This window comes from Alistipes shahii WAL 8301 (assembly GCF_025145845.1).
Lineage (GTDB): Bacteria > Bacteroidota > Bacteroidia > Bacteroidales > Rikenellaceae > Alistipes > Alistipes shahii.
The window spans coordinates 401774-517116 of the sequence record NZ_CP102253.1 but is presented as its reverse complement, the minus strand read 5'-3'; the positions used below and the strand labels follow the sequence as shown (position 1 = coordinate 517116).

The 115343-nt window shown below is 55.9% G+C and carries 85 protein-coding genes, 7 pseudogenes and 1 riboswitch (1 of these 93 cut by a window edge); of the genes and pseudogenes, 56 read left to right on the top strand and 36 right to left on the bottom strand.

Annotation, left to right across the window (positions count from 1 at the left end):
- Positions 1–225: 225 nt before the first annotated feature.
- Positions 226–1191, bottom strand: a pseudogene (locus NQ492_RS02220) (IS110 family RNA-guided transposase).
- Positions 1192–1452: 261 nt separating this feature from the next.
- On the opposite strand from NQ492_RS02220, the pseudogene NQ492_RS02215 reads away from it, so the two are divergent.
- Both NQ492_RS02215 and NQ492_RS02210 read left to right on the top strand, forming a co-directional pair.
- Positions 1453–2060, top strand: a pseudogene (locus tag NQ492_RS02215) (master DNA invertase Mpi family serine-type recombinase).
- Positions 2057–2932, top strand: a pseudogene (locus NQ492_RS02210) (TaqI-like C-terminal specificity domain-containing protein); the annotation flags it as partial. The pseudogenes NQ492_RS02215 and NQ492_RS02210, both read left to right, overlap by 4 nt.
- A 245-nt stretch (positions 2933–3177) precedes the next feature.
- Here the strand turns inward: NQ492_RS02210 and NQ492_RS02205 are convergent.
- Both NQ492_RS02205 and NQ492_RS02200 read right to left on the bottom strand, forming a co-directional pair.
- Positions 3178–4116: pseudogene (locus tag NQ492_RS02205) on the bottom strand (IS256 family transposase, variant Zn-binding type); the annotation flags it as partial.
- 269 nt (positions 4117–4385) lie between these two features.
- Positions 4386–8174 carry a type IIG restriction enzyme/methyltransferase gene (locus NQ492_RS02200; RefSeq protein ID WP_015547181.1) on the bottom strand — a complete coding sequence of 1263 codons (3789 nt, stop codon included), beginning with the start codon at positions 8172–8174 and terminating at the stop codon, positions 4386–4388.
- 661 nt (positions 8175–8835) lie between these two features.
- Here NQ492_RS02200 and NQ492_RS02195 point away from each other — a divergent pair.
- Positions 8836–9039, top strand: coding sequence for a helix-turn-helix domain-containing protein (locus tag NQ492_RS02195; RefSeq protein WP_083810220.1), 204 nt, complete (start codon positions 8836–8838; stop codon positions 9037–9039).
- Positions 9040–9051: 12 nt separating this feature from the next.
- Positions 9052–9345 carry a helix-turn-helix domain-containing protein gene (locus tag NQ492_RS02190; RefSeq protein WP_004311261.1) on the top strand — a complete coding sequence of 98 codons (294 nt, stop codon included), beginning with the start codon at positions 9052–9054 and terminating at the stop codon, positions 9343–9345.
- Positions 9346–9409: 64 nt separating this feature from the next.
- Here NQ492_RS02190 and NQ492_RS02185 read toward each other — a convergent pair whose 3' ends face one another.
- Together NQ492_RS02185 and NQ492_RS02180 are read right to left on the bottom strand one after the other, a co-directional pair.
- Entirely contained in the window at positions 9410–10621 is a 1212-nt protein-coding gene (locus tag NQ492_RS02185) for a site-specific integrase (RefSeq protein ID WP_004311260.1), read from the bottom strand.
- 19 nt (positions 10622–10640) lie between these two features.
- Positions 10641–11870, bottom strand: coding sequence for a site-specific integrase (locus NQ492_RS02180; protein ID WP_004311259.1), 1230 nt, complete (start codon positions 11868–11870; stop codon positions 10641–10643).
- A gap of 206 nt (positions 11871–12076) precedes the next feature.
- On the opposite strand from NQ492_RS02180, the gene NQ492_RS02175 reads away from it, so the two are divergent.
- The gene (locus NQ492_RS02175; RefSeq protein WP_310592086.1) at positions 12077–12352 is read left to right on the top strand and encodes a tyrosine-type recombinase/integrase; all 276 of its coding nucleotides are present in this window, start codon (positions 12077–12079) and stop codon (positions 12350–12352) included.
- A 306-nt stretch (positions 12353–12658) separates the two neighbouring features.
- On the opposite strand, the gene NQ492_RS02170 is transcribed toward NQ492_RS02175, so the two are convergent.
- The gene (locus tag NQ492_RS02170) at positions 12659–13177 is read right to left on the bottom strand and encodes a DUF3408 domain-containing protein (protein WP_149886948.1); all 519 of its coding nucleotides are present in this window, start codon (positions 13175–13177) and stop codon (positions 12659–12661) included.
- Between the two features lie 105 nt (positions 13178–13282).
- Positions 13283–13420 carry a hypothetical protein gene (locus NQ492_RS02165; RefSeq protein ID WP_015546617.1) on the bottom strand — a complete coding sequence of 46 codons (138 nt, stop codon included), beginning with the start codon at positions 13418–13420 and terminating at the stop codon, positions 13283–13285.
- A 185-nt stretch (positions 13421–13605) separates the two neighbouring features.
- On the opposite strand from NQ492_RS02165, the gene NQ492_RS02160 reads away from it, so the two are divergent.
- The 12 genes and pseudogenes from NQ492_RS02160 (at position 13606) to NQ492_RS02105 (ending at position 28469) form a co-directional block, all read left to right on the top strand.
- Positions 13606–14109: a hypothetical protein gene (locus tag NQ492_RS02160; RefSeq protein WP_259873569.1), complete on the top strand. Its 504-nt coding sequence runs from the start codon at positions 13606–13608 to the stop codon at positions 14107–14109.
- A complete protein-coding gene (locus NQ492_RS02155; RefSeq protein ID WP_014774758.1) occupies positions 14106–14996 on the top strand; it encodes an IS3 family transposase in 891 nt (296 codons plus the stop codon). The genes NQ492_RS02160 and NQ492_RS02155 overlap by 4 nt, the downstream gene beginning before the upstream one ends.
- 193 nt (positions 14997–15189) lie before the next feature.
- Positions 15190–15686, top strand: a pseudogene (locus NQ492_RS02150) (plasmid mobilization protein).
- 234 nt (positions 15687–15920) lie between these two features.
- Positions 15921–16718: a glycerophosphodiester phosphodiesterase gene (locus tag NQ492_RS02145; RefSeq protein WP_231839862.1), complete on the top strand. Its 798-nt coding sequence runs from the start codon at positions 15921–15923 to the stop codon at positions 16716–16718.
- A gap of 95 nt (positions 16719–16813) precedes the next feature.
- Positions 16814–17707, top strand: coding sequence for an endonuclease/exonuclease/phosphatase family protein (locus NQ492_RS02140; protein WP_015546278.1), 894 nt, complete (start codon positions 16814–16816; stop codon positions 17705–17707).
- A 67-nt stretch (positions 17708–17774) separates the two neighbouring features.
- Positions 17775–18371 carry an RNA polymerase sigma factor gene (locus NQ492_RS02135; protein WP_015546279.1) on the top strand — a complete coding sequence of 199 codons (597 nt, stop codon included), beginning with the start codon at positions 17775–17777 and terminating at the stop codon, positions 18369–18371.
- Between the two features lie 71 nt (positions 18372–18442).
- Complete coding sequence (locus NQ492_RS02130; protein ID WP_015546280.1) at positions 18443–19645, top strand: FecR domain-containing protein; 1203 nt, start codon at positions 18443–18445, stop codon at positions 19643–19645.
- Between the two features lie 303 nt (positions 19646–19948).
- Positions 19949–23149, top strand: coding sequence for a TonB-dependent receptor (locus tag NQ492_RS02125; protein WP_044054016.1), 3201 nt, complete (start codon positions 19949–19951; stop codon positions 23147–23149).
- Between the two features lie 16 nt (positions 23150–23165).
- A complete protein-coding gene (locus NQ492_RS02120) occupies positions 23166–24449 on the top strand; it encodes a RagB/SusD family nutrient uptake outer membrane protein (RefSeq protein WP_015546282.1) in 1284 nt (427 codons plus the stop codon).
- A 42-nt stretch (positions 24450–24491) separates the two neighbouring features.
- Entirely contained in the window at positions 24492–25451 is a 960-nt protein-coding gene (locus NQ492_RS02115; RefSeq protein WP_015546283.1) for a phosphodiester glycosidase family protein, read from the top strand.
- Between the two features lie 11 nt (positions 25452–25462).
- Positions 25463–27241: a right-handed parallel beta-helix repeat-containing protein gene (locus NQ492_RS02110; protein WP_172633803.1), complete on the top strand. Its 1779-nt coding sequence runs from the start codon at positions 25463–25465 to the stop codon at positions 27239–27241.
- 124 nt (positions 27242–27365) lie between these two features.
- Entirely contained in the window at positions 27366–28469 is a 1104-nt protein-coding gene (locus NQ492_RS02105; protein ID WP_259873633.1) for an alkaline phosphatase, read from the top strand.
- Positions 28470–28864: 395 nt separating this feature from the next.
- On the opposite strand, the pseudogene NQ492_RS02100 reads toward NQ492_RS02105, so the two are convergent.
- Positions 28865–29143, bottom strand: a pseudogene (locus tag NQ492_RS02100) (MFS transporter); the annotation flags it as partial.
- Positions 29144–29156: 13 nt separating this feature from the next.
- Positions 29157–29687, bottom strand: coding sequence for a phosphodiester glycosidase family protein (locus tag NQ492_RS02095; protein ID WP_050794755.1), 531 nt, complete (start codon positions 29685–29687; stop codon positions 29157–29159).
- Here NQ492_RS02095 and NQ492_RS02090 point away from each other — a divergent pair.
- The gene (locus NQ492_RS02090) at positions 29673–30797 is read left to right on the top strand and encodes an MFS transporter (RefSeq protein WP_394798010.1); all 1125 of its coding nucleotides are present in this window, start codon (positions 29673–29675) and stop codon (positions 30795–30797) included. The two genes, NQ492_RS02095 and NQ492_RS02090, sit on opposite strands and share 15 nt — an antisense overlap.
- Before the next feature lie 56 nt (positions 30798–30853).
- Positions 30854–32533: an alpha-amylase family glycosyl hydrolase gene (locus NQ492_RS02085; protein ID WP_015546287.1), complete on the top strand. Its 1680-nt coding sequence runs from the start codon at positions 30854–30856 to the stop codon at positions 32531–32533.
- A 1068-nt stretch (positions 32534–33601) separates the two neighbouring features.
- Here NQ492_RS02085 and NQ492_RS02080 read toward each other — a convergent pair.
- Positions 33602–34153 (bottom strand): RNA polymerase sigma-70 factor, encoded by a 552-nt coding sequence (locus tag NQ492_RS02080; RefSeq protein WP_015546288.1) that lies wholly within the window; start codon positions 34151–34153, stop codon positions 33602–33604.
- A gap of 188 nt (positions 34154–34341) precedes the next feature.
- Here NQ492_RS02080 and NQ492_RS02075 point away from each other — a divergent pair, with 188 nt between their 5' ends.
- From NQ492_RS02075 to NQ492_RS02010, 14 genes are all read left to right on the top strand, one after another.
- Positions 34342–34689 (top strand): BACON domain-containing protein, encoded by a 348-nt coding sequence (locus NQ492_RS02075; RefSeq protein ID WP_015546289.1) that lies wholly within the window; start codon positions 34342–34344, stop codon positions 34687–34689.
- Between the two features lie 28 nt (positions 34690–34717).
- Positions 34718–35695, top strand: coding sequence for a FecR family protein (locus NQ492_RS02070; RefSeq protein WP_015546290.1), 978 nt, complete (start codon positions 34718–34720; stop codon positions 35693–35695).
- A 101-nt stretch (positions 35696–35796) separates the two neighbouring features.
- Positions 35797–39216 (top strand): SusC/RagA family TonB-linked outer membrane protein, encoded by a 3420-nt coding sequence (locus NQ492_RS02065; protein ID WP_259873627.1) that lies wholly within the window; start codon positions 35797–35799, stop codon positions 39214–39216.
- 18 nt (positions 39217–39234) lie between these two features.
- Complete coding sequence (locus NQ492_RS02060) at positions 39235–40623, top strand: RagB/SusD family nutrient uptake outer membrane protein (protein WP_015546291.1); 1389 nt, start codon at positions 39235–39237, stop codon at positions 40621–40623.
- Positions 40624–40647: 24 nt separating this feature from the next.
- Entirely contained in the window at positions 40648–42663 is a 2016-nt protein-coding gene (locus NQ492_RS02055) for a fibronectin type III domain-containing protein (protein ID WP_015546292.1), read from the top strand.
- Positions 42664–42721: 58 nt separating this feature from the next.
- Positions 42722–43588 carry a sugar phosphate isomerase/epimerase family protein gene (locus NQ492_RS02050; protein ID WP_015546293.1) on the top strand — a complete coding sequence of 289 codons (867 nt, stop codon included), beginning with the start codon at positions 42722–42724 and terminating at the stop codon, positions 43586–43588.
- Positions 43589–44001: 413 nt separating this feature from the next.
- Positions 44002–45756 (top strand): DUF4886 domain-containing protein, encoded by a 1755-nt coding sequence (locus tag NQ492_RS02045; RefSeq protein WP_231839863.1) that lies wholly within the window; start codon positions 44002–44004, stop codon positions 45754–45756.
- A 160-nt stretch (positions 45757–45916) separates the two neighbouring features.
- Positions 45917–47536 carry an endonuclease/exonuclease/phosphatase family protein gene (locus NQ492_RS02040; RefSeq protein WP_015546295.1) on the top strand — a complete coding sequence of 540 codons (1620 nt, stop codon included), beginning with the start codon at positions 45917–45919 and terminating at the stop codon, positions 47534–47536.
- 37 nt (positions 47537–47573) lie between these two features.
- Entirely contained in the window at positions 47574–49262 is a 1689-nt protein-coding gene (locus tag NQ492_RS02035) for a DUF6528 family protein (RefSeq protein ID WP_015546296.1), read from the top strand.
- A gap of 101 nt (positions 49263–49363) precedes the next feature.
- A complete protein-coding gene (locus tag NQ492_RS02030) occupies positions 49364–50281 on the top strand; it encodes a glycerophosphodiester phosphodiesterase family protein (protein ID WP_015546297.1) in 918 nt (305 codons plus the stop codon).
- Positions 50282–50285: 4 nt separating this feature from the next.
- A complete protein-coding gene (locus NQ492_RS02025) occupies positions 50286–51656 on the top strand; it encodes an MFS transporter (protein WP_015546298.1) in 1371 nt (456 codons plus the stop codon).
- On the top strand, positions 51653–52735 hold the full coding sequence (locus NQ492_RS02020) for an SGNH/GDSL hydrolase family protein (protein WP_015546299.1): 1083 nt from the start codon (positions 51653–51655) through the stop codon (positions 52733–52735). The genes NQ492_RS02025 and NQ492_RS02020 overlap by 4 nt, the downstream gene beginning before the upstream one ends.
- A 570-nt stretch (positions 52736–53305) precedes the next feature.
- A complete protein-coding gene (locus tag NQ492_RS02015; RefSeq protein ID WP_141405246.1) occupies positions 53306–54469 on the top strand; it encodes an IS4 family transposase in 1164 nt (387 codons plus the stop codon).
- Between the two features lie 956 nt (positions 54470–55425).
- The gene (locus tag NQ492_RS02010) at positions 55426–55710 is read left to right on the top strand and encodes a hypothetical protein (RefSeq protein WP_015546300.1); all 285 of its coding nucleotides are present in this window, start codon (positions 55426–55428) and stop codon (positions 55708–55710) included.
- Between the two features lie 788 nt (positions 55711–56498).
- On the opposite strand, the gene NQ492_RS02005 is transcribed toward NQ492_RS02010, so the two are convergent.
- The 3 genes from NQ492_RS02005 to fabD form a co-directional block, all read right to left on the bottom strand.
- Positions 56499–57029 (bottom strand): GNAT family N-acetyltransferase, encoded by a 531-nt coding sequence (locus NQ492_RS02005; RefSeq protein ID WP_015546301.1) that lies wholly within the window; start codon positions 57027–57029, stop codon positions 56499–56501.
- Positions 57029–58258, bottom strand: a complete 1230-nt coding sequence (locus NQ492_RS02000) for an ROK family transcriptional regulator (protein WP_015546302.1) — start codon at positions 58256–58258, stop codon at positions 57029–57031. The genes NQ492_RS02005 and NQ492_RS02000 overlap by 1 nt, the downstream gene beginning before the upstream one ends.
- A gap of 162 nt (positions 58259–58420) precedes the next feature.
- On the bottom strand, positions 58421–59302 hold the full coding sequence (gene fabD / locus NQ492_RS01995) for an ACP S-malonyltransferase (RefSeq protein WP_015546303.1): 882 nt from the start codon (positions 59300–59302) through the stop codon (positions 58421–58423).
- 50 nt (positions 59303–59352) lie between these two features.
- Positions 59353–59555, top strand: a riboswitch (cobalamin riboswitch).
- Between the two features lie 160 nt (positions 59556–59715).
- Between fabD and NQ492_RS01990 the strand changes: the two genes are divergently transcribed.
- Positions 59716–60825, top strand: a complete 1110-nt coding sequence (locus tag NQ492_RS01990) for a DUF4465 domain-containing protein (protein WP_195636481.1) — start codon at positions 59716–59718, stop codon at positions 60823–60825.
- Positions 60826–60917: 92 nt separating this feature from the next.
- Here the strand turns inward: NQ492_RS01990 and NQ492_RS01985 are convergent, their stop codons facing one another.
- The 9 genes from NQ492_RS01985 to NQ492_RS01945 all read right to left on the bottom strand — a co-directional run bounded on the left by NQ492_RS01985 (position 60918) and on the right by NQ492_RS01945 (position 76031).
- Complete coding sequence (locus NQ492_RS01985; protein ID WP_044054028.1) at positions 60918–61943, bottom strand: LacI family DNA-binding transcriptional regulator; 1026 nt, start codon at positions 61941–61943, stop codon at positions 60918–60920.
- A 160-nt stretch (positions 61944–62103) separates the two neighbouring features.
- A complete protein-coding gene (gene nagB, locus NQ492_RS01980) occupies positions 62104–62904 on the bottom strand; it encodes a glucosamine-6-phosphate deaminase (RefSeq protein WP_015546304.1) in 801 nt (266 codons plus the stop codon).
- A gap of 59 nt (positions 62905–62963) precedes the next feature.
- On the bottom strand, positions 62964–64913 hold the full coding sequence (locus NQ492_RS01975; RefSeq protein WP_015546305.1) for a 6-phosphogluconolactonase: 1950 nt from the start codon (positions 64911–64913) through the stop codon (positions 62964–62966).
- Between the two features lie 247 nt (positions 64914–65160).
- On the bottom strand, positions 65161–65805 hold the full coding sequence (locus NQ492_RS01970) for a carbohydrate-binding family 9-like protein (protein WP_015546306.1): 645 nt from the start codon (positions 65803–65805) through the stop codon (positions 65161–65163).
- A 3-nt stretch (positions 65806–65808) separates the two neighbouring features.
- Entirely contained in the window at positions 65809–66906 is a 1098-nt protein-coding gene (locus tag NQ492_RS01965; RefSeq protein WP_022062214.1) for a phosphotransferase enzyme family protein, read from the bottom strand.
- Between the two features lie 144 nt (positions 66907–67050).
- Complete coding sequence (locus NQ492_RS01960) at positions 67051–68046, bottom strand: DUF5017 domain-containing protein (protein WP_015546307.1); 996 nt, start codon at positions 68044–68046, stop codon at positions 67051–67053.
- Positions 68047–68069: 23 nt separating this feature from the next.
- Positions 68070–69899, bottom strand: coding sequence for a RagB/SusD family nutrient uptake outer membrane protein (locus tag NQ492_RS01955; RefSeq protein ID WP_015546308.1), 1830 nt, complete (start codon positions 69897–69899; stop codon positions 68070–68072).
- Positions 69900–69922: 23 nt separating this feature from the next.
- Complete coding sequence (locus NQ492_RS01950; protein WP_015546309.1) at positions 69923–73060, bottom strand: SusC/RagA family TonB-linked outer membrane protein; 3138 nt, start codon at positions 73058–73060, stop codon at positions 69923–69925.
- Positions 73061–73088: 28 nt separating this feature from the next.
- Positions 73089–76031 carry a chondroitinase family polysaccharide lyase gene (locus tag NQ492_RS01945; RefSeq protein ID WP_044054033.1) on the bottom strand — a complete coding sequence of 981 codons (2943 nt, stop codon included), beginning with the start codon at positions 76029–76031 and terminating at the stop codon, positions 73089–73091.
- A gap of 195 nt (positions 76032–76226) precedes the next feature.
- On the opposite strand from NQ492_RS01945, the gene NQ492_RS01940 reads away from it, so the two are divergent.
- Genes NQ492_RS01940 through NQ492_RS01920 form a run of 5 tightly spaced genes read left to right on the top strand, consistent with a single transcriptional unit; the run spans position 76227 to position 86890 of the window.
- On the top strand, positions 76227–77441 hold the full coding sequence (locus tag NQ492_RS01940; protein WP_015546311.1) for a YyaL domain-containing protein: 1215 nt from the start codon (positions 76227–76229) through the stop codon (positions 77439–77441).
- Positions 77442–77452: 11 nt separating this feature from the next.
- Positions 77453–80485: a chondroitinase family polysaccharide lyase gene (locus tag NQ492_RS01935; protein WP_015546312.1), complete on the top strand. Its 3033-nt coding sequence runs from the start codon at positions 77453–77455 to the stop codon at positions 80483–80485.
- Between the two features lie 9 nt (positions 80486–80494).
- Positions 80495–82030 (top strand): sulfatase family protein, encoded by a 1536-nt coding sequence (locus tag NQ492_RS01930; RefSeq protein WP_044054705.1) that lies wholly within the window; start codon positions 80495–80497, stop codon positions 82028–82030.
- Positions 82031–82043: 13 nt separating this feature from the next.
- Entirely contained in the window at positions 82044–84620 is a 2577-nt protein-coding gene (locus NQ492_RS01925) for a DUF4955 domain-containing protein (protein ID WP_015546314.1), read from the top strand.
- Between the two features lie 20 nt (positions 84621–84640).
- Positions 84641–86890, top strand: coding sequence for a PL29 family lyase N-terminal domain-containing protein (locus tag NQ492_RS01920; RefSeq protein WP_015546315.1), 2250 nt, complete (start codon positions 84641–84643; stop codon positions 86888–86890).
- A gap of 76 nt (positions 86891–86966) precedes the next feature.
- Here NQ492_RS01920 and NQ492_RS01915 read toward each other — a convergent pair whose 3' ends face one another.
- The 6 genes from NQ492_RS01915 to ilvD form a co-directional block, all read right to left on the bottom strand.
- A complete protein-coding gene (locus NQ492_RS01915) occupies positions 86967–87932 on the bottom strand; it encodes a type I phosphomannose isomerase catalytic subunit (protein WP_015546316.1) in 966 nt (321 codons plus the stop codon).
- A 12-nt stretch (positions 87933–87944) separates the two neighbouring features.
- Entirely contained in the window at positions 87945–89051 is a 1107-nt protein-coding gene (locus NQ492_RS01910; protein ID WP_015546317.1) for an ROK family protein, read from the bottom strand.
- A 134-nt stretch (positions 89052–89185) separates the two neighbouring features.
- Positions 89186–90232, bottom strand: coding sequence for a ketol-acid reductoisomerase (gene ilvC, locus NQ492_RS01905; RefSeq protein WP_138266035.1), 1047 nt, complete (start codon positions 90230–90232; stop codon positions 89186–89188).
- A 38-nt stretch (positions 90233–90270) separates the two neighbouring features.
- Positions 90271–90822 carry an acetolactate synthase small subunit gene (gene ilvN / locus NQ492_RS01900; RefSeq protein WP_015546319.1) on the bottom strand — a complete coding sequence of 184 codons (552 nt, stop codon included), beginning with the start codon at positions 90820–90822 and terminating at the stop codon, positions 90271–90273.
- 13 nt (positions 90823–90835) lie between these two features.
- Complete coding sequence (gene ilvB / locus NQ492_RS01895) at positions 90836–92572, bottom strand: biosynthetic-type acetolactate synthase large subunit (RefSeq protein ID WP_015546320.1); 1737 nt, start codon at positions 92570–92572, stop codon at positions 90836–90838.
- A gap of 15 nt (positions 92573–92587) precedes the next feature.
- Positions 92588–94414 (bottom strand): dihydroxy-acid dehydratase, encoded by a 1827-nt coding sequence (ilvD, locus tag NQ492_RS01890; RefSeq protein ID WP_015546321.1) that lies wholly within the window; start codon positions 94412–94414, stop codon positions 92588–92590.
- Between the two features lie 869 nt (positions 94415–95283).
- Here ilvD and NQ492_RS01885 point away from each other — a divergent pair.
- The 3 genes from NQ492_RS01885 (at position 95284) to NQ492_RS01875 (ending at position 98840) form a co-directional block, all read left to right on the top strand.
- The gene (locus NQ492_RS01885) at positions 95284–96210 is read left to right on the top strand and encodes a homoserine kinase (RefSeq protein ID WP_044054038.1); all 927 of its coding nucleotides are present in this window, start codon (positions 95284–95286) and stop codon (positions 96208–96210) included.
- A gap of 15 nt (positions 96211–96225) precedes the next feature.
- Positions 96226–97518, top strand: a complete 1293-nt coding sequence (gene thrC, locus NQ492_RS01880; protein WP_015546323.1) for a threonine synthase — start codon at positions 96226–96228, stop codon at positions 97516–97518.
- A 137-nt stretch (positions 97519–97655) separates the two neighbouring features.
- On the top strand, positions 97656–98840 hold the full coding sequence (locus tag NQ492_RS01875; RefSeq protein WP_015546324.1) for a hypothetical protein: 1185 nt from the start codon (positions 97656–97658) through the stop codon (positions 98838–98840).
- Positions 98841–98956: 116 nt separating this feature from the next.
- Here NQ492_RS01875 and NQ492_RS01870 read toward each other — a convergent pair whose 3' ends face one another.
- On the bottom strand, positions 98957–99175 hold the full coding sequence (locus tag NQ492_RS01870; RefSeq protein ID WP_138266039.1) for a hypothetical protein: 219 nt from the start codon (positions 99173–99175) through the stop codon (positions 98957–98959).
- Positions 99176–99237: 62 nt separating this feature from the next.
- Entirely contained in the window at positions 99238–100308 is a 1071-nt protein-coding gene (gene dinB, locus NQ492_RS01865; RefSeq protein ID WP_015546326.1) for a DNA polymerase IV, read from the bottom strand.
- Between the two features lie 218 nt (positions 100309–100526).
- Here dinB and NQ492_RS01860 point away from each other — a divergent pair, with 218 nt between their 5' ends.
- Complete coding sequence (locus NQ492_RS01860) at positions 100527–101141, top strand: nitroreductase family protein (RefSeq protein WP_015546327.1); 615 nt, start codon at positions 100527–100529, stop codon at positions 101139–101141.
- Between the two features lie 197 nt (positions 101142–101338).
- Here the strand turns inward: NQ492_RS01860 and NQ492_RS01855 are convergent, their stop codons facing one another.
- From NQ492_RS01855 to NQ492_RS01845, 3 genes are read right to left on the bottom strand one after another with little or no spacing between them, the layout of a single operon-like run.
- Positions 101339–102070, bottom strand: coding sequence for a copper homeostasis protein CutC (locus tag NQ492_RS01855; protein WP_015546328.1), 732 nt, complete (start codon positions 102068–102070; stop codon positions 101339–101341).
- A 7-nt stretch (positions 102071–102077) separates the two neighbouring features.
- A complete protein-coding gene (locus tag NQ492_RS01850) occupies positions 102078–104699 on the bottom strand; it encodes a transglutaminase domain-containing protein (protein ID WP_015546329.1) in 2622 nt (873 codons plus the stop codon).
- Positions 104696–106003, bottom strand: coding sequence for an alpha-L-fucosidase (locus NQ492_RS01845; RefSeq protein ID WP_015546330.1), 1308 nt, complete (start codon positions 106001–106003; stop codon positions 104696–104698). Before NQ492_RS01845 ends, NQ492_RS01850 begins: the two co-directional genes overlap by 4 nt.
- 296 nt (positions 106004–106299) lie before the next feature.
- Here NQ492_RS01845 and NQ492_RS01840 point away from each other — a divergent pair, with 296 nt between their 5' ends.
- A complete protein-coding gene (locus NQ492_RS01840; RefSeq protein ID WP_044054042.1) occupies positions 106300–106770 on the top strand; it encodes a hypothetical protein in 471 nt (156 codons plus the stop codon).
- Positions 106771–106789: 19 nt separating this feature from the next.
- Entirely contained in the window at positions 106790–107254 is a 465-nt protein-coding gene (locus NQ492_RS01835) for a lipocalin-like domain-containing protein (protein WP_015546332.1), read from the top strand.
- A gap of 120 nt (positions 107255–107374) precedes the next feature.
- Here the strand turns inward: NQ492_RS01835 and NQ492_RS01830 are convergent.
- Positions 107375–107905, bottom strand: a pseudogene (locus NQ492_RS01830) (phage integrase SAM-like domain-containing protein); the annotation flags it as partial.
- Positions 107906–108696: 791 nt separating this feature from the next.
- On the opposite strand from NQ492_RS01830, the gene NQ492_RS01825 reads away from it, so the two are divergent.
- From NQ492_RS01825 to NQ492_RS01810, 5 genes are all read left to right on the top strand, one after another.
- Complete coding sequence (locus NQ492_RS01825; RefSeq protein ID WP_157359450.1) at positions 108697–109074, top strand: RteC domain-containing protein; 378 nt, start codon at positions 108697–108699, stop codon at positions 109072–109074.
- A gap of 93 nt (positions 109075–109167) precedes the next feature.
- A complete protein-coding gene (locus tag NQ492_RS16245) occupies positions 109168–109512 on the top strand; it encodes a helix-turn-helix domain-containing protein (protein WP_015546335.1) in 345 nt (114 codons plus the stop codon).
- Positions 109502–110560, top strand: coding sequence for a toprim domain-containing protein (locus NQ492_RS01820; RefSeq protein ID WP_044054044.1), 1059 nt, complete (start codon positions 109502–109504; stop codon positions 110558–110560). Before NQ492_RS16245 ends, NQ492_RS01820 begins: the two co-directional genes overlap by 11 nt.
- A 6-nt stretch (positions 110561–110566) precedes the next feature.
- Positions 110567–110878: a helix-turn-helix domain-containing protein gene (locus NQ492_RS01815; RefSeq protein WP_015546336.1), complete on the top strand. Its 312-nt coding sequence runs from the start codon at positions 110567–110569 to the stop codon at positions 110876–110878.
- Positions 110860–111204: a hypothetical protein gene (locus tag NQ492_RS01810; RefSeq protein ID WP_157359451.1), complete on the top strand. Its 345-nt coding sequence runs from the start codon at positions 110860–110862 to the stop codon at positions 111202–111204. The genes NQ492_RS01815 and NQ492_RS01810 overlap by 19 nt, the downstream gene beginning before the upstream one ends.
- A 61-nt stretch (positions 111205–111265) precedes the next feature.
- Here the strand turns inward: NQ492_RS01810 and NQ492_RS01805 are convergent, their stop codons facing one another.
- Positions 111266–111802 (bottom strand): DUF1896 family protein, encoded by a 537-nt coding sequence (locus NQ492_RS01805; RefSeq protein WP_157359452.1) that lies wholly within the window; start codon positions 111800–111802, stop codon positions 111266–111268.
- A gap of 25 nt (positions 111803–111827) precedes the next feature.
- Positions 111828–112055 (bottom strand): hypothetical protein, encoded by a 228-nt coding sequence (locus NQ492_RS01800; RefSeq protein WP_015546338.1) that lies wholly within the window; start codon positions 112053–112055, stop codon positions 111828–111830.
- Positions 112056–112665: 610 nt separating this feature from the next.
- Here NQ492_RS01800 and NQ492_RS01795 point away from each other — a divergent pair.
- The 6 genes in view from NQ492_RS01795 to NQ492_RS01770 are tightly spaced (at most 49 nt apart) and all read left to right on the top strand, a layout consistent with a single transcriptional unit that may run on beyond the window.
- Entirely contained in the window at positions 112666–112980 is a 315-nt protein-coding gene (locus NQ492_RS01795) for a hypothetical protein (RefSeq protein ID WP_015546340.1), read from the top strand.
- Positions 112981–112990: 10 nt separating this feature from the next.
- Positions 112991–113971 carry an ArdC family protein gene (locus NQ492_RS01790; RefSeq protein WP_015546341.1) on the top strand — a complete coding sequence of 327 codons (981 nt, stop codon included), beginning with the start codon at positions 112991–112993 and terminating at the stop codon, positions 113969–113971.
- A 49-nt stretch (positions 113972–114020) separates the two neighbouring features.
- A complete protein-coding gene (locus NQ492_RS01785; protein ID WP_015546342.1) occupies positions 114021–114254 on the top strand; it encodes a hypothetical protein in 234 nt (77 codons plus the stop codon).
- A 42-nt stretch (positions 114255–114296) separates the two neighbouring features.
- A complete protein-coding gene (locus NQ492_RS01780; RefSeq protein ID WP_015546343.1) occupies positions 114297–114608 on the top strand; it encodes a hypothetical protein in 312 nt (103 codons plus the stop codon).
- A complete protein-coding gene (locus NQ492_RS01775) occupies positions 114598–114960 on the top strand; it encodes a hypothetical protein (RefSeq protein ID WP_015546344.1) in 363 nt (120 codons plus the stop codon). The genes NQ492_RS01780 and NQ492_RS01775 overlap by 11 nt, the downstream gene beginning before the upstream one ends.
- A gap of 16 nt (positions 114961–114976) precedes the next feature.
- A protein-coding gene (locus NQ492_RS01770) for a hypothetical protein (RefSeq protein ID WP_015546345.1) crosses the window boundary here: on the top strand, positions 114977–115343 show its 5' portion. Its footprint extends 35 nt past the window's final position; only the first 367 of its 402 coding nucleotides appear in the window; the start codon lies at positions 114977–114979; its stop codon lies off the right edge, out of view.

Here is a 115343-nt window from a genome sequence, read left to right as displayed (position 1 = left end):
GAAAGGACCTGAACTTGACCTAATAATCTTAAACAGGTTTACTGAAATTCTTATATGGGTTTGAGTTCAAGGAAGGAGCAAAAGGACCGAATAGGGACTTAGACTTGACTTCTATTGCCGCTGATGGTTTTCCTTTTGCTTTCCTTTCAATATCAATTCAAAGATAAATATTTTGATGCTGCAAATCTAAGGTTGCCGCATGGCGTTCCCTCCGCAGATGAGTATTTACGGTTTCTCGGACTTGAACCCATCGACATACGGTTTTCCTTGCGTGACCACAGCGAAGGCTTGCCTTATAAGTTTGTTGGCGACAGCAACGACCGCCACCTTGCCTGGCTTGCCGTTAGACCGCAAACGGTCGAAACAAGCCTTGCACTCGGCATTACACCTGAGTGACGAGAAAGCCGCCACATAGAGCTGGCTTCTGAGGTTTGAATCCCCGTTCTGGTTGATGTGACCTTTGACATTGACTGACGTACCGAACTGTTGGTAAATAGGTGACAGGCCCAGATAACGGGTCAGTTGCTTGGCATTATCAAAATAGGTGAACCCGCCTGTGGCCACGATAAGCGCGGCTGCCAGTGTAACACCGATGCCTTTGATGGAGGTGAGCAAGTCCATCTGTTTCCTGTACTCGCCTTACGCCAAGGAAGTGATATTCTCTTCCATTGCCTTGATTTGCTTCTCGAGGAAAGCAATCGTCTTTTCGATGGTTTTCTTGCATTCAGGGTCAAAAGAAGAAAGAACTCCATCGAGCCTTTAAGGTTGCGTGTTGCCACAAGTTGCTTCTTTAGCTGGCGTAGTACCGTTCGTTTCTGCTTCAGTACGAGGATTGAGTCACTGCGGAGCTTATAAGGATCCGGCTGCATCCTCTCCCCGTACAGGGCTATCAGACGGGCATCTATCTCGTCCGTCTTGGTGACGGAGAGCATGGCACGGGCGAAGTTCTTTATCTTCAGCGGATTCTCAAGGCTGACGGTTATCCCTGCTTCGGAAAGCAGATAGACGAGCAACGCACTGTAATTGCCTGTGGCTTCTAATACTCAATGGTGCTCTGCTACTGAAATGGTTTGGATGAACTCATGGACACCCTTAACCGTGGTTCTTGAATGTTTTTGTCCTGCCGGTCTTGGCGGACGAATAAGCGACAACAAAGGTCGCCTTGCTGACATCGATTCCAACGTAGGTCATAGTCTGAAACTTTAATTAAACAACATCACTACATCGTGAGCCATCATTACGAATGCGGGGGCTCAAAAGCCCATTGAACTATCCGGTTTCTGATGTAAGAGTGTGGGGGCTAAACATTTTTCACGGTCTTTACGACTAATGGAAATTGAAAGTTCATTAAAAACGAAATGGCAAAGAATTAAATGTAAAATCAACGCTCTCTTAGGTTTCTATAGAAAAACTATCCATATTATATATCTATAAACATTTATAATTAGACATATGATATACGGATACATTAGAGTAAGCAGTGATAAGCAGACAGTAGAAAACCAACGTTTTGAAATCAAGAATTTCTGCGACAATCAAAACATAAAAATTGATGGTTGGATAGAGGAAACCATTAGTGGAACAAAAGCCTATAACAAACGTGAACTCGGAAAATTGCTCAATAAGGTACAGAAAGATGATTTGATTATCTGCGCTGAATTGTCCAGATTGGGTCGTAATCTCTTTATGATAATGGAAATTCTGAATATTTGCATGAGCAAGGAATGTAGGGTTTGGACTATCAAAGACAACTATAAGTTAGGAGAGGACATTCAAAGTAAAGTGTTGGCTTTTGCTTTTGGACTGTCAGCAGAGATTGAACGTAACCTTATTAGCCAACGAACAAAAGAAGCCTTAGCACGAAAGAAAATAGAAGGGGTAATATTAGGACGTCCTAAAGGGAAAAAAGTGCTCCAGAGAAGTACAAACTCCACGATAAGAGGATTCTCATACAAGAACTATTGAAAGCTGAAGTTTCACAACGCAAAATCGCTAAAATTTGTAAAGTGGATAGAAATACGCTCGCTCGATTTATTAAGACTTTTATGGTAGAAGCATAAGGAGCGATTTCGTGCAGCAACAAGGCGTGAAGTGTAACTTTGCAGATTCTATCCCGTGAGTGATATTGTCTCCCATTGAACAAAGTATCAGGCGTAAGATTGAATCTATTGGTACACCACTCAAAGATTGGGATATAAACATTTATCGTGGAGTCCTTACCGGGTATAACGATGCGTTTATCATATCTACCGAAAAGCGTGATGAGATATTGGCGAATTGCCAGACAGAAGGCGAGCGTGTTCGGACGGCTGAACTTATACGACCGATTCTTCGTGGCAGAGATATAAAGAGGTATGGATATGACTGGGCAGGGCAATGGCTAATATATATCCCTTGGCATTTCCCATACCAATTTGATGAATCTATAACTGGTGCTTCTGAAAAGGCAGAAAAAGCGTTTAAAGAACAATATCCTGCTGTATATAACCATATGTTGGAATATAAAGAACCACTTTCTAAACGAAACAAAGCAGAGACAGGAATTCGATATGAGTGGTATGCTATGCAACGTTGGGGGGCCAAGTATTGGGAGGATTTTTCTAAGCCAAAAATTGTATGGAAAATAATCGGAAACCAAATGGCTTTTGCATATGATGCCAACAATTATGTAATGAACAATGCCTGTTATATTATGACAGGCGATCATTTGGATTATCTGTTGGCAGTATTGAATTCACAAGCTATAACATGGTATAGCTATGTGACTAATATGAATAAAACTGGCGTTGGAGATGTTCAAGTTGGAGGTCAAAATATAGCGACTTTCCCTATACCTTTTTATGATGCCAATAAAATAGAACTCATTGAATTAGCAGAACTTGCAAACAGTATAATAAATAAAAATAGGCGTATAGGTCATTTCGGGTGCTAAAATCGTTGTAATACTGGTGTCTGTCAGTATGATATGACCATTCAAAACTTTTGAACACATATTTGATGCGAGCGCTTTCGCTCTATAGGTCAAAACGGGTGCTGAAAATGGCACCCGTTTTTGGTGGATTCATCTGTATTTTGTTATTTTGCATTGCGGCTTAAAGCGTAACGGAGCTCTGCTGGGGAGCACCTCCGCCAGGAATAAAGCCGTCCAATATGCATAATGCGATTCAGGAGATGGCCTTAGCGGTTGTCTCCTTTTTCATTATGCAATTTGGCATATGCCAAGAAAAACCCGTTCATCATCCGCTTGCGGTTTTCCTCAATCATTCCCGGATGATTCCGCAAGGCTTTCTTCATGTCGGTGAATGTGCCTTCGATCATATTGTTTGTGTTGGGCATACCTCTGACTTTCTCGTATGTAAACAAAAAAGGAAGGTAGGTCGATATGCTGACCATGGCAGATCTGAGCCGTTGATGGGTATATATCGTGCGTCCGGTAATCTCGTTGACCGTCTTTTCTTTCAGGAAGTCATGCCATTTCCTCTTCCATTTCTCAAATGCACTGACGAATGCACTTTCATTCATGTCTTTTAGACGGTATGCAAGATCCAATAACTCCTTTCCTGCCTCAAGTTGCGGATTCTTGGTCAGTTTTCTTCTTATTATCGCCACCATGTGGAACTGGCACATCTGTATTCTGTATTCCGAAAGGACGGTAAACAGCTTTTGAAAACCATCAATGACAATCCCCTGAATGGCATACCCGCATCCTACTATATGTTTCACAGCGTCCTCGTAATCACTGATGTGCTCGTGGGCGATATGCTTCATGTAAAGAAGTCTGCCGCTTCCGCTTTCCAGAGCCAGCAGCACTCCTGTATTGCGCCCAAAATACGTGGCGTCGAGATGTATCACACCGCTTCCTTTGATCCTAGGCTGTTCCCAGCTGAACGAAATGGAGGCAAGCCGACGTGTCACGGTCGAAGCACTGAGACCTGTAGTTTCACTGATCTGGGCTATTGTCTGCTTGCCGTGCAGGTACATCTCCCAGATGTCTTCTTTTGTAAAATCACGCCCGCCGCTGAAGCGGCGTCCACAAACCATGCACTTGTATCGTTGGACGCTTTTGCGTTTTCCGTCCTTCTTTACAATGGGGGAATTGCATGTCGGGCATTTTTTTGTTCATAATGCAATTTCTATATTTTCAAATGCCAAAATATACTGAAAATCAAATAGAATGCCACGCTATCGGCACCCGTTTTGACCTATAGCGTGGCGTTTTCCTGTTTTTGAGGCGTTTCAGCACCCGTTTTGACTAATAAGTCTAAAAATATCAATCTACCATTTATTGACTCTAAAATAGAGGGTTTGGTTTCAATGATATATGGATTCACGAGTGAAGAAACTAATTTTCTACATTCATTTGTTTCTTCACTCCGAAAGTCTATTTAGACAATTTGCTGGTTTTCAATATATTGAATTTCATCTGAGGTAAGTTTATAAACATCATACATCAACTTATTGCTAAAACATTCAAAATCCGTAATGCTCATCTTGCCTACTTTCAAATCATTGAAAGCAGCAAGATGAGTATTTAGTTGTTCAGTAGATAGCTTAGCAACAATAAGCTGTTCTATGGTATACTTTTTCCATCTAATAGTCCCTACTCCTGTAGTTGTCCCTACTTTAGAAAACAACCATTCAGACACGGACGAATTTAAAGCAGACAAAAGGTATTCAATACACTCGCCTTTCATGTAAAAAGAAGTTGCTTCTGGTATATATTCTCCCAAAAAGTCGAAAGCAAATTTTGATTTATCAGATATTTCTCCCCATATGATTTTTGGCTTAGAAAAATCCTCCCAATAACTGATGCTATCTTGTGTTTCAAACCACTCGTTACTAGTTTTCTTTCGGGCTTTTATTTTTTTGCCATTAACAATATGAGTTTCTCCTGTTTGTTCTAAACGCTCTATGCCAATTGACAGAAGATAATTTTTCACCGCAGGATAACTTTCTATATCATAATGCCGCGAAGGAAATGTGGCTATAATCCACAAGTCCGCCCATTCATATTCATATCTCTTGATATCCCTGCCACGAAGAATCGGTCGTATAAGTTCAGCCGTCCGAACACGTTCATCTTCTGTTTGACAATTCGCTAGTATCTCATCACGCTTTTCGGTAGAAATGATAAAAGCATCATTGAAACCAGTTTTTATCCCATAGTTGATTTGGATGTTCCAATCCTTCAAGGGTATTCCCACAGACTCAATCTTCTGCTTGATGCTCTGTTCAATGGGAGACAATATCACCCATGGGATAGAATCTGCAAAGTTACACTTCACGCCTTGTTGCTGCACGAAATCGCTCAAATTATTCAAGCCATTCGAATCTTGTACCAAACAAGCTTGTGTGTTAAAAATATTTGCTGCTTTTTGAGATAAAAGAATATTTGCTTCTACCGTTATTGCATCGAATATTTTTATACCTGCAAAATCTACCAACATAATAGGATTGGTCTTGCTTGCGAAATAACCTCGCAAGGCTTCACCATACCCTGCACGCATCCATTTATTAGACGTGATATAGCAAAGAAAACCATTGGGAGTAAGCAGGTTCATACCCAACTCATAGAAGAGGCAGTAAATATCACCAGTGCGTGCATAAGTTATGTAACCCATGCATTCTAATACATCGGCACTCTTACCCATAGATTGTAACTGAATGTAAGGTGGATTGCCAATGATACAGTCAAATCCCAAGAAGTTGCCTTCGGCATCGAGTACTTCTGGAAACTCTATACGCCATTCGAATGCACCAAGATAAATTTTGTTGGAGCGTATTTCCTCAAATATATTTTCTAAAGTCGCAATTTCTTTCTTTAAATCGGCAATGCGCTTGTCCGACGCTTTCTTTTCCTTTTTTGTCGGTTCAAACAGTTGAGGCGCTTGTAAGTTTGCCAACTCAGAGCGGCGTTTGTTCAATCTAACCAATCGTGCATCCCGGCGGTTGATCTCTGTTTTCAGTTTCGACTTGATTTCTGTTATAAACGTTTCCAAATCCTGCTTTTCGCTTTTACTTTGGGCATTTTTATATTTAGCTACAGCCTCCTTATATTGGCTGATGCTGATACTAGACTCTCGCAGTACGGTCTGAATACTGTCTGTCAAAGCGAATCGGTGAAGCAAAGAATTTCCACATTTGATGTTAATGTCGATATTTGGTAAGGTTTCTAAATAAGTGTAATTACTTTCAGCCGTATAGTAAGCATTCTTCAACAATTCAATCCACAGTCGTAGGCGGCAAATCTTCACAGAGTTGGGGTTAATATCAACGCCAAATAAACAGTTCTCAATGATTTGACGCTTCTCCTTGAAAAGAGTTTCCTGCATGCGGCGACTTTCCGCATTGAGTGGGTTGTAAGCAAATAAATTACCTTCGGTATCGGTAACAATCAGCTCGTCATTTTCAATGGCAAGTTGATAGTCCGCTTTGCGGATACGCTTACCGGTAGCATCTACCAAAATACCTAATTCGTATTTCAAGAGTATCAGTTCATTGAGAGCAGACACAAGAAAGTGACCCGAACCAACAGCTGGATCACACAGTCGCAAACTGTTAATTAGTTCATTAGCTTCGACTATATTGTCAATATGGTTGTATAGTTCTATACGGGTGGTACAATTCCAGCCATAATAACCATTAAACTTTTGCAACACGGTCTTGGTGATTGCTTCACGGCACATGAACATAGTGATAAAGCCTGGAGTGAATACTGAACCATCCTTGTGACCATTTATTTTCTCGAATATAAGCCCTAAAACAGAAGCATTGATGAGTGTTTTAGCCTCTTCTTGCACTTCTTCACTGCCTTCGCTCGCAAAGTTATAAGCGTCGAGAAAAGCAAACAAATATTGCAGGGTGGGTAATGCGTTGACTTGTAGATTGCGTTTTTTATTTCGTAATACGCTACTCGCCAAGACAGGAAGTACCGTACGTTGTGAAAGGCTGTTTATCTTAATTGTTTTACTTTCCAAATCTGTCACCTCGAAAAGAGAACTGTTAAGATAGGGAACGTAAGCAAAATCACGCATAATGGAGTGTGTGCGACTGCCCATGTCACGTGCAAGCACTTGGAAAAAGAGTGTGTTGAGATCATCATAGTCATGAATCTTAGTTATTGAAAGAAATTTATAGATTGCATCTCCATTGTGGTATTTCAACATCTGAGCCTCCAACAGTTTCAAGAAAAGGATACGATTCATCCAAGTAATACACAATTCCATTGCAACATTGAATAACCGTTCCTCATAATCATTCCCATACAAACTACCATTTATGTGACGCAAACAATCTTCTGCATCCAGTTGGTTAATAGTATTCTCTAGTAATGAAGCCTCGTCACGCCGTTCCACAGCTTTGCGTACAATCACGGTTTTATTATTCTCTTTGCGTTCCTCAATACCAATAATGTGTAGCAGCTCAGTGTAGAATCCACGGTTGAGCGAATTGCTGTCATTTTGGAACGATAGCTTCAAAAGATGTGTATCGCTGAATATCTTATAAAGTTCGATAAGTTTGCGTGAAGCGCTACCGTCTGTTCTATCAAGCAGGTGTTGATAGTCTTGTAAGTTGAAGTAAGTGTATTCAAGGCTATCTTTCACCTCCTCAATATAGGTTGTTGCAATTTCAGTATAGAAGAAATCGGTTTTGTTACTGGTTTTGCGTCCATCCACAAAGTCTTGAAACTCACGACGTAATTGTTTGTTCTGATAGAATTTGCGTTCAAACTCATGGGCATCAAAAATAAAGAATTCATGAATATTAGTAGCGATGAGATATTTAATATCATTGTTCTTCTTATTGACACGTTCTTTAAGATAGTATAGCAATAATTCCTGCAAAGCCTTACGATTAAGATTGTCATTAGAAATCATCTCACCTTTGTTGGTGGTACTCTTTACTTCAATCAATAACCCTATATTGGACTTGATAGTTTTATCCAATCGGATAGCCAAATCAATATCTTCTTCGGGAGCCATGTAGTATGGCTTGTAGAACGTTTCACTCAGAAAATTACGTAAATGTTCTTTTTGCGTGTGTTCTCTTTGCCCATCCACAATATTGTCTCTCAATGTGCGAAGGGCATTTTTGAATAAGTCAAAATCTGTTGTTTCAATCGCAACCTGTCTATATGCTTTGTTCAAAACTTGATTCGGTTTGAGTAGTCCCATAATGTTTGGTAAATGAGTTAATAAAATACAAAGGTAGTCTAAAAACTTGATAATAAAGAATGAACGTATTGGTTTAACGAAAGTTTGTTCTACTGCCAGCCATTATCAACAAACAATAGCAGCAGTAGATTTGACATGATTCTACTTATTATATTGTAATAGCCAGCCAAAGTAATCTTTTCACATCCGGATCTATCACAGGTTGGATAAGTTGTTAACCTGAAGGTAACCGACCTGATGGTATAGGAACAGGAAGAAGTCTGTAATCATGGCATTTACCCGGATAGAGAAGCCACATTTTTTATTGCCGGACTTCCGGCATTGCCTCATCCATGTGTGAAAAGGAGTTTTTTCTTTCACCACAACGTTCCTTTCACATACCCAAAGGGGGTAGTGGATCCAGACCTGCTTCGGCTTTCTTTTTCCTTCCCATATGACAAAAACCGACTATCCATGACTATTCCTGCCAGTGTGCCGGTCGTGCTTGCCTCTCATGGTTTCTTCCCTTATATTCGCACTGATATTTAAACGAGTTGAAAATATGGAAATATGCTACATCGAGGCCGGTGTCCTTGAGAGGATGCTGGCGCGCGCCGAGAACCTGTCCGCACGTGTGGACAGATTGTATGAGAGAAACCGCTGTAAGGAACCCGGAGAGTGACTGGACGGCCAGGATGTCTGCCTGCGCCTTGACATCTCGCCGCGTACCCTGCAGACTCTCCGCGATACCGGACGGCTGGCGTTCACCCGCCTCCAGCGCAAGTTCTATTACAAGCCCGGGGATGTGGAGAAGCTGATGGCCTACGTCGGCATCAGACGCAAGGAGAAGGAGGTGAGAGAAAGAAGGAAGAACGGAAACCTTTAAAGAGCGGAAGAGATGGAAGGCATTATCGACAAGGAGAACGAACGTGTCCGCAGGTTCTTTGCCCTGCTGGACGACATGGAGAAAAAAGTGGAACGTCTTGCCCGTGACAACCGTCCTCCCTTCAACGGGGAACGGTTCCTGACCGACAGGGAGCTTTCCGGGATGTTGAAGATCAGCCGCAGGTGCCTGCAGGATTACAGGGACCAAGGACGGATTCCCTATATCCAGCTTGGCGGGAAGATCCTGTACAGGCAGTCGGACATCGAGAGGCTGCTGGAGGAGAACTATCACCCTGCATTGGTATAATATCGTATTTAAGTTTAAGGATTGTCGCCGGAATTGCATTTACGATTCCGGCGGCAGTTTTTATTTAGCCTGCGGCTTCCTTGCCGGCCGCGGGCTTTCTTCTTTCCATCAGCCGGTTCATGTCCGAGGATATCTTCCGGTCGGTGACCTGGGCGTAGACCTGCGTGCTGTCGATGTTCGTATGGCCCATCATCCTGGCGATGCTCTCTATCGGAATACCTGCGGTCAGTGTCAGGGTCCCGAACGAATGCCGGGCCATGTGGTAGGACAGGTTCTCTTTCATGCCTAATGCCACGCCCATTCCATGTACCTCATACCAGAGGACGTCGCGGACCGGCAGCGGGAATACCGGCCTGTCGTCATCCGTGGTGTTGTAAAGCTCCAGTATCTGTCCGGCTATGGGATGCAGCGGGATGAACGCCTCCACGTCCGTTTTGGCGCGGCGGATGCGGATATACCTTCTTCCTTCCGAAGTCGTTCCGATGTGACGGGGATGGAGAGCCCTCGTATCCGCGTAGGCCAGACCGGTCAGCGAGGAGAAGATGAACGTCCTGCGTGCCAGCTCCATCATCGGGTCGGGCAGCGGGGTTTCCATCATCCGCTTCAGTTCACTGCGGCTGATATGCCTTAGTTTAGGTGTTTCTTTCCTCTCGTATGCCACGTCCTCTATCGGATTGGCTCTTAGTATTTCCCGGTCCACGGCGATGTAGATGAGCCGGTTGAGCCAGCACAGGCAGTGGTTCACGTGTCCGTTCCTGTGTCCCAGCTCCTTCTTGAGAAAGACCTTGAACGATTCGGCGAACTCCTCGGTGATGTCCGAAAAGGCGATGTCCTTCATCCCGCGGGATTCGATGAACTGCCTGAGGTTGAGCTGGGTGGTCTTCGACTGGCGGTAGGTGGAAGTGGAGTTGATCTCCTTGGAGCGGACCCTGAGCCGTTCGCGTTCCACCTCTCCGGCCTGCAGGAGGTATTCCGGTACGGAATTGGCGCCTGACACGGTGGTCTTGAGCAGTTCGGCCGTGACCACTCCCTGGTTCCTCAGCAGGTTCCCGTACGCCTCTTCCAACCGGCTGCGGAAGGCGGCAAGGCGGTTGTTCTCCCTGGCTGTTTTGATTTCACACTTCTTGCTGTCCCAGTCCCCGGGTTTGCAATAGACGCCTGTCGTGACTGCCGATTTCTTTCCGTCGATGCTGATCCGGCAGAGGACGGCGGTCGTGCCGTCCGATTTCACCTTGTTACGGTTGATGTAGAATAAGAGCTTGAATGTACTGCGCATGATAATGATTGTTTAGGGATTAAAGGATAAGTTTCAAATCGCGGGTTGCCTCGACGAACCTGTCCATGTCCTCGAACAGCTTCTTCGGGGTTACGCGCGCGTATATCTGGGTGGTCTTTATGTTGGAGTGTCCCAGCATTTTGCAGATGGTCTCTATCGGCACTCCCTCCTCGAGCGTGACCAGCGAGGCGAAAGAATGCCGTCCCATGTGGTAGACAAGGTCCTGGCTCAGCCCTGCCATCAGGCGCAGGGATTTCATATTGGCCCTGAGCGTGTGGTAGTCCTGCGGCGGGAAAAGAGTCTCGCGGGTATCGTCCCGGTATTTCTCAATCAACGCGACGGCTTCCGGAAGCAGCTTGACACGTCCGAGGTAGTCGGTTTTCTTTCGCTGGTATTTCAGCCAGAGGCTGCCCTCGTCATCCCGGAAGAGGTTCTTCCGGGTGATGCTTACCGCATCGGCATAGGCGGTGCCGGTGTAACAGGCGAAGAGGAAGAGGTCCCGGGTGATGACATGTGACCTGCGTTTTTCCGGTATCTCCAGATCACGCAGCTTCTCGAAATTCTCACGGCTGAGTGCTTTCGGTGTTGTCTCCTTCTGCTTGGGCAGCTTGAAGTGGCAGAAATGGTATTTCTCCGAGTGGCCCTCCTTGTAGGCGATGCGGCAGATCTTTTTCAAGATGGCCAGGTAGCCGCGAAGCGTGTCCACGGCATATCCCTTTTCCAGAAGGATGAAATCCTGATAGTCGCGGATGAACTGCTCGTTGAGCTGCCCGAAGACAAGGTCCGGAACCTTGAATTTCGCCTTGATGAATTCGGAAAGCGTGCGGTAGGTGAAGAGGTAGGTCGAGAGTGTGGTGGGCGCACGGTCCACACCGACACGGGCCTTCATTTCCCCGTTATGCCGGTCGAGAAGTTTGAGCAGGGTCATCTGCATGCCCGCATTGCCCTGGAACATGTCCCTGACCGCGGCGGCATCGAAATCCCTTTTTCTTTCCATGAGGGAATTGAAGGCCGAGTGTACGGCAAGCAGCAGTCTTTCTATTTTTTCATTGGTCTCCACCGCTTCCCGGCTCTTGCCGTTCAGCCGGCTCTCACGCGCGTTCCACAGCCCGGGGGTGCAGGAGAGCTTGCAGCTGAACTGCGCCATCGTGCGGTTGAGGGTGATCCGTCCCATGATCGGGGCTTTGCCGGTCTTGTCCGGCTCGCTCTTTTTCAGGTAGAGCAGCACCTTGAATTTTTCCACTTTCATAACGCTCTTTTTTAGGTTGTAAAAATACTCCTTTGAAAAGCGTCCTTTGGCATGCAAAACATTGAGAAACAGTGAATACAAATCCGCTTTGTTCTTATCGGTAAAAATTCGGTTACCTGCCGTCGTTTCCGAAACAGACGGCTAACAGTCTGGTAACTGAAACGTCGCAATATTTTGTTTTCTTTTGCAGGTCTGTCTGTTCTGCAATTCTCGCAAAATGCTTAATTATAAACGTTTTACGTTTAATTATCGTCATTCTGTTTTTTATTGCATTTCTAAATATTACTTATACAGCGCGGCATACCTTCGCCACGACGGTTACGCTCACGCAGGGCGTACCGCTGGAAACGGTCAGCAAGATGCTGGGGCATAAGCGGATCACCACGACCCAAATCTATGCTAAGATCACCAATGATAAAATCGGACAGGATATGGCGGCATTAAGCGAGAAACTCAGCAGCGTCTTCAAGGTCGCACAGTAATGGCCTACGATCTTACAGCTAGTTCGATTTCCGATCTTGCTTCGTCAATAGCAGGGTAATTTTCGATGTAAGTTTTCCCGCCGGCAGGGAATTTATCGTCAGAGATGGAAATATGCAAGGCCATGCGAATCGCCCGAGGGGCGAGCCTTGCATATTTCCATCCCCGGCGTTTTGCTGGTCGCTACCGTCGGAAAAGGCGACATTCTGCGGCTCCTGACGATCCGGTTCTGATGTTCAGCCGCGAGCGGCCTGCCCGTTCGACGGCCCCTTCCGTCCTGCTATCTGCCGTCGAAATACCCCGCTTTTTCAAAACGGCCGTCTGTTGTTCTTCTTCTCGTGGAGATAATTCAACTCGTCGCTGTAAATGTCCATGACGAACCGCAGCATATTGTCGGCCAATGCCGTAAGCCTTGTCGTATCGTCTCCCAGCAGGTGGAGGATTGCCGACACTTTGCACTTGGTTTGGGTACTGACATAGATCGCAGAGCGATTACGGCAATCCACCGGAGCGAAGAACATGCGTTCGAAATCCGGAAGCGCGAGCTTTTTACGCCGGAATCCGGCCGACTCCTTTCCAGTAGTCGTTTGGGTGTCGACGTCTGTTTTCTCAGCAGTCGGTGCCGATGCTCCGGATACCGTTTCCGATGTGTTTCCCTCGGGAGTGTCCGTATCTTCCTCTTCCGGTTCGGGAATCCTGCGGACGACTTTCGAATCCAAAGGGGCCTGTCCGGCGATCATCTGACGCATCAACTCCTCGTCGACTTCGATACGGGGATGTTTAGAAGGATTGGGTGCAGGTTTGTCTGTTTCTTTCAATGAATCCATGGTGCAACGTTTTTGAGATTGATTGTTAGCTATACGGTCGTAAAGCGTGTATGTTTGGTTTTATGTTTTAAACCATTCAAAATATCGTTTTCCGTTTCATGCGGTTTATATCGGGATAACGGCCGGCGAATCCATAGGAACCAGTCCGGCGATCATCCGACGCATCATCTCTTCGTCGACCTCGATATGGGGACACTTTAAAGGTTTGGGTGCGAGTTTGTCTTTTTCTTTTAATGAATCCATGGTACAACATTTTTAAGATTGAATGTTCGTTTTGCAGTCGTAAAGCATGTGTGTTCGGTTTTATGTTTTAAACCATTCAAAATACCGTTTCCCGTTTCATGCGGTTTATATCGGGATAATGAACGGAATAAGAAAACCGACCTTTCATGCTGCAAGATACAACCGGGTGAAATACCTTGGTTCCGATGTCCGCTCCAGACCGCTCCAGTCCGCACCGATGGATTTTTTTTGCCCTGTCCCGTCCTGAAAAAGGTTTACAGAAAAGAGTAAATCTTATGCAGCAAACAACGAATTCAGACTTATCGCGTCATTATTTACCGCGTCAGTTGCGTCATCTGATTTTACAGGAGTATTTGAGCGGAGTCAAGACGGCTCGCCAACTCTCCGAAGAACATGGTATTCCCATGTCTACGATTCATAAGATGGGTCAGCGCTGGAAAGCGAAAAATAGTTGTAGCTTTGTGAGTACCCCTAATCCTTATCCGATCATGTCCCGCGTTACTAGTGAAGAAGCCAGTGAATTATTATCCGAGAACAAAGCCCTTCGGCGGCGCTTGGAAGAGGCTTTATTACGTCTGGAAGGCTATGAGATCATGGGAGATATCCTCCAAGAAGAATACGGTATCGACCTGCTAAAAAAATCCGCAGCCGGACAGTCCAGCGTCTCAAAGAAAGACACACAGCAATGAGCCTATCGTTTCTGTGCGGGTTGTTCGGCTATACCCGTCAGGCCTATTATAAACATTTACGGCGTAATAGGGAAGGATCTTTGTCCGACACCCTTCTTTTGGAGCGGGTGGGTTACTACCGGAAACTGATGCCCAGGCTCGGCGGTCGTAAACTGTGGCATTTGCTGCAACAAGACGGATTTCCGGTCAGTCGGGATCGGTTATTTACGCTGCTTTCGGAAAACAATCTTCTGGTCAAACGTCGGAAGAAATACAGCGTTACGACCTGCTCGCGGCACTGGATGCGTAAATATCCGAATCTGATCCGGGGTTTCGACCTCGAGCGGCCGCATCGTTTATGGGTCGGAGATATTACGTACATTTCTTTGAAAGAAGGATTTGCATATCTGGCTTTGATAACGGATGCCTATTCCAAACGGATCGTAGGCTATGATCTGAATACGACATTGGAACGGGACGGAGCGCTCCGTGCACTGAGGATGGCCATAGACCAGACTCCGCAGCAAAAACGGCAAGGGTTAATCCATCATTCGGACAGAGGATGCCAATATTGTTCGAAAGAATATGTGAAATTGCTGACCGATAATGGGATTCGCATCAGCATGACTGAAAAGGGCGATCCGTATGAGAATGCCGTTGCCGAACGGGTGAACGGTATTCTGAAGAGCGAATGGATCGACGAGGAATGTTTTGAAAGTTTTCAGGCAGCAAAAGAACGCATCGACCAGATCGTTATCCTTTACAATTCACTCAGACCTCATGCCAGCTGCGATTGGCTTACGCCCTTGGAAGCGGAACTTAGAACCGGGAAACTCAAACATCATTGGGGCCGAAAGACGGTTGTTCGGAAGGCATATGTAAACTTATATCAGGACAATATTTTTTGAACCAAAATGTTTATCTTTAATTATCAATCACTGTAAACCTTTTTCAGGACGGGACACCCCGAAACGGTTGTAATATTGCACCGGGAACCGACCCGGCTCCGGAAGCCGCAACGGAGGATTTTCGAAACTTTGGTCAGAGATTCTCCGGCGCGGATTTTTGTTGTCGCCAGACAACAGCGAGCTGTACCTTTGTATGCCGAAAAGTTTTTCGGCATATAAAGGTGCTCGCTCTGCGAGGCTGGGCGTTCTCCCGAGTCGCGACCCTTTTTTAAGCCATATATGGATACCAATCGTAAACAGACAAACAGAAATGCCCGGAAGCCTGAAACTGCGAGTTATAAGTACTCTTTCCGGCTCAATGAAGAGCAAAATATTCGCTTCAAGGAGTTGCTTTGTAAAGCCGGATCGGAGCATAACCGCAGCCGTTTTATCGTCAAAAGAATCTTCGCCGAGGAGTTCGTTGTCGTCAGACGCGATCCGTCGAAGACGCAGTTCGTCGCCCGGCTGAACGATTTTTATTTCCAGTTTCAGAAACTCGCCAACAACTATAATCAGATTGTAAAGGTCATCAATGCGCACTTCTCCAACATTGCAATCCCGCATCAGATCGCCGCATTGGAACAGCGCACGAGGGAATTGAAAGCCTTTAGTATCGAGATTCTCAACCTTGTAAAAAAGGCTGCGCAGTGACTACAATGCTTCTGTCCACAACAAACAATATCTCAATAAATGAAAACATCTGTGTGACAATGCAAAACAGGGATACTAGCCATTTTTATTCGGTTTTCCCTTTCCCTGAATACAAATGCAAGATTATCGATTTATATTACTTTAGTTAACAGGGAAGAAAAAATATGCTATTTTTTATCAGTACTTTTTTCACACTTCGCTGTCCTTATGATAAACCACCTAAAAACCATAAAAATGAACGGAACTATACGCACATTTCTTCTGATGCTCCTCTTGAGCACAATAATGCCCGCCATAGGCCAGACGGCCGGCAAAGGTGTACAAACCAAGGTCATCTCCCACCGTGGCTACTGGAAAACCGAAGGATCGGCCCAGAACTCGGTGACCTCCTTCCTGAAAGCCGACTCCATTAGCAGTTACGGCTCCGAACTCGACGTGTGGCTGACGGCTGACAGCGTTCTTATCGCCAATCACGACCGGGTATTCAAGGGCCTTGCCATGGAAACCTCCCTCTCGGGAGATATCCTTGCGACTAGACTCAGTAACGGAGAGTACGTTCCTTCTTTCGAAGCCATACTCGGCGCCATGCGGAAAACATCGGCAACCCGGCTGATTCTGGAGATCAAGAACCTCAAAGACAAGTCGAAATACCCTTACGAAGTAGGGCTCGTCGCAAGGCTGCTCGAAAAATACGGTGTCGCCGACCGCACCGAAATCATCGTCTTCGCCCACGAACTGGGAGCGGAGTGCATCCGGCAGATGCCCGGAACGCGGGTCTTCCACCTCAACGGCGACCTCACCCCGGCAGAACTCAAAGAGCGGGGATATGCCGGAATGGATTACCGCAACACTATCCTCAAAGCCAACGAACACTGGGTCGCCGAAGCACATGCTCTCGGGCTGGAAGTAAATGTCTGGACGGTGAACACACGGGAAGAGATGGAGTATTTCCTCAATCTGGGCGTCGATTACATCACGACGGATGAACCCGAACTGCTTCAGGCGTTGATCCGGGAACGCAGCGGGAAATAGCGGAAAATTTTTCGAAAAACAATTTTTCTCGGAAAATAAGTACTTTTCCGGGAGATGATTGTTCCTTATTACAGATAACCCAGACTACCGACCCAATGAAAACCATCCAAAAACTCACTGCAGCGATCCTCCTTACGGCATCGTGCGCAGGCCTGTCCGTCTCCTGCGTCCCGCGGAGCGAAACGAAAAACCTGAAAATAATCTGTTACAACATCCTTTACGGGATGCGGAGGGATACGACCCAGGGAAAACGTCTGTTCGCGGAATGGGTCCGGCAGCAGAATCCGGACATTCTGGCCCTGCAGGAGGTCAACGATTTCACGCAGTTCACGCTCGAAACGCTCGCCGCCGAATACGGCCACGACTACGCCGTCATCAGCAAGGACCCGAAACTCATTCCGGGTTCGGTCGGATCGAGGACGAAATTCCCGGTGTCGATCTCCTCCAAATCGCCCGTCGTCAACGTGGACAAGGTCCTCGACAACATGTGGCATGGCTTCATCAAATGCAAGGTCGAAGGATACAACGTCATCGTCCTGCACCTGAACCCTCACCTGTACGAAGCCCGCCGCCGGGAGATCCGAACCGTTCTCGAAACGGTAAAACAGAGCGGTCTGTTCGAGAAATGGATCATCATGGGCGACTTCAACACGGTTTCGCCCCTCGACAGCGCGGTCTATGCCGACGGCAAATACCTGCAACGGAAAAAGGAGCAGGAGAAAGTGCACACCCGCAACAACAACCTCCCGGACGGACAACTCGACTTCGCTGTCAGCCAGGCGATCCTCGACTTCGGGTTCGTGGACGCCGGGTGGGCGGACAGGGAGAACTACCGGAAAGACGGCTTCACACGCCGCATCGACTTTATCTACGTCTCCCCCGACCTCCGGGACCGGATCGTGAGCTGCCGGTATATCACCGACGACTTCACGGCCGCCTATTCCGACCACATCCCGGTGGAACTGGTTCTGAAGCACGATTCCGAATGATCCCTTTTCCATATCCGTAAAATTTTCGTATTTTTGGATAAATCCGACAACCCAATAGCGTGCCCCGATGTACCAGAAGGAGATAATCGTACAGGATTCTTTGTGGCAATCGTTCGTCAACGGAAGCCGGGAGGCCTATGCCCGGCTCTATGAACTCTATGTCCGGCCGATGTACCTCTACGGACTGCACTTCTGCGACGACAGGCAGATCATCGAGGATGCCATCCACGACATATTCGTCCGCATCTACGTCAACCGGGAACGGCTACCAGAACTGAAGAACGTGAAACTCTACTTGCTCATCTCGCTCAAAAACACCTTGCTCAACCATGCTAACAGCAAGAGTTTCCGGTTTCGAATGGACATTTCAGTCTGCCGCCAACTCCATGACCAGTCGGACCTGGAAGAGACGATCGTCAGGAAGGAGGAGAGCGACCGTTCCAGACAACTCGTCGCCGAAATGGAGAGGAACCTCTCGGCACGCCAGAAGCAAGCAGTCTACTATCGGTTCGTGGAGCAAATGCACTACAACGAGATCGGAGCGATGATGGAGATCAACAGCCAGTCGGCCAAGAATCTGGTCCATTCGTCGATCAAGAAAATCCGCGAGATCTATCCCCATCTCTCCGGGGCTTTCCTGTTACTGCTTTTCAGCTCCCTGTAAACGTTCTCGCCGGCAAAAGGAGTACTTTTCCGGTTCCACCTTGTCCTTATACCAGAAGCCAACGATAACGCATGAAAAGAGATTACACCCATATCAGCACGGAGGAACTGCTCCAAGACGATTTTTTCATCTCGTCCATCATCAATCCCACGGAAGAAACACAAATATTCTGGGAGCGCCGACTGGCCGACGGTAACATCGACCCAGAAGTTTTCCGCGAAGCTCGCAATATCCTACTCTCTCTAAACAGGGCACCCCATCGGACCGACGTTCCCGAAGAACGTATTGAAAAACTATGGGAACGCATCGAGGATTCGGTGAACGGTGTGCGTCCCGCGTCGCGCCGCACACCGGCAGCGAAGAGATGGATGTGGCCGGCCGCACTGGTAGCATCGGCGGCATGTATCGCCGTGGCCATCATACTGCGTCCTCTGACGGGCCCGGACAACGGAACGACGACCATAAACGGCACCGACGTCCGCACACTGGCCCATACAGAGGATACGAACTATATCAAACTGGTTCTGGGCGAAAAGGTGGTCGAAATGCCGGGGGACGAAGCTCGAGTGGATTACAGCCGGAATGGCCTGACGATCAACGAACAGGAGATTGCCGGACAAGACCGGGAGCAGGGAAAGCTCAACCTGCTAGCCGTGCCCTACGGCAAACGTTCGACACTGATCCTCGCCGACAGCAGCCGGCTGTGGATAAATGCCGGAACGAAAGTGATCTACCCTGAAAAGTTCGCCGGCGACCGGAGGGAAATCTACGTCGACGGAGAGGTGTACGGCGAAATCGCCCATAACCTGGCATGGCCGTTCGTGATCAAGACCAAACGCGCGGGTATCGAGGTTCTGGGAACCACCCTCAATGTCAACGCCTATGAAAAGGAGGAGGAGTTGTCGGTGGTGCTGGTAGGCGGAAAGGTCGCCGTGACCAACGCCAAAGGCCGCAAATCGGAACTCGCCCCGAACCAGATGTATTTCTCGTCCGGGGAACACGACTACATCACGGCGGTCGACGTGGAGGAGTACGTCTCCTGGAAGGACGGCAACTACAAGTTCCGCAACGAAAAGATCGCCACCATCGTCAAACGGCTCTCCAAATACTACAACATCAACATCGTGGCCGATCTCTCGACGTCGGGGCTCACCTGCTCCGGAGAACTCATCCTCAAAGACGAACTCATCCGCGTACTCGATGTAATCTGTAACACCGCCCAGATTCAGTACACGTGGGACAGCGAAAAACGCACCTATATGCTGCACCGATAACCGACCTAAGTCTAACCGAAAAACCTGAATTGCCTATGATAATACGATAAAGCCCCCCCCCAAAAAAAAACAAGGCAGGCGATCCGCTAAAACCTCCTGCCCTGCGTCATTTGACATTACGGTAATAGGTAAACCATCAAATAACTTTACAAATATATGAAGAAAAAACCGGACTTTAAAACTTGGGCCGCAAAGATACTCCGGCCCCTTTTGCTGACGCTCCTATGCATTCCGGCATTTTCGTCGACTGCATCAGCCCAGAGCGAAAGAAAAGTATTTTCCGTTTCGGTCGAAAACAAGTCGATGTCGGAAACGCTCGACGAGATCAGCCGGATCAGCGGTTACTCGTTCTTTTACTACGACGGGCTGTTCAGTTCGGCCCGCAAAGTGACCCTCAAAACCACCAACCTCACCATCCGCCAGACCCTCGACAAACTCTTCGAAGGAAGCGAGAACACCTACGCCATCGACGGACAGCAGGTATTCATCCGCCGGGCCCCGGCAAAAAAGCAGCAGGCCCCCAAATCCGAGACCATAACCGGATGGGTGCTGGACAAGAACAACGCCCCCGTTTCGGGAGCCACCGTCATCGTCGCAGGCACGAACAAAGGCGTCACCAGCGGCATCCAGGGCGGATTCCAGCTGAGCGACATCACGCTTCCCGCGACGCTCAACATCTCGTTCCTCGGCTACGAACCCCGCACGGTGGTCGTCACGCCGCAGAACAAGGACCAGTTGACGGTCGTGCTCAACGAAGAGTCCAAACTGGTGGACGATATCGTGGTGGTCGGCTACGGAACCCAGCGCCGCGGCATGGTGTCGAGCGCCATCAGCAAGATGGTGGTCGACGAGAACAACCAGCGTCAGGTGGCCAGCCCCGGACAGCTGCTCCAAGGCCGTGTGGCCGGCGTTATTTCCACGACGGGATCGGGAAACCTCGGCTCGGGCGAACGTATGAGCATCCGGGGTATCTCCTCGATCAGCGCGGGCAACGAGCCCCTTTACGTTATCGACGGCATTCCGATCACCAACGAAGACGCCAATATCTTCAACTTCGGAGAGACCATGAGTTCCATGGCGACCATCGCCGTCAACGACATCGAGTCAATCGAAGTCCTCAAAGACGCGGCATCGGCCGCCATCTACGGATCGCGGGCCTCCAACGGCGTGGTGCTCATCACCACCAAGTCGGGCCGCGAGGGAAAAGCCACGCTTCGGCTCAACTTCCAAGCGGGCATCTCGCAATTCCCCAACCTCCGGAGGGTGAAGATGGCCAACTCAAAACAGTATATCGAAGCCTATAACGAAGGCGTCGACAACTACAACCGCCAGTACGGTTATCAAGTCGGGGACGCAGACTACCAAGTCCACATTCAGAACCCCTTCGGCACGATGCCCGACACCGACTGGATGAAGATCGGCACGCAGCTGGGCCGGAGCTACAACGTCGATGTCTCCGTGTCTGGAGGCAACGCCAAGACCACCTATTACGTGGGCGGAAGCTATAACGACCAGACCGGCGTCATCCGCACCAACGCCATGCGCAAGGCGAACCTCAAGGCCAAAGTGACGCAGAAATTCGCCAAATGGCTGGAGGTGGGCGCCAACGTTTCGGGCAATTATATGAAGAACGACCAGATTCCCGGCTCCAACATCGGCTCGTCGATCCTGGAACGCCTGATTCACCAGCGCCCTATCGACCATGTCTATACACCGGGGGGGGGATATTACACCGGCGGCACTCCCCAACTTACGTTCCACAACCCCGTGCAGATCCTCGACGAGCAGATCGCCTATATCGAGAATTACCGCATCTTGGGCAATTTCTTCGCCAAGTTCAACTTTTTCGACGACAAACTGCAAATTCAGGCCAACTACAACGCCGACCTGAGCTTCACCTACGACTATACCTACTATAACGAGAACCATCCCTACGGTACGGGCGTGGGACGTCTGGTGGAGGCTTACCGCCACGTGCCCAACACCACGTTCGAGGTCTACGCCAACTATAACGACAAGTTCGGCGACGTCGATTTCAGTGCCATGCTGGGCCACTCCTATCAGGATGTGACCCGCAAGCAGAATTACGTCGACGTGCGCGGATTCCCCTCGCCGTCGTTCAACATCGTCAATGCAGCGGCGGAATTCTACAACGTCACCGGAACGCTCAACGAATACGCGATGGAGTCCTATTTCGGACGTATCACCGCCGGCTACAAAGACCGTTACATGCTCACCGCGACATTGCGCACGGACGGTTCGTCGAAATTCGCCCCCGAGAACCGCTGGGGCTGGTTCCCCTCCGTTTCGTTCGGATGGAACCTCGGCAACGAGCCCTTCATGGAGGACTCGGGCATCGACCTGAAATTCCGCGCCAGCTACGGACGCACCGGCAACCAGGAGGGCATCAGCCCCTGGGCCTATCACGCCAAGATGTCCGGCGGCAAGAACTACGGAGGACAAAGCGGTATCGCGGTGTCCGACTTCGGGAACCGGAATCTTCGCTGGGAAAAGGCCGACCAGTATGACGTCGGATTCGACCTGGCCTTCCTGAAAGGCAAGGTCAACATGATCTTCGACATCTACCAGAAAAACACATTCGACCTGCTTTACAACAAGCCGGTGGCTGCCCATACGGGAACGACCTCGACCCTCTCGAATATCGGATCGATCCGTAACCGGGGCGTGGAATTCACCCTCAACACCCACTTCAACTTCGGCAAGCACTTCTCCTGGCTCTCGCAGTTCAACATCTCCCACAACAAGAACATCATCAAGTCGCTCACGGGCGAGGACATCATCGGTTCCAACCGCATCCTCCGCGCAGGCGAGGAAGTGGGTTCGTGGTACGTGTTCGAACAGCTCGGCATCTACCAGTACGACGGAGAGGTTCCCGATCCGCAGTATGCCGACGGAATCCGGGCCGGCGACGTCAAATGGAGGGATGTCAACAACGACGGACAAGTCACCGACGAGGACCGCGTAATCCAGGGCTCTTCAAACCCCAAGTTCTTCGGCGGATGGAACAATACATTCAAGTGGAAGGGTCTGCGTCTCGACGTCTTTTTCACCTACCAGTACGGCAACAAGGTGCTGGCCGAATGGATGATCAACGCCGCGCGTCTCAGCCACACGTCGAACGTACTGGCGTCGCAGGTCGAGAACCGGTGGACGGGCCCGGGCAGCACCAACGAATACCCGCGCGCCATCTTCAACCGGGCGACCCCCAACGTGCGCAACTCATCGCGTATCCTGCACGACGGCTCTTTCATTCGGCTCCGCAGCCTCGTCCTGGGATACGAATTCCCGGCGGCAATCACGTCGAAGCTCCGCATGAAAGGACTCCGCATCTACTTTCAGGGCGACAACCTGTTCCTCATCTCGAAATATCCCGGCTGGGATCCGGATGTCAGCAAGGATCTCAATCCGTTGTATTACGGCGTCGACCGGCTTACCGTACCCCAGCCGCGTATGTTCACTTTCGGTATCAACATAACCATCTAAACGGAGAGCGAAACCTATGAAAAAGATACTATTTCACTTCACACTCGTCTTCCTTGCAGCCGCAGGCTTCTCCTGCGCAGGCGACCTCGACAGATTTTCCCGCTATTCGATCCCGCCGGAAGCCGTCACCGAGGCCGACCTCCCGGCCATGCGCATGGGCGTTTACAGCAGTTTCCAGAGCGGCGGACCCGGGGTGCGTTCCTATATCATGTTCGACATCCTCGGCGGTAACATCCGTGGGAATTCGGGAACTTCGAAAGACCAGATAAATTCGATGCTCTCGTCGCTCAACAGCTACCAGAACACTTCGTGGGCAGGCTATTTCTACATCCTGTACCAGGTCAACAACCTCATCAAAGCCGCGGAAAAATACCCTGGGTCGTCGGAAGCCACGCTGGCACTCGGCGAATCCCACTATTTCAGGGCATACCTCTACTACTGCATGGTAACCCGCTGGGGCGACATGCCCATCCTCCGGGAGAATACGCAGGAGAACGTGCCGCGCGACCCTGCCGAGCAGGTATGGAATTTCATCGAGGAAGAGTTGGAGCTGGCACTGGACCTGCTCGGATCGAGTAAAAGCTATTATTACGTGTCACACGACGCAGCCGTCGCGCTCATGGCACGCGTGAAGCTGAGCCGAGGCAAGAAAACAGAGGCCGCCGAACTGGCCGAAAGCCTGATCGGCAAGTATAAACTCGACGATTTCGAAAAGATCTTCCGCAAGGCGGCCAACACGGAGATCATCTTCGCCTTCGAGAATCTCTCGGAGGAGTCGGGGCTCAACATCAGCGACCTGTTCTACACCTATGCTCATGAGAACAAAGGCCAGGGGGTCTACTATCCCACCAAAGACCTGCTGGCGGTCTTCTCGGACGAGGACAAGCGCAAGGAGATCACCTTCACCAGCGTAGCCGGACAGACCCTCTTCAACAAGTATCCCAGCGGACAGACGGGCAAGGACCCGGTAATCGTCTCGCGTGTCGCCGAGATGTACCTCATCAGCGCCGAAGCTCAGGGACGCCCCAACGGACTGGCGCGACTCAACGACCTGCGCGAAGTCCGTGGACTGACGGCGATCAACCCCGCCCCGACCACGGACAAGGCGTTCATGGACGCCGTGATGGACGAGCGCCGCAGGGAACTGGTGACCGAGAATTTCCGCTATTACGATTTGGTTCGTACCGGCCGCGCCGTGGAGGAGCTGGGCATCCAGTCTCATCAGGTACTATTCCCGATACCTGGCCAGCAACGCCTGCTCAACCCGCTGCTGGGACAAAATCCCGGATACGGGGACTGATTATGCAGCCGAAAACCAAGTCTTATTGTAAAAAAGACCGTTATGAAAACCAACAATAAAATATTCTTGAAAATCCGACTGTTGTTTTGCCTTTTTGCATTGTCCACAACTCTTTGGTCGTGCAACGATACTCCTGATTACAATGATGCGTACGACAATACAACCGCCACAACGGCTGTTGCCCAAAAACTCGTCGCGGGCACGGGGCTGATCGGCCATATGATCGATGACCGCACCTGGACCGTTACCGACGGTGTGGAAGCCACCGAAATTGCATACGTCTCGTACGAAGGTTACACGACGAAGATGTTCGTCGTCGAGGTGGACCTCTCTAATCCCGCCATTTCCATCGCGGCGTCGCTGCCCGACAACGGCACGACGTTCAAGATGCAGTCCATGACACGGCAGGCCCTTGCAGCCGATGCCGCCGGCAACAAGGTCTGGGCAGGTTTCAACGCTGACTTCTTCAATATGACGACTGGCGTACCCCGCGGTCCCGTACACCGGAACGGCGTCATGCTGAAAAACACCTTCGACAGCGGCGAACGCAGCGTGTTCTACATCACCCGGGACAAAAAAGCCGCCGTGGCGCACCGCGACGACTATCCTGCGGTCAATGCCAGCGGCGTGATCCAGGAGGCCGTGGGCGGCGGCGTGATGCTCATGACGGAGGGTGAACTCGTGACGCAAGAGGAGGAAGGTCTCGAACCGCGCACGGCGGTAGGCGTGTCGGAAGACGGAAAAACGGTTTGGTTCCTCGTCGTCGACGGCCGGAATTGGAGTTATTCCAACGGTATGCGCTATCAGGAACTGGGGCTCTGTTTCCAAAGCATCGGAGCGCACGATGCAATCAACCTCGATGGAGGAGGCTCCACGACATTCCTCGTCCGCACTACGCCGGAATTCACCGACGACCGTTTCAAGGTCTGCAACTGGCCCTGTGACAACGGCGGCCAGGAGCGGGCCGTAGGCGACGGGCTCCTGATTATTTCCAACCAATAAATCCGATGAAGATGAAAAACATAAGCACCTATTTCACCCGGACGGCATGTGCACTTCTGCTCCTTGCCGTGTCAGCGGGATGCGAAGCCTTTCCGACCGACGACAGCGGATTCACCCCCGAAACGCCCGAACTCTCCATCCGGGCGAACGAGGTGGAGAACGTGCCGCGCGAAAAAACGACCCTCACCATCCCCGTTGAATCGAACCTGCCGTGGCGTGCAGGCACGGATGCCAGTTGGATCTCGTTCGAAAAGGCCCGCGGAACAGGTGACGGAGACTGCATCATCTCCGTTGCACTCAACACCTCGCGCGACGAACGGACGGGGACCGTCCGGATCTGGATCACGGACGATGCGGTCAAAACCTTCCGCATCACCCAGGCGCCGACCGTCGCCGGAGAAAATCCCATGGACTATTACGTCAAGACGGACGGCGACGGTACGGCCGACGGACTGTCGTGGGCAAATGCTACCACACTCGAAAATGCCTTGAATATGGCGGCGTTTGGTGATAAGGTGCACTTGGCTGCCGGGACATATACTCCCTACGCACCTGTAGCGGGCGGAAGCCTCGACAATGCGAGCGACAAAACGTTTGAACTGAACTCTAACATTACCCTCATCGGAGGCTATCCCTCCGATGCAACGGAAGGAGCCATATCCGCCCCCGCAGTCAATGAGACGATTTTCAGCGGTGAAACGGAAAACGGAACAGTATCTCATGTGGTCGTCGTAACTGCAGTTCCCGATCCCGATTTCCGATTGAAAATACAGGGGATTACGATCACTGGCGGAAAGGCACAGACCAACCGGAAAGTTACGATCAACGGAACTTCGGTAGATGCCCGATCTGGAGGCGGTATTGTAATCGTCGCTTCGGCCGTCGACTTCGTAAATTGTAAAATCAAAGACAATACAGCACAGAACAATGGCAATATCGTACTCCACAATGGATCGGATGTCAAATTCGAAAATTGTGTAATTTCGGACAATATCCACTCCGGCAATAACGGCGGCGCCGGTATTTACAACGACACTTCCACGCTGACTGTCGATAACTGTACGTTTGAAAATAACCGTACCTCCCATTTCGGCACAGCAATCTATGCTGTCAATACCAATGCAAAGTCGTACAATTATATCTACAATTCGACCTTTACGAAGAATGTGGCCGATCACAACACTCGTCAAGGAGGTGCAATCTATGGTCGCGAAAACTCCGAAACCGTGATCGTTAACTCCACGTTTATGGGTAATACGGGCGGCAAAGGCGGTGCCATCGCTGTATACGGTGCAAATGGCAAGACGACGAAGTTAGACATTGTTAACTGTACGATTACAGGTAATACGGCAAAGTCATACGGCGGGGGAATCAATATTTCCAACAGCTATTGCATCACGAGAATATACAATACGATCGTCTCAGGCAACAGCGATCCTAAAAACTCGGATCTTCAACTTGACGATGACGGCGGCCAAGCCGTGCTTTCCGCAGGACAGTCTTATGTCAACGGAAGTCAGATATATGACGTCAATAGCATTCTTTTGCAGGATATATCATTCGATGCGGAAACGATGCTTGGTCCGCTTTCCGATAACGGAGGCAAGACACAAACCGTTGCACTGAAGGGACCGGATAATCCGGCTCTTACTAACGGCATGGGAGTGCCAATGTTGAGAGCATTGCAGATTGAATATTCACAGTGGATATCGAAAGATGTAATCATTCTCGATCAACGCGGAGTAAGTCGTGACGGAAAGGCCGTGATTGGTGCCTGGGTCAACGAATAGGACATACCCAGAATTTGGAAACAGGCAATCTGCCGGAGCAAGAGGAAGCTGGGATATTCCGCCTCGTTTCGACAGATTGCCTTTATTATCAGTAATTCAAATGAAAATGAAACGATCCTTATTTTTGTTATGCGCTGTTGTCCCGGTCCTGCTGTCCGCAACGGCGTTCGCTGCGAAACCCGCGAAAAAACAGCAGGAGGCCGAAAAGGTCGAAAACATAATCCTGATGATCGGTGACGGAATGGGGCTGGCCCACGTCACGGCCCTGATGATCGAGAACGAATACCGCCCTATCCAAATGGAGCGGGCTCCGGTGACCGGATTCGTGAAGACCCATTCGGCCAACAATCGTGTAACCGACTCGGCCGCCGCGGGAACGGCGTTCTCCACAGGCCGGAAAACCAACAACTCCCGGCTCGGGCTCGACAGCGCGGGAAACCGCCTGCACACCATCCTCGAAAAAGCCGATGCCCGCGGTATGGCGACGGGTGTAGTGGTTACCTCCGGAGTCGTCCACGCCACCCCCGGGGCATTCTTCGGCCATTCGATGGACCGCCGCAAATACAAGCAGGTGGCCCTCGGCCTGCTCGACACCGACATCGACGTGCTGATCGGCAGCGGCCGTCAGTATTTGGAGGAGGGTGATCCGAGCATCATCGGGAAGCTCGAAAAGAGGGGCTGCCTCGTGGTCCGAAGCCTCGAAGAACTCGACGACGTTTCCGAAGGCCGGGCCATGGCACTCTATCCGGGCGACAACTACGGCATCCCCACCATCGCCGAAGGCCGTTCGCCGGAATACCTCCCGCAGGCCACGGCCAAGGCCCTCGAAATAGTGACGAACAACAGCCGCGGAAAAGGCTTTTTCCTGATGGTGGAGGGTTCGCTCATCGACAAGATGTGCCACGCCAACGACGCAGCGGGTATGCTCGCCGAAATACGGGATTTCGACAACGCCGTGGGTGTGGCCCTGGATTACGCCCAGGCACATCCCGGGACACTGGTAATCATCCTCGCCGACCATGAAACCGGCGGGCTCGCCATACCCTCGGGAAATGCTGATTTCCATCTGTCCGAAAGCGGCATCGGATATGTCTGGGGCAGCGTGAGCCACACCGCGTCGATGGTGCCGCTGTTCGCCTACGGGCCCTGCGCGACCCGTTTCGGAGGGGTATTGGAGAATGACGAAATAGGTCGAAGGATGCAAGAGGTCTTGGGATTGCAGCCATGAAAAAGACATTTTACATCCTCATACAGGCCGCCCTGCTCACCACAGGATGCTGCAATACGCCGGCGGACGATCCGTTGTCACGCACGTCCGACATGGCTGGATGGTCGATAGACGTCGTAGCCCCCGGCTGCGTGTGGTACAACTATACGGGATTCTACCTCCCGACGGGAGCCAACCAGACTATCAACGTCCTCGAAATAGACCTCTCGCACGGCGGATATTCGCTCTCGGTCGTACACAGCGAAGAGGCCGATTCGCTTTCGGCATTCGCCCTCCGCGCGGACGCCTTCGCCGGGATCAACGGCTCCTATTTCGAACCCGACGTATCGTTCGTGAAGACGGACGGGAAGGTCCGGCGCGAAGAGACCGTGGACAAAACCCACACCCGTTACTGGAAGCAGTCCGTTTACGAACTTTCCGGCGGCATAGGCGAAGAGCAGCGCGGAGCTGATGATGCCCAACTGCTGCGCATCCAGCGCATGGCTGTCGATGATCGGTTTCTTCACCACGTTGAGCGTGGTGCGGCAGACGTAGTAAAGGCTGTAACTGACCGTCCCGGCCAGAAAACTCTGGAAGCGGAGCCTGCGGTAGAGCCTGTCCCGTTCCTTCGGGCCGCACTGCAACGGCGGAACCGGTTTGCTGGTTCCGTAAAAGGTTTTTATTTTGTCGAACATGGGATGTCGTGCGTTAATCGTTCCGTTTCACCAATACCACGTTGTTGACGGCGCGCTGGCCGTAGTGGTCGTAGCGTTTGTTGTCCACGGGGAAGTTCACGACATGGGTGTCGTGTACGCCCCGGTTTCCGATCAGCATTGTGGTCGAGCCGCCTCCGTCGAGGTTCAATGCACAGCGGGGATTGAAATGCCGGACAAGCATCCGGGTCAGTTCCTGCGCGGTCATTCCCGATGACGTCCACCAGCGTCCGTCGACGGTGATGAGTAGCGCCCGGCCGTCTTCGGTCAGTGCGATCGCCACCCGCGGATGGCGCACACCCTGATGGCGGCGGTAATCTTCGTAGTCGAGCGTGCGCAGGTCGAGGCTGTCCGGATTTGCCGCAAACGTTTCGCCTACAGGTTCGTAATCGGCTATCAGCATCGGGGCGCCCGAGAGTACGGTGGAATAAGTGCTGGCGAGGTAGGAGGCGTTGTCGCCATAGTCTATGTCGGCCTTTCCCGTGGCAGGATCGAGGAAGAATGCCCCTTCGTGCTGGCCGACCACAGCAACATCAAACGCTTCATGGCGACCGGACTGACGGTTTCATTCATCGCCAACCTCTGCGTGGGACTGCTGGGGCTGTTCTCCGGCGGAGGGACCCTCGCCACGACGACCCTGTTCGTCGTCTTCGCCGTCCTGTGGGGTATCAACGGCTGGAGCCAGTCGATGGGCGCCGCCCCGGCGATCATCGCGCTGTCGAGGTGGTATCCGCTCAAAAAGCGCGGCACCTATTACGGATTTTTCAGCGCCAGCCACAACTTAGGAGAAGCCATATCGTTCGTCTTCGTGGGACTCGTCGTGGGGCTCGCCGGATGGAAATGGGGATTCGTCGGGTCGGCCATTGCCGGAGCGATGGGCGTGGCGGTGATCCTGCTCTTCCTGCACGACACGCCCGAAAGCAAGGGACTGCCGCCGGTGGAGGTGCTCTCGGGCGAGGCCGGGGACGAAACGGAGGTGGAACGGGAATCGGTCGGCACGGCCCAGAAAGCCGCGTTCAGAAATCCCTACATCTGGATACTCGCCCTGGCCAGCGCCTGCATGTACGTCAGCCGCTACGCCATAAACGGCTGGGGCGTCATCTTCCTTCAGGAGGTCAAAGGCTTCCCGCTGGCGACGGCGACCCAGGTCATCTCCGTCAACGCCTTTCTCGGCATCGCAGGGACGGTCTTTTCGGGATGGATGTCCGACAAATGGTTCAACGGGAGCCGTTACAGTATCGCCGTGACGTTCGGCGTGCTTTGTTCCGTGTCGCTCGGCCTGTTCCTGTACTCTGGCTCCGGGATGTTCGTAAACATCCTCGCCATGGTCCTGTTCGGCATCGCCATCGGGGTCCTGATCTGTTTCGTGGGCGGTTTGATGGCCGTCGATCTGGTCCCGCGCCGGGCCAGCGGCGCAGCGCTCGGGATCATCGGGATCGCCAGCTATGTGGGTGCGGGGATTCAGGACATCATCAGCGGCGCCCTGCTCGACAAGCACAAAACCGTCGTCGATGGCATCACGACACACGATTACAGCGTCGCATCGGTATTCTGGATCGCCGCATCGGTTCTGTCATTCCTGCTGGTAGGGGTCGTCTGGCGCAAGGCGGCGAAAAACAACCGGCAGCCAAACTGAATGAAAACGGCACGGCATACGTCACATAAATCGTAAACCAAACTATTTCCTCCGACATGAAAAAATCACTATTCCCATTTTTCGTCATCACCTTGCTCTGTGCTACGGCGGCATACGCCCAGCGCGGGCCCGAATGGCTCAAAAACGCCGTGATCTACCACATCTACCCCTCGAGTTTTCAAGATAGCGACGGCGACGGCATCGGCGACCTCGAAGGCATCCGCAGCCGGCTCGATTACGTGAAAGCCTGCGGATTCAACACCATCTGGCTGAGTCCTGTTTTCGAAAGTCCGTTTGAAGACGGCGGTTACGACATCACCGACTACTACAAAGTGGACCCGCGTTTCGGAACCAACACGCAATTGGTCGAGCTGATTCGCGATGCACATGCAAAGGGAATCCGCATCTGCCTCGACCTCGTGGCCGGACATACGTCGGATAAACACCCGTGGTTCCGCCAGTCACGCAGCGCCGACACGAATCTGCAATACAGCGATTACTACATCTGGAGCGATTCGAAATCGAGCCTCCCGACCAAGAAGTTCGTGAAGAGCGATGCACCCCGCAACGGCAATTTCCTGAAGAACTATTTTGAAGTCCAACCCGCTCTCAACTACGGTTACGCCCATCCCGATCCCGACGAACCCTGGCAGCAGGGATATGACGATCCCGGACCGAGGGCCGTACGGCAGGAGATCAGGAACATCATGGCTTTCTGGATGGACAAGGGCGTGGATGGATTCCGCTGCGACATGGCGATGAGCCTGGTGAAAAATGACGACCGGAACCACACGGCCACCGTCCGCCTGTGGCACGAAATGCGCGAATGGATCGACGCCCGCTATCCCGAGTGCATCCTCATATCGGAATGGAGCCAGCCCGGCGAAGCCATCCCCGCGGGTTTCCATGTCGACCTGATTATCCACAACGGCGCAGGTTACGACATGTACAGCCCGCTGGTCTGCAATACCGACGACAAAAATCGACCGACCGTTTGTTATTTCGACCGCGCAGGCGAAGGGCAAATCCGCAGTTTCGTCGATCGTTATACGAAAGAGCGGCATGCCACACGCGAACAAGGTTATCTCTCGATGCCCACATGCAGCCACGATATCTGGCGTCTGAACCGCAATCAGCGCAATACGCCTGAAGAACTGAAAGTCACGATGACCTTCTTCCTGCTCATGCCGTGGATACCGACCGTCTATTACGGCGAGGAGATCGGCATGCGCAACATAGAGGACGCTCCCATCAAGGAGGGAAGTTTCGCGAGACGCAATCGCAGCAGTTGTCGCACGCCGATGCAGTGGGATACGACCCCCAATGCCGGATTTTCAACGGCCGACGCCACGAATATCTTCCTGCCGGTCGATCCCGATCCGGCGCGGCCGACCGTAGCGGCACAGACCGACGATCCGCACTCGCTGCTCTCCTACGCGCGCGGCCTGCTGGCCCTGCGCGCTGCGACCCCGGCTTTGGGGACTTCGGGCGACTGGCGCTATGTCAGTGACCCTAATCATCCCTATCCGATGGTTTATGCCCGCGAATATGCAGGGGAGAAATATATCGTAGTGCTCAATCCTTCGGCACAACGTGCTACGGCACAATTCCCCGAAGAAGGCGCCGTCGCAGACATCGTCTATGGCAGCGGAGTGCCGGCACGCTATACGGTTCGCAAAGATCTGGCATCCGTCAAGGCGGAACCGGTGTCCGCTACCGTGTTGCGCATGAAATGACTTGCCATTCTACGACATTGTTTCATTTTAACCATTCTCTTTGAACCGATATAAGAGTTTGAACAGCACACATGATCTTTCAACTGTATGTATATGTCAGACTCGTATGATGCAGTATTGGGAATGACATACAAGACTGCCAACGAGCCCCGGAGCAAATATCTCCGGGGCTCGTTGTATCCAAGTTTCAGAAGATCCAGGAACTTCCTGCGAATTTTCAAAATACGATTATATGAAATAAATCAATACTCAATATTGAAAACTCAAAAAATGAATAGAGATGTTACAGAATATCCGATCCTTTTGAAAAAATAGTTTTTATCCTTTTTCCGCGTTTTTCGCGGCCGTGTCCCTTGTCCCCTCAGAACACAAACAAGCTTATACGACATACAAATACCATGTCAACTATATTCAGTTTTGCTGCGCCCAGAAAATTTAAGCCGGCGCGTACACTTCATAGGCTGACAAAAAGAGAATTCGTCTGATAAGTATCCGTGCGAGATCTGTAAAAAGCCTTCGAAAATGGGATTGTTGCTTCGAACCGCCGTCACATTTCCAGAATTGGAAATAAAAAGGGTTTGGTTGAGAACCAGCCATCAGGACATAGATGCAGTAAAAATATCAAATCACCGAAATCTCAGGTTTATTTAGCAGAGCAATTTACTTCCACATACCTCATGAAAATAACTGCTTCGATGTAGGGACTCGAGGTTGGATGATGTCTCGACAGTTAACAACCTATTCTGGCAATGTTTGCAGAAATTCGCCTGGATATTCAACGTTATGATTAACAACCTCAATCACTATAAGGACTATTTTTCAATTCAAGGCAATGCATTTCAGAAATCATGAGACATAATAGCAAATTTGTAATTTGCCTATCCCGAAATTTTTTCATACCTTGCAATAGGTTATTTGAAATGCGGTATTTGAGCGCAAGACGCTGAAAACAAACCGTTGCTTTCTCGTTACCTACTCTCCTATACAAAAATGTAACTACCCGATAAATCAAGTAGTTACATCATTATAATCCCGCCTCTTGTGGTCCGCCCTTTTCGTTTTTGCAGGCTATATGAAAAACGCCATCGCCGAGAGCAGTTTGCGCAATTCGGCCAGCGCTCCCGAGATGTGGTACTGCACGGTCTTGGGGCTGATGTTGAGCGCCTCGGCGATATCGTTGTAGGACATGTTCTCGTAACGGCTCATGCAGAAAACCCGCCGACGCTGCTCGGGCATGTTGCGGACCGCCAGGTCGATCATCTCCAACAGGTCGTCCGTCGACACGCTTTCGTCGGCCTGGGGCGCGGCGGGACTCTCCGCAGCTCCGGTTTCCGCCTGATATTTGGACTCTACCTGCCGGTGCTTGTAGGCATTGAAGATGGCATTGCGCGTCATGCGGAACAGATAGCCCCGAAACGAAAGGACGGCCCCGAGTCCCCGGCGCTGTTCCCAGATTTTCAGGAAAATATCGTGCGTGACATCTTCGGCGTCGGTCCGGTCTTTGAGCAGCCGGAAGGCGAAATCACGGACCTTGGAGGCATAGCGCAGGTAAAGGATATCCAATGCTTCGGAATCCCCGTCACGGAGTTTTTTCAGGATAATATGTTCGTCGCAATCCATAGTCGGTCGGTGCAAATATAGATTTTAAGCGAATAAATTAAAAATCTTTTCTCCTTTTTTCACGATTTTTTAACGGAACGGCGGAAATATAAAAAAAATTGTACGAACTGACTGGCCATCGCCGCCGGCAAGTTGTCTTATTTATGGAACCGGCTCCGAAAACAACTATTTAACCTGAAAAACTCAACATGAAAAAACAGCTACTATTCATTGCGGTCCTGCTGTGTGCATGTCTGGCGGGCAGTTGCAAGGACGACGATCCGGCGGCCCCCGACAGCCTTTACATGCACAGCACGTCGGGAACCGTAGAGGCCGCTGCCGGCACACAGTCCGTGACGATCTACACCACCTGCGGTTGGAAGGCCACCGGCGACGACTGGATCACGATCGAACCCCTTTCGGGAGGCGAAAAGGGCATTTTCGCCGTTCACCTCAGCTTCGGGGCCAACGACACGGGCGCACTGCGCACCGGCCGGGTCGTCTTCGAGGCCGGGACCTATTCGGAAACCTACACCCTGACGCAGAAAGCGCAATAAACCGCAGCCCCTCTAAAACCGGCACACGATGAGCAAAACGGAACGCAAGCGAATCATCGACCACATATTCCGTCATCCGGAAACCCCGGAAGAGATACGGCAGCAGTTCGAGCGCTGGATGCTGGCCCGGGAGCACGACTCCGGGATCGACGAAATCCTGTGGGACATCTGGGAAAACCATGCGGCGCCCGCCTCGGAGGAGGAGGACCGCAGGGGACTCGAACGGCTCCGGGCATCGCTCCGCGCAAGCCGGGTCCGCACGCTTCCACGCCGCGTCCTGCGCTATGCAGGCATGGCCGCCGCCGTCGTGCTGGTATTCCTCGGAGGCTATTTCGCCGCCACGCAGACACTCGCACCCGAAAAGGAGGTCACGCTGCTGACTGCCAAGGGACATGTCGGGGAGTTCACCCTGCCCGACGGGACGAAGGTGTGGCTCAACGGCGAAAGCCGGTTGAAGTACAACGCGGAATTCTCGGGCAGGACCCGCGACGTGGCCCTGACGGGCGAAGCGTTCTTCGAAGTCCGGAAAGACACGCTGCGGCCGTTCCGCGTCAGCATGAACGATTTGCAGGTCGAGGTGCTGGGCACCTCGTTCGACGCCATGAACTACGCGTTCGGATCGAGCGAGGAGATAGTGCTCAAAACCGGCTCGGTGAAGATCTCCGGGGAGCATCTCCGAAGCCCCGTGACGCTGCGTCCCGACGAGCGGTTCTCGCTCGACCGGCTTTCGAAACGCGCCTGCGTCGAAAAGGTCGACGCGCGGAATTACAGCCAGTGGTTCTCGTCGCGTCTGATCTTCGACAACACGCCGCTGAAAGACATTATCATCAACCTCGAACGGAGGTACAATATCGAAATCTCCCTCTCTTCGAACATCTCGCCTGAAAAACGACTGTCGCTGGTCGTTTGCCACGAACCGCTGGAAGACCTCATGGAGGTAATGTCCTCGCTGATGTCGATCCGCTACCGCATAGACGGCAACCGCGTCCTGATCACCCAGAGATAAACCCTGTAACATAGACGGTCTGTCCCGAAACCTCCCGCAACAAGAGGCTCCGGCATACCCTTTCATTTGAAAAATCGAATCAAACACAAACCGAAACTATCATGAATGAACTCAACGTTTTGAAAAGGATCTGCCGGCATCTGTTCCTGGCGGTCCTCCTCTGCGCGGTGTCGGCCGCCACGGCTTCGGCCCAGGTCCCGACCGTCACCGTCGATGCGAAGAACGTTACCATCAAAGAGCTGTTGCAGCGCATCGAAGCCAACAGCCAGTACACGTTCGCCTACATCGACGCCGACATCAACCCCGACAAACGGGTGTCGGTGAAGGCCGTCAACCGCAGCATCGCCTCGATCATCGCCGAGGTGCTTCCCAATGTGAATATGGAAGTTAAGGGGCTGAAAATCGTCCTCACAGCCAAACGGGGGGGGGAATCGCAGACCCGCCCGGCCGCTGACGCCGGACGCACCGTGAAGGGCCGCGTGACCGACGAAAGCGGCGCGCCGGTGATCGGCGCCACCGTCATCCTGAAAGGCACCACGGTCGGCACGGCGACCAACGCCACGGGCGAATACGCCATCGACATCCGGCAGGCCGACGCCGTGCTGGTCTACTCGCTCATCGGCTACAACAAGGTCGAGGTGGCGCTCTCCGAGGGCCAGACGCAGGCCGACGTTACGCTGAAAAGCGAGGCGATCGCCATGGACAACGTGGTGGTCGTAGGCTACGGCGTGCAGAACAAGCGCGACGTGACGACGGCCATCTCGTCCATCAAGGCCGAAGACTTCGCCGCCATGCCGACGGCCGATTTCCGCGACGCCATGGCCGCCAAGATGCCGGGCGTGCAGGTGCTCACCCTGGGCGGCCAGCCCGACGGCAACGTTTCGATCCGCATCCGCGGCATCCAGTCGGCCACGTCGGGCAACGACCCGCTCTACGTCATCGACGGCGTTCCGTGCGACGCCCGGGCCTTCTCGAACCTCGAAAGCAGCGACATCGAGAGCCTCGAAGTGCTCAAAGATGCCTCGGCGGCGGCGATCTACGGTTCGCGCGGCTCGTGCGGCGTCATCCTCATCACGACCAAACGCGGCGAGGGCGAACGCCCCGTCGTGAGCTATGACGGCCAGTTCAGCGTCTCGAGCGTCTCGAAGACGATCGACATGCTCAATGCCTATGAATTCGCCAAAATCTTCAAAGAGGCCCGCGACGGCGCCTACCTGTTCAACGTTCCGACGGGTTCGATTGACGACCCCTACGAGGACCGTCCCCAGACCTACCACCGCGTTGACCCGCTCATCACGGCCTACCTGCAGGACAAGACCGGCACGATGACCGACACCGACTGGCAGGACGCCATCTTCCGCACGGCCTATTCGACCAAGCACTCTGTATCGGTCTCGGGCCGCACCAAGACGCTGGGTTACTACATCGGCGCCAACTACCTCTACCGCGAGGGAACGATCATCGGGTCGGATTTCGAACGTTACAGCCTGCGGGCCAACATCGACGGCAAGCGCAACCGGCTGAAATACGGCGTCAGCTTCTCGCCCTCCTACTCGAAGACCAACTACATCTCCTCTGACACGCAGTACGGCGACGATGGTGTAATCGCCTCGGCACTGATGGCGCCTCCGGTCTTCCCGGTCTACAACACCGATGGCTCCTACAACTGGGACATGAACGGATTCCTGCGCGTCAACAGCTGGGACACCCAGACCAACGAGGTGCTCAACCCCGTGGCGCTGGCGCTCGAAATCGACGACGTGCGCGAGAAGATCAACATTCTGGGCAACGCCTACGTCTCCTATGAGTTCATCAAAGGGCTGGAATACAAATTCACGGCCGGCGGCGACTACTACTCCTACATCCGCAACTACTACCGCCCCTCGTACATCCCCCTGCGCGGCCATAAATATTACGACGATCTGTCAGCCCCCAAAGCGCAGAACAACATGAACTCCTATTTCCACTGGACGATCTCCAACCAACTTTCCTTCAACCGCACCTTCGGCGATCATTCGGTCAACGCCGTGGCGGTCTACGAAGCCGAGAAGCAGGGCATCCAGACCTCGCAGATCGTGGGCACCGGCACGGCCGGCGACGACAAGATCCGCACCACGAAGGGCAAGACCATCGACCTGACGGAGACCTACAACAACAAGTACGCCTACACCTTCGCCTCGTGGCTCGTGCGTGCGCAGTACTCCTACAAGGGCCGTTACATGGTTTCGGCCTCGATCCGCGGCGACGGTTCGTCGCGCTTCGCCCCCAACACCCGGTGGGGTTATTTCCCGGCGGCCTCCGTGGGATGGCGCATGAGCGACGAGAGCTTCCTGCGCGATGTGAAATGGGTCGACGACCTGAAAATCCGCGCCAGCGTGGGACAGACCGGTAACGCTCAAATCGGCAATTCTGAATACCTGGCGCTCTACGGCTCGACGAACATCGATCTCGGCAACGGACTCACTTCGCAGGTCTATCCCACGCAGATCGCTAACAACGACCTGGGCTGGGAGAAGAACACGCAGTACAACGTTGGTCTGGATGTCAGCCTGTGGCGCGGCACCCTCGGATTCACCGCCGACTACTACTATTCGAAGACGACCGACATGCTGTTCGACGTTCCCGTCTCATCAGTATCGGGCCTCACCTCGTCGAACGTCAACATCGGTTCAATGCAGAATAAAGGTATCGAGCTGGCGCTCACCTCGCGGCGCAGCTTCGGCGACTTTTCCTACGCCTTTGCCGCCAACTGGTCGCTCAACCGCAACAAGGTGCTGAGCCTCGGCGATGAGAACGCCGACATCATCAAAGAATCCTCCTACGCCGGCGGTTACTACCTCACGCGCGTAGGCCAGCCCGTCGGCTGTTACTACCTGCTTGTGCAGGACGGCATCTTCCACAACCAGGAGGAGCTGGACTCCTATCCCCATTTCGACACCACGACGATCGGCGACTTCCGCTTCGTCGACGCCAACGGCAACGGCATTCTCGAAAAGGACGCCGACCGCGTGATCGTAGGCAACTACATGCCCGATTTCTACTACGGCTTCTCGGTTAACCTCTCGTACAAGGGCTTCGACCTGGCGGCCAACTTCCAGGGCGTCTACGGCAACGAAATCCTGAACCTCGAACGCCGCTACCTGCTCAACATGGAGGCTTCGTCGAACATGATGAAGGAGTCGCTGCAACGCTATCCCTACGGCGAACTGAACCGCGCGACCCGCAAATCGAGCGGCAACAACGGCGCCTGTACCTCGACGTTCCACCTCGAAGACGGCTCCTACCTGCGCCTGCAAAACCTTTCGCTGGGATACACCTTCCCCGACCGCTGGACCCGCAAGGCCGGCATCTCGAAGCTGCGCATCTACGTGCAGGGCACGAACCTCTTCACGTGGACCGACTATTCGGGCTACAACCCCGAGGTCAACAAACGCTCGACGGACGCCCTGCGTCCGGGCGAGGACTACTGCTCCTATCCGCTGTCGCGCACGTTCAGCGTCGGTGTGAACTTTAACCTGTAATCAAAAATGACGATGACTATGAAACCGAAATATTTCCTTGCGCTGGGACTCCTCGTACTGGGTCTGGGCTCGTGCGGCGAAAGTTTCTTCGAACAGTACCCGAGCAACAACATCACCGAAGGCAACTTCTACAAGACCGACGACGACTTCAACCAAGGAGTCGTGGCGTGCTATGCCAAACTCAAAACCCAGATGAGCTTCCACCTCACGGAGATCGGCTACCGCGGAGACGAAAACGTCCTTGAATCGATGGCTGTATCGACGCAGAACCGCTACGACATCGACCATTTCGCTGAGACAGCTAACAACGGCATCCTGAACGACATCTGGAATGCCTGGTACAACGGCATCTATCGCTGCAACGACGTACTCGACCACATGACCGGAGCCAAGATCGCCAACTACGACAAATATCGCGGCGAATGTCTGTTCCTGCGGTCGTGGTGGTATTTCAACCTCTACCGCGTCTTCGGCGTGGTGCCCATCACCCGCACCGTGGTAACCCCAGCAGCTGCCAAACTCATCCCCCGCTGCACAGAGGAGGAGATGTACACGCTGCTGACCGAAGACCTTGCCGAGGCGGCCCGGCTGTTGCCGCCGACACCGGGTCCGGAAAAGGCCCGTGTGGCGAACATCGCGGCCTACACGCTGCTGGCGAAGGTCTACCTCACGTTCGGCAAGCCCGCCGAGGCCAAGACGGCCCTCGAAGAGGCGATGAAGAACACCTCCTACGGACTGGAATCGACGACGAAAAAGGTTTTCGACGTGGGTAACAAAATGAACCGGGAGATCATCTTCGCGCTCTACTACAACAAGACCAACGACAACGGCCACGGTTACTGGTACAGCGCCAACACAGATGTGTTGGCAGACATCAACAACCCCACACCAACCTTCAAGGCGATCTACGACAGCGAGAAGGACAACCGTCTACCGCTGATCAGCTCCTACACCAAGATTAAAGACAATCTCTTCGCCATGACCAAATGGTACGACACCTACGACGCAACCTACACAACGCAGGTGGGCAACGATTTCCCGCACCTGCGCTATGCCGACGTGGTGCTGATGTACGCCGAGGCGCTGGCCGAATCGGGAGGCAGCCTGGGCGACGCGCTGGAATGGCTCAATAAGACCCGCACGCGGGCCGGGCTCGACGAACTGACGACCGACGAGGTCAAAAGCCTAGCGGAGTTCCGCCGCGAGCTGGCCGCTGAACGGGGCCGTGAGTTCGCCCTCGAAGGCCACCGCTGGTTCGACCTCGTGCGGCTGGGGCTGGCCGTCGACTATTTCCGCGAAATGGGCTACTCACTCGATTCGCACAACCTGATCTTCCCGATCCCGCAAAACCAGATCGAAATCGTGAACAACCCGTCGATTCTCTGGCAGAATCCCGGTTTCAATTAACCAACCACTTAAGTCAGAACAAGCATGAAAAAGATAATCAACCTTTTGCTGATATCGTTCATCGCCGCGGGCCTCACCGCATGCTGGAGTGAGGATATCCCCGAAGCCGGAGCGGCCCGCCACCAGGTCACCGATCTCACCGCCACGCCGGGCGACGAGGAGGTACTGCTCTCCTGGAGCCTGCCCGAAGGCTGGAACCCGACGGACTTCATCGTCTACTACACCGATGCCGATTCGGAAACGGTCACCCTGCGCACGGGCGGCGAGATGAACTGCACGGTCGGCGGACTCGTCAACGACACGCAGTACACCTTCTACGTGCAGGCGGTCTACGGAAAACTCGTCTCGAACTACGTCGCCGCCGTCGGCAGACCCGCCACGACGCGGTTCCCGGTCACCGACCTCACGGTCGATGCGGGCGACTCGTTCGTGAGCCTCGCGTGGACCAAGCCCGCGACGACGGTGCTCTCCTACACGCTCTCCTACTACAACGAGGACACACCCGACAACGTCGAGCAACAGACGCTCGACAAGGACGCGACGAGCGTGACGCTTGACAAGCTGATCAACGACAAGAACTATTACTTCTCGCTGACGGCCAACTACGAAAAGGGCGCCTCGGAACCGGCCACCGCGAAAGCGATGCCGACCCTGGCGATCCCCTACATCCTCGACCGCGACAAGGCGGCCAAGAACCAGCCGATCACGTTCTCGTTCAACACCGAAGACTACCCGACGGCCACCGACGTGAAGTGGACCTTCCCGGGCGACGTCGTGAAGGAGGGAACCGTCGTGAAATACGGACTGGGCACGGTCGGCACACAGACCGTGAAGCTGAACGCCACGATCGACGGCAACGCCCGCTCGTGGACCCTCGAGGTCGAAATCCGCGAATACGTCATCTACAGCACCGACTGGGCGCAGGACGGCTCGAACTACAACGGATTCAAAGGCACTTGTCCGGTGTTCTCGCCCGACGGAAAGACCGTCTACATCATCACCTTCAACAAAGTCTCCGCCCTCTACGCCTTCGACGTCGTGACAGGCAATGAGAAGTGGCGTTACCTACCAACCTCCAAATCAGGAAGCTACAACATGCTCACCGTGAATCCCGTGACAGGCGACATTTACTACGGCACGACAAGCGCTGGACAGTTCTATGCCATCACGCCGGAAGGCGAGTTGAAGTGGATCTTCTCCGAAGCCGGTTCAATGAAGAGCGCCGCCCCGGCCGTCAATGCTAACGGAACAGTGGTTTACATTTGTGATGCTTTGGGTAAAGCCTTCGCCATAGACGCTGCATCGGGACAAAAGAAATGGCAGTTTTCAGCAGGAGATGCCGGAAGGGGCCTGCTGGTTAACGGCAGCGAGCTGCTGATCGGAACGCAAACCGACGCTTTCTTCGTCAATATTGAAACCGGCGAACAAATCGCCAAGGTTACCCTTGGCTGCGAAATGTCCGACATCACCGGATTTGCCGTCAACAGCGACAAAACCCTTGCTTATTTTGGTGGCAGAAATGGTTATATAGGGGCCGTTAACATAAAAACACATGAAGCGATAAAATCGTTGGTAGTAGAGAAAGACAATCCCAACCTCCTTTATGAGCCCGTTGTGGCCCCCAACGGTTCGGTCTTCGCCGGTTCGAAAAACGGTTCGGTCTACAACGTGAAGGGCGACCTTTCGGCCGTCAACTGGGAGTACGTCCACACCGGCAGCTCCCTCGCCAACGCCTTCAATTACTCCCACCCGTGCGTCGACAGCGAAAACCGCTTCTACATCACTTCGGGACAGACCTCTAACACGACCTACATCTTCGATGCCAGCGGCAACGTGGTTGATTCTTGGACCTACGAGAGCGGCGACAACAACCAGAAGCAGATGGGCGGCAACAACTATCTCGACGGAGTCATTTATTCGGCTTTCATCGGCGGCTCAAGCAAGAACGGCGTTTTCGTCGGCAAATACGTCGGCGGCGAACGCGCATCGAGCTGGAGTACCCATGGCGGCGACATTTGTGGATCGTGCTGCGTCAAATAATTGAATCAAGAGACGCCGGGAATCCCCGGCGTCTCCTTTCACCAGCCAAAATAAAACAATGAAGAAACTACTGCTCATAACGATAACCTTTCTGCTGACTGCTGGATCCGTCCGGGCCGAATACCCCCTGGGCGTATCGCTCGGCATGGTGAAGGTCCCTGAGCCCGAAAAACTCGCGCAGATCAAAGCCGCGGGCATCGACCACGTGGAGGTTGTCTTCAACTATTTCTGGCGCAACGCTCCCGAGAACGAATGTTACACCCGGGCCTACCGCGTCAAGGCGCTGCTCGAAGAAGCCGGACTGAAAGTCTGGTCCTGCCACCTGCCGTTCAGCCGCCAGCTCGACATCTCGGTACCCGATCCGGCGCTGCGCGAACAGAACGTCGCGCTTATGGAGCGGATGATCCGCCTCGCGTCGATCTTCGGCCCGCAGCGGCTCGTGCTCCATCCCAGTTCGGAGCCGATCGCCGACGAAGAACGGGAGATCCGCCTGCAGAACTCGGCCAACTCCATCGGTCGCCTCGCGCTGTCCGCCAAAGAGATCGGCGCGGTGCTCTGCATCGAGAACCTGCCCCGCACGTGCCTGGGCCGCGACTCGGGCGAGCTTATGCGGCTCATCGCCGACTACCCCGAAGTCATGGTCTGCTTCGATTCGAACCACCTGCTCAAAGAGGAGCATGCGCACTTCTTCGAGGCCGTCGGCAACCGCATCGGCACGATCCACGCTTCGGACTATGACCGCAAGGACGAACGTCACTGGCTGCCGGGCGAAGGCGTCATCGACTGGCCTGATTTCCTCCGCCGCCTACAGGCTTCCGGCTACAAGGGAGTTTTCATGCACGAAGTCCGCGCCGGGGTGAACGCTACGCCCGAAAATGTCGTAAAAGCCTACAAAGAGGTCATTCTCGGCAAAATGAAAAAATAGCCCAATCAAATGCCACAAATATGAACAACATAATAAAATTCTATTTGCTCCGAGGCTTGCTACTTTTCTGCACAGGAATAGGATTACTCGCCGTGGGTTGTTCTAATGACAACGACAATTCGTCCCGCGAACTCGCTTCGAAAACCAATTTAACGCTAACGGAATACTACAATGAGCAAGGAACAATAACGGTGCCCGCCTGGGAGAGGAATAACAGGGCCGGACTGTTCGTTACGGACCAAAACGCTCCGGAAGCCGTCTATACAGCACCGATCCAGTCGGGATCACAAAAATCGCTCTTTCTCTTCACACTCGACGCACCGCAACATGCAACCTCGACGGTCGTCGCATTTTGGCCCTCGGATGCCAATCTCCGCTGTGAAAACGGCACGTTAAAAACTGTCATCCCTACGATGCAAACGGGTTTTGTCACCCCGATTCTCGTCGGCAAGGCCACAGCACAACTCAATGCCTACGAGGGTTGCAGTATGGAACTGAAAAACCTTTTCTGCACGATGTATATCAGCGTCAAGAAAGGCCACTATTCAGTCAGCAAAGTGGTCATAAAGGCCAACGGCGGCGAAGCAATTGCAGGGGAATTCACCGTTGACATCGATGACTGGTCAACATCAGCATCAGAACAGACGATCACTGTAACACTGCCCACCCCCATGGATTGTTCACAGGAAACACAACTGATACCCGTTATGATCGCCCCTGCGACACTCTTGCAAGGGTATACTGTGACCATCTACGATTCCAAAGGCGAAGATATAGCTTTAATCAAAAAAACAGAACCGGTGACCTTGGAGGCCGGAGGCAAGCTCGACACTGATTTGATGGCAGGCCCGGCCTTCCCGAGCCAGTGGATCTTCTCGGCATCGACTGTCGGACAGTACAACTCCTCGTGGAGCGCTTCGAACATGCTTCCGTCGACCTCGGGCAGTTCGGGTTATATATCCGTCGTACGCGGCGAGGCCAACGTCGGGCGTGAATTCACCCGCACGGTCAATTCATACCGTCCCTCCGTCTCGACAATGGTCGAAGGTGACTACTGGCTCTACACCCTGCCCGTAAGGCGACTCGAAGCCGGTACGGCCGTAGAGTTCGACGCCACGATGGCCGGCGAAGCCAATTCGCCCAAATACTTCATCGTGGAGTATCTCGACGGAGGTGTCTGGAAGAGCGTCGAAGAGGACCTGCTCACCGCACCCGAGGACCCCTCGATCCGTTATTCCTACAAGTGCTCGGGCGTGGCCACAGGAACCAACTACCAGCACGCCAGCATCATGCAGACCATCCGTTTCACCGATCCCGTCGAGGGTGCGGTGCAGATCCGCTGCCGCGCTGTGGGTCCTTACACCTGCACGGGTGGTACACAAGACATTTCGGCTGACGACTCAGCAAGTCAATTACCCCAATTCGGGTTCTCGGGCTCTTATGTCCAGAACCTCGGCACGGCGGTCCCGGGCGACACGAAAAAGGTGCTCTGCCTCGGCAACTCGTTCTCCTATTACAGCAACCCGGCGTGGATGCTCAAAGAGATCGCCTGGAACGAAGGCCACTATCTCAATGTCAAGGGGCATTTCAAGGGTTCGCAGAATTTCGGACAGCAGTTGGGGCTGTCGTTCTCGACCGACGCCATCGACATCGGAGGCTACGACTACGCCTTCATTCAGGACCAGAGCCAGAATCCCGCGACCTACGGACGCGACGGCACGGCGTCAATAGCTGCCAACTGCACGGCATTGGCGGACAAAATTCGGGCGAAATCGGCCTCCTGCAAAGTCATTCTCGAACAGACCTGGACCTTCTCGGCCAGCAGCTACGGCGGATTCACCGACTTCGCGACTTTCGAAAACTACAATGCCAAGGGTGCACGTGCCATGGCAAAAGCCGCCGGAACGTGGATATCGCCGATCGGCGAAGCGTTCCGTATCGTGCGCGAAGGCTCTTCGGGCATCAACCTCTACCACACCGACAATAAGCACCAGTCGGTCTACGGCGCCTACCTGAAAGCCTGCGTCAACTACCTCGTGCTCTACGGGGAGGCGTTCGGCAGCTCGCCCGCCGACTGCGGCATCGAGGCATCGAAGGCCGCCTACCTGCGCAGCGTCGCCGAACAGGTCGTACTGGGACATGAAAACGAATACTTAATCCAACGATAACCGATGATACGAACAATCAACAAACTGCTGATCCTCGCAGCGGCTCTTTCGGGAGCCGCCTGCGGGGAGCAGGCCGGCACGCCGCAGGAAACCTTACCTCCGGAAACGTCATGAAAACCTGCAGCAAAGTCATTCTTAATAAAATAAAAAACGTTGAACAATGAAACGCTTTTCATTGAATAAAATTCGAAAATCAATATGGTTCGGAATAGGATTCGGAATGACCGCATATTTCATGGCGGGCTGCTCCGATAACGATTCCTCGGAATACATCGAATTAGCCGCAAAAATCACCCTGACCCAGTCAGAATATTACAACAACGAAGGAGAAACAACGCTTCATCCATGGACAAGAGACGATAAGGCCGGCATTTTCGTCATCAGGGACAACTTTTTGCAGAAGATCAACATCTCCCCAATTCAGACACAATCGCCGAAATCGCTTTTTCTGCTCAATTTCAAGGCCCCGAAACATAGCAATGCAACATTAGTGGCTTTCTACCCAGCCGATGCGAATCTCATATATGAGGACGACATATTGAAAACGACGATACCCACAACGCAGACAGGAACCGTCGCTCCACTTCTGATCGGACAAACAACAGGTCGCATCGACTCTTACGAAGGGTTGCACATGGAGTTGAAACACCTGTTCAACACCATGTATATACCTGTTTGGGGAAGCCATGCAATTGCCAAAGCCGTTATACAGGCCAACGGCGGGGAAGCCATCGCCGGAGAAACTTCAATCAGGCTTAAGGACGGTGTTATTTGCGCATCGGAAAAGAGTGTTACCGTAAAGTTTTCCACACCGCTGGACTGCTCGGCTGAGATCAAACTGATCCCGGTTATGCTCGCGCCTGTAACCCTGTCGCAAGGATACTCCGTGACCATCTATGACATTAACGGGATTTCATATACTGTTTCATCGGACAAGCCAATCACGCTGACAGCCGGCGGCAAGGCTGATGCTGACGAGGCCCGTTCGCCTTATGTCATCGAAACCATCTCTTTCAACATCCGTGTCGACAACCCCTCCGATGGAGACAACATCTGGAAGAATCGTAAACAAGCCGTCATAACGATGATAAACAGGCAACAGCCGACCATAATGGGTTTACAAGAAGCACAACCCCATCAAATCACTTATTTGGCAAAACAGTGCCCGGAATATGCTTGGTACGGATTAGGACGCGATACCGGTGAAGCACCTCCCAAAACGGAAACATATGCCTCTGAAGAGTGTATGGCCATCTTTTTCCAGACATCAATAGTCGAAATGCTGGATAAAGGAACTTTTTGGCTGTCAGAAACGCCTAACATACCCTCGAAGGGTTGGGATGCCAATTACAACCGAAGTTGTACATGGGCGTTATTCAGACAAAAAACAACCGGCAAGCGGTTCTATTTTTTCAACACGCATCTCGACAATTCCGGCGCTGTGGCTCGAAAAGAATCTATCAAGTTAATTATAAATAAAATAGAGGAGGTCAACTCAGAACAACTTCCGGTATTTCTTACTGCTGATTTCAATTCGGATACCGATGAGAGTTGTTTCAATCCGTTGCACCAAGTAATGAAAGATGCCCGTGCGACTGCTCCTGTCACAGATCAGGAAGCCACATACAACGGCTACAAAACATCTGGAACCCGTAAACTTGACCATATCTTTTATGATAACGGATGCGTGGCAAGCATTTTCCAAACTCTGAAAGAAAATTATGGTGCTCCTTATATCTCGGATCATTATCCGGTAAGAACTTGTTTCGTTTTATTTTAAGATCTCAATAAAAATGCGACACAAAAGATTTGAAATTATGAATAGCTTAAAACTCCGTCTGTTTCGGGTCCTGCTGCTCTGCGCCGGAACGGGACTCCTCGTCGCGGGCTGCTCGAACGACGACGACTCGCCCCGGGAACTCTCTTCGAAAACCACCCTGACGCTGTCGAAATACTACAACGACAAGGGAGCGACAACGCTGCCCACCTGGGGCAGAAACGACAAGGCCGGACTGTTCGCCGCAGACCAAAGCGTCCCGGAGGCCGTCTATGCGGCGCCGATCCAGCCGGGATCGCAAAAATCGCTCTTTCTCTTCACGCTCAGCGCGCCGCAGCACGCCGCTTCGACGGTCGTCGCTTTCTGGCCCTCGGACGCCGATCTCCGCTGTGAGAACGGCACGCTGAAAACCGTCGTTCCCACGGCGCAGACGGGTTCCGTCGCCCCGATTCTCGCCGGCAAGGCCACGGCGCGGCTCAACGCCTACGAGGGTTGCAGCATGGAGCTCACGAATCTCTTCTGCACGATGTACGTCAGCGTTAAAAAGGGCAACTACTCGGTCAGCGAGGCGGTCGTGAAGGCCAACGGCGGCGAAGGGATCGCCGGAGACCTCACGGTCGGCATCGACGACTGGTCGGCATCGGCATCGGCACAGACGATCACCGTGACGCTGCCCGCACCCCTCGACTGTTCGAAAGAGACGCAGCTGATACCCGTAATGATCGCCCCCGTGGCCCTGTCGCAGGGCTACACCGTGACCCTCACCGACACCGACGGTAATTCGTTCTCGGTCGGGAAGACGGAGCCCGTAACCCTGGAGGCCGGAGGCAAGCACGAAACCGACGACGCCCGTTCGAATTTCGTGACCGAACTGATCTTCTGCGGCGACAACATGGTCTACATGATCGACGCCGGGCTGGCCAACGAAACCACCTACAAGGATGCGGTCACATGGAGCTGGGACGCGACCGAAGCCGCCGCCGTGCTCGGGCTGGACAAGAGCCGCTGCAACCACCTCGACGACTGCAAGCCGGTGGACAACGGCAAGAAACTCCTGTGCACCAGCTCCTACAACTGGTGCGTGCTGCTCGACATCGCCACGAAGGAGGTGCTGTTCCACACTACGGCGACTCCCAACGCCCACTCGGCGGAACTGCTGCCCGGCAACCGCATCGTCGTGGCTTGTTCCGGAGGCGAAAGTTCTGGGAATAACTCTATACAACTTTACGACATCTCGCAGCCCAACCGGATTCTCTACCAGTCGGCGCTCGGCTCGGCGCACGGCGTCGTGTGGAACGAAACGACCCAGCGCCTCTATGCGATCGGCGGCCAGAGCCTCCAGATCTACAAACTCAAAGACTGGGAGACGGCAGCCCCGTCGCTCGAACTGGAAAAGACCGTACAGACGCCCCAGGGAGGTCTGCACGACATGAGCTACGTCAATTCGAACACGCTCTGCATCGGCGGACGCCGGGCCTATCTCTACGACATCGGCGCCAACCGGTTTACCGAAATGATGCTCTTCAGCGCATCGACAGCTATCAAATCGATTAACTACAACGACGAGACGGGCGAACTGTGGTACACGGATTCCACCAACCCCGAGGGCTCGCAAAGCTGGTCGACACAGACCATCCGCTACTCCACGGACAAGAACGCCTCGACAGAGACACGAACGATCAAAGTTCCCGACCTGGATGTCTATAAAGTCCGCGTGATGAACTGGTAACACGAAGCGGATTCCAACAGAAAATCGTGTATGTCCACGCGAATACACGATTTTTCTTACTATATATTTAACATTATTATTGCCTTCAATCCAAACAATCCATGAAAAAACTGCTTATTCTTCTTTCAGGACTGCTGCTTTTACAAACCTCCTGTTCACACACCGAATCCGCCCCCGGCACCCGTGCCGAACGGGTCGTTTCGGAGATTCACAACCCCGCCTCGAAAAAGGTGCTTGTCGCCTGCCACCGGGGCGACTGGCGCAACTGGCCCGAGAACTCCCTGGCGGCCATCGAGTCGGTGATCGGCATGGGGGCCGACATCGTTGAGATCGACCTTGCGCTGACCTCCGACAGCGTGCTGGTGGTCTGCCACGACCGGACGCTGAACCGCACGACGACGGGCAAAGGTCTCATCGCCGAAATCCCCTACGACTCCATCCAACGGTGTTTCCTCAAATCGGGCCACGGCGTGGCCACGTCGCACCGCATGCCGACGCTTCGTGAAGCGCTGGAGCTCTGCAAGGACCGCATCGTGGTCAATATCGACAAGGGCTACCAGTACTATGACCTCGTGCAGCGCCTCTCCGAGGAACTCGGGGTCACCGGACAGCTCCTCATCAAAGGCAAAAGCCCCGTCGCAGACGTCGCCGCGAAGTTCTCCCGCTACGAGCACAACATGATGTACATGCCCATCATCGACATCCTCAAACCCAAAGGGCAGGCGCTCTTCGCCGAATACCTCGGCACGGACACCGTACCCCTTGCCTACGAGGTTTGCTGGTCGGAATACACCCCCGCAGTCGAAGCCTGCATGAAAAAAGTGGTGGCCGGCGGCTCGAAACTCTGGGTGAACTCCCTGTGGCCGTCGCTCTGCGGAGGTCTCTGCGACGATGCGGCCTTCGAAGGCGACCCGGCGGCCGTCTACGGCAAACTCGTCGATATGGGCGCCACCATGATCCAGACCGACCGTCCCGAACTGCTGATCTCCTACCTCCGCGCACGCGGACTGCACGACTGACCCCATGAGCCGCATCACCGACTTCTACCGCATCAGCCCTCCCGCCCCCGGGCGCGAGATGGACGACGACGCCCGCTCGAAGTACTACCGACGTCTGCGCCTGCAAGCGTTCGTCGCCGCGACGCTCGGATACAGCCTCTACTACGTCTGCCGCACGAGTCTCAACGTCATGAAGAAGCCCATTCTCGACAGCGGATCCCTCGACGCGTCCCAGCTGGGCGTCATCGGATCGGCCCTGCTCTTCGCCTATGCCGTCGGAAAGTTCGTAAACGGATTCATCGCCGACTACTGCAACATCAAACGCTTCATGGCCACGGGACTCATCGTCTCGGCTGCCGCAAACGCCCTGATGGGACTGCTGGGGCTGGCGCATTCCGTAGTTCCCACGGCCGTGATATTCGCGGCATTCGCCGTCATGTGGGGACTGAACGGATGGGCGCAGTCCATGGGAGCGCCCCCGGCCATCATATCCCTCTCGCGGTGGTATCCCCTCCGGGAACGGGGAACCTACTACGGATTCTTCTCCGCAAGCCATAACCTCGGGGAGTTCTTCTCGTTCCTCTTCGTGGGTTCCATCGTGACATTCGCAGGCTGGCAGGCCGGGTTCTTCGGATCGGCACTTGCAGGTGCAATAGGCGTTGTCATCGTCCTGTGCTGGCTTCACGACACCCCCGAATCCAAAGGACTGCCGCCCGTAGAGGCCCTGGCCCACGAGAAACCAGCGCCGGGAGCGGACAAATCCGTTCGGGAGATTCAAAAACAAGTGCTCCGCACCCCGGCCGTATGGGTGCTGGCGGCGGCAAGCGCATTCATGTACATATCCCGATATGCCATAAACGGATGGGGAGTGTTGTTCCTCCAGGAGGCCAAGGGATTCTCGGATGTAGAGGCGATTTCCGTAGTCTCGATAAACGCACTGCTGGGAATTCTCGGAACCGTGCTCTCCGGGTGGTTCTCGGACAAGCTGTTCAAGGGTGACCGAAAGATTCCCGCCCTGCTGTTCGGCATACTGAACTCCGTGGCCCTGGCGCTGTTCCTCTACGGAGGAAATGCCATGTGGGTGAACGTCCTCTCGATGGTGCTCTTCGGAATAGCAATCGGCGTGCTGATCTGCTTCCTCGGAGGACTGATGGCCGTGGATATCGTACCCCGCAAGGCCACGGGAGCCGCGCTCGGGGTCGTGGGAATCGCCTCCTACATCGCCGCGGGCATTCAGGACGTGGCGTCCGGATGGCTCATCGACTCGCACATCACCGTCGCCACGGACGGTGCGAAGCATTACGATTTCGGACCCGTCGCCCTGTTCTGGATCGCGGCGTCCGTCATCTCCTTCCTGCTGCCGCTGATGAACCGAAAACAAAAGACAGAAGCATGAAAAGACTGACATACCTGCTCCTTTGCCTGCTGATGCCGGCAATGGCCGCCGCAGAAAACGCTCCGGTAAAATACACGGATGCGGCAAGTCTCACGATCGTCAACAAAGCCCAGCCGGGCGGCCCGGCGTTTCAGCGCATAGACGTAGCCCGTTATCCCGAGCTGACCCCGACAGTCACGCGATATTACCGCTACTCCACGGGGCTGGCCGTGGTGTTCCGCACCGACAGCCGCAACATCCGCGCCCGGTGGACCACCGTCAACCAACTCCCCGGAGCCAATTCGACGCTCATCGCCCAGCGCGGGCTCGACCTCTACATTCGCCGCGACGGCAAATGGGTCTTCGCCGGAGTCGGTGTGCCGAGCAAATCCGGAACGCAGCACGAAGCCCCCGTCGTCGAACACATGGATACGACGATGAAGGAGTGCCTGCTCTACCTCCCGCTGCACGACGAGATCGCCGCCCTCGAAATCGGAACCGACGAAGGTGCGCTGTTGGAAGCCGCTCCCGACCCCTTCCGCCACCGGATTGTGGTGATCGGGTCGAGCATCACGCACGGCACTTCGGCTAGCCGTCCGGGAATGGCCTACGCCGCACGCCTGGGCCGCACCCTGGGATTCGGGTTCATCAACCTCGGGGCCAGCGGGCAATGCAAGCTCGATACATTCTTCGCGCGCATCGCCGCGGAGACCCGGGCCGACGCCTTTCTGTTCGACACCTTTTCGAACCCGTCGGCCCAACAGATCGACGAGCGGCTGGAAGGGTTCGTCCGGCGCATCCGCGAAAGCCATCCCACGACGCCGTTGATCTTCCTCCAGACGGAGGTGCGCGAAAGCGGAAACTTCGACCTGAAAAAACGGGCTTTCGAAGACGCTAAGCGGGAAGCTGCCCGGAAAGGGATGGAGAAAATCCTCGAAACGGACAAAAACATCTGGTTCATCAATCCCGGCATGAAGCTGGGAGACGACCACGAGGCGACCGTCGACGGCGTACACCCCACGGACCTCGGGTTCGAACGGATGCTGAAGAAAGTTCAGCCACAAATTATTCGAATATTGCAGAAACACGGAATAAAATAATTTCTATGTTTGATTTTTCTGTATAAATTACAAGCTTTCCCATATCATATTGTTTTTTATCTTTTATAACTTTTGTGATTTGTAAGTATCTGAATGAACCCAATATTTCCACTCGCAATTTCAACTTCCCATTGAACAAAAAAGTATGCTAAATAAAAGAGCATTGATAGGGCCCTCCAGTAAAATACTGGGATAAGTCTGACTGCGAGTCTACGAGAATTCGGGTTCAATTCATATCAATATTACCGTATCCGATGTAAGCATTAGGAATTGCGAGTCTTTCCCAAAGGCGAATTCATTTAATTAAACCCACAAAAGATATGATGTTGATGGTCGAAAATAGATAGAAAATTCGAAATGTCGTTTAAACTGTCAAAAAACTATAAAAAAATGGCAGGTAATCAGCTTTATACTTATGCGTAAGGGTGATTTATATTCCTGCAATCACTACTGTCCCGTAAAAGCGGGCAAGTCGGTCTTTGAAATAGTTGAAACATAGTCTATTAGAAGTAATTTTTCATGTGCGACGATTTGAATTTGTAATTTTGCAGCCCATAAAGGGACTGCTCTATGAACAAAGACAAATATGTATTCGCTCAATTGGTTGCATTTCTCGACAACAACAAGTTCCGTCACCTGGTTGACAAGTATGATGGGAACAGGTATGTCAAGAACTTCACCTGCTGGAATCAGCTCATGGCACTCATGTTCGGACAACTCTGTAACCGTGAGAGCCTGCGTGATGTTGTCGTTGCATTGGAGACTCACCAATCCAAATGTTATCACCTTGGAATGGGGCGTAATCCAATAGCGAAAACGACATTTGCCACAGCGAATCAGAATCGTGACTACAGGATCTTTGAAGACTTTGCCTTCTTCATGATGGAACAGGCTCGCAAGAAACGAGCAACCGACATCTTCAAGCTGAAGGGGAATGTTTATGCATTTGATTCAACAACGATTCCGCTCTGCTTGTCAGTATTCTGGTGGGCAAAGTTCCGCAAGAAGAAAGGAGGCGTTAAGGCGCATGTCCTTTATGATCTGGAGTCCCAAGTTTCTGCTTTCTTCCATATTACGACTGCATCGGTACACGATTCAAAGGCAATGAAGGAGATTCCCTATGAATCAGGTTCTTACTACGTATTTGACCGTGGTTACAATGCATTCAAGGAACTCTACAAGATTTGTCTTAATGAATCATACTTCGTGGTTCGGGCGAAGAAGAACTTACAGTACAAGTGTACGAAATGGAAACGTAGATTGCCTAAGAATGTGCTTTCTGATTCCGTTATTGAACTCACGGATGTGAACACACAGAAGAAGTTTCCTGAGAGGCTGCGACTTGTGAGATTTCACGATGACGAGCAAGACAGAGACTTCGCATTTTTGACGAATGCATTCCATCTTACCGCTCTCGAAATTGCTAATCTCTACAAGAACCGATGGCAGATTGAGTTGTTCTTCAAGTGGCTCAAGCAGCACCTCAAGATTAAGAAATTCTGGGGCACTACAGAGAACGCTGTCAGAATACAAATTTGCTCTGCAATCATAACTTATTGCCTTGTCGCCATCGTCCAACACGACATGCGACTAAAGCGGTCAACTTATGAGGTCCTGCAGATTTTGAGCATCTCACTAACGGATAAGACTCCACTGAGAGATCTCTTCGAAAAGACTAATTTCAACGATGTCAAAGAACTCGATTATCCCCTCTTGGAGGGACTATTTGATTAATATTAACTTCGTCCCAATTTTAACGGGACACTAATGTCCTGCAATATCAATTTAGAGCTGATCTCCGAATAGCTTCAATACTAAATTGATTACTTTCCAGAGATAGAACGCTTGTAATACAGCACTGTATTACAAGCGTTCTATCTCTGGTTTAGATCGTGACCACCAACATTATCCCAACAAGTATCTCTACCAAACTGCTTCTTACTGGGTGATTAAAAATACCAGAAACCGGTAGTCTCGCTCATCATTTTGACGCTCAACGCCAGACTTGCCACTATGTATAACTTAAATCGTTGTGGCTGTTTGCGGGATGAAATTCAGGCAGAAAGTATAGGGCCTGTTATTGACGATAAGAAACTCTGTGCTGTAAAGAATTACATGTGGTGAATTGCAATGCTGTGCCAGAAAATCTTTTTCCCACCATATACAAGTTCCCGTAACGGTCGTCTGACAAAAAACTTCTGGAAGACTACTAGGAGGGGACTAAAGTGATGGATATATGATTTATGGCTTTTTCGAAAGGCCGCAAGACCACAAGTGCTGAAACTATGGATGAAGATATTTTTGCCAGAATGCCTCAAAATGAATTGAGCAATAGAAACCTCAGAAGATACCTTTAACAAGTGATGAAAATTCCACGGCATAAACGTATCTTAAGTGACCTTTTTATCTACTGATATGCTGCAAACATGACAAATTCTGTCAACAAGATACAATTTATCGAATGCTTATGAATTAAATGCATATGTGGAAATATTGACAAAGATTCCATTTTTTCAAATACTAATCAAAATATCTACAGGGATATCCCTACTGCAGAAAAATTAGATCTACATTTCCACGATTTCACTCCAATTATTGCAACTCTATGTGATCCAACGGATAAAAAGACTGCTTGACGAATACTAAGTTATACACAGATCAAATTGCGAACTTTGCAAGAACATTTTATCATGGATAAAGTTCCGATTTCATTGCCGCTTTATTGGTCGAAAGAGTATTCGGCAATCAGTGTTTCGAAGATACTTTGCAAACTCGATCGGATGGCTTTACCACCTTTCGCTCTGGCAGATAGTTCGGCAGCTCTGTTCAATTTGGTCGTTCGAGTTTTTGAGGACACATTACATATTAAATTCGGTAATCCAACCGATGTTAAATGCCGTGTCTTGGAATGCAAGAAGGATCGCACGAAATTTACTGAAGCATTACTTTATTCCTTGAATAAGGATGACGAGTGATTTCTTCCGGACAGATATTCAGGCATGCAATTCTGTATTCTAAAAATTCCTACTTTAACAAAACAAACGAAGCTGAATTCTTTACAGTTCGGACTATAGAAACTTGGACAAAAGCTAATTTATCGTCTTGTCTAAAACATCTCTCAACCGATGATTTCAAAGGATAGAACAGGATACTCTTGATTCTACCTATAAAGTTATAGTGATATGTTTCATAACCTTACCTTTCAATCGTCTCTCAACCTACTCACACGCCACTGATCATCCTACTTGATACGACGATAAAACAGGTTACCAGAGAAAACCCTTGTAAGCGTCGCGACTCAAATCGAAGCTTCTGCGGACAAATGTCAAAATCCGGTTGGTCTTTACTCAATTTCAGTATACGTCTATTGCCAATCCGATTCCGGTCGAGGCTTCGAAATCTCCACTCTTCTTGTTGAGAAGTTACACCGGGTAATGCGTTACCTTTGTTACAATATTAGTTAGACTTTTTTAATGGTACTATAAATAGAGTGACCATTCTTAACTTTCATTAGTAATATTGAGATTTTTTACAACAAATGTCGTATAAAAAACATGCTTTTTTCGATACGTTGTCTAATTTGCCTATCCCCAAAATTTTTCGTATTTTGTGATAGGTTATTTGAAATACAGTATTTGAGTGCAAGAAGTTGAAAATAAACCGTTGCTTTCTCGTTACCTATTATCCTATACAAAAATGTAACAACTTGATTTATCAAGTTGTTACATCATTATAATCCCGAACCCCGACGGGGTCCGCTGTTTCAGTCGAATATCTTTTGCAGCATCACCTCGTCGTGATAGCCGTTGGGCCGCCATAGCCAGTCGCGTTTGACGCCGATCTCGGTGAATCCCGCGCTGCGGAACAGGCGCAGGCTCGCTTCGTTGTCGGCACCGACGTTGCACCACAGCTGATGCGCGCGCAGCGTATCGTGTGCATAGCGGCAGAGGGTTTCCACGGCGTCGGAGGCGTAGCCGCGTCCCCGGTCGCTCTGTTCGTAGATGAGGATGCCGATGCCTGCCCGGCGGTGGATCGGGTCGTATTCGAACAGGTCGATCGCCCCGACCGGCTTGGAACTCAACAGCGTCTCGATGATCAGCCGCAGTTGTCCGTCGCAGAGCACCCCGACGATGTCCTGATGCCGTTCGACGAAGCGCTCCAGCTGATGACGCGAGAACGGCTCCGTCGTCCCGCTGACCGGCCAGATGTCGCAGTCGTTCTCCCACTCGTACATCAGGTCGACATCGCCCGGCTCCACGGCCCGCAGGCGGATGGTGCGGCCCTCGATGTTCATTACAATCCGATGATCTTGTTGCGGATCAGCATGGCCACGCCCCAGGCGTTGGCGTTCTCGGTCATCTTCGACACGCGGAACTTGGTGTCCTTGTAGACCAGGTTGAGCGAATATTTGTTCGTCGCCGATTTGAGCGGCAGCATGATGTAGTCGCCCGCCGCCGCGAGGTTGCCGCCGACGATGACTGTCTCGGGGTTGAACGTGTTGATCAGGAAAGCCACGGCCTTGCCGACCTTTTCGCCCGCCTCCTCGATCAGTTCGATCGAAAGGTTGTCGTCGTTCTTCGCCGCAGTGATGATGTCGTCGATGTGGATGGTCTTCTGCTGGTCGTATTTCTCCTTGAGGATGGTGTTCACGCCCTTTTGGATCAGGTGGCACATCTTGTCCTCGATGGCGATGCCCGAAACCTCGGTTTCGAGGCATCCCTTCTTGCCGCACGAGCAGATGATCTCGTTGTCGAAGAAGGGAATGTGGCCGAACTCGCCGGCGAAGCCGCTCTTGCCGTAGTAGAGCTGTCCGTCGACCACGATGCCGATGGCCACGCCGCGGCCCATGTGGAGGTACAGCACGTTGCTCTCGTCCTTCGATTTGCCGCAGGTGTATTCGGCATAGCAGCGGGCGCGGGTGTCGTTCTCCAGCAGTACGCGGATGCCGACGCGCTCTTCGAGCAAGTCGCGCAACGACTGTTCGCTCGACGTGAAGTATTTGTAACTGCGGCCCGTGTCGGGGTTCACGCGTCCCGTCATGCAGACGCCCAGCCCGAGAATCTTGCCCCGGTCGATGCCGCATGTGGCGATGAAGTTCTCGATGCCCGAGCAGATGCGCTCGATGCACTGCGGACGGTCGAGCAGCTCGAACGTGAAGTCGTTCTCCTCTTTGATGATGTTGTTTTGCAGATCGGTGATCAGGAAGCGCATGTTGTCACGACCGACGTTCACCCCGGCGAAATAGATTGCCGAGTTGGCCAGGCCGAAGATGTTGGGGCGCCGTCCGCCCGGGGTTTCCACCTTGCCCAGGTCCGTCACGATGTTCTCGTCGACCAGTTCCTGAACCAGTTTGGTGATCGTGGGGACACTGATGTGAAGCTCTTTGGTAAGCTCCGAAAGCGTGCATTCTCCGTTGACAGCCATGTGCGCGATGATGTTGCGCTTGATGATGCTGTTTTTGTGCGTAATGCCCTTCAGGGCGTCGTCTTCGTGTTTGTTGAAAAATTCGGTAAGTGATGTCATCCTTCCAGGCTCATTTTTAACTAACTCTGCAAATATATACACTATCTTTAATAAATGCAATAAGTTTTTAATAAAATTTAATAAATTTTGTTTCAAAATGAGGGGTAAAAAAAATAACGCCCTGATTTTCAGGGCGTTAATTTTTAAGCGAAACTTTTTGTTTTACAGCGTCGATTTCGATTCCACGACTGTGTTGGGGTCCACCTTGCGGATGAGTCCCTGCAACACGCTGCCGGGGCCGAGTTCGGTGAATTCCGTCACGCCGTCGGAGAGCATGTTGCGCACGATGTAGGTCCAGCGCACGGGGGCCGTCAGCTGGGCGATCAGGTTGGCCTTGATGGCGGCGGGATCGGTATAGGGCTTGGCGTCGACGTTCTGGTAAACGGGGCATACGGGCGTTTGGAACGGCGCTTCGGCGATGGCTTTCTCGAGTTCCTGCTTGGCAGGCTCCATCAGCGGCGAGTGGAACGCTCCGCCCACCGGCAGGCGCAGCGCACGGCGCGCTCCGGCGGCCTTGGCTTTCTCGCAGGCGGCGTCTACGGCCTCCACGGCTCCCGAGATCACCAGCTGGCCCGGGCAGTTGTAGTTGGCGGCGACGACCACGCCGTCGACCGACGCGCAGATCTCCTCCACGACCTTGTCTTCCAGACCGAGAATGGCGGCCATCGTTCCGGGCTGCGCTTCGCAGGCGGCCTGCATGGCCATGGCGCGCTTCGAAACGAGCTTCAGACCGTCCTCGAACGAGAGCGCTCCGGCGACCACGAGGGCCGAGAATTCGCCTAAAGAGTGTCCGGCGGCGGCATCGGGCTTCACGCCCAGCGCCTTGGCCATGATCACCGAGTGGAGGAATACGGCGGGCTGGGTGACGCGGGTCTGCTTCAGTTCTTCGTCCGTACCGGCGAACATGATGTCGGTGATGCGGAAACCGAGGATCTCGTTGGCTTTCTCGAAGAGTTCCTTCGCAGCCGGAACGTTGTCGTAGAGGTCTTTGCCCATTCCGACGGCCTGGGCGCCCTGGCCCGGGAATACGTATGCGTGCTTCATAATTTTTTGCGAATTTTATGTTTGCGGAGGCAAAGATACGAATTTATTTCCTAAATTTGCACCGCAATGGTTCACAAAGGGCCGGGCAAGGCCCCGTGTGATTAAATGGGAATGCCGTGAAAATCGGCAGCAGTTCCCGCTGCTGTAAGTTCCGATAGTTGCCGCGACACGCTGAAAGCCACTGGTCCGAGAGGGCCGGGAAGGCGTTGCGGCAGGAACGAGCCAGAAGACCTGCCTTGCAGCTTCCCGACGAGGAAGAATCTTTTTTCGGGGTGTGTCTGCGGAGAACGGAGCATCGCAAGTCTTGGTATTTCGTGGCTGAAATACGGGTATGGACGTGAAAAAGGTTCGATTCAGAGAGGTTCCGGGACCGGATTTTTTATTTTACGAACATACTTAAAATCAGACGAACGATGAAAAAACTCTTGCTTTTCGCATTTGCGGCCTGCGCTTTGGCCGCCTGCTCGGACGATGACGGCGATTCCCGCGTCCCTGCGACTGCGGTTGTGCTCGATTGTACGGAAAAAGAACTTGCAGTCGGCGAAACTCTGCAACTCACCGCAACGCCGGCGCCGGCGAATACCACCGACGACGTGGTGTGGTCTTCGGATGCCGAGGAGTTCGCGACGGTCTCCGAATCGGGTCTTGTGACGGCCGTGGCTGCCGGAACCGCCAAAATCTCGGCGACATACGGTTCGGTGTCGGCAACCTGTACCGTGCATGTGAGCGAACCCGATCCGGACCCCAATCCGGACCCCAATCCCGATCCGGAGCCGGAACCGTCTAATTTGATTTCTTTCGAAACGAGCGAGGGAATGCTTGCTATCGACGGCAAGGCTGTACAGCTCGGCGACATTACCGTTAGCGGCGGTTCTGCGGCGGGAAATCACCATAATGTCTTTTGGGCGAAGGGCGGCAGCTACGACGATCTGGCCGTAGGTGGCGTTTACAACGGGTATCTTTGTTCGACCTCGGATGAGAAGATTTGGTTCGGAACCTATTTTTCAGCCGACATCGGCTACGGAGACTATTGGGGCGGTTTCGTCTTGTCTGCCAATTACGGGAGAACGGCTACGAGCGTCAATTATGCGAACCAGTTTATGGTATGGGCCGATAAGGGGGCAAACGGTTCGTCGAACTGCATGATCGGTTATTTCGACGGATATACGAGCGGTTATGCAACTCCGATGATCGAATTTGTGGAACCGCGTCAGGTCAGCTATCTGTATATGGCCAACAGCGCGATTACCTACCCTTATAAGCCGACGCAGGTTGACGAGGCTTCGTATTATTATAAAGTGAAAATTACCGGCTCGCTTGAGGGCAAGGAGACCGGTAGTGCGGAGTGCTTCCTGATCAACGGTTCGGAAAAGTTGTCGGACTGGAAAAAGGTCGATCTTTCCGCTTTGGGCAAGGTCGACTGTCTGACTTTCTCGCCTGCTTCGAATGAGGCGAATGCCTACGGATTGCTCGTTCCCGCTTATTTTGCCATCGACGAAATCGGACTGATTGCCGAGAAGTAATTTAGAGATTAGTTTCCGGAGAAAGACCCGCAGGACTTCATCGTTTTGCGGGTCTTTCGTATCGGGGGGAGGGATGTCCGGACGGAACGGGCTTATTCGTCCCGGAACTCCATGCGGCAGGGCAGCACCACCGATTCGGGTGCCGGGCGGACGGAGCCGGGCGATTGGCTTTCGCGGATTTGCCGCAGCAGGAGGCGCACGGCGTGGGCGCTGATCTCTTCGACGGGGAAGCGGGCGACGCTCATCCGGGGGGCGGCCAGGCGGAAAAGCGGGTCTTCGTGCATGCAGGCAAGCCCCCGACGGCCGTCGCTGATGTCGATGCCCCGGTCGTGGAAATAGCGCAGGGCCTCGGTGGCGAGGATATGCGTGGTGAAGAAAAAGCCGTCGGTGTCGGGAACCGTGGCGAGAATGCGGTCGAGCGTATCGCAGACGTGCTGCCGGTAGCCGGCATAGGCGACCTCTCCGTAGAGGCGGGGATCGGCGTGCAGTCCCGCTTCCGCCAGCGCGCGGAGGTAGCCCCTGTGCCGCAGTTCCATCGTCGGGAGGTGGGGGAAGGTCGTGATGATGGCGATTTTGCGGAATCCCCGGGCGGCAAGATGACGGACCAGCGCATGGCTGCCCGCCTCGTTGTCGATCACCACGCAGCCGGCGTCCGTTTTCGCGAGGCCGCGGTCGAACAGCACGACCGGGCAGCCGCTCTCCGCAAGGCGGCCGACCTCGCGTCCCGAAGCGTCGGCCGGGGCGATGATGATGCCGTCGACCTTTTTCGACCGGAAAAGCCGTATCAGGGCGTTTTCCCGTTCGGTTTCGGAGTTCGAACCGGCGATCATCAGCGAGTAGCCTTCCCGCTCGGCTTCCGACTCGATCCGGTCGGCGATGTGGGCGAAGAAAGTGTCCGAAATCGAGGGGAGGATCAGTCCGATGGTTTTCGATACGCCCGTGTTGAGGCTTCGGGCCAGCAGGTTCGGTTCGTATGCCAGGGAGCGGGCGCAGGCGAGCACGCGGCTCTGTGTCTCCGCGCTGATCCCTTTTTTGTCGCCCTGCCCCGAGAGGACCCACGAAACGGTCGTTTTCGAGAGGTTGAGCTTGCAGGCTATGTCCTTGAGTGACGCTCCCACGATTTATCCGTATAAGCAATGCTCTACAAAGATAAAATTTTTCCGGCATTCGGCAAATAATCCGGCCGTAAAATGACGCCGGGAGTTCTGTATCCGGGGCGTGGAAGCGAAAGTCTCCCGCAGGGCAGGCCCTGCGGGAGACTTCGTATCGGGAATGCGCTTATTTCGAGATCAGGTTTTCGCGCTCGATGTCCTTGAAATAGCGGTAGGTGGCTACGCGCAGCTCCTCGGCGGCCGGGTCGTCGCAGACCAGAATGCCGTTGGGGTGCACCTGAAGGGCCGAGATGGTCCACTGGTGGTTGTAGGAGCCTTCGACGCCGTGGCGCACCGCGCGGGCTTTCTTGTGGCCCGTGGCGAGGATCAGCACCTTCTTGGCCGAGAGCACCGTGCCCACGCCGACCGTCAGCGCGGTTTTCGGCACGAGCGAGATGTCGCCGCCGAAGAACCGGGCGTTGACCTGGATCGTGTCCTGCGTCAGGGTCTTGAGGCGCGTGCGGGAGTTGAGCGACGAGAACGGCTCGTTGAAGGCGATGTGTCCGTCTTCGCCCACGCCGCCCATGAAGAGGTCGATGCCCCCGGCCTCGACGATGCGCGCCTCGTAGTCGGCGCACTCCTTGGCCAGGTCGTCGGCGTTGCCGTCGAGAATGTTGACGTTCTCCGGCCTGATGTCGACGTGCTTGAAGAAATTGTTCCACATGAACGAGTGGTAGCTTTCGGGATGCTCCTCGGGGAGACCCACATACTCGTCCATGTTGAACGTGATGACGTTCTTGAACGACACTTCGCCCGTCTTGTGGCGGCGGATCAGTTCCTTGTAGGTCTCCAGCGGGGTCGAGCCGGTCGGCAGCCCCAGCACGAAGGGCGACGAGGTGTGCTGCTCCTTGTTCTTGATCTGGGCGATGATGTAATTGGCGGCCCACTGGGCTACCTGCTGGGGGGTATTTTCAATGATTAAGCGCATGGGGTGATTTTTTAATGTTCAATGCTTCATTTTTTAATCGAAGTTTTTGTGAAGATGCGCTAAAACATCTTCACAAACACCTCGATAGCCTGGTATTCGGCCATGCCGAGCTGGTCGTAGAGCTTTGCGGTGTTCTGCGTGCGCTCCTCGGCCCGCTGCCAGAACTCGCGGGGATCGCTGCCCGGGAAGGGCATGATGTCCTTCTGCGAGAGGTGGCGGTAGATGGCGTGGCGTTTCATAATCAGCTCGTCGGGCGACAGGGGCACGGCCATGTCCACCATGCCGAGGTCCCACTCCATCCAGGCGCCGCGGTAGAGCCACAGGTGGCACTCCTTCAGCCACTCGTCGTCCTTCACGACTTCGAGGGCGCCGAGCACGGCCTCCATGCAGGTGCGGTGCGTGCCGTGGGGGTCGGCAAGGTCGCCGGCGGCGTAGATCTGATGGGGCTTGATCTCGCGCAGCAGCTTGACGATGATTTCGATGTCCTTCTCCGTGAGCTGGCCCTTCTTGATGCCGCCCGTTTCGTAGAACGGCAGGTTGAGGAAGTGGGCGTTGGTGTCGGGGTTCAGTCCGAACGAGCGCACGGCGGCACGCGCCTCGGCGCGGCGGATGGCGCCTTTCAGGTCGAGCAGCGGGCGCGGCTCGGGTTCGCCCTTCCTCTTGCCGGCGATGACCTTTTCGACTTCGGCGTAGTGGTTGCCGTAGCCCAGTTCGCGGGCCGTGTCGATGTTTTGCAGCACCACGTCGTCGTGCACGGCCACGTTGCCCGAGGTTTCGTAAGCCACGTGCACGTTGTGACCTTGCTGCACGAGGCGGATGAACGTGCCGCCCATCGAGATCACGTCGTCGTCGGGATGCGGCGAGAAGACGATCACCCGTTTGGGGAAGGGCGACGAAGGCACGGGACGCGTCGAGTCGTCGGCGTTGGGCTTGCCGCCCGGCCAGCCCGTGATGGTGTGCTGGAGGTCGTTGAAGACGTCGATGTTGATCTGGTCGTAGGCGCGGCCCTGTTCGAGCAGTTCGCCCAGCGAGTTTTCGATGTAATCCTTATAGGTGAGTTTCAGGATGGGCTTCTTAACCACGCCGCAGAGCCATACCACGGCCTTGCGGACGAATTTCGGCGTCCATTCGCAGGGACCCACCATCCACGGCGTCTGCTCGCGGGTGAGCAGCTGCGCGGCATTCTCGTCGATCACCACCTCGATATTCTGGTGCGCCTGGAGGTACGAGGCGGGAACCTGATCCGTGATCTCGCCCTCGACGACCCGCTGCACGATGTGGGCCTTCTCCTCGCCCCAGGCCATCAGGATGATGCGGTTGGCGCGCATGATCGTGTCGATGCCCATCGTGACCGCCATCTTGGGCGTGTTCTCCAGCCCGAAGAAAGCGCCCGACTGGATTTTGCGGGTGTTGTAGGTCAGCTGCACCAGCCGCGTGCGCGAGCGGGAGTAGGACCCCGGCTCGTTGAAGCCGATCTGCCCGTCCTCGCCGACGCCGATGATCATCAGGTCGATGCGCCGCACCGAGTGGTCGTACGACGCGCAGTATTCCGAAACGCGGTCCTCGGGAACCGTACCGTCGGGGATGTGCACGTTCTCGGGCAGGATGTCGATGTGGTTGAGGAACTCCTCGTGGATGCGGTAGTTGCGGCTCTGCTGTTCGGTCGACCGGATCGGGTAGAACTCGTCGAGGCTGTAAACGGCGACGTTCCGGAAGCTGATCTGCCCTTCGTGGTGGCGTTTCACCAGTTCCCGGTAGAGACCCAGCGGCGTGCGGCCCGTCGTGAGGCCCAGCACGAAGGGCTGCGACTCCTCGTAGACTTCGTTCGAGCAGTGGATTTCGTTGTACATGCGGATCGCCTTGACGATGTTGTCGGCGACGTACTGCACGCCTTCGTACTCGTTTTCGTAGACCTTGGTGTGGATCTTCTCGTAACGATGGATGATGTCGCGCGGAGCCGATTCGGAAATCAGGCCGCCGTCTTTGGGAAGTGAATACTTGTTGTTCATACGTTTATGTAATTTGTTAATCTTTCTCTCTGTCGGTTTGCTGCCGATCGTGTTGTCGCCGCCGTTGGTGTCGTTTACAAGTCTGACCCCACCCCAAATCCCTCCCTCGGGAGGGGACTTAAGGCGCAAAAACACGCGCCTTGACTGCTGTGGCGGCTCGGCAATTCGCAAGCGATTGCGCTCGCCTGTTGCCCGCAGTTGTCGCATCGCGACCGGATTGTCTCTTGGCTTTCAGCTTTTCACTTTTTCACTTCTCGAACGTCACCTCCCCGAAAAACTCGGGACGGTGGAAATCGGGTTTCTCCGTCCGGATCGGCCGCCACGAGAGGAAATGGGGGTGCGAGAGGTTGTCGCCGCATTTGTAGAGGTTCATGCGGGCCTTGAGACCGCTCCAGTCGGTCAGCGCATGGCGGAAAAGCGCCTGCGGGGGGATGGCCAGCGTGAGCGACCAGCGGTTGTCGCCCTCGCGCTCGGCGAAAGGCTCGCCGCAGGGAAGCGTCGTGTAGCGTTTCACGCCCGCTAGCACCTCGGGCGAGGCGTGCTCGGCCTCGGTCCGGGATTTGCGCGCCCCGAGCAGCATCCGTCCGATGCAGGTGGTTTCGAAATTGTAGTACATCCCTGTGTCGGGTGCGATGAAGAACTCCGCGCACGAGTCGGTCCACACCTCGCCGTTGTCCTCCGTGACGAGCGCCGCCGTGTAACGTTCGGCAACGTCGAAGCGCAGCATCAGCCAGTCGCCCGTATGGAACATCCGGAAGCTGACTTCCGGGGCGTAGGGAAATTCCGCGGGCCAGTTGCAGCACGCCACCGGCAGCGGCTCGATTCCGGCGAATGCCTCGTCCACGGCGGCCCGGTCGTCGGGCGCGATGCCTGCTATCTTGCGAATTTCCATTCCTTATTTGTATTTGGCGACGGTTTCCCGTACGATTTCGCACATCGTGCCGTACTGCTCTTCCATGCTTTGCAGCAGTTTGTACTGGGCGCGGGTGCGCACGAGGTTGTGCTCGGGGTATTTCGTTTTGTAATAGGTGTCGCCGTCAATGTAGTCCATCAAAAAACGCAGCACCTGCTCGAAGGTGATGTAACGGGCCGAGAATGCCAGGTGGTCGATTTCGGCCTGGTTGAGCTGTCCGGCCCGCTGCGACAGATAGCCTTCGGTATAGGCGCGGAACATTTCGAGGGACATGCCCACGCGCGAAAGGTCGCGGTCGTCCTCGTCGCCCGTGTTGGCGTAGGAGCGGATGGCGTCGCCGAAATCGTTGAGCGACGTGGAGTTCATCACCGTGTCGAGGTCGATGGCGCACAGCACCTCGCCCTGCTTGTTGAAGAGGATGTTGTTGATTTTCGTGTCGTTGTGGGTCACGCGCGTGGGGATCGTGCCGTCCTCGACCTTCGACCAGAACGAGAGCATCTCGTCGCGGCGCGATTCGATCCAGCCGATCTCCTCCGCAAGGTCTTTCACGCGGCCTGCGGCGTCGCGGCGCAGCGCCTCGTCCCACTGCACGAAGCGGTGGCGGATGTTGTGGAAGCCCTTGATCGTCTCGGCCAGCGGCTCGGTGAAGTCCGCCAGCTGGGCCTGGAACTTGCCGATGCCCTCGCCGCCCTTGCGGGCCAGTTCCGGGGAGTCGGCCTTGTTGTAGGCGATCGTGTCGCTGATGAAAACCGAAACGGCCCAATATTCGCCCTGTGCGTCCACGTGATAGAGCTTTCCGTCGCGGGTCGCAACCACGGTCATCGCCTCGCGTCTGGGGTCGCCCCCGGCGGCTGCGACGCGGCGGCGGATATGATCCGTCACTTTGCGGATGTTCTCCATCATGGCCGGAACGTCGGGAAAGATGCTCTTGTTTTTGCGCTGGAGGATGTAATCCGGCGCATCGCCCGCCGTGCGGACGATGAACGTGTCGTTGATGAATCCCTCGCCCAGCGAGTCGATTGCCGTGATAGCGCCTTCCAGCGCGAACTGCGACGCTATTTCCTGTAATTCAGCCTTCATACGATGAGGTTGTTTCGGTTTTGGTTGTTAAAGGTTAAGTTTCGCCTCCAAAGTTACTGGAAAAAACGCAGAAATGCAACCGGATATTGTGAAAAAGCCCGCCTTTCTTGCTGAAGGGCGGGCTTGCGAAAACTTTCGGACGGGTTATTCGATCGGGTCGATCACCGTGAACGTCACCTCGTAGGGAGCGGGCGCCGACTGTCCCTGGTAGTTGCCGCCGGCGACGATGAAGGTCACCGTGTAGGTCCCCGGCTCGGTGTAGGTGTACGAGTAGCTCGGCAGGTCGTCGGTCACGCCCTTGATGTTCAGGCCCGTGTCGGGCGAGATCGTGTTGAGCGCGACGGGCTGCATGAAGGCCCACTGGTCGATCTCGGGGAAAGCTCCGGCGCTGAAGCCCTGGAAGACGATATTGGCGGTGTTGTTCGCTCCCGGCCGGCCCTGGAATTTCAGGTTGCCGTTGCCCGATACATTATGGATATAGGGGTTGTCGGCGTGCTGCGAAGCCAGCGAGAAGGGGACGAATTCCATGTCCGGGTAGTTGTAGACCTGCGTGTCGTGGCCCTTGAACTTGACCGTGATCTTCGGATTGATCCGATAGGTGCGCATCGTAGTCTTGGGGTCCGGATAGAAAAGGTGCATGCCCCACGAAAAACGGTCGGCGAATCGGGTGATGTCGTAGGTGTAGGTTTTGAACTTGTTCGCGTTGTTCGGCGTGAACTCCAGTTTGGTCCAGTCGGCGCAGTCGTTCGCCGCGATGGCTTCGACCACGGGGCGGTCGGTGGCGGCGTCGCTGCCGTTCAGCCCCGCGAATTTGTTGCCCGCAAACAGGTCGAGGTTGTTCAGCGTGCCGTACTGCTGGCTGATCTCGATCTCCAGTTCGCACGACTCGATGTCGGCGATGTCGACCTTCGTACGGTTGCGGTGCTTGTACTCGTGTCCCGTGTCGCCCGTCCAGACGGTGATGAAGTCGGCGTTGCCGCTGAAGTTGAAGACCACCGGGTCGCCCGTGCGGTAGGTGTTCGTCGGCGCCAGCCGCACCGAGAACTCCAGCGGCTCGTAGATCTCTTCGTGTTCGCACGAGGCTGCCGCGGTTGCGAGGGCCAGCGTCGCCGCGAGGTATGTGATTCGTTTCGTATTCATCGTATGCTCTGCAATTAAGCGTTTTACCATAAGGGGTTCTGTCGGAGCGCGTGGTTCACCGCCAGCTCCTTGGTCGGAATCGGGAGGTAGATGTGGCGTGCCGTCACGTTGGCGTAGTTCGCCGACGCATAGTTCGTATAGCTGACGTTGCGGTACTTGTTCTCCGTCGGCTGGTTGGTCCCGGCGTTGTGCATCTTTTCGACGAACGTGCCCCAGCGGATCAGGTCCCACTTGCGAAGCCCCTCGAAAGCCAGTTCGCGTCCGCGCTCGTTGCGCACCAGGTCGCGGAATGAACGGTAGTCGCCCAGCAGACTCTCGTCGGTCTTGACGCCCGCGCGTTTACGGATTTCCCGGATGGCCTCCTTGGCCTGGTCGTCCGGCGCCCCGGCGTATTCGTTGATCGCCTCGGCGTACATCAGCAGCACGTCGGCGTAGCGAAGGATCGGGAAGTTGATCGTCGTGTAGAGGCTCTTGGCCGACATCTGTTTCTCGTAGACCGTCTCGCGGCGCCATTTGCCGGCGTTGCGGACGGCGCACATCACCGTCGGGTCGTAAACCAGATCGGCGGGGTCGAACGCGTTCTCGATCGTCTGGTCCAGCCCCTCGATGTCGGGCATGGCGAAATTGTTGTTGTAGACCCACGGCGTCTTGAACATGCTCTGCGTCTGTTGCAAGTAGCGCGTCACGGTCTCGCCCGCCTTGTTCTTGTACGAGATTTTCTGGTTGTTCATTCCGCGGTAGTTGTAGCCCGGCAGGTTCCAAGTCAGCCGCTTGTCGATGACCGTGGCGCTGGCCGTTTCGTCTGCCGTGCGGTCGTTCTCCCAGTAGAGCTGCCAGAGGGTGTAGGAGCCGTTGTAGTAGCCGTAGGAGTAGTTGCAGGCCCACTCCGAGTAGTTGGTCGTTCCCGACTGCGACCGCAGACCGATCAGGTCGCCGATGCGGCCGTTCGTCCAGTCGGTCGCACTGGTGCGGTCGCCGAGGAATTCGGCCTCCCACATTGATTCGTGGAACTGCGTGTCGTACTGGTCGCGGATCATGTTGATGAAGACCTCCTCGTAGCTCTCGTTCAGGTCGTGCTTGTGCGAGGCGATCACCTCGTTGGCCCAGTAGGCGGCGCGGCGGTACATCTCCTTTTTATCCAGTCCGTCGATCTGCTTGACGCTCTCGCCGGCCATGAAGAGATAGACGCGGGCCAGAATGCCCTGGGCGACGGTCTGGCTGACGCGCGAGGGGGTGTTGTCGATGGGCTCGTAGAGGTCGGGAATCGTGGCTTCGATCTCGTCGGCGCACCATTTGAGCACCTGCTCCTGCGGCGTTGCGGCCATCTGCACGTCGTTGGGGTTGGGCGAGGTGGTCGCCTTGACGCGCAGGGGCACATCGCCCCACGCCTGCGCCAGCAGGAAGTGGTAGTAGGCGCGCAGGAACCGCGCTTCGGCGATGTAAAGCCCGATGTCCACCGAAAGTTTCTCGGGGTCGATCTCCGTCTTTTCGACGGCCTCGATGTAGCGGTTGGCGTTCTTGATGCCTTCGTAGAGCTTCGACCAGGTGTCGTAGATCGCCGCCGTGCCGGCGCTGTGGTTGTAGCGGTCGGGACGCGATTCGCTGTTGTTGTAGTTGTTGAAGTAGCAGAGGTCGTCGGCGTTGGCGATTTGCAGCGAGTAGTAGTTGCCGTAGAGCGCTTCGCTGTTCAGCACGCCGTAGACGCCCGCCAGACCGTAGATCAGCTTTTGTTCGCTGTTGTAGTAGCCGTCGTCGGGGATGATCTGCGGATCGGTGTCGAGGAAGCTGCACGCCGGAAGGGCAGCGGTGAGCAGCGCCAGCGTTCCCAGTTTCAATATGCTTTTGATTTTCATGGCGTAATGTTGCGTTTAAACCGTTAGAATGTGAGGTTTACGCCGGCCGTGAAGCCGAATGCGCGGGGATATGCCGACCAGTCGAATCCGGGCGTCAGCACCGAGTTGCGGGTCGATACCTCGGGGTCGGGACCGCTGTAACCCGTCAGGGTCCAGATGTTGTCGGCCGAGACGTAGACGCGCATCTGGCTGATGCCCGCCTTGCGCAGCGAACGGCTCGGCAGCGTGTAGCCCAGCGAGACGTTCTTCAGCCGCAGGAACGAACCGTCCTCGATCACGCGCGACGAGTACTCCTCGCGGCCGACGGCGTTCACGCGCGGAATGTTCGACGCGGGGTTCTCCGGCGACCAGCGGTCGGCGTAGGAGGCCAGCTGGTTGGTCTGGCTCCTCCATCCCGACTCGAAGACCAGCCGGTTGGCGTTCAGCACGTCGTTGCCGTAGCTCCACGCGAAGAAGATGTTCAGGTCGAAATTCTTCCAGTTGAAGTTGTTGCCGAAGCCGCCCGTGTTGAGGGGCTGTCCGCAGCCGATGATCGTGCGGTCGTAGTCGTCGATGACGCCGTCGCCGTTCATGTCGCGGTATTTCATGTCGCCCGGCTGCATCGCGTTGCCCTTGAACGAGGGAACGCCGCTGACGAGGTTGCCCTTGTCGTCGAAATCCTCGGCCTTGTAGGTCCCGTCGTAGATGAAGCCGTACATCATGCCCGTGGGCTTGCCCACCTGCGAGATGTAGGGGAACTGCGAGTTGAAGCGCGTCTCCCACGATACGGAACTCTGGAGCGTGTTCTGTCCGTCGACCAGCCCGAGAATCCGGTTGCGGTTGAAGGCGATGTTGAACGACGTGGACCACTGGAACTGACGGGTCTTGACGTTCACCGTTTCGAGCGTCAGCTCGAAGCCGCGGTTGCGGATCTTGCCGATGTTGAGCATCCCCTGCTCGAAGCCCGACGAGGCGGGCAGCAGGGCGTAGAGCAGCAGGTCGCGCGTCACCTTGTCGTACCAGTCGGCCGTCACCTTGATGCGGTCCTCGAAGAACCCGAGGTCGAGACCCGCGTTCCACTGCTCGGTGGTCTCCCACTTGAGCCGCTCGTTGGCCATGTTCGAGACGTAGTAGCCCGGCACGCGCTCGCCGCCGAACACATAGTCGAGCGAGTTGCCCGAACCCGGGTTGACGGTGATCTGCGAATAGAAGTCGTAAGGGGTCTGCGTGCGGTTGTTGCCCGTCAGGCCCCACGAGAGGCGCAACTTGCCGTTGCTCATCCACTCGCTCTTCTTCAGCAGATTCTCGCGGTTGAAGTTCCACGAAAGGCCGGCCGAGGGGAAGTAGCCCCAGCGGTTGTCGGAGGGGAATTTCGACGAGCCGTCGGCGCGGAATGAGAAGGTCAGGTAGTATTTGTAGCGGAAATTGTAGTTGGCGCGCAGGAAGGCCGACATCATCCGCCAGTCGTAGTAGTTGCTCTGGACCTTCTGGTAGTTGCCCGTGTGGATGCCCGCGATGCCCAGCTCCTCGGAGGTGATCTGCGTCGACGCAACGCCGTCGTAGGTGTTCTTCTGCCCCTGGAGCGAGAGTCCCGCCATCAGGTCGAGGTTGTGGCTGCGCCCCAGGCGCTTCTTGTAGTTGAGCGTGTTTTCGTTCGACCAGCTCGTCTGGTCGGTCCAGTAGATGGCGCCGTTGACGCCCTTGCCGCTGGGCGAGCCGGCGTAGCCCGTGTAGGTCTCGCTGCCGTTGAACTCCTCGCGGCGGCGTTTGTTCAGGACGTAGCCGCCCGTGGTCTTGAACGTCAGGTCGGGGGTGATCTTCCACGTCAGCGCCAGGTTGGCGTTGAGGTAGTCCACCAGCGTCTTGCGGTATTCGTTCTTGGCGGTCTTCACCGGGTTGAAGCGGTAGTCGTTCGATCCGTCTACGGCTTCGTCGAGCATCGAATCGAGTATGTCCTGCCCGGGAGGCGTTACGGGGCGGTAGCCCCAGACCGAGTACATCAGCCAGCCCGACGACGACGAGGTGGTCTGCGCCGTGGTGGGGGTCACGCCGTTGGTCGCCGTGCGCGAATAGTTGGCGTTGGCGTTCAGCGTGAGTTTTTTCGAGATGGGCAGCGTGAAGTTGGCCTTGCCCTGGTAGCGCTGGAAGTTCGAACGGATGATGATGCCGTCCTGGTCGAGCGCCGAGAAGCCCACGTTGTAGCGCAGCCCCTCCTTGTTGCCGCCCGAGAGCGAGACGTTGTAGTTCTGCTGGAAAGCCGTGCGGTAGAGCTGGTCCTGCCAGTCGATGCCCGGGATGTGGCGGTAGTCGTCGAGCGTCAGTCCCTCGCTGAAATAGCTCTTGTTCATCGTCTCCTCGCTGATCAGTTCGCTCTGAAGCCGGACGAATTCGTAGGAGTCCATCAGGTCGGCCTTGTTGGCGATCTTGTTCAGGGAGAACGAGGCGCTGAAGTTCACCGTGGGCTTGCCCTCGTTGCCGCGTTTGGTGTTGATCACGATGACGCCGTTGGCTCCGCGCGCTCCGTAGATGGCGGTCGCCGAAGCGTCTTTCAGCACGTCGATCGACTCGATGTCGGCGGGGTTGATCGACGCGGCGAACGACCCTTCGGACGGGAATCCGTCGATGATGTAGAGCGGGGCGTTGCTCTGCGTGAGCGAGTTGTTTCCGCGGATGGTGATATTGGCTTCGGCGCCCAGCGAGCCGTCGCCCGTGGTGACGACCACGCCGGCGATGCGTCCGCCCAGCGCCTGGTCGAAGTTGGTGACGTTGGCCTTCATCATCGTTCCCAGGTCGGCCTTGGCCACCGAGCCGGTGAGGTCGCGCCGCGTGGTGGTTCCGTAGCCGATGTTGACGATCTCGACGGCGCCGATCTGCGACGCCTCTTCGGTCATCTTGACGTTGATCGCCGTGCGTTTGCCGACATACTCCTCGACGGTCGTGTAGCCCAGATAGGAGAAGACCAGCGTCTGGTCCTCCCGGGCCTTGATCGAGTAGCTGCCGTTGGCGCCCGTGGCCGTTCCCGACTGCGTCCCCTTGATCAGGACGGTTACGCCCACCAGCGGTGCACCGTTGGCGTCAACCACGCGTCCGTCCACGGCGTTCTGCGCAAAGGCGTCCCCCCCCCGGAGTACCGATAGGGTCACCAGCGCTGCCGCGGCCATGCGTTTAAGTGCTTTTTTCATAAATAAATCAGGTTGTGGGTGAAAATGGTTATTTCTTCTTGAGCCGGAACTCCACGGGCTGTCCGTGGCGGCAGGTTATCTTCAGCAGCGTTCCGGTGTCGTGGGAAACGGCCTCCACGCCGGGATATTGTGCGGCAAGCTCCCATGCGCCGTCCAAAAGCACCTCTTTTTCGATGGGGCGGCTCTCCTGACGCGTGGTGTAGGTCTTCTCCGTGAGGCCGAGGTCGGGCGTGCAGACGCTCATCACGACCTGTCCGTCCGTGTCGGTGCGCTCCATGACGATCGACTCTCCGGTCGCTTTGCGCACAAGCCCCTGGCCCGTGTATTCCCCGAAGCAGACGTAGCCCGTGATGCCCGTGGCGAGGTCCTTCACGACGTGGGCCGTGTTGTCCCGGCGCAGCACTTCGTAGCCGTCTTTCTTGATCAGGCGCGTGATCTCCTTGTTCGTGGGCTGGATGTAGACCGCATATTCGTAGGCGGCCTGCTTGGGGGCGCGGCCGTGGTCGATCCAGGCCGTGGCGAAGTTGCCCGTCTGGGGTGCGCGGGTCTTGTCGTTGGGCGAGGTCTGCTCCTTTTTGGTGATGTTCACCGCTGCGGCGTTCTTCACCACGTAGAAATTGCCCTTCGTGTCGGAGAGCGCCAGCCGCTCGCCTCCCTTGGAAAGGTTGAGCGGGAAAGCGTCGTAAAGCTCGCCGTCGACTTCTATCTGTTCGGCCGGGCTGTCCATCCGCAGCTGGAAAAGCGTCGTTTCGGTGGGGTATGCCTGGTTGTCGTTGTCGATGCCGCTGCCGAGGAAGACCATCCGGTTGTCGAAGCAGAAGACGGATTTGTACGCCGTGGCCCCGGGGGTGAAGTTCTTGCGGTCCTTTTCGACGAAGTGCAGGGCCAGTATGCCGTTGCGGCCTTCGAGCGACGAGGCGCCCGAGAAGCGCTCGGGGTTGCGCTCCATGAGCGTCCCCGGCAGCGGGCTTTCCAGTTCGGGGTAGGGCAGATGGATGGTCGTGGCGCCCGGCACGCGGTTCCAGTCCCAGCCCTCCTGCACGAATCCGCTCGCCGCGGCCGAGACGGGATTGCCCGAACCGATGATCGGCGCCGAACCGTAGCTCTGGTAGCGTCCGTAGCGGTTGTCCTTGGTATAAATCTCCGATCCCCAGACATCGGTGTTGAATGCTTTGAGCGTCACCATCCAGTCGCCGCGGCGGTGGATGCCCGCGGCCCCGTAGTTATAGACGAAGAATCCCGAGGGCGTGGGACCCGCCGAAATCCCCTCTTTCCTGAAGAGGCTGTTCAACTCCTTGTCCGTGCCTTTCAGGCGCAGGTAGGCGCCCGCCAGTTCGGGGTCCGCGCCCTTGCCGCTGCCCGTCAGGTCGCCCAGCGCGGCCAGATAACCGAATGCGTTGACGTCGGCGTCGGGGATGCGGCCGTTCTTGCCGAAGGGATGGCGGCCGGCCAGGCCGAGGCCCCAGTCGCGCAGATCGGTGTAGCTGGCCATGGTCATCAGCGCCAGCTTGAAGTTGCGGCGCGCCTGCTCCGAGAGGGTGAAATCCGTTCCCCGGGTTGCTTTGCAGAAGTAGCCGATCATGGCGAACGCGCCGGTCGAGTAGGCGGGGTAGAAGCCGCCGTGGTGGAAGGTCGTGCCGTCGGGCTTGATGCCGCCGATGGTGCCCGGCGTGAAGTCGAGGCTCCCCGAAAGCCATACGCCGAGGCTCTTCATGGCGCGGTACTGTTCGGCCTCGTCGGGCAGCATCAGCGCGCTGACGATCTTGGGGATGAGCAGCGTGTGCCACGAGTCGAGCAGCTCGTCGCGGCCGTAGACGTAGGGTTTGCGGGTCTCCGCCAGGCCACTCCAGTAGGCCAGCACCTTGACGTATTCGTCGGTCTTGCCGCGTGCGGCGATCTTGTCGCGCATGAGCCACATGGCGTCGTAGATCTTGCGTATGTTGTAGCCGTAGTGGTGGTTGGTTCCGTTGCCGTGGCCGAAGGCGAAGCCCTGGTCGATGGCGTGGTCCATCACCAGAAAGAAATCGTCGTCGTATTGCGGATCTTTGTTGATATGGCTGTTCAGCGCGAAGGCGTTGAGCATGTTCTCGATGTCGTCCAGGCGCAGTTCGCCTTTCGGGCGGTTGCACTCGTCGTTCGAGAGCAGCGGGGCGCCGATGATCCCGCCGTCGTCGGTGCGGCGGATCGCGGCCTTTTCGAAGGTCGCCCGGGCGCGCGGGATGATCGTGCCGTTGATGTAGTTGGCGCTCGACATGTTGGCAGCGACGATGCTTTCGATGCGCGATTTCACGGCGTCGAGCTGGGCCTTTTCTGCGGGCGTGACGTCGCGCAGCGGCTCTTCGTATTCGTACTGCTCCCACTCCCAGAGGCGCGCCCAGTGCCACAACTCGCGAGAGAGATTGCAGTTGTTGCCGGGAATCTGCTTGTCGGGGGTGATCTGGTCGTGGAGCTTGACCTCGGAGAAGGTCAGGCGGTCGAGGAACAGCTCGCCGCTTTCGACCCCGGCGGGCGTCGAGATCGTCAGCCGGGATACCTGCTGCGAGGCGTGGTCGCCCGGCATGTCGTTGTACTTGATCCAGCAGGCGCGCCAGCCCGTGAAATCCATGTGGAAATCGAACCGGTAGGGGACTTCGCCGGTGGGCGTCTCGAACGAGAACCGCATGTCGGCGTCGACGGCCCTGGGGTTGTAGATCCAGAGCATGACGCCCGCGCCCTTGACCCGCAGCGAGCGCATCAGCTGTCCGAAGTCGTTGAAGCGGAGCGTCGACGGCGCGCTCCACGACCAGCGCAGCGAACGGTTCCCGTCCTTGTAGTGGAGGCCGCTCAATTCGGCCGTGCTGTTTTCGCCGCATACGAAAGCCTTGGGAATTTCCGTTTCGAAACTGATTTTGGCGTCGATTGCCGCAGCGGCATGCTGGCCCCAAAGCGTGCTGAATAGTATCCAAATCGCTGGTACAGCGTGTTTTAACATATTTTTCATAGATTCATATTTGGTCAAAAATAAATAAAGAAATTGGTTCGCCAAAATTTTTCAAAGAGAAAATAATAAAAATTTTACATTCATCAGAAAAGATTATTAAAATATGTTGCAAGTCCGAAAAAAACTTTACCTTTGTCCGAAAAGCTGATTTGGTTTACCAAAATAATCATGTTAATCACCTAATTTATGAAGATCTTATTTAAATATGCGACCGTCGCGCTCCTCCTGGCAGGGGCTGCCGCCTGCTCGCAGCCTTCGAAGCGCGCTTCGATCATTGACGAAAACATCGCCGTCGCCGAAAAGCAGATCGGCATGCTGGCCGATTCGAGCGAGACGGGCGGTGTGATCCGCATCCCCTCGACCTGGAAGAACGGGCGGATCGACTACGTGCCCGTCGACGACTGGGTGAGCGGTTTCTTCGCCGGGACGCTGTGGTACATGTACGAACTGACGGGCGACGAGGCATGGGCCGCGCGCGCACGGAAGCATACCGAGATCCTCGATTCGGTGCAGTACCTGCAATGGCATCACGACGTGGGCTTCATGGTCTACGACAGCTACGGCAACGGACTGCGGCTGAAAAACATACCCGGCTACGAGGATGTGATCGTCCAGACGGCCAAGTCGCTCGCGACGCGTTTCCGGCCGGTGCCGGGCGTCATCCAGTCGTGGGACGCCGACCGCGGCTGGCAGGGCGAGCGCGGCTGGCAGTGCCCGGTGATCATCGACAACATGATGAATCTCGAACTGATGTTCAAGGCCACGGAGTTTTCGGGCGACAGCACCTATTATAATATCGCGGTGAAGCATGCCGACCGAACGATGAAGGAGCACTTCCGCGACGATTACAGCTGCTATCACGTCGTGGACTACGACCTGACGACGGGCGACGTGCGCGGACGCTGCACGGCGCAGGGCTATGCCGACGATTCGGCGTGGGCGCGCGGACAGGCATGGGCCGTCTACGGCTATACGGCCTGCTACCGTTACACGGGCGACAAACGCTACCTCGACCATGCGCGGAAGGTGGCCGGTTTCATGCTCGACGACAAGAACATGCCCGCCGATCTGGTTCCCTACTGGGATTACGATGCGCCGAACATTCCCAATGAACCGCGCGACGTCTCGACGGCGGCCATCATCGCTTCGGCGTTCTACGAAATGTACACCTATACGGGGGACGGGCTGTATAAGCAGAAGGCCGACCGGATCGTCGAGTCGCTCTCGTCGCCGGCCTACCGCGCTCCGGTGGGCGGCAACGGTGGGTTCCTGCTGATGCACTCCGTGGGCAGCATCCCGCACGGCAGCAATATCGACGTGCCGCTGAACTACGCAGATTACTATTTCCTTGAGGCGCTGATCCGCAAGGGCCGCTTGGAGGCGGGCGAACCTTTGTTTTAAACCGGACGCCCATGTATAAACTGTTGTTTCTCGCCGCTGCGTCGGTGTGGTCGTGGGCCGCACCGGCGCAGTCGGTGCGGGAGGTCGCCGATGCGCGGATTCTTTCGTTCGAGGAGTCTGCGGCGCCTTTCACGGCGTCGGAAGGCTCGTCGCTGTCCGTCTCGGGCGACCATTACAAGCACGGCGCGCACGCGCTCCGCTGGCAATGGTCGCGGGCGGGCGCCCGGGTGCGCATCGAATCCCCGGTGGGTTACCTGTCGGAAAATCCCAATCCCAGGGAGACCTCCGTTTCGACCTTCGTGTTCTGGGTCTACGCCCCGAAGGCGCTCGACGGGAAATTGCGTTTCGAGTTCCGCAAGGAGGGGCGCACCTGCGCGTGGTTCGACTACGGACTGGAGTTCACCGGCTGGCGCGGGGCATGGGTGGCTTTCGACCGCGACATGCAGGGCCGGCCCGAGGAGGGGATGGACGAACTGGTCGTCACGGCGGAGGGCGTCGAACGGGGCGAGTTGTATTTCGACCACCTGATTCTCTCCTCGTTTCAGGACGTGCGGCACCATACGGCCGATTTCCAGGCGCCGTTCATCAACGCCGCGACCACGAGCCACTGGCTCACGCTGCTGCAATCGTGGCGCAATCCGATGCCCGCACTCCCCGCCGCGGTCGGTGAGGGGGAGCGGCGCGATATGGCGACCGTCGAACGGCGTCTGCGCGAACTGCTGCTCGAAGGCCGGAAGCCGATGGCGATGAAGACCCTGCGCAAACGCTTCGACGCATACGGCATTGCGGAAAATCCCGACGGGACGCTTCGGGGCAAGCCGATCTGGTTCGTGCGCTATGCCGAGACCTATATCAATCTGGGCCATCCCGATGTCGGCAAACTGTTCAACGACAACGGCCAGACGCTGCGCAAATACAACGACTTCCTGTTCCAGGTCGCCGTGGCCCACGATGCCGCTGCGGACGCCGCCGAGCGGGCGGAGCTGGAGCGGATGTATGTGCTGCTGACGCGGCATCTTCTGGATCAGGGCTTCGCCGCGGGAAGTGCGCAGGGAACCCTGCACCACCTGGGGTACAGCATGCGCAATTTTTACACGGCTCCCGTCATCATGCGCGACGTGCTGCGTCGCGCCGGGCTGGAACACGACGTGCAGCAGGCTATGGAGTGGTTTTCGGGCGTGGGCGAGGTGAAACTTCCGCCGGCGGAGCCGGGGATGGACATCGACGCGTTCAACACCTCGCTCGTCGGCCGTCTGGCGAGCATCGTGATGCTCCCGGACACCCCGGTGAAAGCGGCCTGGCTGGAGGCGTTCTCCCGCTGGGTCGACAACGGATATAAGGTCACCGAGGGGACCGGGCCCTGCTTCAAGAGCGACGGCACGGTCTTCCACCACCGGCGTCACTACCCGGCCTATGCCGTGGACGGGTTCAGCGGCGGGGCCGTGAATGCCGTGTGGCTGTTGTCGAAGACGCAGTTCGCGGTGAGCGCCGAAAGCCATGCCGTTCTGAAACGCGCGCTGCTCGAAATGCGCTTCTACTGCAACCTGCGGTCGTTTCCGCTGGCCCTTTCGGGCCGTCATCCCGACGGCCGCGGAGAACTGGTCCCGTGGCATTATGCCCGGCTGGCCGTCGCGGGTACGCCCGACGGCCGCGGGGAGATCGACCCGGAGCTGGCCGCCGCCTACCTGCGCGTGGCCAAAGGAAAAGACGCTTATACGCGGCTGTTCGCCGAAAAGGGCTTCGCTCCCGAACCTTCGCCTGCGGGGAACCGCGTCTACGGCTACAATGCCTCGGTGTCGCACCGGCGCGCCGACTGGCTGGTGACCGTCGCGGGCCACAGCCGCTATCTCTGGTCGGCGGAGATTTACCAGGGAGCCAACCACTACGGTCGCTACCTGACGCACGGCAGCATGCAGCTGCTTGCAGACGGCGATCCCGTGAGCGCCTTCGGCAGCGGGTTCCGGCAGGAGGGCTGGGACTGGCGGCACATTCCCGGGACGACGGCGCTCGAAATCCCGATGGAGCGGATGAAGGCCGATATCCGGAACGTCGACACCGCGTCGGGCTACGAGGAGATGCTCCTCTCCGACGAGGCCTTCGCCGGAGGCGTCAGCCACAGGGGCCGCGACGGGGTGTTCGCGATGGAACTCCACGAGCACGACAAATACAACGGTTCGCTGCGGGCGCGCAAGTCGTGGTTTTTCTTCGACAACCGCATCGTCTGTATGGGTTCCGACATCGAAAACAAGGCCGAGGGCGGTGTGCATACGACGCTGTTCCAGAATTTTCTGGCGGACGCGGCCGATCCGCTCGTCGTGAACGGCGAGGCGGTGACGCAGTTCCCCTACCGGGCCGAACTTGCGGGCGGCGCCGTCCTGCGCGACAACCTGCGCAACGCTTACTTCGTGCCGAAAGGTAGGGTAGTCGTTTCGAAATCACTTCAGCGTTCGCTCGACGAGGAGACCGACGCCCCGACGCAGAACAATTTCGCAACGGCGTGGATAGATCACGGCAGCGGGTCCGTCAGCGGCGGCGGGTACGAATACATGCTGGCCGTGCACGCTTCGGACGAAGAGGCGGCCCGCTACGCGCGGGAACTTCCCTACGAGGTGCTGCGCCGCGACGCCTCGGCGCATATCCTGCGCGACAGGCCGTCGGGCATTACGGGCTATGCCCTTTTTGCGGCCGGTAAGGTGGGCGAGGGGTTGCTGGAAAGCGTTTCGCTGCCTTCGCTGGTGATGATCGGCGGGGATGGCGAAGGGCTGACGGTGAGCGCTGCGGACCCCGACCTGCGTTTCTACGAGGGGCCGAGCGACGAGGTGTTCGATGCCGACGGCAGGCGCGCCGAGCGGAGCGTCTACTCCCGCAAGTGGATCGACAATCCCTCGGGAGAGTCGCAGCTGGAGGTCGTGATCCGCGGCCGCTGGCAGTCCGCAGACGATAGGCCGGAGTGCCGGATCGAACCCGCGGGCGAAAACACCGCTTTGATCTTCACGTGCCGCGAAGGTGCGACGCGCGAAGTGAACCTGATTGAAATGAAATAAGACACGATGTTGAAAATTAGAATTGCAATTCCGTTTGCGGGCCTCGCCCTGACGGCCTGCGGGCAGTCGGAGACCGGGCGCCCCAACGTGATCTACGTATTTCCGGACCAGTATCGCAACTCCTCGCTGGGGTTCTGGAGCGATCCGGAGTTCGCCGCCGAGGTGGGGTGGAAGGGCGATCCGGTCGCAACGCCCAACCTCGACCGCTTCGCCCGCGAAGCCACGGTGCTGACCGAGGCGGTGAGCAATTTCCCCGTGAGCAGCCCCCACCGGGGCATGTTGCTTTCGGGCATGTATCCCGAGCGGAACGGCGTGGTGCTGAACTGCATGTCGGAGCGTCCCGAAAGTTCGCTGCGCGAGGACGCCGAGTGTATCGGCGACGTCTTCTCGGCGGCGGGCTACGACTGCGCCTACATCGGCAAGCTGCACGCCGACTTCCCGACGAAGAACAACCCCCAGCGTCCGGGAACCTACGTCAGCGACGCTGTTCCCGAGTGGGACGCCTACACGCCGCCCGAACGCCGCCACGGGTTCAACTACTGGTACTCCTACGGCACCTACGACGTGCACAAGCATCCCCATTACTGGGATACCGACGGCAACCGTCACGATGTCGACGAGTGGTCGCCGCGGCACGAAGTTTCGAAAGCCATCGAATATATCGAAAACAAGGGCGGCGTGCGCGATCCGGGAAAACCGTTCCTGATGATGATCGGCATGAATCCGCCGCATTCGCCTTACGCTTCGACCGACGACTGCGACCTGGAGGGGTATGAACGTTACAAGGACAAGTCGCTGACCGAGCTGCTCGTGCGCGACAACGCCGACACGACGATGGCCAAGGCCGCCGCCGTGCGTTACTATTTCGCCAACGTGAGCGGTATCGACCGTGAGTTCGGCCGCCTGCTCGCTGCGCTGGACAGGGCGGGGCTTACGGAGAACACGATCGTGGTCTTCGCTTCGGACCACGGCGAGACGATGACCAGCCATTCGACCGACGACCCCAAGAACTCGATCTGGCGCGAGTCGCTGAACATTCCCTTTCTGGTGCGCTATCCGGGGCGGGTGCCGCACCGTGTGGACGATCTGCTGCTCTCGACGCCCGACATCATGCCGACGCTGCTGGGGCTGGCGGGCCTCGGGGAGCGGATTCCCGCGAGTGTCGAGGGGCGCGACTACTCGGCCGTGCTGCGGCAGGACGCCGTGCAGCCCGAACGCCCGCGCGCTGCCCTTTACATGCGCAACCTCGACGGCGGGCGCGATGCCGACGGACTGGTCCGCGGCTTCTTCGCCCAGGCGCGCGGGGTGAAGACCGCAACGCATACGATGGAGCTGCGCATCGGCCGCGACGGGACGCTCGAACGCGTGCTGATGTTCGACGATGCGGCCGATCCCTACCAGCTGCACAACCTCGCGCCGGAGGAGCATCCTGCGCTGTTCGCCGCGCTGTGCCGCGAACTGGCCGTGTTGCTGCGCGACAACGACGACGTGTGGTTCCGCGAGGGCGTCTTGTCCGACGTGGTTCCCTATGATACGAATAACTAACAATCAATCGGATATGAATAAATTGTTTTTGTGGATTGCAGCGGCCTCGGCCTTTGTGCTGCAATCGTGTGAGAACACCGACGGCATCCGCGACGAGATCGGGAGCCTGCGCGACCGGGTGATTGCGCTGGAGGCGAAGATCGGCAGCGTGAACACCTCCATCGTGGCGCTCCACAAGTTGATGGACGAGTCGACGATCATCGTCGGGATCGAACCCAACGCAAAGGGGTACGAGATCGAGTTGAGCGACGGAACCCGGCTGCCCGTCATCCTCGGTGAGAAGATCGAGGCGCTGGTTCCCGTCATGGGCATCGACGCCGAGGGCTACTGGACCGTGAGCCTCGACGGCGGAGCCACTTCCGAGCGGCTGAAGGTCGGCGGAGAGTACGTTTCGGCATGGCCCGTTTCGGGCGGCGACCATAAGCCCGGCGCCGAGGGCGTCACCCCGCAGCTGAAGGTTTCGGCCGACGGGGAGTGGCTCGTGAGCCTCGACGGCGGGGTGACCTACGCGCCGCTTTTGCAAAACGGACAGCCGGTCAATGCCTTGGGGGATAAAGTCGTCGTCAGTTACAGTTCGGCTTTCAAGTCGGTGACTTACGACGCGACGACCGGACTTTTGGCGGTCGAACTGCTCGACGGCGAAAAACTCACGCTTCCCGTCTTCGACGATTTCGGACTGACGGTGACGGCTTCCGACAACGAGACTTTCCGCCTCGGGGAGACCCGGGCTTTCGAGGTCGTGCAGAACAACGTCGCCGAGGCGGTGATCGACGCTCCTGCGGGCTGGACGGCCGTGCTTGGCGAGACGACGCTGACGGTCAAGGCTCCCGCGACGTTCGACGCCGCTTCGCAGCAGGCGGCGGTCTCGGTGACGGTCTATTCGGACAGGAAATACCGGAAACTCGTCACGCTGAATGTGACGCTGCTCGACGAGCAGGTGGATGTCAACGCCGCTCTGGCATGGCGGAATTTTAAGGCCGGAACTGCGGATAACGTCCTGCTCGATTATTCGTATGCCGGTTACAAGCACGGCGAGGAGGCTCCGGCCGATGTCTGGGGACTGGGCTACAAGGTTTACAACGTCGTCGACTACGGCGCCGATCCCACGGGCGTCAGGTCCTCGCGCGGGGCGTTGGCAGCGCTGCTCAAGGAGCTGAAACTTTCCGGACGGAGCGATGCGGGGGCGAACCTCGCGAATGCCAATGCCCGGGCGGTGATCTACTTCCCCGAGGGGCGTTTCGTCCTCCACAACGACGACGACAACGTGGTGGACCCAACCTCCGCCAACCAGAAATACACCGATTCGAAGGGGAACAACCGCAGCGAGGAGATTTTCATTCGCGGGGGTTATTTCGTGCTCAAGGGCGCGGGCCGCGGCAAGACGACGCTCGTCATGGACACGCCCAACCTGCCGAACAACTCGGAGCAGATGTGGTCGTCGCCCATGATGATCAATATCAAGCACAATTCGGGACTTTCGGACCTCACGACGGTGACGGGCGACGCCGCACGCGGCACGTTCTCGGTGGAGGTGGCTTCGGCGGCCGGCATCGGGAAGGGCGACTGGGTGTGCCTTTCGCTTTCGAACAACGACCCGACGCTGGTGGCGCAGGAGCTGGCGCCGCACCGGGTCGAGGGAAACATGACCGATATTCAGACCATTACGGTCGAGGACTATCACCAGGTGGCTTCCGTAAGCGGCAACCGCGTGACCTTCGCCGAACCGATCATGTACGCCGTGGAGGCCAAATGGGGCTGGAAAATCCGCAAGTATCCCCATTATGAACATGTCGGCGTCGAGGACCTCACGTTCGAGGGCCGCTCGAAGGAGAACTTCGGCCACCACGCTTCGTGGGAGGACGACGGGGCCTACAAGCCGCTCAACATGATGCGTCTGACCGATTCGTGGATTCGCCGCGTCGATTTCAGGGGCGTCAGCGAGGCGTTGTCGATCGTGTCGAGCGCCAACTGCTCGGCCTACGACATCGAGATCAGCGGCAACCGCGGCCACTCGGGCGTGCGCTCGCAGTCCTCGTCGCGCATCTTCATCGGCAAGGTCTGCGACCGCAGCCGCGGGCAGGCTGTCTCGCCGCCCTATACGAGCACGGGGTATTTCGAAAACGCCGGACAGTACCACGCCTCGGGTGTGTCGAACACCTCGCTGGGGGCCGTGCTGTGGAACAACACGTGGGGTGACGACGCCTTCTTCGAGTCGCACTCCAGGCAGCCGCGCGCCACGCTCGTCGACCGTTGCACGGGCGGATTCGTGCAATGGCGTTTCGGCGGCGACGAAACCAACGTGCCCAACCACCTGGGCGACCTGACGATCTGGAATCTGAACGCCACGCGTGCGGCGCACGATTTCGGGGCCGAACCGTTCAAGTGGTGGCTCTCCTCGGACAAGTGGTGGAAGACCATGCCGCCGATCATCGTCGGATTCCACGGCGCGGCGGTCACCTTCGACGAGAGCGCCGAACAGGTGAAATACCTCGAAAGCAACGGCGCGGCCGTCGAGCCGCTGTCGCTCTACGAAGCGCAGCTGCGCCAGCGGTTAGGGTATGTCCCCGCATGGCTCAATTCATTGAAATAGAATAAAAAACCAAACATATTATGAAAAAGTATCTGATCCTGATCTTCGTCGCGCTGGCTGCGGTTTTCCAGTCGTGCGACAACAACGACGACCTGTGGGATGCGATCGACGACCTGAAGAGCCGCGTGCAGGCGCTCGAAACGCAGGTCGACGCGCTGAACGGCAACATCGAGGCGTTGCAGAAACTCTACGGCGGCGCCACGATCTCCAAGGTCGAGACCTCCGATGGCAAATATCTCATCACGCTGACCAACGGCGAGACCATCGAACTGGTGCAGGGCAGCGAGGCCGAGGCCGTGATTCCGATCGTCTCGATCAACGACAAGGGCGAGTGGCAGGTGTCGACCGACAACGGAGCCACGTTCACCTCGCTCGGCGTGAAGGCCGTGGCCGAGGACGGCACGACGCCCCGGTTCCGCATCGACGAGGCCACCGGCTACTGGCAGGTGAGCTACGACGGCGGCACCTCCTTCGAAAATGTGAAGGACACCAAGGGCCAGCCCGTCAAGGCCATCGGCTCGGGTACGGTGACCGACAAGTTCTTCGAGGAGGTGAAGGTCGACGGCGGCGACCTCTATATCAGGCTGCTCGGCGGCGAGGAACTGCGCATTCCGATCGTGAGCGATTTCTTCTGCCGGATCGTCACGCCGACCGAGGGTGTGCAGACGTTCGACGCCGGGGCCACCAAACGTTTCGTGGTGGAGATCCGAGGTGTCGAGCAGGTGAAACTGTCGGCTCCCGAGGGCTGGTCGGCACGCCTGACCGATGCCGTGGATGAGAGGGCCGAACTGATCGTGACGGCCCCCGCAGCCGTGACCCGCGCCACGGCCGACACGTCGAAGGACGTGGCGATCGAGGCTTTTGCGGCCGGCGGGCTTTCGACGGTGGCCAAAATCCAGGTCGAGAGCACCGGAACGGCTCCCGCCGCTCCGACGGTTGCGGTGACCAACTCCGCGACGGTCGAGCCCACGCAGTCGGCGCTGACCTTCGACGTTGCGCCCTCGGCCAATGCCGACGGCTGGAAATACCTCTGCCTCAAATCGACGGAAGCGGCTCCCGACGCCGCCAGGGTTCTTGCCGAAGGCACGGCCGGTGCGGGTACGGGCGTGACGGTCGGGAATCTCGAAGCCAATACGGCCTATACGATCTACGTGGTCGCCTATGCCGGCGATCTGACGAGCGAGGTGGCAAGCGTCGGGAACACGACGGCGGAGGCTCCCGTTACCGCCGAGGCGGACTACTACCAGGATTATCAGGACGGGAAAGACATCGCGCTGGGCGACCTGACGATCAATAAGACGGTCTATCCGGAAGCGCAGCTGCTCAAGCCCTCCGAACTGACCGCTGCGATCATTACGGCCGGAGGTTTGATTTTCGTCGACAACTCCGATGCTGCCGATCTGTCGTTCACGATTTCGGGCGCGTCGATCAATATGGGCGACATCGTGCTGATCGGCCGTTATCCCGAACGTGCGCAGGCGACGATCTCCGGGCCGGAACTGCGTTGCAAGTACAATGCGGCTTTCAAGAACCTGCATATCGCAGCCTCGGGCAATTACAACCTCTTTACGACGACCAATGCCACCTATGATCCGACGCTGCATGTCGAGGATTGTACCGTGGATGCCGCCTACAATGTGGTTTACGATTCGCACAATACGCAGAATTTCAAGAGTGTCTATTTCGGGAATTCGATCGTGAAGATGACCGTCGCCAACAAGCCGTTCTATTCGACCAAGGCGAAGGACGCGCATACGCAGCAGTTGATTCGTCTGGATAACAACGTATTTTATGCCGAAACGCCTTTGCAGAACTACCTGATCAACTGCGGGGACAGGTCGCAGGCATTCCAGACGACCCGGCTTCAGGTCGAGGTGACGAACAATACGATTTATAACATTTACCAGCCGAACATTATGATCCGGGCTTATGTCCTCGCAGGGCTGACCGTGACCAAGAATGTCGGGTATTATACCGGTGTTACCGCGAAAAATTATCTGACGGGTGTGTATGACACGGCCGGATTTACGGCTGACAAGGCGGAGGTAACCTATAATTACCTCTACACCGCGCCGGTCAGCGATACGAATTTCTGGTCGGCGAAGCATACCGGAAGCTACACGCCTGCAAATAACCAGATGGGCGACGGCGTGGAAGCTCCGTTCTCTTCGATGGATGCGGCGAAGGGGTATTTCCCGGTCGACGCTTCGGTGGTGAAGACGGGTGCGGGAGCGACCTACGACACGAAGGCGTGGTTCAAGACGGAGTAATTCCGGCTTGCCGTAACGAAAAACTCCGGCCTGCATTTTCGCAGGCCGGAGTTTTTCGTTGAGCCGAAGAGGCGGATCAGCCGATCCAGCTTGTCAGAATCTTCATGCCGCCGTCGGGCGTGAAGGCGAGCGAACGGGCCGAAGCCGGAATCAGGACCGTTTCGCCCTGGTGCACCGGAACCGCTGCGCCGCTGTCGTCGGTGAGCGTGCCGCAGCCCTCGATGCAGATCGCCACGACGAACGAGTCGAGCGACGCGAGGTCGAGCGTCTCGGGGCGGGTCAGATCGTAGAGCGACGTGGTGAAATAAGGGCACGACACCAGCTCCACGCGCGTGTCCTGCGCCGGCTCGTAATGCGTCCGGTAATCGGGCAGCACGGTGTAGTCGATGGCGCCCTTCGCCAGTTCGGTGTGCAGTTCGCGGGTGTTGCCGTTGGCATCGCGGCGGTTGAAATCGTAGATGCGGTAGGTGATGTTCGAGGTCTGCTGGATTTCGGCGATGAACGACCCCGCGCCGATCGAGTGCACACGTCCCGCGGGCAGGAAAAACACGTCGCCCGGTGCGATCTTGTAGTCGGCCAGGATGTCCGTGATGGTGTTGTCCCCGACGCTGGCCTCGTACTCGGCCGGCGTTACCTGCTTCGAGAAGCCCGAACGCAGGTGCGCGTCCTTATCCGCCGACACCACGTACCACATTTCGGTCTTGCCCTTGGATTTGTGGCGTTCCCATGCCAGCTCATCGTTCGGGTGCACCTGGATCGAGAGATCCTGCCGGGCGTCGATGAACTTGATCAGCAGCGGGAACTCCTCGCCGAAACGCCCGTAGTTGGCTTTGCCCAACAGCGCCGCGCCGTGACGGGCGATCAGTTCCGGGAGCGATGTCCCGGCTTCGGGGCCTTCGGCGACGACGGACTCGTTGTCCTTGACGCCCGAAAGCTCCCAGCTTTCGCCGATGTTGCGCTGGTCGGTGGCGATTCCCTTGTAAGGGGCGATCTTCTCGCCGCCCCAGATCAGGGATTTCAGAATCGGTTGAAATTTATACATGGTCGATCTATTTTATGCGTTTTCCGTGTCGAGCTGGCTCAAGGCGAAAGCGTATGCTCCGACCGAAATGGCTTGGCTCGCGCCGAGTTTCGAAATGGTCACGCCGATGCGTTTTTGCGGGTCGTAGGCCACGTAGCGGTCCGTGCCGTAGACTTTCAGGGGCCGCTGCGCGCCCTTGGCGAATTCGCGGAACTCCGTCTCGTCGTCCAGATCGTAAACCTTCATCTGCACGCGGTTCAACTCGTTGCCGTTGAGCTGGTGCATCTTCGAACGCAGCTCGTTCAGCAGGCTGGGCATGATCCATTTGCGGGCCGCCGTGATGCCGCCGCCGATGACGATCAGGCCGTCCACCAGCGTCACGGCCGTAGCCATGGCGTCGCCGGCGATCTCGCCCATTTCGGCAAAAGCCTTCTTCGCGGCCTCGACATCTCCCGGGCGTTTACCCTCGGCGATTTCGCAGATATCTTTCGGTTCGAAGGTGTGGTTCACGTCGCCCGAAGCTTCGCCGTAGACGCGTTTCACGGCACGGATCGACGCCCCGTCCTCGACGATGATTTCGGGCATTTTCTTGTGACGCAGGCAGAACGTCTCGACGCATGAGTTGTCGCCGCGGTTCAGCCGGTTGTCGATCACAAGGCCCACGCCGAGTCCCGTGCCGAAGGTGTAGCCGACGAGGTTTTTGTATTTCTTCGGGCTTCCCAGCGCTTCGAGCCGGGCGTTGACCTCGGGCAGGGCGCCTCCCAGCGCCTCGCCGTAGGCGAACAGGTCGCCGTCGTTGTTGATGTATACCGGGATGCCGAATTTCGCTTCGAGGAACGGACCCAGCGCCACGCCTTCGCGGAACGACGGGAAGTTGGGCAGATAACCGCCGATGATGCCGTTCGGATAGTCGGCCGGGCCGGGGAATGCGAAACTGATGGCTACGGGTTTTTCGGACAGACGGTCGATGACGGCCTGGAACCCTTCGACCATCGTCGCGAGGCATTTGTCGAGGTTCTCGGCATGCGACGGGAGGGTGATCGGCTCCACAATGAATTTGTTGGCCTGCATGGCGCCGAAAACGAGGTTCGTGCCGCCGGCGTCGAGGGTGATGACCACCCGGTTGTCATGGCTGTACATATTGAGTAGTTTTGTTTGGATTGCCGGTGTTCCGGCAGGCAAAGATACATAAAAATTGAACGGGTGCAAAACCGAATTGCGCGAAAAAGGCCGGCGACTGCTGCCGCCGGCCTTTTTCAGGACCTTGCCTTGTGTCAGTTGTTTTCGGGACGCAGCTTGCGCACGACGGCGCCGGTCTGCCACATCTCGCTTTCGCGCATCTCGCGCAGCTCCTCGTTGAGCTTCTCGCGGTAGTCGGGTTTGCTGTTCAGGTCGATCGAACGCTGGGCCTCGTTGCCGGCGGCCACCTCCCTGTACAGCTCTTCGAAGACGGGTTTCGTGGCGTCGCGGAACTTCTTCCACCAGTCCAGCGCGCCGCGCTGGGCCGTGGTCGAACAGTTGGCGTACATCCAGTCCATGCCGTTCTCCGAGACCAGCGGCATGAGCGACTGGGTCAGCTCCTCGACCGTTTCGTTGAAGGCCTCCGAGGGGGTGTGGCCGTTGGCGCGCAGCGTGTCGTACTGGGCGGCGAAGATGCCCTGGATGGCGCCCATCAGCGTGCCGCGCTCGCCCGTGAGGTCGGAGTAGACCTCGCGCTTGAAGTCGGTTTCGAACAGGTAGCCCGAACCCACGCCGATGCCCAGCGCCACGACGCGTTCGAAGGCGCGGCCCGTGGCGTCCTGGAACACCGCATAGCTCGAATTGAGTCCGCGGCCCTGGAGGAACATGCGCCGCAGCGAGGTTCCCGAGCCTTTCGGGGCGATCAGGATCACGTCCACGTCGGCCGGGGGCACGATGCCCGTGCGCTCCTTGTAGGTGATGCCGAAGCCGTGGGAGAAATAGAGGGCCTTGCCCGGCGTGAGGTGCTTTTTGATTGAAGGCCATACGGCGATCTGCCCGGCGTCGGAGAGCAGGTACTGGATGATCGTGGCGCGCTCGGCGGCCTCCTCGATGCCGAAAAGCGTCTGGCCCGGCACCCAGCCGTCGGCTACGGCCTTGTCCCAGCTCGCGGAGCCTTCGCGCTGGCCCACGATGACCCTGAATCCGTTGTCGCGCAGGTTGAGCGACTGTCCGGGGCCTTGCACGCCGTAGCCGATGACGGCGATGGTTTCGTCCTTGAGTGTTTCGAGCGCTTTTTCCAGAGGAAATTCCTCGCGGGTTACGACGTTCTCTTCGACGCCGCCGAAATTGATCTTTGCCATGATTTTCGTGATTTTGAGTTTGTTATATGTTCTGAAAGTTATTTTTCGCTTTTGCTCCCTTCTTCATCGGATTCGGCCCTTAAACGGTCGATTTCTTCAAGGTACTCGTTCAGCAGCTCGCGCCGCGACTTGATGATGGCCACCGTGCCGCTGCGCACGAACTGCTGTACGCCGTAGGGTTGCAGCAGGCGGAACAACGCCTGCGTGTCGGCCTTGTGGCCGGTTTTCTCGACGACGATGTAGTCCTCGTCGATCTCCAGAATGCGGACGTTGTGTTCCCTGACGAGTTGTTCGACGCCCCGGCTGCGGGTCACCTTGTAGAGGGCGATCTCCTGCTGCACGACCTCGTCGGGGGTGTAGACGAAGGTCTTCAGCACGTCGATCTTCTTCTCGACCTGCCGCACGAGTTTGTCGACCTGGTCGGGTGTGGTGCGGACCACGATGGTGAATTTGTGGATGCCCTGCAACGCCGATTCCGAGGTCGTGAGGCTCTCGATGTTCACGTCGCGGCAGGTGAAGACGGTGGTGATCTGGCTCAGCAGGCCCACCTTGTTCTCCGAAAACACGGTGATGATGTATTCCTGTTCCATACGCTGTTTCGTTTTATTCGAACCGGATTTCCGATACCGGGGCGCCCGCCGGGACCATCGGGAAAATGTTCTCTTCGCCCTCGACGCGCACCTCCAGCAGGAAGGCGCCTTCGGAGGCTTTCATGGCGGCGATGGCCTCGTCGAGTTCCTCGCGCCGTTCGACGCAGCGGTACGAAAGGCCGTTGCCGCGGGCGATCAGCCCGAAATCGGGGTTGACCATCTCCGTAAAGGAGTAGCGGCGGTCGTAGAACAGCTCCTGCCATTGGCGCACCATGCCGAGGAACGAGTTGTTCAGCAGGACGATTTTCACGGGGATCTTCGACTGGAAGATCGTGCCCAGCTCCTGAATGGTCATTTGCAGGCCGCCGTCGCCGGCGAAAAGGACGACTTCGCGGTCGGGGGCGCCCAACTTGGCCCCGATGGCCGCCGGAAGTCCGAATCCCATCGTGCCGAGACCGCCCGAGGTGACCACGCTGCGCGTGCGGCGGAATCCGAAATAGCGCGCGGCGTTCATCTGCTGCTGGCCCACGTCGGTCACCAGCACCGCGTCGTTGCGGTAGGCCCGGGCCACGGCGGCGACCGTCTCGCCCATGCGGATACGCCCCTCGGCGGGGTGCACGGCCTTGCGGATGACGGCTTCGTATTCGATCTGGTTGCAGGCGCGGAATCCGGCGATCCATTGGCTGTGGTCGCGTTTGCGGATACGCTCGGTGATGAGCGGCAGGGAGCGTTTCACATCGCCCACGACCGCCACGTCGGCCGGGATGATCTTGCCGATCTCCGCGGGGTCGATCTCCAGGTGGATCACCTTGGCGTTGGCGCCGAAATGCGCGGGATTCCCCGTCACGCGGTCGTCGAAACGCATGCCCACGGCCACGAGCAGGTCGCACTCCTGGTTCTTGATGTTGGGACCGTAGTTGCCGTGCATGCCCAGCATGCCCACGTTTTGCGGATGGTCGGTCGGCAGGGCCGAGAGACCCAGCAGGGTCGAGGCGGCGGGCATGCCGCTCTTGTCGAGCAGCGCCCGCAGCTCGGCTTCGGCGTTGCCCAGGATGACGCCCTGACCCACCATGACCAGCGGACGGCGGGCCTGGTCGATCAGCCGTGCGGCTTCGGCGATGCGTTCCGCGTCGGGTGCGGGCGCGGGGAGGTAACTGCGGATCGAGGTGATTTTTTCGTAGCGGAACGGAGCTGTTCCGCATTGTGCGTCCTTGGTGATGTCGACCACGACGGGACCCGGACGGCCCGAGCGGGCGATGTAGAAGGCCTTGGCGATGGCCGCGGGAATGTCCTCGGTGCGCTTGACCTGGCAGTTCCACTTGGTGACGGCCTGCGTGATGCCGACGAAATTGGTCTCCTGAAAGGCGTCGGTGCCCAGCAGCGCGGAGCCGACCTGTCCGGTGACGAGCACCAGCGGCGTGGAGTCCATCAGCGCGTCGGCCAGCCCCGTCACGGTGTTCGTGGCGCCGGGACCCGAGGTCACCAGACAGACCCCGACGCGGCCGCTGACGCGGGCATAGCCCTGTGCGGCGTGCACGGCGCCCTGCTCGTGACGTACGAGGATGTGGCGCAGGCGGTCGCGGTAGTCGTAAAGCGCGTCGTAGACGGGGATGATCGCGCCTCCGGGATAGCCGAAAACGGTTTCGACGCCCTCTTGGAGAAATGATTCGATCAGGGCCTTCGATCCCGTCATCGAGGGGTCGGAGGCCGTGCGTCGCTCTTCGGGACGGAGTGTTTGAGAGGTATTCATTGCGGGTCCGTTTTTTTATTCTTCGTTATCGTCGACGATACGTACGGCGCCTTTGTCGGCCGAGCTGACCAGCCGGGCATAGGCGCGCAGCGACGCCGGAACGCGGCGGTCGCGGCCGGCGGGGCGGAAGCGTTCCTGTGCGGCCATGCGGGCGGCGATCTCCGCATCGTCTACCGCGAGGCGGATCGAGCGGCCGGGGATGTCGATCTCGATCTCATCGCCCGTGCGGACGACGGCGATCTCCCCGCCCGAGGCGGCTTCCGGCGAGACGTGGCCGATCGAAAGCCCCGAGGTTCCGCCCGAGAAACGCCCGTCGGTGATCAGCGCGCAGGCCTTGTCGAGGTGTTTCGACTTGAGGTACGACGTGGGGTAGAGCATCTCCTGCATGCCCGGGCCGCCCTTGGGGCCTTCGTAGCGGATGACGACCACTTCGCCCGGCTGCACCTCGTCGGCGAGAATGCCGTTCATGGCCTGCTCCTGCGATTCGTAAACGCGCGCCGGGCCGCGGAAGACGAACAGTTTTTCGTCCACGCCGGCGGTTTTGACGACGCAGCCCTGCCGGGCGATGTTGCCCGTCAGCACGGCCAGTCCGCCGTCGCGGAAATAGGCGTGCTCCACGTCGCGGATGCAGCCCGCCGTGCGATCGGTATCGGGTTCTTCGTAGTAGGAGTGCTGTGCGCCCAGCTCGCGGCTGTAATGGCCTGCCGGGGCGCTGAGCGCGCGGCGTCGCGCGGCGTCGGCGGCTGCCGGGTTGAGAATGTCGCAGGCCGGGATCGCTTCGCCCAGCGTGCGCCCGTCGACGCGCAGGACCGAGGTGTCGAGCAGTCCGGCACGGTCAAGCTCGCCCAGAATGGCGAAGATGCCTCCGGCACGGTTGACGTCCTGGATGTGGTAGTGCGAGTTGGGGGCGACCTTGCAGAGCACCGGGACCCGGCGCGAAAGGCGGTCGATGTCCTGCATCGTGAAATCGACGCCGGCCTCGTGGGCCACGGCCAGCAGGTGCAGGACCGTGTTGGTCGAGCCGCCCATGGCGATGTCTAACGACATGGCGTTTTCGAAGGCGGCCTTCGTGGCGATCGAACGCGGAAGCACCCGCTCGTCGCCCTCGAAGTAGTAACGTTCGGCATTGCGGACGATGAGCGCCGCAGCGTCCTCGAACAGCCGGCGGCGATTGACGTGGGTGGCGACGATCGTGCCGTTGCCCGGCAGCGAGAGACCCAGCGCCTCGGTCAGACAGTTCATCGAGTTGGCCGTGAACATGCCCGAGCACGATCCGCAGCCGGGGCAGGCGCAACGCTCGATCTCGGCGATCTGCGCGTCGCTGCACGTCTCGTCGGCCCCCATCACCATGGCGTCGATCAGGTCGACGCTGCGGCCCTGAAATTTTCCGGCCTCCATCGGCCCGCCCGAGACGAAGACCGTCGGGATGTTGAGCCGCATGGCGGCCATCAGCATGCCGGGGGTGATCTTGTCGCAGTTCGAAATGCAGACCAGCGCGTCGATCTTGTGGGCGGAGGCCATGTACTCGACGCTGTCGGCGATGATCTCGCGCGAAGGCAGCGAGTAGAGCATGCCGTCGTGGCCCATGGCGATGCCGTCGTCGACGGCGATGGTGTTGAACTCCGCGGCGAAGCACCCGAGGGCTTCGATGCGCTGTTTGACATATTGTCCGATTTCGTGCAGGTGTACGTGCCCCGGCACGAGTTGGGTGAACGAATTGGCGATGCCGATGACCGGCCGGCCGAACTGTTCTTCGCGCATGCCGTTGGCGCGCCAGAGGCTTCTGGCTCCCGCCATCCGGCGGCCCGTCGTGGTGACGGCGCTTTTGAGTGTGTGTTTCATCTTTCCGTTTTCGTTTCAGTCTCCTGCCGGGTCCGGTCCTGCAACAAAAAAACCTTTCCCCGGTGGGAGAAAGGCTTTATTTTCAATCAACTATGCACGCCACCTTTCTCCCGTTATCTCCGAAGGACGACGAGCAGCAGGGTAATGACGTGAATATTCGAATGATTCAGGGCGTTCATAGCCGGTTTTCCGTGTTTGTTCGTTTTCTGCGACAGTGCATCCGCGTGCAGGCCGGGTCTCCCCGTTATGCCGGATGCTTTCTGTCTGACTATGGCAAAGATATGAATATTGAATCAGTTGAACAAATAATTTCCTAAAAAAATTTAATATTGTAACAGTCCGGAAGCATATTCTTTCCTGAAGTTCGCAACTGTGCGTGACGGCTCGTGTTTGCTTACAATTTGAAACCGGTATTTTGGCCTCCGGATGCGGTTCCCGGGCGTTTTCTTCCCGCGGTCCGGCGGGTGTGGGCCGAAAGGCTTTCATTTTTATTTCCGAAATCTCTGTTGCGGCCTTTTTGCGCTGCTCCTATATAAATAAAAGGCCGTCTGCGCAACGGCGGGCCGCTTACAAATTGTTACATGGATTTGGATTATTAAAATATTTGTTTTATATTTGCCGACGATGGTTACCAAACGGCATAACACGACGACAGGGCGAGGTTGCGGATTTATCGGCAATCCCGTAGGCTGTGTTTATACCGCTCTCTTCACGACCGCCACAACTGCCACGACGACTGCCACGACCCCCGTGGGGGTTCAGTAGTCAATATTCCGTCTGCATACCTGCGTGTGCACATCCCGGCCAAGGCTGCCGGAGCGGAAACAGAAAATCAGGCAAAGGTAGTTCAATTCATCAAAAAAATTGGTATGAAACATATTAAGGTTTTCGCGCCGGGAACGGTCGCGAATCTGGGGTGCGGTTTCGATGTGATGGGCCTTACGCTCGACGGCGTGGGCGACGTGCTGGAAGTGGGCGTTGCGGAAAATGCCGAAGGATTCGAAATCCGTAACCGCAGCGGGATGGAACTCCCCGGAAATGTCGAAGAAAACGTCATCACGCCCGCCGTACGGGCCTTGCTCGAAGCTTACGGCCGTCCGGTGCGGATCGAGGTGGAGATTCTCGAAAAGATCGCTCCCGGCAGCGGCATCGGGTCGAGCGCCGCCTCGTCGGCCGCCGCCGTCTACGGGGTCAACGAACTGCTGGGCCGCCCGTTCTCGGGCAAGCAGCTGGTGGAGTTCGCCATGATGGGCGAGGCGTTGCTGGGCGGCACGCCCCATGCCGACAATGTAGGCCCCGCGCTGTTGGGCGGCGTGGTGCTGGTCCGCGGCTACCGGCCGTTCGACATCGTGCGGCTGCCCGTGCCCGACAACTTTTTCTACGCCGTGGCGCATCCCGGCATCGTGGTCAGCACCCGGGAGGCGCGCGAGGCGCTTCCGAAGCGGATTCCTCTGTCGGATGCCGTTGCGCAGTGGGGCAACGTCGGCGGACTGGTCGCCGGGTTCGCGCTGCGCGACGTGGCGCTGATCGGCCGTTCGATGCACGACGTCGTGGCGGAGCCGTACCGCAAGGGATTCATCCCCGGGTACGACGCGCTGAAGGAGCAGGTGCTGGCCGGAGGCGCGCTGGCCATGAACATCGCCGGATCGGGCCCCTCGGTTTTCGCGCTGGCCTCCAATTACGAGGCTGCCGTGCGGATCTCCGGGGAGATGAAGCGGCATTTCGAAGGGTTGGGAATCGGTTGTAATAGCTATGCGGGCCGCGTGTCGAATGCCGGGGCGCGGGTTGTCGAATAACAAAAGCGAAGGACGATGAATTATTACAGTACGAGAGATTGGGAACGGGCGCACGGCTGTTCGCTGCGCGAGGCCGCGATGATGGGGCTGGCCCCCGACGGGGGGCTGTTCGTCCCCGAACGGATTCCGCAGGCCGACATGGCCCTTGCGGAGCGTCTGGCCGGCGAATCCTACGCCGCGTTGGCGGGTTATCTGGCGGGGTTGTTCTTCGGCGGCGATTTCGATTCGCAGGCCGTGCAGCGTGAACTGGACGGCCTTTACGACTTCCCCGTGCCCCTGCGCGTGGTCGGCCGGGGACGCTATACGCTGGAACTGTTCCACGGTCCGACCTGCGCCTTCAAGGATTTCGGCGCCGGGTTCATGGGCCGGATGACAGGCCTGCTGGGCGCCGCCGATGAAAAACTGGTGATTCTCACGGCCACCTCGGGCGATACGGGCAGCGCCGTGGCGCACGGGTTTCACAATGTGCCGGGCGTCGAGGTCGTGGTGCTCTATCCCGAAGGGAAGATCAGCCGCCTGCAGGAGTGCCAGATGACCGCCCTGGGCGGCAACATCCATCCGCTGCGCGTCGCCGGAACGTTCGACGATTGCCAGCGGCTCGTGAAGGAGCTGTTCGCCGACGCCCCGTTCCGCAAGCGGCGACGGGTGACGTCGGCCAATTCGATCAACCTGCTGCGCTGGATTCCGCAGGCGTTCTACTATTTCTACGGTTATTGCCAGTGGCGGCAGGCCACGGGCGGCGACCGTCCTGTCGTCGTCGTGCCGAGCGGCAATTACGGAAACCTCGCCGCCGGAATGCTGGCCCGGCGCATGGGACTGCCCCTCGGGGGCTTCGTCGCCGCCTCGAACGTCAACGATGTCGTGCCCGAGTTCATCCGCACGGGCGTCTACCGCCCGAGGCCGTCGGTGCGGACTCCGGCCAATGCGATGGATGTCGGCGCACCGAGCAATTTCGAACGGATGCTGTGGCTCTGCGACGGCGATCCGGAGATGCTGCGCGCCGAACTGGAGGGATTCCGCTGCGACGATGCCTCGATCCGCCGCACGATCGACGAGCTGTATGAGCGCCACGGCTATTTCTCCGATCCGCACAGCGCCGTCGGCTATGCGGCCTCGGCGGCCGTGGACAAGCCGGGTTTTTACCTCTCCACGGCGCATCCCGCCAAGTTCGGAGAGGTCATCGAATCGGTGACCGGATCGCGGGTGCCGCTTCTGGAGCGGCTCGAACGGCTGACGCGGCGGCCGCAATTCTCCGAACCGCTGGCGGCCGATCTTGCCGCCTTCGAAGAGTTCGTGGCGAACGTCTGAATGTGAAAATCCTCCGCCCCCTGATGCGGAGGATTTTTTTTCTTTTGTTGTGTTTTCGGTTGTGTTTTTGGTTGCTTTTGTTTATATTTGTTGCGGAAAAAGCAAATAAATCCGATACTAACGTAAAAAAACTTCCGATGAACCTCAAACGTCTGCTCCCTTTGCTGGTCGTTCCGCTGCTGCTGACGGCCTGCCCGTCGGGCGCCAACCGGACGAAAAACGGTCCCGATCTGCGTAACCTGCCGCGCGAAATCCGCTCGGGCGAACAAGGTCCGTTCCACGTGCAGGGCATTGCCGTCGATCTCGAACGCGGCTACATCTATTTCTCCTTCACGACCAAACTGCTGAAGATGGACTTCGAAGGCAATCTGATAGGCAGCGTGGACGGCATGACGGGCCATCTGGGCTGCCTGACGATGAATCCAGCCGACGGCCGCGTTTACGGCTCGCTGGAATACAAGGACGATGCGATCGGCAAGGGCATCCGCCGGACGCTCGACGCCGGGCAGGTGGCGCCTGAAGACGAAAAGGACCGGACGGGATTCTACGTCGCTATTTTCGACGTGGACCGCATCACGCGTCCGGACATGGATGCCGAAAAGGATCGTGTGATGACCACGGTCTATATCAAGGAGGCCGTCGACGACTATTTCGCAACGGCGGAGAACGGCGGACGGACGGTCGAGCACCGGTTCGGCTGTTCGGGCATCGACGGCGTGACCTTCGCGCCCCGGTTCGGAGCGAAGGAGGGCGGCGATTATCTCTATGTGGCCTACGGCGTTTACGGCGACACCCTGCGCACGGACAACGATTACCAGGTGCTGCTCGCCTACGACACGAAGGGCTGGAAGCGTTTCGAGCAGCCGCTCTCGCAGGGAAGTCTGCATAAAAGCGGCCCTGCGGCGCCCGATCACAAGTATTTCGTCCGCACGGGCAACACCTCGTGGGGAATTCAGAACCTGGCCTATGATCCCGCGTCGGGAAACTGCTATGCCGCGGTTTACAAAGGTAAAAAATCTCAATACCCCAATTATTCGCTCTTTGTGATCGACGGCGGTAAACCGGCTCGCAGGGAACTTTTGCAGGGATTCGATACGCCCACCGAGGGTGAGGTGATCTCGCTGGTTCCCGCCGGGAAATCGGCCGGCGGCATCTACGGCTGGGATTTCAAATGGGGAACGACGGGACTGTGTCCGCTCGGCGGCGGCTATTTCTACATTTCGCAGAACGCCCGTTCGAAGGAGACCAAACAGCAGAGCAGCACCGTTCGCCTCTATCGGTGGACCGGCGATGCGGATGCCCCCTTCCGGCCGGTCGAATAGCCCCTCTCCGGTTGTGCCATGCGCCCGGCCGCTCCTGCGAGCGGCCGGGCGTCTTCTTGTCGGCTGCATGAGGGGCAGCCAGCGAATGCTGCGGGGTAAGCCTGCATGTTGCCGGGTTATCCCCGGCTTTCCATGCTGTCGACCGACGGGTTGACCATCACCACGCCCTGTTCCAGCTGCCGTTCTGTGGGCGTCCCGTCCCCGGTTGCAGGTGTGATCGGACCTCCGTCGTTGAGAATGTCGTCGGGGGTGACTTGCGTTACGGTGATTTCCTGCGTCGGTTCCGGCTGCCGGGCGGCGGTTTGTTCCGCCCCTGTTCTATCGGTATGTTTCATGGCTCCCTTTTTGGACGGGAGCCTTGCAAAGGCCATACCGTTTCCGGTGATGGCGGGCGCCTTTACGTTTCCGGGTTCCCGAAGTCGAACCGCAGCTGCACGCACTCCGGGCAGGCCTCCGGCGAGTTGCCGACCGTAAGGCCGATCAGCCGGATTTTACGCCCGTGGAAATCCGCCGCGGCCAGCAGTTCTTCCGACACGCGCCGGAGGGTCTCTGCCGAATCGACGGGCGTGAATAGGGTTTTCGAGCGGGTTATCTGCCGGAAGTTGTCGAACTTGAGCTTCAGGACGACGGTCTTGCCCCGAAATTCATGCCGCATCACCCGGTTCCAGACCTCCTCGCGCACGGCCGACAGTTCGAGCCGCAGCCGTTCCCGGTCGTCCGTGTCTTCGGCAAAGGTCGTTTCGGCTCCGAGCGACTTGCGGACCCGGTTCGGCGTGACCTCCCGTTCGTCGATGCCCCGGGCATAGCCGTAATAGCTGTGTCCGGCCTTCCCGAACTGCTGCACGAGTGCCGCTTCGTTCCAGAGCCGCAGGTCGGCTCCCGTACGGATGCCGAGGCGGTGCATCTTTTCGGCCGTCACTTCGCCGATGCCGAAAAAGCGTTCGACGGGCAGTCCGGCTACGAACTCCTCGATCCGCTCCGGCGGGATCGTGAACAGTCCGTCGGGTTTCCGATAGTCGGAGGCGATCTTTGCCAGCATCTTGTTGACCGAGATTCCGGCCGAGGCCGTCAGTCCGGTTTCGGCGAGGATGTGGGCTTTGATTTCGCGGGCGACCAGCGTCGCCGAACGGACGTGGCTCACGTCGAGAAACGCTTCGTCGAGCGAGAGAGGCTCCACGAGTTCGGTGTATTCGCCGAAGATGGCGCGGATCTGTCGGGAAACGGCTTTGTAGACATCGAACCGTGCCGGAACGAAGATCAGTTCCGGACACAGCCGCTTCGCCAGCACGGACGAGAGGGCCGAATGAACCCCATAGGGGCGGGCTTCGTAGCTTGCCGTGGCGACGACCCCGCGCGGTCCGTCATATCCGACGGCGATCGGACGGCCCCGGTATTCGGGACGGTCGCGCTGCTCTACGGATGCGTAAAAGGCATCCATGTCGATATGGATAATCTTGCGTTGGGACATCGGGCGTTTGTCGGACGGACGCAAAGATAATGCAAATTATTTCTTTTTTGCCGGTCGAATCCGGCGTTTCATACCGGCAGGTTGAGGCCCGGTTGGCTGCCGGCGCGTATTGGCGGTTGAAAATCTCTTCCGGATTGAGGGAATGCGAACGGATTGCGTATCTTTGTCCTCGTTTATATATCCGATGAAAAATGGCAGATGATTATTTAGGCCGAAAAATGGAAGAGTACCTGGCCCGTTCGGCATCCGGCCAGGCCAGTCGCCGGCCGCTGGTAACATTGAGCCGGCTGTTGCTGAAAAACCGCAGCCATCGCGGCTACGATCCCCGCTTCATCGTGCGCGAAGACCAGCTTCGCCGCATTATCGGGGTCAATACCCGCATCCCCTCGGCGCGGAATCAGCAGGTCCTGCGATTCCGGCCCGTCCTGGCGGACGAAGCGCCCGGGGTCTTGGCCGAAATCCGCCTCGGAGGGGCCCTGCCCGAGCTTCATTTACCGCTTCCGGGAACCGGGCCGAACGCTTTCATCATCGTCTGCTCGACGGTTCCGGAAGATCGTTATGTCGATATTGATTTGGGTATTTCGGTTCAGAGCATGCTGCTCCAGGCGGCTGAAATCGGACTGAACGGCATCTGTATCGGCGCGTTTGACAAAGAGCGGATCCGGCAGAAATTCCATCTGGAGTCCGAGCCGCTGCTGATCCTGGCCATCGGCAAAGGCATCGAGAAAATCGAATTGGTGGAGATTTCCGAAAACGACGATCACCGTTATTTCCGCAAGGACGGCATACACTATGTCCCTAAAGTCCGTGTGGAAGATCTGATTATCGGGTAAGTCGGATTTTACGCCGCCCGCCGCCCCTTCCCTCGGGGCGGCCCGCTGAACAGCGCAGGTTCCTTGTTGTGGGTGAACGGGGCGCTGGTTCCCCAGGACGGATAAACGCGCCGGAGACCTCCTCGGAGTCGTTTCCGCCGTGCTGTTATTCTTTTTCTGCCCGAATGTCGCGGCCTCCGATGTCCGAATCTCCTGCGTCAGCCGAGTTCGGCAAGGATCTGCCGCACGACGCTCTCGTCGGCATCGGTCAGGGTGTATTCGGGAACACCGGCACACCCGCCCATCGAAACCTGCGGATTGCGGAAGCGCATGCCGCTTTCGCGTTCCCGGCGGGCGCTGAAATGCAGGGCGTCGACCCCTGTGGCGGCCAGCAGTCGGGCGTTCGACGGACCGACGCCGCTCCCCGCCATGACCTCGATGCGTCCGGCCGCCTGCGCCGCCAGCGCACGCAGCGTTCCGATGCCCTCCTGCGCCGTGTTGCGGCCTCCGGAGGTGAGCACCCGGCGGCATCCGGTGCGGATGACCGCTTCGAGCGCCTGCCGGGAATCGCGCGTCATGTCGAACGCCCGGTGAAACGTCACCTCCATCCCCTCGGCCTCGCGCACGAGCTGCGCCGTGCGCGTCTCGTCCACCTCTCCGGCCGGTGTCAGCAGTCCGAAAACCACCCCGTCGGCTCCGTATTCGCGGGCGAGGCGGATCTCTTCGGCCATCAGCGCCACCTCGTCGTCGGTGTAGAGAAAATCTCCGCCCCGGGGGCGTATCATCACGCTCAGCCGCAGGCCCGGCAGGCTCCGGGCATAGCGGATCAGTCCGGCGGAAGGGGTCGTGCCGCCTTCGAGGGGAGCGGCGCAGAGTTCGATGCGCTCAACGCCCGTCCGCCGGGCGATGTCGCATGCATTGCGGGTATAGGTGCAGAGTTCAGTCGTCATAATCCGGTTATAATTGGTGTATGGTGTGCAGGAAACGGTCGCCCAGGCCGATCGTGTAACCGTGGGATTCGAACACGACGCGGTTGAACGTGTCGCCGACGATAAACACCGGAAGCGGAACGTTCCCCGGCAGATGCATCGCGTCGAGGATCTGTCTGCGGACGGAGCCGTCGCGGTCGATGCCGAACGTGACGGTTTGCGGCAGCGAGGCAGCGGGTGACGCCGCGTATTTCGCGTATGCCGTTTCATCGGGGAAGAGCAGGATGATCGAACGGCCCCATTGCTCCAGTTCGGCGGCCTTGGCGGCGATGTCCTTCAGCGCATGATCGGTGGGTTCCTGCCCGACGCCGACCAGTCCGACCACGAAATAGCCGCGTCCCGCGGTGAGCAGCACCGAGGTCTCCCGGCCGGTCCGGGCGTCGATGAATTTCGATTCGGAGTTGAAACTGCCGATCACGCGGACCGCTTCCGAGTTGTCGCGCATCGGTAGATCGGTTTCGGTCGTCCGGTTCGGCCCGATGTTGAGGAACGACACGTTTGCCAGCACGCTGCCGTCGGCCAGGCGGCTGCCCGTTGCGAGCATGTAGTAGCCGGTTTCCAGGTCGGTGGGTGTGTCGAAGCGCGCGCTCCATGGCTCGAAATCGGGGTAGTTCAGCAGCGCGAACGACTGCCCGTCGAAGCGCGAGAGCGTGAAGTGTCTGAAATATTCCGGATCGTCGAGACGCGGAATCGGCTCGTAGCGCAGTTTCAGCCGGCCGGTTTCCAGCTGCCGGTCGTTCGCCGACTCGAAATCGACGGGCACATCCTTTCCGGCGTGGCGGTAGAAGAGGTTCCCGGTCACGGGGTCGATCCATGCCGGAATGCCGAGCGAACGGGCTGCGGCAACGAAAAAGATCTTGCGCGAGGGTTTGTCGGCCGTCCGGCTGCGCCACACGCCTTCGGGCGAGATGGTCGTGGAGACGGTGCAGAGCTCCGGACGCAGCGTCAGGCTGTCGCGGCACCACGCCGCCAGATGCTGCGGGTCACGGCGGAATGCCGCGGCATCGGCCGCCGGGATTTCACGCTGGAGAAACGACCGGTAGGCGGTGAGCATCTCGTTGGCCGCACGCGGAGCCAGCACGGTCGCGGCGTCGGCATCCTTGTCCGTATTATAAAGATGGTCTGCGAGCACCGCCGACGGCGTGTCGCGCAGGTCTTTTTCCGACAGCGTGGCGAGCAGTTGCAGCGCCCGCCCGGTGCATCCTTTCCGGCTCGCTTCGCGCAGGAAATCCATGATCTCGCCGTGATTGCCTCGCGATGCGGTTATGAACCGGGCGATCTGGCCGGGCTTCACTCCGATGGCGCGGGCGAACGAATCGACGGCCGGTTGTGCGGGGAACGTGGCGATATAGGCGTTGCGGATGGAGTCTTCGCGGTTGAAGCGGCGGTCGTTTTCCGCGCGCTGGGCGGCCGTCACCTCCGGCAAATTCGCGCTCTCGGCCGGGGAAACGATGTCGACGGGAAAGGAGAATTCGTCGCCGATCGCATGATCCAGCGCCACCGTCGCCTGCGGCTCCCGCCCGAAAGAGACCTTCCGGATGCCGAACCGCCCGTCGCGGACGGCCGTGACGAGCATGTCGCCCAGTCCTGCCGACAGCGACGCCTGTCCCCGGCCGTCGGTCGTTTTGCGCGACACGGTGAAGAACTCGGCGTAATTGTAAAGTTTGAACTCCACGGTCGCACCCTCCACGGGGCTGCCCGCCGTGTCGGTGACCGTCACGGTGAGCGGAGCGCATGCGGCATAGTTCGAAATCACGTTGATTTCGGTGTAGTTGGCCGTGGTTTTCATCACCTCCTCCGGGCCGTCGTAATAACCGAAGACCTTGGTGTGCATCAGCATCCCGCGGCTGGCCGGGGCGTTGAACCACCCCAGGTCGAGCACCGGTTCCGGCTCGCAGGCCCCGAGGAAATGCCACCGTCCGTCGGCCCAGGCTTCGACCCAGGCGTGGTTGTCGTCGGTGTGCGCCCAGCGGGGCGTGTAGACCTGCCGGGCCGGAATGCCCACCGAGCGCAGCGCCGCGACGAGCAGCGTCGACTCCTCGCCGCAGCGGCCGTGGGCCGTGCGCACGGTGGCCAGCGGCGAACTGGTCCGCGCATCCGACGGCTGGTAGTTGGCCTTTTCGTGACACCAGTGGTTCACTTCGAGGATGGCGTCGTACATCGGCAACCCTTCGACGCGCGGCGCCAGCTGGTCGTGGAACACCCGGCGCGAATCGTCGAGGTTCTCGTTGTTCACCCGCACGGGCAGCACGAAATGCCGGAACAGTTCGTCGGAAACGATGTCTCCCCACGGCATTTCCCGGCGGGTGGCCAGCGCGCTGCGCACGTTTTCCAGATAAAAATCGCCCGGGTAGTCGGTCATGTCCCCCACGGGCATATAGGCATAAAGGAACATCATGGCCTCGCGCTCCTGCCGCGTCATCGGTTCGTCGAATATCCCGAACAGATCGTCCCGGGGAAGCAGTTCCTGTTTGTGGCGGAAATCGGTCTCCACGCGCCGCATGAAACCCTCGTTGCCGGCCGGGGAGCACGCCGACAACACGCCCGTGAGCATAAGCAGGCCGGCGAATAGCTGTGTCGTTTTTTTCATCGTAAAGTGAGTTCTATGATTCGGTCGGTATCCTCGGGAACATGCTCCAGATTCAGGACGATCCCTTTTCCCCGGAGCGTGTCGAACTTCACCCGCTCGCCGTTGTTCAGGCACCGGGCGCTCTTCACCCGTTGCGCGAGCTGCAGGTACAGCGCATCGTCCTGCAAATCGAGCACATGCACATAGAGTTTGTCGCCCTTGCGCGTCGTTACGCCCCAGTCGTGGGGCGGGATGTCGCCGCCGCGGGTCCCGTAGATGCTTTCGCCGTACCGGGCGAGCCATTCGCCCATCTCCCGCAGCCGTTCGACGGCCGTCGCAGGCAGTTTCCCGTCGGGTTGGGGGCCGATGTTGAGCAGCAGGTTCCCGTTGCGGCCCGCAGCCCGAACGAGGTAGTGGATCAGCGTCTTCGACGATTTGTAATCGAGGTCGGTGATCTTGTAGCCCCACATGCCGTTCATCGTCTGGCACGTTTCGAGCGGCAGGCGGCCGATCTCCTGCCCCGAAAGCCCGGCGGTGTTCTCGCCCGGAAGGTCGCGCTCGAAAATCTGGATGTCCTCGCCTTCGAACGGGACCAGGTGGTGGTTGTTACCCACCAGACAGGCCGGCCGGATGGCATGGATATGGTCGTACAGCCCGCGGAGTTTCCAGTCGAAATCCGGGTTCTGGTCCTGGTCCCACACCCCGTCGAACCAGATGGCGCCGACCGGGCCGTAGTCCGTCAGCAGCTCCGTGAGCTGGCGTTTCATAAAGTCGTAGTAACGCTCGTAGCTGATCGCCGTGCCGGGACGGCCCGTTCCCAGCCCGGTCCTGCCGCGCGGGCAGTCGTCGCGGTACCAGTCGATCAGCGAATAATAGAGGTGCAGCCGGATGTCCTGGCGGGCGCACTCGTCGGAGAGCGCCTTTACAATATCCTGTTTATACGGCGTGGAGTCCACGATGTCGTAATCCGTCTGCGCGGTGTCCCACATCGAGAAGCCGTCGTGGTGGCGCGTCGTGAAGCAGACGTATCCTGCACCCGAGGATTTGATGGCCGAGACCCACTCCGCGGCATCGAAATCATGTGGATAAAACGCATTGGCCAGCTTGGCGTACTCCTGATAATTGATATTGCGGTTGGTCATCGTCCATTCGCCCGAGCCGAGCATGGAGTAAAGTCCCCAGTGGAGGAAAATGCCGAATTTGGCGTCCTGAAACGCCGTCCGGGCTTGCAGGTTTTCAGGCGCCGGGGCATAGGGCGCAGTCGTCTGCGCGGAGGCCGTCCAGCAAACGGCGGCGCAGGCCGCAACGATCCAGCGGTTTTTCATCGTATTTGGTTCGGATTATATACTTTATTCAAAAGTAATACAAATTCGCGACAATTATGCTGCTTTTTCCCGTTTTTTCTTTTCGTTTGTTACAATCGGAGCTTTTTAACGTCGAAAAAGTTACTTTTTATTGCGATGTTCGGGCGCAACTGTCGGGCTTACGATCTTCCTTCCGCCCTTCGCTCCCCCGGAAGCAAAATCGCAGGCTCGGATCGCATGTTTCGAGAGAGGCCGCTCTGGGGCTTTCCTATGCGCTGGCCAAGGGCAAACACTTCACGCGCGAGGAGTTTATTTCGATGCTGCTCACCTCGGTGAACGACATCGACTCGCGGTTTGAAGGGTCCAAAACCTCCGGCGGGACGATCAATCTCGAAAAATACCGCGGCAAAATGGGTACGGGTTTGACCGATGCCTACCAGTTGCTGATGCAGATCGAAGGAACGCCCTGTCTGAAAGTCAAGACCGGCAAACTGGAGCTTGTCACCCTTACGAAACATTTCGGAGGTTCGGCCAAGGATCTGACCTATATGGGCGTCGAAGTCTCGGCGGAAGATATGCAGAAACTCGGCGTGGCCGTGGAACCGAAGATGTACAACGGTCAGTTGATGATCAAATGTACGAAGCCGGGAGTTGCGCACATCACCGTGAAGGCGGTGGGCGGCGGCAACAGGCCCGGAACGGGGTCGGTTATGGGCGGCATCGAAATTACCAAGACGTTTGCCGTCATTGCCCGCGAAACGGGTGCTGAAAACGGAGGCTGGTTATAAACGATAGAGTTAAAATACAATGAAAAAATATATTTATTCCCTGTTTGCGGCTGTTTTGTTCCTGTTTTCAGCCGGTTGTTCGAAGGATGACGACGGCTCGAAAAACATTGATTCGGGCGTTGTGGGCGAGTGGCACCAGACGAAGTGGAGCAACGAGGCATATGCGGATTTCGATGTCTACGTCGAGTTCCAGTCCGACGGGACGTTCAACATCTTCCAGAAGGTGGAAACTCCGACCTTTGTGTGCTATTCCGGCGATTTTGCGGTCAACGGTGCGCAGCTTTCGGGCCGTTACCGCGACGGTGAGCCTTGGGGCGCCAGCTACGCCTTTGAGTTGAGCGGAGACGGAAAAACGCTGACGATGATCAGCCAGACCGATAAGGCCGAGGAGAGCGTCTATACGAGAACTGCCATTCCCGAAGAGGTGCGGAACGCTCCCGAAGTGCGCTCCGCGCTTTCCGGTGCGTTGCTGCGGATTTTCTAATACGACGACGTTGAAGTCCAAAAGCAGCCTGACCATATGGTCAGGCTGCTTTTGCGTTGATTCTGATGGGGTACGAAAAAGAGGACACAGGCCTACATGACAACGAATATACAAACATTGCAAGATGGCGTATTTCGTGGCTATGCTGTTGTTTGTGTTGCCCTCTTTACGCAGGAACAGTTCAAAATCACGTAGGTAGGCGAGGTCTATTTCATCGAAACGAATATTTAGCGACCTAAATTCAGACAGGCGGGAGAGTAAAGAACGATGTTTAGACGCCGAACCGTATTTACCGAGCGTTTCCAGCCGTTCGATGGTCTGTTTTAGATATTCGCCGACCGTGCAGTTTATTTTCCGCCCGTTGGTTTCCAAAAGATTGTCGAGCGTAACCTCTACCTCTAATGCTTCCAAGCGTTTGATTTTGCGGCGGAGTTCGTCGATTTTGGTGTCGATGCGGTATTGCAATTCCTGCATTTCGGGCGAATTGTCCTTAATGCGTTGATTTTCAAAGTCCCACTTGCTTATGTGGATGGTAACGCCCGTGCTTACATAGCGGATTTTGCGATTTAGGGTAAACCGAATGTGTATCGGCGCGGTATTGTTTGATTTAATTTTGTCTTTACGGAATATTACATTTGCATTGATAGTCATTAGATTGCACGTGTTGTGCAGAAGATTGGCATTTCTGTTTACCCTCCGAGAAACGGGGTAAACAAAAAGGTAAACATTTCCCCTTAAATGCTCCCTTTTTACCCTCGAACGGCCAATAGTAAGGGCAGACGCACAAAAACAAAAAGACCGATAATCATTGATTATCAGTCTTTTGCTTTGTACCCCCTCAGGGGGTTGAGGGGGACTAACCTAATAAATTGAATAGTTGTAATTTATCTATACACTTATTTCTTTGGTTACGTTTTTAGTTACGAAAACCGGGAAAGAACGTATTTGTTTGTATTGTCCGGCCGTTGGCCGTTCAATGGCAATTTTTACAGATACAAAGATAATAAAAGTTACTGAAAAAAACTAATATTCTGATAGAGAAAATGAAAATCTGAAAAGAATTGAATAGTCATATTTGATATGAACAAACTCATTATGCTGTAAAGTCATCTTAATTATTTGTTTTTGGGTTGAAATTTTTGTAAATTGAAATTAAGATAGGGACTATGATTATTATGGGATAGCTGTTATGTATGCGTGAAAGTTCTGACACACATAACTCCTTAATCCATAGCTTATGAATGTTGCGTCATTGAACTGCAAAATGTTGAAACAAGTTTTGCAGTATCTTCAAAGTAAAGAATTTGAAGAAAATCCAGAAGTCTTAGCAGAGGGTTTCAGTAAACTGATCTGCGAGCTAAATGAAATCACCTCTAATCCTATTGATAGGTTGCGGGGGCTAAAACAAATTAAGGTATATGTAAAGTATACAAAAAAAAACTGTGCCTGCTAAATCACAAATGCAGACCGATTTATTGATTGCGTTACTCGATATTGAGATTGAAATGTGCGTGTTCATGTTCAATAATAATTTGCCAGTAATGCAGGCCGCAGATGAAATTTTACCTGTATTTCATTGGACCGAGCAGAAAAGCGACTTGGTAGAATTGGTTCGGGGTGTTTTTGAAAAAGGGTCGGTAGACAGAGGAAAAGCACAACTTAAAGAATTAATGCGTGGCATTGGCATTTTATTCCGTGTTGATTTATCGAACCATGCCAATATCTTTTTGTCGATTCGCAACCGTAAAGGAGAGCGGGCAGAATACCTGAAACAAATCTATGATTCGCTGACGGATAAAATGGATGAAATGGATAAATAGGGTAGGGAATCGTGTGATAATCGTGTTGGAGTCAATATTGACTCCAACATTTTTATTTTTCAATAGTGCCATCTTTGCGAACAACAAATTAATATGCCTATGGAAGTTATAACGATAGAATCGAAAGCGTTTAAGGAGATCGCCAGTAAACTCGATGCAATTTACGAGCATGTTAGCAATAGCCGTCCATTGCTGTATGCGTTTTCGGATAGCGAAATTTGGGTCGATTCACAGGAGGTTTCTGATATGTTGAATATCAGCGTACGAACACTTCAACGGTTGAGGGCTGAGGGTGAATTGTCCTATACATACGTGCGACGGCGGTGTAGATATAAGGTGAAAGACATTTGTAAATTGCTTGACGACAAAACTATTCCATGCACTTATGAACGGATTATGCAGTTTAAACAAAAATATGCTTTAAATTGTGTTAAATAGAAACGATATAATTAATGCGACCCATGGCGGATTGGATATTTTTCGCCACTACCTCGGCAGGGGACTGCGTGTTGGCAGAAAGTTCCGCAATCCCTTTTACCAAGATACACACGCTTCATGCAGCTTGTATTTCGACCGCCGGAGCGGAGTATACAAGTATCGGGATTTCGGGAATGAAGATTATGCAGGCGATTGTTTCGATCTGGTGGCGACGTTACACAATCTGTCGTGTCGGAAAGCAGATGATTTTGTAGAAATCCTGCGCATTATCAACCGCGATCTATGTTTGGGGCTTTCTGACGAAGCGACTGCAAACAAGCCCATAATACGGCCCCGGTCATTTGTACCTGAACCCGCACGGAAAACACCCACTCCCTATAAGTTCCGCGTACAGACTTTTTCAGACGCAGAACAGGCATGGTGGAAACAATACGGCATCAACGCTGAAACACTTAATCGGTATGGTGTTGTTTCGCTGGCAGAATATTGCGGGGTCAGCAATTCCGGTCACCCCTATACGTTTCGGTCATCCCCGTCCGAACCCATGTTCGGGTATGTACGCCAGAATGGAATAAAGGTTTACCGCCCCCAATCGCAGTCCCGATTCCTATTCGGCGGCAGTTTTAAAGATTATTATTGCTTCGGGCAGGAGCAACTACCCGCCACGGGTGACACGCTGTTTATTACAGGCGGGGAAAAGGACGTGTTGTCGTTGGCCGCCCACGGATTCCCGGCAATCTGTTTCGGGAGCGAAACGGCCCGCATACCGCACCGACTGATAAAAGAATTGTCACAGCGTTTCCAAAACATCATACTGCTCTATGATATGGATGCGACGGGAAAAAAGCAGGCCATAGCATTACAGCAGGAACTTGCAGAATATAACGTCAGTAGAATTGAACTTCCGCTTGCAGGAACCAAACAGGAAAAAGATATATCCGACTACTTCCGTCTGGGGCATACGGCAACAGAATTTCGCAGGCTCATGCCCCGGCCGGAGGTTCGGCAATATATACAGCATAAAAACGGACAAACCTTTAAACATTAGTAGTTTATGAAAGATGCAGATGTACAGCGCATGTTTCGCCAACTCGATCTTATTCTGAATTTGATACAGGAAACCCGCCGCGAAATGAATTTGCTGAAACAAGGCGGCGATCATAATGCGGACGATCCGCTGATTCCAAACCGCCAGCTTGCGGAAATTCTCGATCTCCGGCCAAAGAGTTTGCAGTACTACCGGAAAAAGAAAATTTTGGAAGCCGTAATCATTCAAAGGCGCGTGTTTTTCCGGCGATCCGTAGTGCAGAAATTTCTGGCGGAACATTTCAATCAAAAGGATAAATTATGCAACCTGAATATATGACAAAACAAGCCAATGACGATTTAATCGTTATCACCCGTAAAAAACTGATCGAGCTGATGAATCTGCAATGCCGGATGCGGTATATGCTTACGCTTTTAGGGGCTATTTGCTGCAAAAAGAAGCTGGAGTTTATGATGATGCCGCAGGACGTGTGCGACTTCCTGAAAATCGACTACAAGACTTTTGAAAAGACACTATCCAAAGTCGCGCCCAAATGCACGTTCTGGCAGGGCGGAAAAGTTTATACGCTGGAGCAGATGGTGAACGTTGCGGAAATTGCGACCCGGCCGCAGCGGTTGAAGAAAATACTGCCCCCGACCAAATGACCCAACGACGGCAGCCGCACCGGATTCGGTGCGGCTGCCGCCTTTCATACGCGGGCCGGAACTATATGCCCCACCTGCGTTTCAGGTATTCGCCGACGATCTCCCGGATGCCATAGCGGGCGATCAGGGTTTCCCGGTCCTTTGTGGTCGGGTACTTCGCCAAAAATTCGCGGCATTGCAGCGACAATTCGCCCGCAAAGATTTGCAGGGCGACTTCCGGCAGCTCGATATGTCGGCCTTTCGCCTGCGAATAATAGCCCTGCATCCAGATTTCCGATTTTAAACGTTCGAAGCCCGATGTTTCGAACCCGAAAAACAAGTAACGCAAGGCATTAGCAAGAGCATCCGCAATCGGCACATTCGTCCGAACGCTTTCTTTATAGGCTATACGCGCCCGTGCCCGCAAATCTTTCAGCAACAACATTTCACCGGGAAAATATTCCTGCAAATGTTCTATAAGCAACGTGGTATAATAATCCACTTCTGCGCTACGGTTGCCCGAAGTGCGCCGTATTACCGGAGGTTTTCGGACACCCGTGAGTCGCACCCGTATAGGGTCCTCACTCCCTAACAAAAAATAGTTCTGTTCTGGTTTCATCCTTTCGAGTTTGGTTTACGAAAAGTTAAAGGATTTCAGTATCTCCGGAGAAGTCGATATAGAGGATTCCCAGCGCCCTATCCAATGCGACGGCCGGGTGTTGCGCAACCTGTCTGTCCGCAAGATAAACCGCCGAAGCTGCTGAAATGCGTGTTTGCGCAATACCCGGATTCTCCGCAGGATTACGCGCCAAATAATCGTCCAGTTTACGGGCGAAATATCGCTCGTACAACTCCATTTTTCTGTCTGTCATAGTAGTTTTTGTTTTGCCGTGCCGGGACTATCCGAGGAGCGTCCCAATGGCAAATCTAACTACAAATTCACCCATGTCCAAAAATTACGAACCTATGTCCTATTTGGATTCCGGAGAATTATTTGAACTGTTAATCGACTGAAAATACGCTCCATAACGACCTGATTAAAACATTAATGTCGGGTTCGTTCACATATTGCCTCCCGCACAGATGTTTCCCCTGCTTTATTCTGTCGGCAAAATTGCCGGAAAGTGCGATGTTACGCACTTTTCGGATGGTAGCGGGTGTCTTAATGCGTATTTCTTACGCATTAAGACCGCGGTGTCCCGTGCTTCGCACGGGACAAAGGGAGTTTTCTGTATTGCGCCCTTTTTTGTCGCCATTCCTCTTTTTGGAATCGGTGTACGAAGCAACCACCGCCTGACCTTTCCGTACTCAAAGGTAGCGCCTCGCTGCGGCCGGGCCTGATCGTGTCCGATTTCAGCGGCAGGCCCGGACCTCGCGCACAGCAGGATTTTTCCGAAAAACCTTGTTTCCCTATCTCGCCGCAGGTTTTTGAGTACGGAAAGGTCAGGCGGTGGGTGCTCCGCACGGGATAAAAAAAAAGTCATGGCAACAAAAAAGGACATACAGAAAAATGACCGGAAAGGAACAGGGGCAGGATTAGCCGCTGGGATGGAATCTGAAAACAAGGCGCCCAAAACCGAGAAACAAAAATATGAAGAATATCTATCACGCCTTTGGTCGCATAAGGCCAATGAAGCGGTAACGGTGGAAATCGTTGCCGGCGGAGCCTACGCCCTCGCATCCGGATTGGTTTGCCTGCGGCTGGAACACCAGTACAAAAACGAAGGCGACCGAGTAAATGTAGGTTATAGCAAAAATCTGAAAACGTGGTTTTTCTGCATGGAAGTAAATATTTAAAATCAGAACGATGAACAATAATAAAGTTATAGACGCAATCGCCCCGGCATTCACGGCTTTGATGATTGAAAAAATACAGAACCTTAAAACGGGCTGGAGCAAGCCGTGGGTTTCGATGGCGCAGGGATGCCCCCGCAATCTGGCCGGACGGTATTACAACGGCGGGAACCTGTTCATGCTTCTTCTGCTGACCGAATACAAGCGCTACAAAACGCCTATTTTCCTAACCTACAAGCAAGCGCAGGATGAAGAAATCAACGTGAAGAAAGGCGAAAAATCGTTTCCGGTTTATTTCTGGTATTTGTACGCCATTCCCAAAGACCAAAAAGACGGAAAAGGCATGCCATACGAGAAATACGCCCGTCTGTCCGACGAGCAGAAAAAGGCTTACAAGTTGTTGCCCCTGCTGCGCTATTATTCGGTATTCAATATCGACCAGACCGATATGCCGGAGAAGAACCCCGAACGCTATGCACGGCTGTTGGAGCAGGCCGCAGGGATGCCGCAGACGGACGGAACGACCTGCGCCGAAGTCGATCACATGGTCGATGCCGGGAAATGGTATTGCAGGATCGAAGTATTGGAATCCGACAGCGCATTTTATCGCCCCAGCGCCGATATAATCGTGTGCCCGCTGAAAACACAATTCCCCAAAGGTGCGGATTATTATTCGACGCTGCTGCACGAGGTCGCCCACAGCACGGGCCACCCGTCGCGGCTCAACCGGGATATGTCCGGGTTTTTCGGTTCGCCCAGCTATGCCCGCGAGGAACTGATCGCCGAAATGACCGCCGCACTTTGCGGCATACGGTTCGGGCTTGCGACAACGCCGCAGCAGGAAAACGCCGCCTACCTCGCAAGCTGGCTGCGGGGGCTGAAAGAGAAACCCGAATACCTGTTCGAAATCCTTATCGACGCGAACAAGGCCGCGACGATGATTGCCGACCGGGTAGAGCAATGCAACGCCAAACCCGACGAAACAGCCGCGTAAACAGAATAATAACGGGGCGGGGTTCGCTCCGCCCACAATACCCGAAATTATGAAATCATACGAAGAAATAATACGAGCAACCGCAGCCCTCGACTGGCGTATTCGTACCCACATGCCGGAAAACTACATGGAAGAAATATTCGGCCAAACTCCCGAAAGCAATCCAAGCCTATACAATAGACTATGGCGGGCCATGCGAACGGGCAGCATACAATTCTTATTGGACACACTCGACTACACCAACGAAAAGAAACTTATCCGTTACATCAGCCAAAAAGCATAAATCCGGGCGGGGCATCGTCCCCGCCTACAACACCAAACTATTATGGACAAAATATTTATTGAAATACTTGAAGAACTTACCAAGTTGAACGCATCCGGGAAATACACAACTTTTTTCGATTTCGAGGGCCACATCAACGCCGTGGATATTCGGATTTTCAACGGAAAATGGAGCGTATGTAAAACTCCTTTTTTCGATATGGCTGTAATCCGGCTTGATGCTCCGAACTACCATTCCTGCGCCACGGGCGAACATTTCGACCCGCAGACATTCCTAAAATATCTGGCCGACTTGTGGAAATTCCGTCCAACGAAAAAACATCCGTTCCTCAAATATTCAGAATATGACAAGTAGGCAAAAGCAGAACAACCGCTATGCCGCTGCCGAGCGCAGGATTTTGCGGGTACGATACCCGCAGAATCCTGCCGCACGGAAGCTATGCCAACTCGACGAGCAGCGCGACCGCTATTCCAAAGCGATAGACGAGGTTTTCGGCGGCATGTATCGCCGCGGGTTCCGCCCCGGCATCGACAACGAGAATCCGGCGTTTCTGGCCGATTTCGACCTTATAAACCGCTGGCAGAAAGAACAGGAGCGAATCGCCCGCCGCGTCGCCCGTATCGAACAGGCCAGCGGCAAGACCACAGAACAAGCCCTGCACGAAAAATACCTGCTCAACGCAGGCCGGGGCAGTCAGTCGTATTAACTTAAAATTTGCAACTATGTCGCACGAAAAAGTAAAGCGCATTTCCATAATCGGAACAGAGGTATTTATCGACAGCGCAGCCAGTAACGTTTGGCCGTTGGAATATCGGGAAGCTAAATCGGAAAGGCTAACTGCGATTTTGCGGGAGAAAGGCCGCAAGGCCGTAGAAATGGAAATCCTTTTCGACTATTTTTCCGGGTTGATGCAGGGCGGCAGCAGATTCCCGAAAGCGATTGAAGCAGCCGAAAAAGACGGAGCAATTACCAACCATCGGGAACAATATGACAAGTGCCGTATCGACCCGGTATATCGGGAGCAGTTTCTAAACACCTTACATGCTTACCTATCCGGGCGCATCTCGCCCGTCCCATCGGCAGAAACAC

Bases quoted from the DNA above. Each gene is read 5' to 3' on its own strand.
- NQ492_RS02020 (WP_015546299.1), top strand. From the start codon at position 51,653: ATGAAAAGACTGACATACCTGCTCCTTTGCCTGCTGATGCCGGCAATG.
- NQ492_RS01940 (WP_015546311.1), top strand. From the start codon at position 76,227: ATGAAGATCTTATTTAAATATGCGACCGTCGCGCTCCTCCTGGCAGGG.
- NQ492_RS01960 (WP_015546307.1), bottom strand. From the start codon at position 68,046: ATGAATACGAAACGAATCACATACCTCGCGGCGACGCTGGCCCTCGCA.
- NQ492_RS01965 (WP_022062214.1), bottom strand. From the start codon at position 66,906: ATGAAGGCTGAATTACAGGAAATAGCGTCGCAGTTCGCGCTGGAAGGC.
- NQ492_RS02130 (WP_015546280.1), top strand. From the start codon at position 18,443: ATGAAAAGAGATTACACCCATATCAGCACGGAGGAACTGCTCCAAGAC.
- NQ492_RS01845 (WP_015546330.1), bottom strand. From the start codon at position 106,003: ATGAAAAACCGCTGGATCGTTGCGGCCTGCGCCGCCGTTTGCTGGACG.
- NQ492_RS02155 (WP_014774758.1), top strand. From the start codon at position 14,106: ATGAGCCTATCGTTTCTGTGCGGGTTGTTCGGCTATACCCGTCAGGCC.
- NQ492_RS01925 (WP_015546314.1), top strand. From the start codon at position 82,044: ATGAATAAATTGTTTTTGTGGATTGCAGCGGCCTCGGCCTTTGTGCTG.
- NQ492_RS01915 (WP_015546316.1), bottom strand. From the start codon at position 87,932: ATGTATAAATTTCAACCGATTCTGAAATCCCTGATCTGGGGCGGCGAG.
- thrC (WP_015546323.1), top strand. From the start codon at position 96,226: ATGAATTATTACAGTACGAGAGATTGGGAACGGGCGCACGGCTGTTCG.
- NQ492_RS01855 (WP_015546328.1), bottom strand. From the start codon at position 102,070: ATGACGACTGAACTCTGCACCTATACCCGCAATGCATGCGACATCGCC.
- NQ492_RS01955 (WP_015546308.1), bottom strand. From the start codon at position 69,899: ATGAAAATCAAAAGCATATTGAAACTGGGAACGCTGGCGCTGCTCACC.
- NQ492_RS02115 (WP_015546283.1), top strand. From the start codon at position 24,492: ATGAAAACCAACAATAAAATATTCTTGAAAATCCGACTGTTGTTTTGC.
- NQ492_RS02190 (WP_004311261.1), top strand. From the start codon at position 9,052: ATGGAAGGCATTATCGACAAGGAGAACGAACGTGTCCGCAGGTTCTTT.
- NQ492_RS02025 (WP_015546298.1), top strand. From the start codon at position 50,286: ATGAGCCGCATCACCGACTTCTACCGCATCAGCCCTCCCGCCCCCGGG.
- NQ492_RS01850 (WP_015546329.1), bottom strand. From the start codon at position 104,699: ATGAAAAAAACGACACAGCTATTCGCCGGCCTGCTTATGCTCACGGGC.
- NQ492_RS02185 (WP_004311260.1), bottom strand. From the start codon at position 10,621: ATGCGCAGTACATTCAAGCTCTTATTCTACATCAACCGTAACAAGGTG.
- NQ492_RS02110 (WP_172633803.1), top strand. From the start codon at position 25,463: ATGAAAAACATAAGCACCTATTTCACCCGGACGGCATGTGCACTTCTG.
- NQ492_RS02075 (WP_015546289.1), top strand. From the start codon at position 34,342: ATGAAAAAACAGCTACTATTCATTGCGGTCCTGCTGTGTGCATGTCTG.
- NQ492_RS01950 (WP_015546309.1), bottom strand. From the start codon at position 73,060: ATGAAAAAAGCACTTAAACGCATGGCCGCGGCAGCGCTGGTGACCCTA.
- ilvB (WP_015546320.1), bottom strand. From the start codon at position 92,572: ATGAATACCTCTCAAACACTCCGTCCCGAAGAGCGACGCACGGCCTCC.
- NQ492_RS02080 (WP_015546288.1), bottom strand. From the start codon at position 34,153: ATGGATTGCGACGAACATATTATCCTGAAAAAACTCCGTGACGGGGAT.
- NQ492_RS02060 (WP_015546291.1), top strand. From the start codon at position 39,235: ATGAAACCGAAATATTTCCTTGCGCTGGGACTCCTCGTACTGGGTCTG.
- ilvN (WP_015546319.1), bottom strand. From the start codon at position 90,822: ATGGAACAGGAATACATCATCACCGTGTTTTCGGAGAACAAGGTGGGC.
- NQ492_RS02180 (WP_004311259.1), bottom strand. From the start codon at position 11,870: ATGAAAGTGGAAAAATTCAAGGTGCTGCTCTACCTGAAAAAGAGCGAG.
- NQ492_RS02135 (WP_015546279.1), top strand. From the start codon at position 17,775: ATGTACCAGAAGGAGATAATCGTACAGGATTCTTTGTGGCAATCGTTC.
- NQ492_RS01785 (WP_015546342.1), top strand. From the start codon at position 114,021: ATGAAATCATACGAAGAAATAATACGAGCAACCGCAGCCCTCGACTGG.
- NQ492_RS01775 (WP_015546344.1), top strand. From the start codon at position 114,598: ATGACAAGTAGGCAAAAGCAGAACAACCGCTATGCCGCTGCCGAGCGC.
- NQ492_RS01875 (WP_015546324.1), top strand. From the start codon at position 97,656: ATGAACCTCAAACGTCTGCTCCCTTTGCTGGTCGTTCCGCTGCTGCTG.
- NQ492_RS01975 (WP_015546305.1), bottom strand. From the start codon at position 64,913: ATGAACAACAAGTATTCACTTCCCAAAGACGGCGGCCTGATTTCCGAA.
- NQ492_RS02160 (WP_259873569.1), top strand. From the start codon at position 13,606: ATGTCCGCTCCAGACCGCTCCAGTCCGCACCGATGGATTTTTTTTGCC.
- NQ492_RS01835 (WP_015546332.1), top strand. From the start codon at position 106,790: ATGAAAAAATATATTTATTCCCTGTTTGCGGCTGTTTTGTTCCTGTTT.
- NQ492_RS01945 (WP_044054033.1), bottom strand. From the start codon at position 76,031: ATGTTAAAACACGCTGTACCAGCGATTTGGATACTATTCAGCACGCTT.
- NQ492_RS02065 (WP_259873627.1), top strand. From the start codon at position 35,797: ATGAATGAACTCAACGTTTTGAAAAGGATCTGCCGGCATCTGTTCCTG.
- NQ492_RS01990 (WP_195636481.1), top strand. From the start codon at position 59,716: ATGAAAAAACTCTTGCTTTTCGCATTTGCGGCCTGCGCTTTGGCCGCC.
- NQ492_RS01810 (WP_157359451.1), top strand. From the start codon at position 110,860: ATGCAACCTGAATATATGACAAAACAAGCCAATGACGATTTAATCGTT.
- NQ492_RS02145 (WP_231839862.1), top strand. From the start codon at position 15,921: ATGAACGGAACTATACGCACATTTCTTCTGATGCTCCTCTTGAGCACA.
- NQ492_RS01910 (WP_015546317.1), bottom strand. From the start codon at position 89,051: ATGTACAGCCATGACAACCGGGTGGTCATCACCCTCGACGCCGGCGGC.
- NQ492_RS02030 (WP_015546297.1), top strand. From the start codon at position 49,364: ATGAAAAAACTGCTTATTCTTCTTTCAGGACTGCTGCTTTTACAAACC.
- NQ492_RS02010 (WP_015546300.1), top strand. From the start codon at position 55,426: ATGGATAAAGTTCCGATTTCATTGCCGCTTTATTGGTCGAAAGAGTAT.
- NQ492_RS01805 (WP_157359452.1), bottom strand. From the start codon at position 111,802: ATGAAACCAGAACAGAACTATTTTTTGTTAGGGAGTGAGGACCCTATA.
- NQ492_RS01920 (WP_015546315.1), top strand. From the start codon at position 84,641: ATGAAAAAGTATCTGATCCTGATCTTCGTCGCGCTGGCTGCGGTTTTC.
- NQ492_RS02050 (WP_015546293.1), top strand. From the start codon at position 42,722: ATGAAGAAACTACTGCTCATAACGATAACCTTTCTGCTGACTGCTGGA.
- NQ492_RS01840 (WP_044054042.1), top strand. From the start codon at position 106,300: ATGCTGCTCACCTCGGTGAACGACATCGACTCGCGGTTTGAAGGGTCC.
- NQ492_RS02125 (WP_044054016.1), top strand. From the start codon at position 19,949: ATGTCGGAAACGCTCGACGAGATCAGCCGGATCAGCGGTTACTCGTTC.
- NQ492_RS02040 (WP_015546295.1), top strand. From the start codon at position 45,917: ATGAAACGCTTTTCATTGAATAAAATTCGAAAATCAATATGGTTCGGA.
- NQ492_RS01815 (WP_015546336.1), top strand. From the start codon at position 110,567: ATGAAAGATGCAGATGTACAGCGCATGTTTCGCCAACTCGATCTTATT.
- NQ492_RS02035 (WP_015546296.1), top strand. From the start codon at position 47,574: ATGAATAGCTTAAAACTCCGTCTGTTTCGGGTCCTGCTGCTCTGCGCC.
- NQ492_RS02055 (WP_015546292.1), top strand. From the start codon at position 40,648: ATGAAAAAGATAATCAACCTTTTGCTGATATCGTTCATCGCCGCGGGC.
- NQ492_RS02000 (WP_015546302.1), bottom strand. From the start codon at position 58,258: ATGACATCACTTACCGAATTTTTCAACAAACACGAAGACGACGCCCTG.
- NQ492_RS02045 (WP_231839863.1), top strand. From the start codon at position 44,002: ATGCAAACGGGTTTTGTCACCCCGATTCTCGTCGGCAAGGCCACAGCA.
- NQ492_RS02085 (WP_015546287.1), top strand. From the start codon at position 30,854: ATGAAAAAATCACTATTCCCATTTTTCGTCATCACCTTGCTCTGTGCT.
- ilvD (WP_015546321.1), bottom strand. From the start codon at position 94,414: ATGAAACACACACTCAAAAGCGCCGTCACCACGACGGGCCGCCGGATG.
- NQ492_RS02140 (WP_015546278.1), top strand. From the start codon at position 16,814: ATGAAAACCATCCAAAAACTCACTGCAGCGATCCTCCTTACGGCATCG.
- dinB (WP_015546326.1), bottom strand. From the start codon at position 100,308: ATGTCCCAACGCAAGATTATCCATATCGACATGGATGCCTTTTACGCA.
- NQ492_RS16245 (WP_015546335.1), top strand. From the start codon at position 109,168: ATGCCTATGGAAGTTATAACGATAGAATCGAAAGCGTTTAAGGAGATC.
- NQ492_RS02170 (WP_149886948.1), bottom strand. From the start codon at position 13,177: ATGGATTCATTGAAAGAAACAGACAAACCTGCACCCAATCCTTCTAAA.
- NQ492_RS01780 (WP_015546343.1), top strand. From the start codon at position 114,297: ATGGACAAAATATTTATTGAAATACTTGAAGAACTTACCAAGTTGAAC.
- nagB (WP_015546304.1), bottom strand. From the start codon at position 62,904: ATGCGCTTAATCATTGAAAATACCCCCCAGCAGGTAGCCCAGTGGGCC.
- NQ492_RS01860 (WP_015546327.1), top strand. From the start codon at position 100,527: ATGGAAGAGTACCTGGCCCGTTCGGCATCCGGCCAGGCCAGTCGCCGG.
- ilvC (WP_138266035.1), bottom strand. From the start codon at position 90,232: ATGGCAAAGATCAATTTCGGCGGCGTCGAAGAGAACGTCGTAACCCGC.
- NQ492_RS02005 (WP_015546301.1), bottom strand. From the start codon at position 57,029: ATGAACATCGAGGGCCGCACCATCCGCCTGCGGGCCGTGGAGCCGGGC.
- NQ492_RS01800 (WP_015546338.1), bottom strand. From the start codon at position 112,055: ATGACAGACAGAAAAATGGAGTTGTACGAGCGATATTTCGCCCGTAAA.
- NQ492_RS01970 (WP_015546306.1), bottom strand. From the start codon at position 65,805: ATGGAAATTCGCAAGATAGCAGGCATCGCGCCCGACGACCGGGCCGCC.
- NQ492_RS01795 (WP_015546340.1), top strand. From the start codon at position 112,666: ATGGCAACAAAAAAGGACATACAGAAAAATGACCGGAAAGGAACAGGG.
- NQ492_RS02200 (WP_015547181.1), bottom strand. From the start codon at position 8,174: ATGGGACTACTCAAACCGAATCAAGTTTTGAACAAAGCATATAGACAG.
- NQ492_RS01870 (WP_138266039.1), bottom strand. From the start codon at position 99,175: ATGAAACATACCGATAGAACAGGGGCGGAACAAACCGCCGCCCGGCAG.
- NQ492_RS02165 (WP_015546617.1), bottom strand. From the start codon at position 13,420: ATGGATTCATTAAAAGAAAAAGACAAACTCGCACCCAAACCTTTAAAG.
- NQ492_RS02015 (WP_141405246.1), top strand. From the start codon at position 53,306: ATGAACAAAGACAAATATGTATTCGCTCAATTGGTTGCATTTCTCGAC.
- NQ492_RS01885 (WP_044054038.1), top strand. From the start codon at position 95,284: ATGAAACATATTAAGGTTTTCGCGCCGGGAACGGTCGCGAATCTGGGG.
- NQ492_RS02120 (WP_015546282.1), top strand. From the start codon at position 23,166: ATGAAAAAGATACTATTTCACTTCACACTCGTCTTCCTTGCAGCCGCA.
- fabD (WP_015546303.1), bottom strand. From the start codon at position 59,302: ATGAAGCACGCATACGTATTCCCGGGCCAGGGCGCCCAGGCCGTCGGA.
- NQ492_RS01935 (WP_015546312.1), top strand. From the start codon at position 77,453: ATGTATAAACTGTTGTTTCTCGCCGCTGCGTCGGTGTGGTCGTGGGCC.
- NQ492_RS02070 (WP_015546290.1), top strand. From the start codon at position 34,718: ATGAGCAAAACGGAACGCAAGCGAATCATCGACCACATATTCCGTCAT.
- NQ492_RS01790 (WP_015546341.1), top strand. From the start codon at position 112,991: ATGAACAATAATAAAGTTATAGACGCAATCGCCCCGGCATTCACGGCT.